108 protein-coding genes (1 of these 108 running past the window's edge) are annotated in these 112019 nt (G+C 69.5%); 47 read left to right on the top strand and 61 right to left on the bottom strand.

What is annotated here, in order from left to right; all coding sequences use genetic code 11:
- A partial coding sequence (locus C0481_RS13325; RefSeq protein ID WP_293404500.1) for an aconitase family protein occupies positions 1-792 on the bottom strand: 792 nt, incomplete at its 3' end.
- Between the two features lie 210 nt (positions 793-1002).
- Here C0481_RS13325 and ccmA point away from each other — a divergent pair.
- Positions 1003-1614 carry a heme ABC exporter ATP-binding protein CcmA gene (ccmA, locus tag C0481_RS13330; RefSeq protein ID WP_293404502.1) on the top strand — a complete coding sequence of 204 codons (612 nt, stop codon included), beginning with the start codon at positions 1003-1005 and terminating at the stop codon, positions 1612-1614.
- Positions 1611-2276, top strand: coding sequence for a heme exporter protein CcmB (gene ccmB / locus C0481_RS13335; RefSeq protein ID WP_293404504.1), 666 nt, complete (start codon positions 1611-1613; stop codon positions 2274-2276). The genes ccmA and ccmB overlap by 4 nt, the downstream gene beginning before the upstream one ends.
- Before the next feature lie 9 nt (positions 2277-2285).
- On the opposite strand, the gene C0481_RS13340 is transcribed toward ccmB, so the two are convergent.
- A complete protein-coding gene (locus tag C0481_RS13340) occupies positions 2286-2741 on the bottom strand; it encodes a nuclear transport factor 2 family protein (protein WP_293404507.1) in 456 nt (151 codons plus the stop codon).
- 171 nt (positions 2742-2912) lie between these two features.
- On the opposite strand from C0481_RS13340, the gene C0481_RS13345 reads away from it, so the two are divergent.
- From C0481_RS13345 to C0481_RS13370, 6 genes are all read left to right on the top strand, one after another.
- Positions 2913-3410, top strand: coding sequence for a Spy/CpxP family protein refolding chaperone (locus tag C0481_RS13345; protein ID WP_293404509.1), 498 nt, complete (start codon positions 2913-2915; stop codon positions 3408-3410).
- 28 nt (positions 3411-3438) lie between these two features.
- Positions 3439-4029, top strand: coding sequence for a hypothetical protein (locus C0481_RS13350; RefSeq protein ID WP_293404511.1), 591 nt, complete (start codon positions 3439-3441; stop codon positions 4027-4029).
- Between the two features lie 38 nt (positions 4030-4067).
- Positions 4068-4754 carry a heme ABC transporter permease CcmC gene (gene ccmC / locus C0481_RS13355; protein WP_363223571.1) on the top strand — a complete coding sequence of 229 codons (687 nt, stop codon included), beginning with the start codon at positions 4068-4070 and terminating at the stop codon, positions 4752-4754.
- A 4-nt stretch (positions 4755-4758) separates the two neighbouring features.
- Entirely contained in the window at positions 4759-4905 is a 147-nt protein-coding gene (gene ccmD, locus C0481_RS13360; RefSeq protein ID WP_293404515.1) for a heme exporter protein CcmD, read from the top strand.
- Positions 4902-5417: a DsbE family thiol:disulfide interchange protein gene (locus tag C0481_RS13365; RefSeq protein WP_293404517.1), complete on the top strand. Its 516-nt coding sequence runs from the start codon at positions 4902-4904 to the stop codon at positions 5415-5417. The genes ccmD and C0481_RS13365 overlap by 4 nt, the downstream gene beginning before the upstream one ends.
- A gap of 85 nt (positions 5418-5502) precedes the next feature.
- Entirely contained in the window at positions 5503-5748 is a 246-nt protein-coding gene (locus C0481_RS13370; RefSeq protein ID WP_293404519.1) for a hypothetical protein, read from the top strand.
- A gap of 9 nt (positions 5749-5757) precedes the next feature.
- Here the strand turns inward: C0481_RS13370 and C0481_RS13375 are convergent, their stop codons facing one another.
- The 3 genes from C0481_RS13375 to ftsY all read right to left on the bottom strand — a co-directional run bounded on the left by C0481_RS13375 (position 5758) and on the right by ftsY (position 7985).
- Positions 5758-6339: a MarR family winged helix-turn-helix transcriptional regulator gene (locus C0481_RS13375; protein ID WP_293404521.1), complete on the bottom strand. Its 582-nt coding sequence runs from the start codon at positions 6337-6339 to the stop codon at positions 5758-5760.
- Positions 6340-6444: 105 nt separating this feature from the next.
- Entirely contained in the window at positions 6445-7053 is a 609-nt protein-coding gene (locus tag C0481_RS13380) for an inner membrane-spanning protein YciB (RefSeq protein WP_293404524.1), read from the bottom strand.
- Positions 7050-7985 carry a signal recognition particle-docking protein FtsY gene (gene ftsY, locus C0481_RS13385; protein WP_293404526.1) on the bottom strand — a complete coding sequence of 312 codons (936 nt, stop codon included), beginning with the start codon at positions 7983-7985 and terminating at the stop codon, positions 7050-7052. Before ftsY ends, C0481_RS13380 begins: the two co-directional genes overlap by 4 nt.
- Before the next feature lie 47 nt (positions 7986-8032).
- Here ftsY and C0481_RS13390 point away from each other — a divergent pair, with 47 nt between their 5' ends.
- On the top strand, positions 8033-8656 hold the full coding sequence (locus C0481_RS13390) for a trimeric intracellular cation channel family protein (RefSeq protein ID WP_293404559.1): 624 nt from the start codon (positions 8033-8035) through the stop codon (positions 8654-8656).
- Between the two features lie 4 nt (positions 8657-8660).
- Here the strand turns inward: C0481_RS13390 and mtaB are convergent, their stop codons facing one another.
- Positions 8661-9953: a tRNA (N(6)-L-threonylcarbamoyladenosine(37)-C(2))-methylthiotransferase MtaB gene (mtaB, locus tag C0481_RS13395; protein ID WP_293404769.1), complete on the bottom strand. Its 1293-nt coding sequence runs from the start codon at positions 9951-9953 to the stop codon at positions 8661-8663.
- Positions 9954-9967: 14 nt separating this feature from the next.
- Complete coding sequence (gene dapF / locus C0481_RS13400) at positions 9968-10795, bottom strand: diaminopimelate epimerase (RefSeq protein ID WP_293404561.1); 828 nt, start codon at positions 10793-10795, stop codon at positions 9968-9970.
- An 82-nt stretch (positions 10796-10877) separates the two neighbouring features.
- On the opposite strand from dapF, the gene C0481_RS13405 reads away from it, so the two are divergent.
- The gene (locus tag C0481_RS13405; RefSeq protein WP_293404562.1) at positions 10878-12938 is read left to right on the top strand and encodes a prolyl oligopeptidase family serine peptidase; all 2061 of its coding nucleotides are present in this window, start codon (positions 10878-10880) and stop codon (positions 12936-12938) included.
- A gap of 175 nt (positions 12939-13113) precedes the next feature.
- Here C0481_RS13405 and C0481_RS13410 read toward each other — a convergent pair whose 3' ends face one another.
- A complete protein-coding gene (locus C0481_RS13410; protein WP_293404564.1) occupies positions 13114-15369 on the bottom strand; it encodes a TonB-dependent receptor in 2256 nt (751 codons plus the stop codon).
- A 200-nt stretch (positions 15370-15569) separates the two neighbouring features.
- Between C0481_RS13410 and C0481_RS13415 the strand changes: the two genes are divergently transcribed.
- Positions 15570-16559 carry a phytase gene (locus C0481_RS13415; RefSeq protein WP_293404567.1) on the top strand — a complete coding sequence of 330 codons (990 nt, stop codon included), beginning with the start codon at positions 15570-15572 and terminating at the stop codon, positions 16557-16559.
- A gap of 138 nt (positions 16560-16697) precedes the next feature.
- Here the strand turns inward: C0481_RS13415 and C0481_RS13420 are convergent, their stop codons facing one another.
- The 3 genes from C0481_RS13420 to C0481_RS13430 all read right to left on the bottom strand — a co-directional run bounded on the left by C0481_RS13420 (position 16698) and on the right by C0481_RS13430 (position 18560).
- On the bottom strand, positions 16698-16985 hold the full coding sequence (locus C0481_RS13420; protein WP_293404569.1) for a DUF2218 domain-containing protein: 288 nt from the start codon (positions 16983-16985) through the stop codon (positions 16698-16700).
- Between the two features lie 15 nt (positions 16986-17000).
- Positions 17001-17576 (bottom strand): PadR family transcriptional regulator, encoded by a 576-nt coding sequence (locus C0481_RS13425; protein ID WP_293404572.1) that lies wholly within the window; start codon positions 17574-17576, stop codon positions 17001-17003.
- An 87-nt stretch (positions 17577-17663) separates the two neighbouring features.
- Positions 17664-18560: a hydrogen peroxide-inducible genes activator gene (locus tag C0481_RS13430; RefSeq protein WP_293404574.1), complete on the bottom strand. Its 897-nt coding sequence runs from the start codon at positions 18558-18560 to the stop codon at positions 17664-17666.
- 121 nt (positions 18561-18681) lie between these two features.
- Between C0481_RS13430 and C0481_RS13435 the strand changes: the two genes are divergently transcribed.
- From C0481_RS13435 to C0481_RS13445, 3 genes are all read left to right on the top strand, one after another.
- Entirely contained in the window at positions 18682-19236 is a 555-nt protein-coding gene (locus C0481_RS13435; protein ID WP_293404576.1) for a peroxiredoxin, read from the top strand.
- A gap of 165 nt (positions 19237-19401) precedes the next feature.
- On the top strand, positions 19402-19938 hold the full coding sequence (locus C0481_RS13440; RefSeq protein WP_293404578.1) for a carboxymuconolactone decarboxylase family protein: 537 nt from the start codon (positions 19402-19404) through the stop codon (positions 19936-19938).
- Positions 19939-20040: 102 nt separating this feature from the next.
- Positions 20041-20625, top strand: coding sequence for an NUDIX domain-containing protein (locus tag C0481_RS13445; RefSeq protein WP_293404580.1), 585 nt, complete (start codon positions 20041-20043; stop codon positions 20623-20625).
- On the opposite strand, the gene C0481_RS13450 is transcribed toward C0481_RS13445, so the two are convergent.
- Positions 20622-22073: a PLP-dependent aminotransferase family protein gene (locus C0481_RS13450; RefSeq protein WP_293404582.1), complete on the bottom strand. Its 1452-nt coding sequence runs from the start codon at positions 22071-22073 to the stop codon at positions 20622-20624. The genes C0481_RS13445 and C0481_RS13450 overlap by 4 nt on opposite strands.
- Positions 22074-22174: 101 nt before the next feature.
- Between C0481_RS13450 and C0481_RS13455 the strand changes: the two genes are divergently transcribed.
- Entirely contained in the window at positions 22175-22867 is a 693-nt protein-coding gene (locus C0481_RS13455; protein WP_293404584.1) for a pyridoxamine 5'-phosphate oxidase family protein, read from the top strand.
- A gap of 129 nt (positions 22868-22996) precedes the next feature.
- Here C0481_RS13455 and C0481_RS13460 read toward each other — a convergent pair whose 3' ends face one another.
- Complete coding sequence (locus C0481_RS13460; RefSeq protein ID WP_293404586.1) at positions 22997-23485, bottom strand: ATPase; 489 nt, start codon at positions 23483-23485, stop codon at positions 22997-22999.
- A 53-nt stretch (positions 23486-23538) separates the two neighbouring features.
- Complete coding sequence (locus C0481_RS13465; protein WP_293404588.1) at positions 23539-24390, bottom strand: aspartate/glutamate racemase family protein; 852 nt, start codon at positions 24388-24390, stop codon at positions 23539-23541.
- Between the two features lie 218 nt (positions 24391-24608).
- Here C0481_RS13465 and C0481_RS13470 point away from each other — a divergent pair, with 218 nt between their 5' ends.
- The 3 genes from C0481_RS13470 (at position 24609) to C0481_RS13480 (ending at position 27749) form a co-directional block, all read left to right on the top strand.
- A complete protein-coding gene (locus C0481_RS13470) occupies positions 24609-24866 on the top strand; it encodes a hypothetical protein (protein ID WP_293404590.1) in 258 nt (85 codons plus the stop codon).
- A gap of 14 nt (positions 24867-24880) precedes the next feature.
- A complete protein-coding gene (locus C0481_RS13475; protein ID WP_293404592.1) occupies positions 24881-25540 on the top strand; it encodes a TetR/AcrR family transcriptional regulator in 660 nt (219 codons plus the stop codon).
- 85 nt (positions 25541-25625) lie between these two features.
- Complete coding sequence (locus C0481_RS13480) at positions 25626-27749, top strand: M3 family metallopeptidase (RefSeq protein ID WP_293404594.1); 2124 nt, start codon at positions 25626-25628, stop codon at positions 27747-27749.
- Between the two features lie 49 nt (positions 27750-27798).
- Here C0481_RS13480 and C0481_RS13485 read toward each other — a convergent pair whose 3' ends face one another.
- Positions 27799-28266, bottom strand: a complete 468-nt coding sequence (locus tag C0481_RS13485) for a hypothetical protein (protein WP_293404596.1) — start codon at positions 28264-28266, stop codon at positions 27799-27801.
- A gap of 46 nt (positions 28267-28312) precedes the next feature.
- Here C0481_RS13485 and C0481_RS13490 point away from each other — a divergent pair, with 46 nt between their 5' ends.
- The 4 genes from C0481_RS13490 (at position 28313) to vsr (ending at position 32112) form a co-directional block, all read left to right on the top strand.
- A complete protein-coding gene (locus tag C0481_RS13490) occupies positions 28313-29440 on the top strand; it encodes a DNA cytosine methyltransferase (protein ID WP_293404598.1) in 1128 nt (375 codons plus the stop codon).
- Positions 29441-29529: 89 nt separating this feature from the next.
- A complete protein-coding gene (gene cysK / locus C0481_RS13495; RefSeq protein ID WP_293404600.1) occupies positions 29530-30510 on the top strand; it encodes a cysteine synthase A in 981 nt (326 codons plus the stop codon).
- 10 nt (positions 30511-30520) lie between these two features.
- Positions 30521-31705 carry an NAD(P)/FAD-dependent oxidoreductase gene (locus tag C0481_RS13500; RefSeq protein ID WP_293404771.1) on the top strand — a complete coding sequence of 395 codons (1185 nt, stop codon included), beginning with the start codon at positions 30521-30523 and terminating at the stop codon, positions 31703-31705.
- Entirely contained in the window at positions 31702-32112 is a 411-nt protein-coding gene (gene vsr / locus C0481_RS13505) for a DNA mismatch endonuclease Vsr (protein ID WP_293404602.1), read from the top strand. The genes C0481_RS13500 and vsr overlap by 4 nt, the downstream gene beginning before the upstream one ends.
- A gap of 85 nt (positions 32113-32197) precedes the next feature.
- Here the strand turns inward: vsr and C0481_RS13510 are convergent, their stop codons facing one another.
- From C0481_RS13510 to C0481_RS13520, 3 genes are all read right to left on the bottom strand, one after another.
- Positions 32198-32650, bottom strand: a complete 453-nt coding sequence (locus C0481_RS13510; protein ID WP_293404604.1) for an OsmC family protein — start codon at positions 32648-32650, stop codon at positions 32198-32200.
- Positions 32650-34437: an acyl-CoA dehydrogenase C-terminal domain-containing protein gene (locus tag C0481_RS13515; RefSeq protein ID WP_293404606.1), complete on the bottom strand. Its 1788-nt coding sequence runs from the start codon at positions 34435-34437 to the stop codon at positions 32650-32652. The genes C0481_RS13510 and C0481_RS13515 overlap by 1 nt, the downstream gene beginning before the upstream one ends.
- A gap of 104 nt (positions 34438-34541) precedes the next feature.
- Positions 34542-35015, bottom strand: a complete 474-nt coding sequence (locus tag C0481_RS13520; protein WP_293404608.1) for a MerR family DNA-binding transcriptional regulator — start codon at positions 35013-35015, stop codon at positions 34542-34544.
- Between the two features lie 157 nt (positions 35016-35172).
- Between C0481_RS13520 and C0481_RS13525 the strand changes: the two genes are divergently transcribed.
- The gene (locus C0481_RS13525; protein WP_293404610.1) at positions 35173-37611 is read left to right on the top strand and encodes a zinc-dependent metalloprotease; all 2439 of its coding nucleotides are present in this window, start codon (positions 35173-35175) and stop codon (positions 37609-37611) included.
- 123 nt (positions 37612-37734) lie between these two features.
- Here the strand turns inward: C0481_RS13525 and C0481_RS13530 are convergent, their stop codons facing one another.
- On the bottom strand, positions 37735-39441 hold the full coding sequence (locus tag C0481_RS13530; protein WP_293404612.1) for a lysine--tRNA ligase: 1707 nt from the start codon (positions 39439-39441) through the stop codon (positions 37735-37737).
- 121 nt (positions 39442-39562) lie between these two features.
- Here C0481_RS13530 and phnD point away from each other — a divergent pair, with 121 nt between their 5' ends.
- Together phnD and C0481_RS13540 are read left to right on the top strand one after the other, a co-directional pair.
- Positions 39563-40573 (top strand): phosphate/phosphite/phosphonate ABC transporter substrate-binding protein, encoded by a 1011-nt coding sequence (gene phnD / locus C0481_RS13535; protein WP_293404614.1) that lies wholly within the window; start codon positions 39563-39565, stop codon positions 40571-40573.
- A gap of 47 nt (positions 40574-40620) precedes the next feature.
- Complete coding sequence (locus C0481_RS13540) at positions 40621-41001, top strand: hypothetical protein (RefSeq protein ID WP_293404616.1); 381 nt, start codon at positions 40621-40623, stop codon at positions 40999-41001.
- Between the two features lie 386 nt (positions 41002-41387).
- Here the strand turns inward: C0481_RS13540 and C0481_RS13545 are convergent, their stop codons facing one another.
- Positions 41388-41807, bottom strand: coding sequence for a PaaI family thioesterase (locus C0481_RS13545; RefSeq protein WP_293404618.1), 420 nt, complete (start codon positions 41805-41807; stop codon positions 41388-41390).
- Entirely contained in the window at positions 41804-42247 is a 444-nt protein-coding gene (locus C0481_RS13550; RefSeq protein WP_293404620.1) for a PaaI family thioesterase, read from the bottom strand. Before C0481_RS13550 ends, C0481_RS13545 begins: the two co-directional genes overlap by 4 nt.
- 341 nt (positions 42248-42588) lie before the next feature.
- Between C0481_RS13550 and C0481_RS13555 the strand changes: the two genes are divergently transcribed.
- Positions 42589-43599 carry a ligase-associated DNA damage response exonuclease gene (locus tag C0481_RS13555; protein WP_293404622.1) on the top strand — a complete coding sequence of 337 codons (1011 nt, stop codon included), beginning with the start codon at positions 42589-42591 and terminating at the stop codon, positions 43597-43599.
- Positions 43599-45218, top strand: a complete 1620-nt coding sequence (locus tag C0481_RS13560) for a cisplatin damage response ATP-dependent DNA ligase (RefSeq protein ID WP_293404624.1) — start codon at positions 43599-43601, stop codon at positions 45216-45218. The genes C0481_RS13555 and C0481_RS13560 overlap by 1 nt, the downstream gene beginning before the upstream one ends.
- A gap of 180 nt (positions 45219-45398) precedes the next feature.
- Here the strand turns inward: C0481_RS13560 and C0481_RS13565 are convergent, their stop codons facing one another.
- Positions 45399-46976 (bottom strand): M20/M25/M40 family metallo-hydrolase, encoded by a 1578-nt coding sequence (locus C0481_RS13565; RefSeq protein ID WP_293404626.1) that lies wholly within the window; start codon positions 46974-46976, stop codon positions 45399-45401.
- A gap of 362 nt (positions 46977-47338) precedes the next feature.
- Between C0481_RS13565 and acs the strand changes: the two genes are divergently transcribed.
- From acs to C0481_RS13590, 5 genes are all read left to right on the top strand, one after another.
- Positions 47339-49276 (top strand): acetate--CoA ligase, encoded by a 1938-nt coding sequence (gene acs / locus C0481_RS13570; RefSeq protein ID WP_293404628.1) that lies wholly within the window; start codon positions 47339-47341, stop codon positions 49274-49276.
- A gap of 45 nt (positions 49277-49321) precedes the next feature.
- The gene (locus C0481_RS13575; RefSeq protein ID WP_293404630.1) at positions 49322-49885 is read left to right on the top strand and encodes an SRPBCC family protein; all 564 of its coding nucleotides are present in this window, start codon (positions 49322-49324) and stop codon (positions 49883-49885) included.
- Positions 49886-50049: 164 nt separating this feature from the next.
- On the top strand, positions 50050-51033 hold the full coding sequence (locus C0481_RS13580; RefSeq protein WP_293404633.1) for a small ribosomal subunit Rsm22 family protein: 984 nt from the start codon (positions 50050-50052) through the stop codon (positions 51031-51033).
- Between the two features lie 111 nt (positions 51034-51144).
- Positions 51145-52128 (top strand): NADP-dependent oxidoreductase, encoded by a 984-nt coding sequence (locus tag C0481_RS13585; RefSeq protein ID WP_293404635.1) that lies wholly within the window; start codon positions 51145-51147, stop codon positions 52126-52128.
- Positions 52129-52347: 219 nt separating this feature from the next.
- The gene (locus C0481_RS13590) at positions 52348-55152 is read left to right on the top strand and encodes a pitrilysin family protein (protein ID WP_293404636.1); all 2805 of its coding nucleotides are present in this window, start codon (positions 52348-52350) and stop codon (positions 55150-55152) included.
- A gap of 166 nt (positions 55153-55318) precedes the next feature.
- Here the strand turns inward: C0481_RS13590 and C0481_RS13595 are convergent, their stop codons facing one another.
- The 7 genes from C0481_RS13595 to C0481_RS13625 form a co-directional block, all read right to left on the bottom strand.
- Complete coding sequence (locus C0481_RS13595; protein WP_293404637.1) at positions 55319-56617, bottom strand: Hsp70 family protein; 1299 nt, start codon at positions 56615-56617, stop codon at positions 55319-55321.
- Positions 56618-56897: 280 nt separating this feature from the next.
- On the bottom strand, positions 56898-59186 hold the full coding sequence (locus C0481_RS13600; RefSeq protein ID WP_293404638.1) for an NADP-dependent malic enzyme: 2289 nt from the start codon (positions 59184-59186) through the stop codon (positions 56898-56900).
- A gap of 99 nt (positions 59187-59285) precedes the next feature.
- Positions 59286-60575, bottom strand: coding sequence for a S41 family peptidase (locus C0481_RS13605; protein ID WP_293404639.1), 1290 nt, complete (start codon positions 60573-60575; stop codon positions 59286-59288).
- Positions 60576-60620: 45 nt separating this feature from the next.
- A complete protein-coding gene (locus C0481_RS13610; RefSeq protein WP_293404640.1) occupies positions 60621-60827 on the bottom strand; it encodes a hypothetical protein in 207 nt (68 codons plus the stop codon).
- A gap of 88 nt (positions 60828-60915) precedes the next feature.
- Entirely contained in the window at positions 60916-62481 is a 1566-nt protein-coding gene (locus tag C0481_RS13615) for a HAMP domain-containing sensor histidine kinase (protein WP_293404641.1), read from the bottom strand.
- The gene (locus C0481_RS13620) at positions 62478-63191 is read right to left on the bottom strand and encodes a response regulator transcription factor (protein WP_293404642.1); all 714 of its coding nucleotides are present in this window, start codon (positions 63189-63191) and stop codon (positions 62478-62480) included. The genes C0481_RS13615 and C0481_RS13620 overlap by 4 nt, the downstream gene beginning before the upstream one ends.
- Positions 63188-64624 carry a DUF4173 domain-containing protein gene (locus tag C0481_RS13625; protein ID WP_293404643.1) on the bottom strand — a complete coding sequence of 479 codons (1437 nt, stop codon included), beginning with the start codon at positions 64622-64624 and terminating at the stop codon, positions 63188-63190. The genes C0481_RS13620 and C0481_RS13625 overlap by 4 nt, the downstream gene beginning before the upstream one ends.
- A gap of 179 nt (positions 64625-64803) precedes the next feature.
- Between C0481_RS13625 and dapB the strand changes: the two genes are divergently transcribed.
- From dapB to dut, 5 genes are all read left to right on the top strand, one after another.
- Positions 64804-65574, top strand: a complete 771-nt coding sequence (gene dapB / locus C0481_RS13630; RefSeq protein ID WP_293404773.1) for a 4-hydroxy-tetrahydrodipicolinate reductase — start codon at positions 64804-64806, stop codon at positions 65572-65574.
- Positions 65574-67001: an amidase family protein gene (locus tag C0481_RS13635; protein ID WP_293404644.1), complete on the top strand. Its 1428-nt coding sequence runs from the start codon at positions 65574-65576 to the stop codon at positions 66999-67001. The genes dapB and C0481_RS13635 overlap by 1 nt, the downstream gene beginning before the upstream one ends.
- A 69-nt stretch (positions 67002-67070) precedes the next feature.
- Entirely contained in the window at positions 67071-68999 is a 1929-nt protein-coding gene (locus C0481_RS13640; RefSeq protein ID WP_293404645.1) for a prolyl oligopeptidase family serine peptidase, read from the top strand.
- A 109-nt stretch (positions 69000-69108) separates the two neighbouring features.
- Positions 69109-71046: an alpha/beta fold hydrolase gene (locus C0481_RS13645; RefSeq protein WP_293404646.1), complete on the top strand. Its 1938-nt coding sequence runs from the start codon at positions 69109-69111 to the stop codon at positions 71044-71046.
- 106 nt (positions 71047-71152) lie between these two features.
- Entirely contained in the window at positions 71153-71599 is a 447-nt protein-coding gene (gene dut / locus C0481_RS13650; protein ID WP_293404775.1) for a dUTP diphosphatase, read from the top strand.
- Here the strand turns inward: dut and C0481_RS13655 are convergent.
- From C0481_RS13655 to C0481_RS13675, 5 genes are all read right to left on the bottom strand, one after another.
- A complete protein-coding gene (locus C0481_RS13655; RefSeq protein WP_293404647.1) occupies positions 71596-73605 on the bottom strand; it encodes a TonB-dependent receptor in 2010 nt (669 codons plus the stop codon). The two genes, dut and C0481_RS13655, sit on opposite strands and share 4 nt — an antisense overlap.
- A gap of 72 nt (positions 73606-73677) precedes the next feature.
- Positions 73678-73959, bottom strand: coding sequence for a hypothetical protein (locus tag C0481_RS13660; protein WP_293404648.1), 282 nt, complete (start codon positions 73957-73959; stop codon positions 73678-73680).
- On the bottom strand, positions 73956-75251 hold the full coding sequence (gene glcF / locus C0481_RS13665; protein WP_293404649.1) for a glycolate oxidase subunit GlcF: 1296 nt from the start codon (positions 75249-75251) through the stop codon (positions 73956-73958). Before glcF ends, C0481_RS13660 begins: the two co-directional genes overlap by 4 nt.
- Positions 75251-76468 (bottom strand): FAD-binding protein, encoded by a 1218-nt coding sequence (locus C0481_RS13670; protein WP_293404651.1) that lies wholly within the window; start codon positions 76466-76468, stop codon positions 75251-75253. Before C0481_RS13670 ends, glcF begins: the two co-directional genes overlap by 1 nt.
- A 2-nt stretch (positions 76469-76470) precedes the next feature.
- Positions 76471-77958, bottom strand: a complete 1488-nt coding sequence (locus C0481_RS13675; RefSeq protein ID WP_293404653.1) for an FAD-linked oxidase C-terminal domain-containing protein — start codon at positions 77956-77958, stop codon at positions 76471-76473.
- A gap of 175 nt (positions 77959-78133) precedes the next feature.
- Between C0481_RS13675 and C0481_RS13680 the strand changes: the two genes are divergently transcribed.
- Genes C0481_RS13680 through C0481_RS13690 form a run of 3 tightly spaced genes read left to right on the top strand, consistent with a single transcriptional unit; the run spans position 78134 to position 79749 of the window.
- Positions 78134-78871, top strand: coding sequence for a GntR family transcriptional regulator (locus C0481_RS13680; protein ID WP_293404655.1), 738 nt, complete (start codon positions 78134-78136; stop codon positions 78869-78871).
- A gap of 14 nt (positions 78872-78885) precedes the next feature.
- Complete coding sequence (locus C0481_RS13685) at positions 78886-79254, top strand: c-type cytochrome (protein ID WP_293404657.1); 369 nt, start codon at positions 78886-78888, stop codon at positions 79252-79254.
- Positions 79255-79275: 21 nt separating this feature from the next.
- A complete protein-coding gene (locus C0481_RS13690; RefSeq protein WP_293404659.1) occupies positions 79276-79749 on the top strand; it encodes a hypothetical protein in 474 nt (157 codons plus the stop codon).
- A gap of 4 nt (positions 79750-79753) precedes the next feature.
- On the opposite strand, the gene coaBC is transcribed toward C0481_RS13690, so the two are convergent.
- Positions 79754-80947 carry a bifunctional phosphopantothenoylcysteine decarboxylase/phosphopantothenate--cysteine ligase CoaBC gene (coaBC, locus tag C0481_RS13695; RefSeq protein ID WP_293404777.1) on the bottom strand — a complete coding sequence of 398 codons (1194 nt, stop codon included), beginning with the start codon at positions 80945-80947 and terminating at the stop codon, positions 79754-79756.
- Positions 80948-81062: 115 nt separating this feature from the next.
- Between coaBC and C0481_RS13700 the strand changes: the two genes are divergently transcribed.
- From C0481_RS13700 to C0481_RS13715, 4 genes are all read left to right on the top strand, one after another.
- Positions 81063-81593, top strand: coding sequence for a hypothetical protein (locus C0481_RS13700; RefSeq protein ID WP_293404661.1), 531 nt, complete (start codon positions 81063-81065; stop codon positions 81591-81593).
- Positions 81594-81684: 91 nt separating this feature from the next.
- Positions 81685-82686 (top strand): NADPH:quinone oxidoreductase family protein, encoded by a 1002-nt coding sequence (locus C0481_RS13705; protein WP_293404663.1) that lies wholly within the window; start codon positions 81685-81687, stop codon positions 82684-82686.
- 93 nt (positions 82687-82779) lie between these two features.
- Entirely contained in the window at positions 82780-83631 is an 852-nt protein-coding gene (locus C0481_RS13710) for an SDR family oxidoreductase (protein WP_293404665.1), read from the top strand.
- 53 nt (positions 83632-83684) lie between these two features.
- On the top strand, positions 83685-84557 hold the full coding sequence (locus C0481_RS13715) for a DMT family transporter (protein WP_293404780.1): 873 nt from the start codon (positions 83685-83687) through the stop codon (positions 84555-84557).
- Here C0481_RS13715 and C0481_RS13720 read toward each other — a convergent pair.
- Entirely contained in the window at positions 84554-84982 is a 429-nt protein-coding gene (locus tag C0481_RS13720) for a YkvA family protein (RefSeq protein WP_293404667.1), read from the bottom strand. The two genes, C0481_RS13715 and C0481_RS13720, sit on opposite strands and share 4 nt — an antisense overlap.
- A 57-nt stretch (positions 84983-85039) precedes the next feature.
- Here C0481_RS13720 and C0481_RS13725 point away from each other — a divergent pair, with 57 nt between their 5' ends.
- Together C0481_RS13725 and C0481_RS13730 are read left to right on the top strand one after the other, a co-directional pair.
- Positions 85040-85819 carry an SDR family NAD(P)-dependent oxidoreductase gene (locus C0481_RS13725; RefSeq protein WP_267232175.1) on the top strand — a complete coding sequence of 260 codons (780 nt, stop codon included), beginning with the start codon at positions 85040-85042 and terminating at the stop codon, positions 85817-85819.
- Between the two features lie 118 nt (positions 85820-85937).
- Entirely contained in the window at positions 85938-88259 is a 2322-nt protein-coding gene (locus tag C0481_RS13730; RefSeq protein ID WP_293404670.1) for a PAS domain-containing sensor histidine kinase, read from the top strand.
- 4 nt (positions 88260-88263) lie between these two features.
- Here the strand turns inward: C0481_RS13730 and C0481_RS13735 are convergent, their stop codons facing one another.
- The 12 genes from C0481_RS13735 to rimP all read right to left on the bottom strand — a co-directional run bounded on the left by C0481_RS13735 (position 88264) and on the right by rimP (position 101215).
- The gene (locus tag C0481_RS13735; protein ID WP_293404672.1) at positions 88264-88863 is read right to left on the bottom strand and encodes an SOS response-associated peptidase family protein; all 600 of its coding nucleotides are present in this window, start codon (positions 88861-88863) and stop codon (positions 88264-88266) included.
- Between the two features lie 87 nt (positions 88864-88950).
- Positions 88951-91095, bottom strand: a complete 2145-nt coding sequence (pnp, locus tag C0481_RS13740; RefSeq protein ID WP_293404674.1) for a polyribonucleotide nucleotidyltransferase — start codon at positions 91093-91095, stop codon at positions 88951-88953.
- A 247-nt stretch (positions 91096-91342) separates the two neighbouring features.
- Entirely contained in the window at positions 91343-91612 is a 270-nt protein-coding gene (gene rpsO / locus C0481_RS13745) for a 30S ribosomal protein S15 (protein WP_056023895.1), read from the bottom strand.
- 3 nt (positions 91613-91615) lie between these two features.
- Positions 91616-92560: a tRNA pseudouridine(55) synthase TruB gene (gene truB, locus C0481_RS13750; RefSeq protein ID WP_293404682.1), complete on the bottom strand. Its 945-nt coding sequence runs from the start codon at positions 92558-92560 to the stop codon at positions 91616-91618.
- Positions 92560-92997 carry a 30S ribosome-binding factor RbfA gene (rbfA, locus tag C0481_RS13755; protein WP_293404684.1) on the bottom strand — a complete coding sequence of 146 codons (438 nt, stop codon included), beginning with the start codon at positions 92995-92997 and terminating at the stop codon, positions 92560-92562. The genes truB and rbfA overlap by 1 nt, the downstream gene beginning before the upstream one ends.
- Positions 92998-93082: 85 nt before the next feature.
- A complete protein-coding gene (locus C0481_RS13760; RefSeq protein ID WP_293404686.1) occupies positions 93083-93880 on the bottom strand; it encodes a dienelactone hydrolase family protein in 798 nt (265 codons plus the stop codon).
- Positions 93881-93921: 41 nt separating this feature from the next.
- Entirely contained in the window at positions 93922-94431 is a 510-nt protein-coding gene (locus C0481_RS13765; protein WP_293404689.1) for a DUF2939 domain-containing protein, read from the bottom strand.
- Complete coding sequence (locus tag C0481_RS13770; protein ID WP_293404691.1) at positions 94428-94973, bottom strand: lipocalin family protein; 546 nt, start codon at positions 94971-94973, stop codon at positions 94428-94430. Before C0481_RS13770 ends, C0481_RS13765 begins: the two co-directional genes overlap by 4 nt.
- A gap of 112 nt (positions 94974-95085) precedes the next feature.
- Positions 95086-98202 (bottom strand): translation initiation factor IF-2, encoded by a 3117-nt coding sequence (infB, locus tag C0481_RS13775; RefSeq protein WP_293404693.1) that lies wholly within the window; start codon positions 98200-98202, stop codon positions 95086-95088.
- A 74-nt stretch (positions 98203-98276) separates the two neighbouring features.
- Complete coding sequence (locus C0481_RS13780; RefSeq protein WP_293404782.1) at positions 98277-98939, bottom strand: RNA-binding protein; 663 nt, start codon at positions 98937-98939, stop codon at positions 98277-98279.
- A 24-nt stretch (positions 98940-98963) separates the two neighbouring features.
- Positions 98964-100655 carry a transcription termination factor NusA gene (gene nusA / locus C0481_RS13785; RefSeq protein ID WP_293404695.1) on the bottom strand — a complete coding sequence of 564 codons (1692 nt, stop codon included), beginning with the start codon at positions 100653-100655 and terminating at the stop codon, positions 98964-98966.
- A 14-nt stretch (positions 100656-100669) separates the two neighbouring features.
- Positions 100670-101215: a ribosome maturation factor RimP gene (rimP, locus tag C0481_RS13790; protein ID WP_293404697.1), complete on the bottom strand. Its 546-nt coding sequence runs from the start codon at positions 101213-101215 to the stop codon at positions 100670-100672.
- 259 nt (positions 101216-101474) lie between these two features.
- Here rimP and ppa point away from each other — a divergent pair, with 259 nt between their 5' ends.
- Positions 101475-102026 carry an inorganic diphosphatase gene (gene ppa, locus C0481_RS13795; protein WP_293404699.1) on the top strand — a complete coding sequence of 184 codons (552 nt, stop codon included), beginning with the start codon at positions 101475-101477 and terminating at the stop codon, positions 102024-102026.
- Positions 102027-102069: 43 nt separating this feature from the next.
- Here the strand turns inward: ppa and trmB are convergent, their stop codons facing one another.
- From trmB to C0481_RS13860, 13 genes are all read right to left on the bottom strand, one after another.
- A complete protein-coding gene (trmB, locus tag C0481_RS13800; protein WP_293404701.1) occupies positions 102070-102747 on the bottom strand; it encodes a tRNA (guanosine(46)-N7)-methyltransferase TrmB in 678 nt (225 codons plus the stop codon).
- A gap of 74 nt (positions 102748-102821) precedes the next feature.
- On the bottom strand, positions 102822-104042 hold the full coding sequence (metK, locus tag C0481_RS13805) for a methionine adenosyltransferase (protein WP_293404703.1): 1221 nt from the start codon (positions 104040-104042) through the stop codon (positions 102822-102824).
- Positions 104043-104177: 135 nt separating this feature from the next.
- Positions 104178-104603, bottom strand: coding sequence for a helix-turn-helix domain-containing protein (locus C0481_RS13810; RefSeq protein ID WP_293404705.1), 426 nt, complete (start codon positions 104601-104603; stop codon positions 104178-104180).
- Between the two features lie 52 nt (positions 104604-104655).
- Positions 104656-106206, bottom strand: coding sequence for an apolipoprotein N-acyltransferase (lnt, locus tag C0481_RS13815; protein ID WP_293404707.1), 1551 nt, complete (start codon positions 106204-106206; stop codon positions 104656-104658).
- Positions 106207-106240: 34 nt separating this feature from the next.
- A complete protein-coding gene (locus tag C0481_RS13820; protein WP_293404710.1) occupies positions 106241-107113 on the bottom strand; it encodes a hemolysin family protein in 873 nt (290 codons plus the stop codon).
- Positions 107106-107570, bottom strand: coding sequence for an rRNA maturation RNase YbeY (gene ybeY, locus C0481_RS13825; protein ID WP_293404712.1), 465 nt, complete (start codon positions 107568-107570; stop codon positions 107106-107108). Before ybeY ends, C0481_RS13820 begins: the two co-directional genes overlap by 8 nt.
- On the bottom strand, positions 107567-108520 hold the full coding sequence (locus tag C0481_RS13830) for a PhoH family protein (protein ID WP_293404714.1): 954 nt from the start codon (positions 108518-108520) through the stop codon (positions 107567-107569). Before C0481_RS13830 ends, ybeY begins: the two co-directional genes overlap by 4 nt.
- Positions 108517-109857, bottom strand: coding sequence for a tRNA (N6-isopentenyl adenosine(37)-C2)-methylthiotransferase MiaB (gene miaB / locus C0481_RS13835; protein WP_293404716.1), 1341 nt, complete (start codon positions 109855-109857; stop codon positions 108517-108519). Before miaB ends, C0481_RS13830 begins: the two co-directional genes overlap by 4 nt.
- Before the next feature lie 72 nt (positions 109858-109929).
- The gene (locus tag C0481_RS13840) at positions 109930-110337 is read right to left on the bottom strand and encodes a Fur family transcriptional regulator (protein ID WP_293404718.1); all 408 of its coding nucleotides are present in this window, start codon (positions 110335-110337) and stop codon (positions 109930-109932) included.
- A 42-nt stretch (positions 110338-110379) separates the two neighbouring features.
- Positions 110380-110832: a GNAT family N-acetyltransferase gene (locus C0481_RS13845; RefSeq protein ID WP_293404720.1), complete on the bottom strand. Its 453-nt coding sequence runs from the start codon at positions 110830-110832 to the stop codon at positions 110380-110382.
- The gene (gene tsaB, locus C0481_RS13850) at positions 110829-111464 is read right to left on the bottom strand and encodes a tRNA (adenosine(37)-N6)-threonylcarbamoyltransferase complex dimerization subunit type 1 TsaB (RefSeq protein WP_293404784.1); all 636 of its coding nucleotides are present in this window, start codon (positions 111462-111464) and stop codon (positions 110829-110831) included. The genes C0481_RS13845 and tsaB overlap by 4 nt, the downstream gene beginning before the upstream one ends.
- Positions 111464-111994 (bottom strand): hypothetical protein, encoded by a 531-nt coding sequence (locus C0481_RS13855; protein WP_293404722.1) that lies wholly within the window; start codon positions 111992-111994, stop codon positions 111464-111466. Before C0481_RS13855 ends, tsaB begins: the two co-directional genes overlap by 1 nt.
- Positions 111995-112004: 10 nt before the next feature.
- Positions 112005-112019: the 3' end of a NifU family protein gene (locus C0481_RS13860; protein WP_293404724.1), read on the bottom strand. 558 nt of this gene lie beyond the right edge of the window; 15 of the gene's 573 nt are visible here — the last part of the coding sequence; its start codon lies beyond the right edge, outside the window — the gene reads right to left on this strand; it ends in the stop codon at positions 112005-112007.

Raw genomic sequence — 112019 nt, forward strand, 5'->3', positions numbered from 1 at the left:
CGCGCCGTCCGGCAGCGTGCCGGTCAGCTTGAAGCCGATGACTTCCGGGATCAGCATCGGGATCGGCTGGCCGAGCATGGCCGCTTCAGCTTCGATGCCGCCGACGCCCCAGCCCAGCACTGCCAGGCCGTTGATCATGGTGGTGTGCGAGTCGGTGCCGACCACGGTGTCCGGATAGGCGACCGAGGCGCCGTCCTCTTCGTTCAGCCACACGGTCTGGGCCAGGTACTCGAGGTTCACCTGGTGGCAGATGCCGGTGCCGGGGGGCACGACGCGGAAGTTGTTGAAGGCCGACGAACCCCAGCGCAGGAAGCGGTAGCGCTCGATGTTGCGCTCGTACTCGCGCTCGACGTTCTCGCCGAAAGCCTTGGCGGTGCCGAAGTAGTCGACCATGACCGAGTGGTCGATGACCAGGTCGACCGGGTTCAGCGGGTTGATCTTCTCGGGATCGGCGCCGAGGCTGGTCATGGCGTCGCGCATGGCGGCCAGGTCGACGACGGCCGGAACGCCGGTGAAGTCCTGCATCAGCACGCGGGCCGGGCGGAAGCTGATCTCGTGCTCGACGGCGCCCTTGTTGTCGATCCAGGCGGCCAGAGCCTTCAGGTCATCGGCGCCGACGGTCGTGCCGTCTTCGTTGCGCAGCAGGTTCTCGAGCAGCACCTTCATCGAGACGGGCAGACGCGCCACGTTCGAAAGACCGGCTTCCTCTGCCGCGCGAAGGCTGTAGTAGACGTAGGTCTTGTCGCCGACGACCAGTTCGCGGCGGGTCTTCAGGCTGTCGTTAGACGCCATATCAGGGATCCTTCCTCTGTTCTCGGCCGCTCTTGAACCACATCGGGGATCGCGCGCTTTTCGGGGCGGACACACAGCGTTCGTCCCAGCGCCGCGTACGCCCCCCAAGGTGGCGACGGCCGCGCGCGTCATAGACCCTGATTTCCTAACCGTCCATGCAGGGGACGGCATTTCCTCGCTACCTGAGAATCACCCGCAAGGAGCTGGCGCGTGATCGAGGCGCTGGTGATCGAAAATCTGGCGCTCGAGCGCGGCGGAAGGCTTTTGTTTTCGGGACTTAGCCTCGAACTGCCAGCCGGGCGGGCGGCCGCCCTGGTCGGTCGCAACGGGGCCGGCAAGACCAGCCTGCTGCGCGCCATCGCCGGGCTCGTGCCGTTGGCGGAGGGCGCCGTCCGCTTCGGGTCGCTGGACGCCGTCGACGCCCGCGCCGAGCACATCCATCTGGCCGGTCACCAGGACGGCCAGAAGCCCGCTCGCACCGCATGGGAAGAGCTGGCGTTCTGGGCGCGCTGGAGCGGGGCCAGCGAGACGGCCGCGCGCGAAGCCGCCGCCCGGCTGGAGCTGACCCGGCTGCTGGACCTGGAGGTGCGGCGACTGTCGGCCGGCCAGCGCCGGCGTCTTTCGCTGGCCCGGCTGCTGGCCGCGCCGCGCGCGCTCTGGCTGCTCGACGAGCCGCTCAGCCCGCTCGACGCCGACTGGCGCGCCCGCTTCGGCGAGATCATGGGCGAGCATCTGGCCGGCGGCGGAATGATCGTCGCGGCGGTCCACGACCCGCTGCCGATCCCCGCCCTCACTGTCGAGATCGGGGAGACCGCGCCATGAGCCGCGCCATGGCCCTGCTGTCGCGCGAGGCGGCCTTGGCCTGGGGCCGCGGCGGCGGTCCGATGGTCTCGCTGGCCTTCTATGCCGGGGTCGCCACCCTGCTGCCGCTGGCCACCGGGCCCGAACCCGCGCGGCTCGCCGCCATCGCGCCCGGCGCGGCCTGGGTGGCGTTGGCGCTGGCCGCCCTGCTCTCGCTCGACCGCCTGTTCGAGCGCGACTACGAGGACGGGGCGCTCGACCTGCTGACGCTGTCGTCGGTGCCGCTGGAGATCGCCTGCGCGATCAAGTGCCTGGGACAGTGGTTGGCCACCGCCGCGCCGCTGGCGTTCGCCGCGCCGGTGGCGGCCATCGCGCTCGGGGCCAAGCCGCACCTGGCGCCGCTGATTTTCGCCTGCGCGCTGATGGGCGGGCTGGCCTTCGCCTTCGTCGGCGGCATCGGCGCGGCGCTGAGCCTGGGTGCGCGGCGCGGCGGGCTGCTGACCGCGGTGATCGTCCTGCCGCTGTTCGTGCCGCCGGTGATCTTCGGCGGCGGGGCGCTGGACTCGTTCGCCGGCGGGCTGCCGTGGAAGGCGGGCTTTGCACTGTTGGCCGCCTATGCGGCGGCGGCCGTGGCGCTGGGCCCGATCGCCATGGCCGCGGCCTGCCGCAACGCGCTGAGCTAGCTCGGAAGCCTAGTCCGTCACCGGCGGCTGCGGCTTGGGCTGCCACATGGCGTTGACGATCACCCAGCGGTCGCCAAACCGGCCAAGGTGGAAGTAGTCGATGAACCAGGGCGTTTCGACCCGCGCGACCGCCACGTCGCCGGCGATGTCGAGCACCTCGACCTTGCGCTCCCAGTTCTCGCGCGGGGTTTTCAGCACGCCGCGTCGCGTCAGGTCGACCAGCTCTTCCTTGCTCATCCGGCGCAGGCCCAGCGCCTCGTCGGGCGTCGGCTTCACGGCCCGCTTGGCGAGGTCGGGATGCAGCGAGCGCGCGACGCGGTCGGGATCGCCCTCCAGCTGGCCATCGACATAATCGTAGGCGGTCGCCTCGATCTTGCGCACCGCAACGGGGTCGAGGTCGGCCGCCAGGGCCGGACCGGCGACGAGGGCGCAGGTCATGGCCAGCCCTGCGAGAAGGTTGCGCATGAAGTCCGTCTCCGTGTTGCGCTGGGCCTGAGCGCCCGAAAGCTGCGCGGCGTGTAATCGAACCAGCAGAAGCGCTTGCGTCATTGTCGACGAAAACCCTCCTGGCCGCGACGGACTTCGCCAACCGCGCCGTTGAACGGTCAGAGGGGCGGCAACCGGAGCATACGACCTATGACCTTCACCAAACTCGCGCCGATCGCGCTCGGCGGCGTCCTGCTGACCAGCCTGATGGCCAGCGCCAGCCTCGCCCAGCAACCGCCGCCCGCCGCCGCGCCCGGCCAGCCGCGTGACGGCCGCGGCGAGTGGCGCCGTGCGGATCCGGAAGCGATGGCCGCCCGCCGCGCCGAGCACCTGCGCGCGGCGCTGCAGCTGCGGCCCGACCAGGAGCCGGCGCTGAAGGCGTTCCTCGACGCCGGCAAGCCCGCCGCCCGCCCCGCGCCTGGCGACCGCGCCGCCATGGCCCAGATGGCCACGCCGCAGCGGCTCGACGCCCAGCGGGCGCGGATGACCGAGCGGCTGGCCCGCTTCGACCAGCGCGCCGCGGCGACCAAGAAGTTCTACGCCCAGCTGAGCCCGGCCCAGCAGAAGGCCTTCGACACCCTGGCCCAGCGCGGCCCCGGCAAGGGCATGGGCGGCGGTCGGGGCGGCCACGGACCGCAGCGCGGCTAGTCCGCTCCCGTGCTAAAAGGGACGGGCGATGCTGTTCAAGGCGCCCGTCCTGGCGGCCATCGCGGAGGGCAAGGTCAACCTGGCCTTCCGCCGGTGGCGCAAGCCGACCGTTAAGGCCGGTGGGACCCTGACCACGCCGGTCGGGGTGCTGGCCATCGACGAGATCACCGTCGTCGCGCCGGAGGCGATCAGCGACGCCGACGCGCGCCGGGCCGGCTATGCCGACGCCGCGCAGACGCTGGCTGCCCTGGAGGGCGAGGCCCCGATCCACCGCATCGCCTTCCGCCTCATCGGCGAGGACCCGCGCCGGGCCTTACGGCTCGATGTCTCGGACGATGCCCTCGATGAGATCGAGACGCGGCTGGCCCGGCTTGACGCCCGCGGGCCGTGGACCGCCGCGGTGCTTGAGCTGATCGCCGCCCATCCGGGCGTGCGGGCGCCGGACCTGGCCGCCCGGCTGGGCCGCGAGACGCTCGCCTTCAAGACCGATGTGCGCAAGCTGAAGGCCATGGGCCTGACCGAGAGCCTCGAGGTCGGCTATCGCCTGTCGCCCCGCGGCCAAGCGCTGCGCACGCGCCGCTTGCAGGCAGGGTCGCCCGAGGCTAAGCCGCAGGCATGATCCCGGCGCCGGCCTTTTTGTCGAATCCCGAGCGGTTCATGGCCTTTTCCCGCTGGGCCGCGCCGATGTTCGGCGTCATCGCCGTGGCGTTGGCCTTGGCCGGTCTCTGGCTCGGCTTCACCGCCCCCGAAGACTACCAGCAGGGCGACACCGTCCGGCTGATGTTCATCCACGTGCCGGCCTCTTGGATGAGCATGTTCGTCTACGCCTGCCTGGCGACCGCGAGCTTCCTGGCGCTGGTGTTCCGCCACGCCCTGGCCGACGCGGCGGCCCGCGCCGCGGCGCCTCTGGGCGCGGCCTTCACCTTCATGGCGCTGTTCACCGGCTCGCTCTGGGGCCGCCCGATGTGGGGCACCTGGTGGCAGTGGGACGCGCGGATGACCTCGGTGCTGGTGCTGTTCCTGGTCTACCTCGCCTACATGGCGCTGCGCGCCTCGCTCGACGACGAGACCAAGGCCGCCCGCGCCTGCGCGATCCTGGCCCTGGTCGGGGCGGTGAACCTGCCGGTGGTCAAGTTCTCGGTCGACTGGTGGAACACGCTGCACCAGGGGGCCTCGGTGTTCCGCGCCGAAGGCCCGGCGATGACCAACGACTATCTGTGGCCGCTGCTGCTGATGGGCCTGGCCTATATGTCGGCCTTCGGCTCGCTGTGGCTGGTCGGCATCCGCGCCCAGGTCTGGCGCCGCCGGGCCGAGGCCGCCGCCCTGCGCGCGGCGAGAGGATAACCCGATGCTCGATCTCGACGCCGGCAAGTACGCGCTGTTCGTGTGGCCGGCCTACGGCCTGACGGCGCTCGTCTTCCTCGGCATGATCGTCTTCACGCTGCGCCAGTCGCGCGCCTGGCGCCGCCGAGCTGAGCGGGACGGCGACCAGTGAACCGCACCCTCGCCTTCCTGCCGCTGGCCGCGCTGCTGGCGCTCGGCCTGCTGTTCGGCCTCTATTCTCTCAAGCGCGATCCTCAGGTCCAGCCCGACGCCCTGGTCGGCAAGCCGCTGCCCGACCTGACCTTGCCGACGCTCGACACCGGCCGCCCGGTGCGGCTGCACGACGCCGCCCAGCCCGCGCCGGTGCTGGTCAACATCTTCGCCTCGTGGTGCGCCCCCTGCGAGATCGAGCATCCGGTGCTGGTCGACCTGAAGAAGCAGGGCGTGCGCATCATCGGCGTCGCCTACAAGGACGCGCCCGAGAACACCAAGGCCTTCATCGGCCGGCTCGGCGATCCCTATGCCGAGCGCCTGGTCGACCGCGACGGCCGCGCCGGCATCGACCTCGGCGTCACCGGCGTGCCCGAGACCTATCTGGTCGGCCCCGGCGGGACGATCCTGGCCAAGCACACCGGACCGCTCACCGCGGAAAAGGCGCGCGAACTGCTGGCCAAGGCGCGCTAGGCGAAAGCGCCACCGGCGTTAACCAATCCTTGAGGCGGCGCAACGAAACCTCGCCAAGGTTCCGTTAACCATAGTTGCGCCGTCCGTGAGCACCATCCGCCCGCCGATCTTTCCGACCCCGCAGCCGCAGGCCCAGCCTACGGCGCGCAACAGCGCCCAGCAGGCGTTCTTCACCGCCGCGATGGGCCGCCCGGCCGCCGCGGCCCAGCCGCAGGTCCAGGCTCAGCCGCAGGCGCCGGCCGCGCCGGCCCAGCGCATGCCCGCTTCGCTGCCGGCCGACCCGCCGCAGAGAATCCTGCGCCCGGGCTCGATCCTGGACATCCGGGTCTGACGCAGGCGGCTAGGCCGCCTTCTTGAGCTTCTTTTTCTTGGGTTTGTCGGCCTTGGCCTTCTTCGGCTTGTCGGCCTTGTCCGCCTTCGGCTGCTTGGCCGCGGCGATCGGCACCGGCGCGGCCGCGGCGTCGTCGCCGGCGCGGATCAGGTCGCGCAGTCCGGTGGTCAGGGCCTCGCGCTTGGCGCTCGACAGCAGCCGCAGCAGCCGGGCGTCCGCCGCCGCCATCTTCGGCTTGGCCTCGGCCAGGGCCAGGCGGCCCGTTTCGGTCAGACTGACGGCGTTGGCGCGGGCGTCGGCGGCGGAGCGTTGGCGCTCGAGCATGCCCTTGACGATCATCCGCGCGACCATATCGGCCAGAGTCGAGCGGTCGATGCCGGTGATGCGCACCAGGTCGGTCTGGGTCAGGCCCTCATAGGCCTCGACCGCCGCCAGCACCGCATACTGTCGTTGAGTGACGCCGCCCTCGCCCTGTTCGTCGGCATAGATGTCGAGCGCCAGCTGCAGCGCCCGGTGCAGCAGGTGGCTGGGCGATTTCTCGAGGGCCGGCAGACCCTTCTTCGGCTTATCCTGGGACTTCGACTTGGCCATCCGGTTCCACCCCCGCCTGTCGACACGCCTGGACGCTACCGGCTTACGGTGTCGATTTGACGACACATGGTCAGTGGACGGCGGCGGCGCCAGGGGCGCCGATCGCTATTCGACGTGGGGCGGCGGCGGCTCGTCGGTCTTGGCGTACTTCATCATCAGCGGCACCTGGGCGAAGCCGAACAGCACGGTGAGGATCAGCAGGCCGGGGAAGCGGAACACCACCCAGACGTCGTCGGGTTGGGTGCGCCAGACGATCTCGTTCAGCCCCGCCAGGGCCAGGAAGAACAGGCCGTAGTTCAGGGTCAGCTTGCGCCAGCCCTCGTCGGGCATCTTCATCGCATCGCCCAGCAGCAGCTTCAGCGGGTTCTTGCGCAGGACCCAGCCGCCCAGCAGCGCCACGCCGAACAGGCTGTTCATCACCGTCGGCTTCAGCTTCACAAAGCGGACGTCGTGGAAGAACAGGGTCAGGCCGCCGAACACCAGGGCCGCGCCGCCGGCGATCAACGGGAACGGAGCGATGCGCTTTTCGAAGGCCAGGCCGACGATGAGCCCCAGGGCCGAACCGCCGACCAGCCACCAGGTCGACTGGACCAGGGCTTCCTGCGAGGTCATGCCGGCCCCGCGGTTGAGGAAGAAGCCGATCAGGAACGCGGCCAGGCCGCCGTAGTCGACGACGCCGCGGACCCACTTGCGGGCGCTGGGGGAGAGCTTCATGTCTCGTCGAGTCCGACCAGGGTGCGGGCGAAGGCGCGCGCCTTGAACGGCTGGAGATCCTCGATCCCCTCGCCCACGCCGATGAGCTTGATGGGGCTGTCGGACGCCTGGGCCACCGGCACCAGCACGCCGCCGCGGGCGGTGCCGTCCAGCTTGGTCATGACGATGCCCGACACCCCGATCTGGTTGCCGAAGATGTTCTCCTGGGCCAGCGCGTTGCGGCCGACCGTGGCGTCGAGCACCAGCAGGGTCTCGTGCGGCGCGTCCGGCTCGACCTTCTTGACCACGCGGATGACCTTCAAGAGCTCGTCCATCAGGCCCTGCTTGTTCTGCAGGCGGCCGGCGGTGTCGATCAGCACCACGTCATAGCCCTCGGCCTTGGCGCGTTCGACCGCATCAAAGGCCAGGCCCGCAGCGTCCGAACCGGTGGGGCGAGACATGAAGTCGGCGCCGGCGCGCTCGGCCCAGACCTTCAACTGCTCGACCGCGGCGGCGCGGAACGTGTCGCCGGCGACGACCAGCACCTTGGCGCCGCGACCGACCAGGTCGGCGGCGATCTTGCCCAGGGTGGTGGTCTTGCCCGAGCCGTTGACGCCGATGAACATCACCACGTAGGGCCGCGCCCCGTTCAGCGGCGTGAACTCGCCCTCGCGGCTTTCGAGCTCGGCGCCGATGGCCTCGGCCAGGGCTTCCTTGATCTCGTGCTCGTCTACGCTCTTGCCGAACTTCTCCTCGGCGAAGCGCTGAGTGATGCGCGCAGCCGAGTGCGGGCCGAGATCGGCCTCGATCAGCATCTCTTCCAGCTCATCGAGCTTGGCTTGATCCAGCGGCTGCTTGGTGAAGGTGGAGACCACCTGTTCCGTCATCTGTTTCGACGAGCGTGACAGCCCGGCGGTCAGACGTTGGAACCAGCCCTTCTTCGGTTCGGTCATGGGCCGCTTCTAGCTCGTCAAAGGGTTGCGCGATAGAGGATGAAGCCATGGACGCGCTCGCCACCGCCTTCGCCTGGTTCGACTACGCCGCCGTCGCCGTCTTCGGCGCGACCGGCGCCCTGGCCGCCGCCCAACGCAAGCATGACATCGTCACCTTCGCCTTCTTCGCGGCGGTGACCGGGGTCGGCGGCGGAACCTTGCGCGACCTGCTGCTCGACGCGCCGGTCTTCTGGGTCGGCCGGCCGGACTACATGATCGTCTGCGTGGCGGCGGCGGTCGCGGTCTGGATCTTCGGCACCGGCAGCGCGCGGTTGAAGGTGCTGCTGTGGTTCGACGCCCTGGGCATGGCCGCCTACAGCGTGGTCGGCGCGGCTAAGGCGCTGTCACTGGGCGCGCCGCCGTTCTCGGCCCTGGTCATGGGGGTGCTGACCGCCTGCTTCGGCGGGATCATCCGCGACGTGCTGGCCAACGAGCCTTCGGTGCTGTTGCGGCGAGAGCTCTATGTCAGCTGCGCGCTGATCGGGGCGGCGGTCTATGTGGTTCTGGACGCCCTGGGCCTGCGCGACTACTGGACCGGCCTGCTCGGCTTCGCCGCCGCCTTCGCGGTGCGGGCCGGCGCGATCCACTACGGTTGGACCCTGCCGGCGTTTCCGGGGCGCGGCACGCCCTGACGACCTAGGAGACCCGCGCCAGCGCCTTGCCGCCGTCGTGGCCGTGGACGCGCAGCGCCGCCACCGACCCGACCTCGGCTTCGCCCTCGAAGGCGATCTCTGTGAAGTCCTCGGCCCGCGCCACGCCGGGGCGTTCGACCAGGCCCGCCAACGTCCGGCCGACCTGGCGATCCAGGTGACGGACCAGCGCCGCCTCGCCCGCCGCGCGCAAGCGCGCGGCGCGGTCCTTGATCACCGGCCGCTGAAGCTGCGGCATCCGCGCCGCCGGCGTGCCCGGGCGCGGGCTGAACGGGAAGACGTGCAGGAACGAGAGGCCCGCCTCCTCGACCAGGCGCAGGGTGTTCTCGAACATCTCCTCGGTCTCGGTCGGGAAGCCGGCGATCAGGTCGGCCCCGAAGGCGACGTCGGGGCGCACGGCGCGCACGTCGGCGACCAGCTTCAGGGCGTCGGTGCGGTTGTGCCGACGCTTCATGCGCTTGAGGATCATGTCGTCGCCGGCCTGCAGCGACAGGTGCAGGTAGGGCATCAGCCGGCGGTCTTCGGCCAGGCAGCGCATCAGGTCGGGATCGATCTCGGCCGCGTCGATCGACGACAGCCGCAGGCGCGGCAGGTCCGGAACCAGCTTCAGGATCCGCGCGACCAGTTGGCCGAGGGTCGGCTGGCCCGGCAGGTCGGCGCCCCAGCTGGTCACGTCAACCCCGGTCAGCACCACTTCCTGATAGCCCTGGGCGGCCAGCTTGCGGACCTGTTCGACCACCTCGCCGGCGGGAGCCGAGCGCGAATTTCCGCGCCCATACGGGATGATGCAGAAGGTGCAGCGATGGTCGCAACCGTTCTGGACCTCGACATAGGCGCGGGCGCGATCCTTGAGGCCGTCGATCAGGTGACCGGCGGTCTCGCGCACGCTCATGATGTCGTTGACGCGGACCTTGCCCTCGGGGATCCGGTCGGCATAGGCGCCGGCCTGCGACTTCTCGGCGTTGCCGAGCACCAGGTCGACCTCGGCCATGGCGGCGAAGGCGGCCGGATCGATCTGGGCCGCGCAGCCGGTGACGATCAGCTTGGCGTCCGGGTTCTCGCGCCGGGCCTTGCGGATCGCCTGACGCGCCTGGCGCACGGCCTCGTTGGTCACCGCGCAGGTATTGAAGACGATGGCGTTCTCCAGCCCGTCCTCGGCGGCGCGGGCGCGGATGACCTCGCTCTCATAAGCGTTCAGCCGGCAGCCGAAGGTGACGATATCGACGCCGCCCGCGTCGGCCGGCGCCGTGCGCGGCGTCAGCTCGAAGGCCTCGGCGATGTCGTGGTCGTGGCTCACGGCAGGGTTCCGGTGAAATCGACCTGGGCCGGGCCGGTCATGATCACATGGCCGTCGCTCTCACGCCATTCGATGACCAACTCGCCGCCGTCCAGCACCAGGGTCGCCTTGCGATCGACCAGGCCGCGGCGAAAGGAGGCGACCAGCGCCGCGCAGGCGCCGGTGCCGCAGGCCTTGGTCAGGCCCGCGCCGCGTTCCCAGACCTTCAGCCGGATGCGGTCGCGCGCGACGATCTGGGCGAAGCCGACATTGACCCCCTCGGGGAACAGTCGGTGATGCTCGATCATCGGGCCGACCTGCACCACCGGCGCGGCCTCCGCGTCGGGCACGAAGAACACCACATGCGGATTGCCCATCGAGACGCAGCCGGGCGTATGCAGGATCGGGTCGTCGATGGGACCGACCTGCAGCTCTATGCCGCGGGTGTCCATCTCCTCCTCCAGCGGGACCTGCCGCCAGTCGAGGCCGGGCTCGCCCATGTCGACGCTGACGATCTTGTCGCCGGCGCGGGTGGCGGTCAGCAGGCCGCCCTGGGTCTCGATCACCGCCTGGTCGGCGCCGGTAGCCTCCATCAGCAGCCAGCCGACGCAGCGGCTGGCGTTGCCGCACGCCCCGACCTCGTCGCCGTCGGCGTTCCAGAACCGCACGCGAGCGTCAGCTTTTTCCGACGGCTCTATAGAAACCAGCTGATCGCAGCCGACGCCGGCCTGGCGATCGGCGATCGCGCGCACCTCCGCGGCGGTAGGCGCGAAGGGGGCGGTGCGGGCCTCGACCACGACAAAGTCGTTGCCGAGCCCGTTCATCTTCAGGAACGGACGGCTCATGGCCGGGGCTATATAGGCGAGAAACGGCCTGCGATCACCTTGCACGAGACAGGTTCCGGCTTGGCCGTTATGCGTAACGCCCATGAAAGTTGTTACAGCGGCGCTCGTAGGCGCTCTTCTTACCGCCCCGGCGGCCCTGGCTCAGACGCCGCCCGCCGACCCGTTCATCTGGCTCGAAGACATCGACAGCCCGCGTGCGATGGCCTGGGTCGAGGCCCAGAACGCCAAGTCCCTGGCGCGTCTGGAGGGCGACGCGCGCTACCAGACCTTCCTCACCGAAGGCCGCGCGATCTTCACCGCCACGGACCGGGTGCCGAAGCCCGACTTCCGGGCCGGCGGGGTCGACAACTTCTGGCAGGACGCGACCAACACCCATGGCGTCTGGCGCCATACGTCCCTCGCCTCCTACCGCACCGCGGCCCCGGCCTGGGAGGTCACGCTCGATATCGACAAGCTCGCCAAGGCCGAGGGTCGTAACTGGTTCTGGAAGGGCGCGACCTGCCTGAAGCCGGACGAGACCCTGTGCCTGGTGCGGCTGTCGAACGGCGGCGGCGACGCGGTCGAACTGCGCGAGTTCGACACCAGCACCAAGACCTTCGTCGAGGGCGGCTTCCGCTCGCCCGAGGGCAAGCAGGGCGCCGAGTGGATCGACCGCGACACCCTGGTCGCGTGGCGAGAATGGACGGCGGGCGAGGTCACCGCGTCGGGCTACGCCAACGTGGTCAAGATCCTGAAGCGCTCGGGCGAAGCGGTCGAGATCTTCCGCGGCGAGAAGTCGGACGTCTGGGCCAACGCCAGCGTGCTGCGCGGGGAGGGCGGCAAGACCGACGGCGTGCTGATCCAGCGCGGCCTGACCTTCTTTGAGTCCGACTACTCACTGTATTTCGACGGCCGCCTGACCCCGATCGCCCTGCCGAAGAAGGCGGAGTTCAAGGCCTATGTGGACGGCCGGATGATCTTCACCCTGCAGGAGGCCTGGAACGGCTTCGGCTCGGGGGCGCTGATCGCCTACGATCCCAAGGATCTCGCCGCCAAGCCGGTGCTGGTCTTCCAGCCCGGCCCGCGCCAGGCGATCCAGTCGGTCACCGACACCAAGGGCCTGCTGGCCGTCGAGTTGCTGGAGGATGTGAAGGGCGCGGTCGACGTCTACGACCTGAAGAACGGCAAGTGGACCGCGCGGCGCCTGGCGCTGCCCAAGGGCGAGACGCTGTCGATCATCTCGACCTCCGGCAAGGACGACCAGCTGTTCGTCGGGGCCGAGGGCTTCCTGACGCCGTCGAGCCTGTGGCTGGCCGACGGCGCCACCGGCAAGGCGCAAAAGCTGAAGTCGCTGCCGGCCCGCTTCGACGCCAGCAAGGACCAGGTCGACCAGTTCTGGGCGACTTCCTCCGATGGGACCAAGATCCCCTACTTCGTGGTCCGCCCGAAGGCCGCCAAGCTCGACGGCTCGATCCCGACCATCATGTACGGCTACGGCGGGTTCGAGGTCGCCAAGCCGCCGATCTACATCCCGGAGATGGGCAAGATCTGGCTGGAGCGCGGCGGCGCCTACGTCATCGCCAACATCCGCGGCGGCGGCGAGTTCGGTCCCGCCTGGCACCAGTCGGTGCTGCGCGAGAAGCGCCAGCTGGCCTTCGACGACTTCGCCGCGGTCGCTCGCGACCTGGAGGCGCGCAAGATCACCTCGCCGCGCCGCCTGGGCATCTACGGCCGCTCGAACGGCGGGGTGCTGACCACCGTCTCGATGACCCAGCACCCGGAGCTGTGGAACGCCGTGGTGGTCGAGAGCCCGCTGGTCGACATGCTGCGCTATCACAAGCTCTCGGCCGGGGCCTCGTGGATCGGCGAGTACGGCGATCCGGACGTGCCCGCGGACCACGAGTTCATCGCCAAGTACGACGGCTATCTGAACCTGAAGCCCGGCCAGACCTACCCCGAGCCCTACGTGACGACGAACACGCGCGACGACCGGGTGCACCCCGGCCACGCCCGCAAGTTCGCCGCCAAGATGGAGGCCCTCGGGTACCCCTACCTCTATTTCGAGAACACCTTCGGGGGGCATTCCAACGACGCCGACCCGGAGATGAACGCCAAGCGCTGGGCCCGGCACTACGTGTACCTGGCCCAGAAGCTGATGGACTGATGCGGGGGAGCCACCGACTGCAGTACTCCCTCGCCCCCTTGGGGGAGAGGGTTGGGGTGAGGGGGACTGCTGACTCCGCAAAGCGTCGCTCCGCGCCGCAACCCCCTCACCCTGCCCTCTCCCCTCAAGTGGGGAGAGGGAATACGGTTGGCACTGCAGTCCTCTAGACAGGCCGCTAGAACGCGTAGCGCCCGACCAGCTGGAACACCGGGCCGGCCTTTTCAGTCTCGACCTCATACTCGTCGAAGTCGCGGTTGCGCTGGTCCTCGAGGGTCGTGAACTTGTTGAAGATCTCGTCCTTCTTGGCGTCGAGCAGGTTCGAGCCGGTCAGGCGCAGCACGAAGTTCTGACCGAAGCGCTTTTCGAGGAACACCTCGAGGTCGGCCCCGTAGCTGGTGGTGACCTCCTCGCCGACGATGCGGCCGTAGGCGTCGCCCTGCTTGCGATAGGTGGCCCCGAACGCCGCGCCCCAGGTCGGCAGGTCCTGAATGAAGCCGACGTTGAACACGTACTTCGACTGGTCGTTGAACCGGCGCGAGCCGAAATCGTCGTCGATGTCGCTGTCGAGCCAGGAGTAGTTCAGGAACACCCCGGTGTGCTCCATCCCGAACATGGTCAGCGGGGTCGAGAGATCGACCTCGACGCCCCAGACCGAGCCGTCGCCGGCGTTGCGGGCGGTGAGCAGGAAGGTGTCCTCGCCCTCGCTGCCCTCGATGCCGGTGTTGGCCACCTCGATCAGGTCCGAAACCTTGCGGTAGAAGAGGTTCACCCCGGCCACGCCGCGGGTCCCGAGCCGGCGCTCGTAGCCGAGATCCAGGCCCCAGGCGGTTTCCGGCTGCAGGTCGGGATTGCCGACGAAATCGTTGTCGCCCATCTCGGCCAGCAGCACGGCCGGCGAGAGCTGGCCAAAGCCCGGACGGCGCACGGTGCGCGCCACCGACGCGTTGATCCGGTCGTCGTCCGACAGGCTGTAGCGGATGTGCGCCGAGGGCAGCAGGAACTGGTAGTCCTTCTCCACCGTGCGGTCGGCGGCCGGCGCGGTCTCGTCGGTGATCTTGCTGCTGGTGGTCTCGTAGCGCAGGCCCGCTTCCCACTTCAGCGCGTCCTGGCCGCCGGAGAACATCAGGTAGGGATCGATCCGGGTTTCCTCGATCTTGTTGACCCCGCCCGGGACCGGCACGAACGGACCATAGGCGCCCGGCAGGGTCGGCCGCGCGGCCGGCGGATTGGGGATGGTCACCCGGTTGCGATCGGTGACGATGTCGGTGTCACGGTTCTTGTCGACGAACTGGACGCCGAACTCGACCGTCGCAAAGCCGAGGTCGCGCTCGTGCTCGACCGCCAGCGACAGCTCCTTGTCCTTCAGGCGGGACTTGGTGAGGTCGCCGGTGAAGCGGTCGTCTTCGGGATAGGGGTTGGAGTCGCGGAGGTACTCGTACTCCTCCTCGATCTCGTCCTGCTGGTCGTCGAAGAGCGCGTATCCGGCCTTGAAGCGGGTCTTGCCGCCGAACATTTCGCGCGTGAACTTGCCGTTCAGCGACCAGTTGTCGGTGGTGATGTCGACATTGTTGTCGTTGGTCACCGAGAGATCGGCCGGGCGCACGCGGCCGGCGACGTACTCCAGTGAATCCTCGTCGGCCAGGCGATCGGTGCGCACGAACAGACCCGACAGCTCCAGGTCGCCGCCGGCCAGCGGGACCTCGTAGGCGGCGTTGAACGAATAGTCCGTGCCGTTGCGGGTGTCGGTCTGCAGCTCGATGTTGTCGAGCGTGCCGCCCGGCTCGTCATAGCGCCAGCTCTGCTTGATCTTCGGATTGCGGCGGCCCTGGACGCTGGCGCCGACCAGCAGCCGGCCGGGGCCGACTTCGCCCGACCACACCCCCCCGAGGGTTTCGCGCACCCGGCCGTCGTCGAGCAGGATGGCCCCGGCGCGCAGATATCCGCCGTCGAGGGTCTGGGCGTCGCGCAGCACGATGTTCAGCGCGCCGGCCACCGCGTCGCCGCTGCGGTTGGCGCTAGCCGAGCGCACCACCTCGATGCGCTCGATCAGCTCGGCCGGGATGCGGTCGACGAAGAACGAGCGGTCGAGGCCCGCGCCGGGCACCCGCTCGCCGTTGATCAGGATCTGGGTGTAGCCGGGATCGAGGCCGCGCAGCCGCGCCCCGTCGCTCTCCAGGATGTCGGATAGGAAGGCGACGCTGGGCACGCGCTTCATGGCGTCGCCGGCGGTCAGCGGTTCGAACCGCTGGAAGTACTCGAGCCCATAGGACAGGGCCGGCGCGACCGTCTCGGTACGGTCGCGGAAGGCGATCTCGCCGGTGACGATCAGTTCCGAGACCGGCGTGGCGTCGGCCGCGTCATCGGCATGGGCGGGCATGGCCAGCGCAAGCGGAGCCATCGCCGCACAGGCGAGCAGTGAAAGTCGCGTCATGGGGTCCCCCGACAGGCGGGACGGTTGACCGACCCCGCGCAGCATGATTTGCAGCGCAGGGGATATATCTTGCACGCGGAGCGGGGCTAGTGACGGTTTCTAAGCAGAATATTTTCAGTTTTGTGACAGTCGTCGCAATTTCATCCCTCAGCTTGGGATGCGCCGCCATTGACCCGGAGAGCGTCTCCGACTCCGCCGGAATGATCCTGGGAACCGGCACGCCGGTGCTCGCGGTCGGCGAGACGGCAGCGGTCGGCACCACCGCGCGCGATGCCGCCGACGACCCGGAGATCTGGGCCGATCCGCGCGATCCCTCACGCGGCGTGATCTTCGGCACCGACAAGAAAGCCGGGCTCTACGTCTACGGCCTGGACGGCAAGGACCGGCAGTTCCTGCCCGAAGGGCCGCTGAACAATGTCGACCTGCGCGGCGACTTCGTCGTGAACGGCAAGCCCCAGGTGCTGGTCGGGGCCAGCGACCGCCGCGGATCGATCGCCTTCTACCTGCTCGATCCCGACAGCCTGGCGGTGACGCCCTGGGGCCGCACGCCGGTGAAGGTCAGCGAGCCCTACGGTTTCTGCATGGGCAAGATCGGCGGCGCGACGATCGCGGTGATGGTCGGCAAGGACGGCGACGTCGCCCAGTTCACGGTCAGCGACCAGGCCGGCAAGCCCGCCGTGCAGTTGACCCGTAGCTTCGCGGTCGGCTCGCAATCCGAGGGCTGCGTCGTCGACGATGCGGCGGGCGTGCTCTACGTGGCCGAAGAGGCCAAGGGCATCTGGCGCTACAGCCTTGATCCGGCCAGCGGCGGCGCCCGCACCCACTTCGCCCCCGCGCCCAGCGACGTCCTCAAGCCCGACGTCGAGGGCCTGACCCTGCTGCGCGACGCTGGCAAGACCTACCTGTTGGCTTCGAGCCAGGGCGACAGCGCCTTTGCGGTGTGGCGAGTGGACGAGGCGCAGCCGGCCTATGCCGGCCGCTTCTCGATCGTGCCGGGCAATGGCGTCGACGCCGTGACCGGCACCGACGGCCTGGCCGCGCTGGGCGGACCGGTCGGGGCGTTTCCCGAAGGTCTGATCGTGGTGCAGGACGACGCCGACACCGACGGCGAAACCACCGGCCCGCGCGCCCGCCAGAACTTCAAGCTGGTCGACTGGCGCGCGGTGAAGGCGGCGCTGGGGATCAACTAGACTCTCGATCCTCCCGTCTTGGGGGAGGTGGCGCGCGAAGCGCGACGGAGGGGGACTGCTCTCATGGGAGTCAAAGTCCCCCTCAGTCAGCCATTCGGCTGACAGCTCCCCCAGCGGGGGAGCAGCTTGGTCGTCAGCTCACGCCCCGCGCCGCCATTCCACGGCCATGTCGGGCTCGCGGAAGGCGAAGCGCTTGAGGTGGCTGTCCATCACCTTTTCCAGCCGCGCCAGGCTGTCGGGATCCCCGGCCTGGGCGACCATCATCAGGGTCTCGGGGGCGGCCCGCAAAGCGGCCTCGCCCATCTCGAAGGTGATCTTGCCCTCGTGGTCGTTCCATTCGGCCGGGACCTTGTGGCCGAAGTGCTTGCAGAGCTGCACCATGTAGCGGCCGGCGTTGGCGGTCGGAACCGTGGCGCTCGATTTCATGACGGCCTCCATCTTTTAGGCCTTCTCGATCTTGGCGACGGCTTCGTCGATGGCCGCGACGATCGCGTCCACCTGGGCGTCGGTCGGCTTTTCGCCCGAGAGCTTGACCCGCAGGGCCATGGCCAGGTTCTGCATGGCCCGGGCCACCCGGGGCGAAGAGCGTGGCGAAGATTCCGCCGCGTCGTCCAGCCGAGCGAAAACGGCGTCCACCGCCGGCTTGTTCCGCTCCAGCGCTTCCAGACCGGCCTCGGTGATCTCGAAAGCCTTGCGGCCGCCCTCGGCGCCGGTCGGGCGGGCGAAGCCCTCGTCTTCCAGCAGGCTGAGGGTCGGATAGATCACGCCGGGGCTGGGACGATACGAGCCGCCCGTGCGCTCTTCGAGGGCGCGGATCAGTTCGTAGCCGTGGCTCGGCTTGTCCTTGAGCAGCGCCAGAATGACGAAGCGCAGGTCGCCGTGCTCCAGCAGCCGGCCGATGCGCGGGCCGCCGCGGCCACGGCCGCCCCAGTGTTCGCCGCCACGGCCGAAGCCGCCGCCGAAGGGACCGCGGCCACGATGCTCGCGATGGTCCTTCCAATGATGATGTCGATGCATTTTAGATCCTATTTAGATATGTCGTAATCGCAGATATATCGAAGGTGGATCTGAATTCAAGATATATCTAAGATGTTTTTTGAGCGGTCAGGTCCGCAAGGTGTCGGCCAGCAGCCGGCCCTCGGCGGCGCGGCTGGAGCCGGCCCGCCAGGCGACGACGATCTCGCGGCTGGGATGGTCGGCCTCCAGCGGCATCACCGCCACGTCGGCCGCGTCGGTCAGGCCGGCGGCCACGGCCATCGCCGGCAGGAAGGTCACCCCCAGGCCCGAGCCGACCATCTGCACCAAGGTCGGCAGCGAGGTGGCCGCGAAGGCCTCCTCCTCGCCGGTGGCCTTGGGCGGCTTGAGCCCGCAGGCGGCCAGGGCGTGGTCGCGCAGGCAGTGGCCGTCCTCCAGCAGGATCAGGTCCTCGTTCTCCAACGCCGACGGCGGGGCGGCGGCTTCGCGCGCCAGCGGGTGGTTGCCCGGCAGGGCGGCGAGCAACTCGTCATCGGCGACGTGGGCGTGAGCCAGGCCGCTCATGTCGTACGGCAGGGCGATCAGCGCGGCGTCCAGCTGCCCGGCCTTGAGCAGGGCGATCAGCCGATGGGTCAGGTCCTCGCGCAGATAGAGCCGCAGCTTGGGGAAACGCGTACGCAGCAGCGGCAGCGCCCGCGGCAACAGGAACGGGGCGACGGTCGGAATCACCCCCAGCCGAAAGCGACCGGTCAGCGGCTGGCCGGCGTTGCGGGCCGACTGCACCAGCTCCTCGGCCTCGTTGAGGATGGTCGTCGCCTTGCCCAGCGCCACCTCGCCGACCGCGGTCAGGATCACGCCCGAGCGCGCACGGTCGACGACCGGACCGCCGAGGATCTTCTCCAGTTCCTGCACGCCCGCCGACAGGGTGGGCTGGGTGACATGCGCCGCGTCGGCGGCGCGGCCGAAGGAACCATGCTCGGCCAGGAGCTTGAGGTACTGGAGCTGTCGGAGGGTGGGGAGACTCATGCCTTCAAGATAGGAATTATCTATCCGAAAGCCAGAAACTATCGATTGGCCTTTTGTGCGCTGCAGCACTATCTCAGCGGCACGGCTTCGGCCGAACAGTTCAAATCACTTGGAGAGATCGATGCTCGGCGTTGGTGAAAAGCTTCCGGAATTCAAGGTCGTCGGCGTGAAGCCGAAGTTCAACCGTCACGAAGAGAACGGCGAAAGCGCCTTCGAGACCGTCACCAACGAATCGTTCCCCGGCAAGTGGAAGGTCATCTTCTTCTACCCGAAGGACTTCACCTTCGTTTGCCCGACCGAAATCGCCGAGTTCGCCCGTCTGAACTCGCAGTTCGAAGAGCGCGACACCGTCGTCCTCGGCGGCTCGACCGACAACGAGCACTCCAAGCTCGGCTGGCGCCGTGAGCACCCGGACCTGAACAGCCTGGCGATCTGGAACTTCGCCGACAACAGCGGCAAGTTCGCCCGCGCCCTCGGCGTCCTGAACGAAGACGAAGGCGTGGCCCTGCGCGCCACCTTCGTGGTCGACCCGCACAACGTCGTCCAGCACGTCTACGTGACCAACCTGAACGTGGGCCGCGCTCCGGCCGACACCCTGCGCGTCCTCGACGCGCTGCAAACCGACGAACTCTGCCCGTGCAACCGCGCGGTCGGCGGCGAGACCCTGGCGGCCTAAAGGCCACCAGCGGACGGGCGGGTCGCGCGACCTGCCCGCACGCCGTCAACGTCCGGGCCGCTGCTCCTCCCCGCACGGCCCGGACGCCTCTTTCCCCCTTTATCCTGACGTAAGCGTCGCCGAGACTGGCGGACGCTTTCACGCGCCCAAAGTTTGGAGATTGCCATGTCGCTCGACGCCCTGCGCGAGACGCTGCCCGCCTACGCCAAGGACCTCAGCCTCAACCTGTCGAGCCTGGCCAACGAGACCCTACTCACCGACCAGCAGAAGTGGGGCGCGTTCGTCGCCTCGGCCCACGCAGTGGGCGTGCCGGCGGTGATCAAGGCGGTCGACGCGGCCGCCGCCGCGGCCGGCCTCTCGACTGAGGCCGCGACCGCCGCCAAGGCCGCCGCCGCGATCATGGGCATGAACAACGTCTACTACCGTTCGCTGCACCTGCTCACCAACCCCGAGTACAAGACCCTGCCGGCCAAGCTGCGCATGAACATCCTGGCCAATCCGGGCGTCGACAAGGTCGACTTCGAGCTGTGGTCGACCGCCGTCTCGGCCATCAACGGCTGCGGCATGTGCCTGGACGCCCACGAGTCCGAGCTGAAGAAGCACGGCATGCCGAACACCTCGATCCAGGCCGCCCTGCGCATCGGCGCGGTGGTCAACGCGGTCAGCCGCGTGGTCGCCGCCGAGGCCGCCTCGGCCGCCTGACGCGCGTCTCCAAGATCGACGGACGTCCTTCCGCCCGCCCGGCCCATAGCCAGGCGGGCGGAATCGTTTCCGAATGCCGCCTCCAGCCAGGAGGCCCGCGCCATGTCCGTGTCAGACCGTATCCGGGTGCGCGACGTGCGCCTGCTGTCCGACAACTGGTACGTGCTCAAGGCCACGACTTTCGACTGGCGCCGCGCCGACGGCAGCTGGCAGACCCAGAGCCGCGAGACCTACGACCGCGGCAACGGCGCGGCGCTGCTGCCCTACAACCTCGCCGCCCGCACCGTCGTCCTGACTCGGCAGTTCCGCTATCCGGCCTATGTGAACGGCCATGACGACCTCTTGATCGAGGCGGCCGCCGGCCTGCTCGACGACGCCTCGCCCGAGGAGCGCATCCGCGCCGAGGTCGAGGAGGAGACCGGCTACCGGCTGGGCGAGATCCACAAGATCTTCGAATGTTTCATGAGCCCGGGCTCGGTGACCGAGAAGCTGCACTTCTTCGTCGCCGAGTACGACGCCGGCATGCGGGTCGGCGACGGCGGCGGGCTGGAGCACGAAGGCGAGGAGATCGGCGTCCTCGAACTGCCGTTCGACGACGCCATGGCGATGATCGCCAGCGGTGAGATCGCCGACGCCAAGACCATCATGCTGCTGCAGCACGCGGCGCTGAACATCTTCCGGGCCTAGACCGCGAGCGCCCGCGCCAACCGCGTCACGCCAGGCGCCATCATCCGCTCTGGAAAGCCCGAGAAGCCCAGCATCAGCCCCTGGCGCGGCGGCGCCTGGCGATAGAGCCGGCTGATCGCCCGCACGCTGACCCCGCCGGCTGCGGCCGCCGCCTCGACCTCAAGGTCCGAGCCGCTCCCCTTCAGATAGGCGATCAGGGTCATTCCCTGGTCGGGGACGTCGACCTCCAGCAGGTGGCCGAGCTGGGCCTCCAGCGCGCCGGCCAGGGCGTCGCGCTGCGCCTTGTAGGCCAGTCGCCGGCGGCGGATATGGGCGGCGAAGTAGCCCTCGCGGAAGAAGTCCAGCACGATCGCCTGGGTCAGGGTCGGCGGCTGGCGATCCATCAGCTGGCGGGCGTTGGCCAGGGCGGCGGCCAGCGGCTTGGGGGCCACCATGTAGCCCATGCGTAGACCCGGAAAGAGCGCCTTGTTGAGGGTGCCGACATAGATCACCCGCTCGCCGCCATCGAGGCCCTGCAGCGACTCCAGCGGCGGGCCCGAATAGCGGAACTCCGAGGCGTAGTCGTCCTCGACGATCCAGGCGCCGGCCGCCCGCGCCCAGGCCAGCAGCTCCATTCGCCGGCCCATCGAGAGCGTCATGCCCAGCGGATACTGGTGCGAGGGGGTGACGAAGGCCACGCGCGCGTCCGGGGCCGCCTCGACCCCGGCGGCGACCACGATCCCGTGCCGGTCGACCGGCGCATGGAAGATGTCGGCCCCCATCGCCGCCAGCGCGTGGCGGGTGGCCGGATAGCCGGGATCCTCCATCCACACCCGATCGCCCTCCTTCAGCAGCACCCGGGCGGCGATGTCGACCGCGTGCTGTGCGCCGGCCGTTACGATCACCTGGTCTGGCTCGCAGATCACTCCGCGCGCGGCGCGCAGGTAGTCGCTGATCGCCGCCCGCAGCTCGCGGTCGCCACGCGGGTCCGAATAGCCGAAGTGGACAGGATCGAGGTGGCGCAGCGCCCGCCGTGTCGAGCGCGACCAGGCGTCCTGCGCGCGAGCGTCCAGCAGGGTGCGCCCGCTGGTGAACAGCCGCTGCTCGGCCTGCGGCGTCGGCAGCGCCGCCTCGTCCAGCTCGCGGACCCGCGGCGGCAGCAGCGCCGGCTCATGCGCGGCGGGCGCAGCCGGTTTCAGTTCGGCCACCCCGGAAAGGTCGCCCGAGACATAGGTGCCCGAACCTGGACGCCCGACCGCATAGCCCTCGGCCAGCAGCAGGTCGTAGGCGGCCACCACCGAGGCCCGCGCCACGCCCAGGCGGCGGGCGAAGTCGCGGCTCGACGGCAGCCGTTCGCCGGGCTTCAGCGCGCTCTGCACGATGGCTCCACGAACCTGGTCATAGATCTGGCGGATCACAGGCTCGCCGGCCTGCGGACCCCGCCACGGATAGATGTCGGCCCAGCTCATCAGCGCGCTCCGCCCGAAGTGGTCTGAATAAATAGCCGGCATTGGATCGCCACGACAGTCCGCCGTCGCGCTAGATCGAGAGCCGAGAGGAGAGCCGTCGCATGAGCAGCTTCATCCAGACCCCGCGCTCGCGGGCCCGCCGCAAGCCCGACCGCGCCGCCTATGACGAGGCGGCGGTGTTCGCCATTCTCGACGCTGGACTGCTCTGCCATGTCGGCTACGTGATCGACGGCCAGCCGTTCGTGACGCCGACCACCTACTGGCGCGAGGGCCGCAAGCTCTACTGGCACGGCTCGGCCGCCAGTCGGATGCTGAAGGCGCAGGCCGGGGGGCTGCCGGTCTGCGTCACGGTCAGCCAGGTCGACGGCCTGGTGCTGGCGCGCTCAGGCATCGCCCACTCGATGAACTACCGCTCGGTGATGGCCTTCGGCCGCGCGCGGCTGATCGAGGGCCTGGCCGCCCGGCGCGCGGCGATGGAGGCGTTCATCGACCGGCTCTATCCCGAACGCTCGGCCGAGCTGCGGCCGGCGACCGACAACGAGATCCTGCAGATCGGCCTGGTCGAGATGACCATCGAGGAAGCCAGCGCCAAGCAGCGCGACGGCGGCGTCAACCGCACGGCGGCCGACGAGGAGTGGAACGCCTGGAGCGGGGTGATCCCGGTCGAAACCCGGCTCGGCGCGCCGATGGCCGACGCCCAACAGAGCGCCGGCGCGCCGCTGTCGCCGAGCCTTGGCCTCTACGAACCGGGCGCGCGGCTCGACGACGTTCTGGCCAAGGCGGCGCGGGGATAGGTTCAAATTGCTCCCCCTCTGGGGGAGCTGTCAGCCACATGGCTGACTGAGGGGGCTTACGGAGTCAGCTGTCCCCCTCCGTCTCGGCGCTTCGCGGCGATCCACCTCCCCCAGCGGGGGAGGCATTAGTCACTGCGCTTTGCCGGTCTCGGCATACGCCTTCAGCCGCGCGACCTGCTCGCCGAGCACGCCGTCGACGGGGGCGGCCCAGGTCTGGGCCAACCCGCCCTTGGCGTAGCCGCCGACATCGTAGGTCAAGGTCAGCTGCGTCTTGTTCGGATCGCTGGTCTTGCCGAAGCCCAAGCCCAGATGCCCGCTCGCCCCGGTCGTCGCCAGGGGCCCCAGGGCGCCGGCCAGCCGCACGGCGTCGGACGCGGAATAGACCAGGGTCATGTGACGCACGAAGCCGTCGGGCAGCTTTTCGCAGAAGCAGCCCGACGCATCGATCGACAGGTTCTTGGCGTCGCCCGAATAGGTGTGGCTGCTGTTCCACCACTTGCCGATGTCCAGCGCCGCGGTCCGAACCTTGGCCGGCGGCGCGGCGATCTCGACGACGTGGCGCACTTGAAATCCAGCGGCCCCACTATCGGTGACCTCGGCGTGCGCAGCGCCAGCCATCGCGAGCGATATCGCGGCGGCAATGCCCAGCGTTTTCATGATCTTGGGCCTCCCTAAGCCTTTTCGAAGCTTAGCGGCCCTCCCCAGAAGGTCTCAACCAGCAAGTTCTGCGCGCCCGGCTCGCCGGTGGTGATGAACCGCCGCCCGGCGCTCTCGCCGGTGCGGTATTCCGGATGCTTGGCGATGTACGCCTCCAGCGCATCGGCGGTCGCCTGCGGCTGGTGGATCAGCGGGGTGCCGGGCTTCAGCGCAGCGCGGAAGATGTCGGCGATGATCTCGTAGTGGGTGCAGCCGAGGATCGCCCGGTCCGGGGCGCGGCCGACCCGTGTCGTCACCGCCGCGACGTGGGCCTCGACCGCCTGGGCCAGCTCCACCGCCCCGGCCCCGTTCTCGATCATCCGCGCCAGCTCGGGGCAGGGCTCGGCGAACACCGCCACGTCCTGGCGGCGCTTGTCGATCTCGATCTCGTAGACCCGCGAGCGGGCCGTAGCCGGGGTGCAGAACACCGCCAGGATGTCGAGCTTCTCGACCTTGTCGCCCCGGCGTTCGGCCTCGTGCTCCCAGGGCATGCCGGTGGCCGCCTCGATGGTCGGGACAATGATGCCCAGCACGTTGACCGGCCGCCCCAGCGCCTTGCGGTAGCCCGGCAGCCAGGTCTGCTGCAGCCGCCGCAGGGCGATCGCCGAGGCGGTGTTGCAGGCCAGCACCACCAGGTCGCAGCCGAGGTCGAACAACTGCTCGCAGCCGGCCCGGGTCAGGTCGACGATCTCCTCGCCGGTCCGCCCGCCGTACGGCGCGTTGGCCTGGTCGCCCAGATAGATGAAGTCGGCCTGAGGCAGCCGCTGCACGAGCGCGCGGTGCACGGAGAGCCCGCCCACGCCTGAATCGAAGACGCCAATGGCCATGCCCCTGGATGTAGCCGGGCCCGCGGCGGCCGTCCATGCAGCCGTTCGCCGAACTGCGGGATTTCAAATTGACAACCTTGTCAGGCTGACATATCTGTCAAATCAAGCGTTGCAGTGTGGTGTGTGAATCCAGCGGACGGCCCGAGACGCAGGCCGGCCGCACGTATTCCTTTTTCCCAGCGTCGCCCGCCAACCTGGACCCGAAGACCCAAGCAGCCATGGCCCTCCCCGCCCGCGCCCCCACCCCTCCCGAAGCTCCGTCGCCGACCTGGCAGATCGGGGTCGAGGTCGACCTCGCCACCGCGCTCGCCCTGTCGCGCGCGGCCACCCGCGCCCTGCTCGAGCTCTCCCCGCTCGCGCACCGCGAAATCACCGCCGCCCTGGAACACGAGATCGACGTGCTCGAACGCCAGAGCGACCCCCTGTCGCTCGCCGCCGCCAATGCGGTGCGCCAGTACCTGCCCGAGGCCGCCTGACTCCCCGGCGTCCCATGCGGGTCAATCTTGAGGCCCGGGCCGCGGCGGCCGAGCAACGCAAGGCGCACACGCGCGAGCGTCTGCTCGAGGCCGCCATCTCGGTCATCGGCGAGAAGGGCCCAGACGCCTGCTCGATCGAGGACTTCGTGGCCGCCGCCGACGTCTCCCGCGGGACGTTCTACAACTACTTCCCGACCGCCGAGGACCTGCTGCGGGCGGTGAGCCGCAAGATCATCGCGGCGCTGACCGAGGTGCTCGACGCCCGGCTGCCGGCCAGCATGTCGGTGTCGCTGCGGCTGGCCACCCGCCTGCACAGCTACATCCTGTCGGTCAGCCGCGACCCGGCCTGGGGCTGGATGACCGCCCGCCTGGACGCCTCGCGCCTTGAGCGGACCCCGGTGCTGGAGGCCAATCTCGACCTGATGTTCTACGAGGGCGTGTCGCGCGGCGAGTTCCGCGACATGGATCCGGCCGCCGTCCGCACCCTGGTGTTCGGCGCCAGCCGCATGGTCCAGCGCGACATCCTGATGGGCCTGTCCAGCCCCGAGCACGCGGTCCAGGTCGTCGCCCTGGTGCTCAACGCCTGCGGCCGGCCCTACGAGCTGGCGCTGGCCGTCAGCCGCGAAGGCGCCGCCGTCGCCCTGGAGATCCAGGCCGTCCTCGACGCGGCCTGACGTCACATTACGACCCTGTCATGTGACGTCGGTGCGGCTTGACCTTAAGGTCCGCGGCTCCCGATCAATTTCTCCTGGAGTCCTCATGCAACGGCGCACGTTCCTTGCCGCCTCCGGCGCGCTCGCCGCCGCCTCGGCCCTGCCCGCCGCCGCCTTCGCGCAGGGCGCCGCCGCGGCCAGCGCCCTGACCGCCGCATGGACCGGCCCGTTCGGCGGCGTTCCCGCCTTTGACAAGGTCGCCGTCGCCGATTTCCCGGCCGCCTACGACCTGGCCATGAAGACCGAGCGCAGCGAGATCAACGCCATCGCCGCCAATCCCGCGCCGGCCGATTTCGACAACACCATCGCGGCGCTGGAGCGGTCCGGCGACCTGATCAACCGGGTCGGCATGTTCGGCGGCGTCTGGTCCTCGACCCTCTCGACGCCGGAGCTGCGCGCCCAGGAGAAGGTGCTGAATCCGAAACTGTCGGCCCACAGCGACGAGACCTTGCAGAACGAGAAGCTCTTCGCGCGCATCGAGGCCGTCTACAACGACCGCGCCAAGCTGACCCCCGAGCAACAGCGCCTCGCCTGGGTCTACTGGAACCGCTTCGTGCGCGCCGGCGCCAAGCTCTCGCCCGCCGACAAGAAGCGTGTGGCGCAGATCAATCAGGAACTGGCGACGCTGTTCACCAGCTTCAGCCAGAACCTGCTCGCCGACGAGACCGACTACGTTCTCTACCTGCGCACCGAGAGCGAGCTGGGCGGCCTGCCCGACGACGTCCGCGCCGCCGCGGCCGCCGCCGCCGAGGAGCGCGGCAAGAAGGGCGAGTGGGCGATCCTCAACACCCGCTCGTCGATGGACCCGTTCCTGACCTATTCCAGCCGCCGCGACCTGCGCGAGAAGGTCTGGCGCACCTATTACAGCCGCGGCGACAACGGCGACGCCAAGGACAACAACGCCAACATCCAGAAGATCCTGAAGCTGCGCTTCGAGCGCGCCCAGCTGCTCGGCTACCAGACGCACGCCCACTGGCGGCTGGAGAACGCCATGGCCAAGACGCCGGAGGCGGCCATGGAGCTGATGACCCGCGTGTGGCCCTCGGCCATCGCTCGGGTCAAGGAAGAGGTCGCCGAGATGCAGGCGATCGCCGACAAGGAGCGCAAGGGCGTCAAGATCGAGCCCTGGGACTACCGCTACTACGCCGAGAAGGTCCGCGCCGCGCGCTACGACCTCGATATGAACGAGCTCAAGCCGTACATGCAGCTGGAGAAGCTGCGCGAGGGCATGTTCTGGGCGGCCGGCGAGGTCTACGGCTTCGAGTTTGTGCAGATCACCGACGTCCCCGTCGCCCACCCCGACATCCGCGTCTGGGAGGTCAAGAAGGCCGGCCAGCACATCGGCCTCTGGTACTTCGACCCCTATGCCCGGACCGGCAAGCGTTCGGGCGCCTGGATGAACGCCTATCGCCGCCAGGAGAAGTTCGACAAGCCGATCACGACGATCGTCTCGAACAACTCCAACTTCGTGAAGGGCGCGCCCGGCGAACCCGTCCTGATCTCCTGGGACGACGCCGAGACCATGTTCCACGAGTTCGGCCACGCCATTCACGGCCTGAACTCCGACGTGGACTACCCCTCGCTGTCGGGCACCGCGGTGCCGCGCGACTACGTCGAGTTTCCCAGCCAGATCAACGAGCACTGGCTGCCGACCAAGCAGGTGCTGTCCAAGTTCGCTTTGCACTACAAGACCGGCGCGCCGATCCCGCAGGCGCTGGTCGAGAAGCGCGAACGCGCCCAGACCTTCCGCCAGGGCTTTGACGTCACCGAGTACCTATCGTCGGCCCTGATCGACATGAAGCTGCACCTGGCCGGCGGCGCCGACATCGACCCCGACGCCTTCGAGCGCGACGAGCTGGCCAAGCTTGGCATGCCCAGCGAAGTGGTCATGCGCCACCGCACCCCGCAGTTCGGCCACGTCTTCGCGTCCGACGGCTACTCGGCCGGCTACTACAGCTATCTGTGGTCGGAGACCCTGGCCCTCGACGTCGTCGACGCGTTCAAGAGCTCGCCCGGCGGCATGTACGACAAGCCCATGGCCAAGAAGCTGCACGACAACGTCATGAGCGTCGGCAACTCGATCGATCCGGCGATCGCCTATCACACCCTGATGGGCCGCGACGTCGACGTGAAAGCCTACCTGCGCGACAAGGGCTTCCCGACCGCCTGACGGCGGCCGCAGGCCGCAGCTCGGTTTCGGCCGGGCTGCGGCGGCTCTGCTACTGGCCTTCTCTCGGCTTTTCCGCGGTCTTCACGGCGCAGCCCTTGTAGGTCGTGCCGCCCAGCGCGACCTCAGCGGCCAGCGGATAGGTGAGGTCCGACATGCCGTCCGAGCAGCCGGCTTGCTCGCGCAGCGTGATCTTGATCGGCCGCGGCCCCTCCGCATTCTCCCACACCACCTTGCCGTCCACGACGCTCGCGCCCTTGTTGGGGAAGGCGATATTGGATTCAGGGGTCGAGAATTCGATCTGACCCTCGCGAATCTTCACGCCCCAGAACGGCTCGGTCCCGTGCGCGTCCAGGTCGCCCTGGAATGCGGCCGGCAGCGCCGCGGCCGGAGCCGGAGCCGGAGCGGCGGGCGCCGGGGCGTCGGCCGGCGGCTGGGCCACCGACCCGTCGGGCGCCTGCGGCTGGCACGCGGCGAGCAGAAGCGCGGCGGCGGCGGTGGTCAGGAGAGCATGTCGCATACGGCGTCCTTTCGCATGGCGGCGGCCAGGGTAGACTCAACGCGCAATGAGTCGGGCGCTTTCCTTCTACGAATTTTTCGCCGGCGGCGGCATGGCCCGCCTCGGCCTGGGACCGGCGTGGACCTGCGCGTTCGCCAATGACTTCGATCCGTTGAAGGCGGCGACCTATCGCGCCAACTTCGAAGACGCCGAAGCGCACTTCCACCAGGGCGACGTCTGGGCGATCGATCCGGCCGCCCTGCCGCCGCACGCCGATCTCGCCTGGGCCTCCTCGCCCTGCCAGGACTTCAGCCTCGCCGGCGCCCGCGCCGGGCTGGCCGGCGGACGCTCCTCGGCCTTCTTCGGCTTCTGGCGGCTGGTGCAGGCGCTGGGCGATGCGGCTCCGCGCGCCGTGGTCATCGAGAACGTCAGCGGCCTGCTCACCTCGCACGGCGGCGAGGACTTCACCGCCCTCTGCCAGGCGCTGGCCGACCAGGGCTACGCCTTTGGGGCGCTGGAGATCGACGCCGCCCGCTTCACCCCGCAGTCGCGGCCGCGGGTGTTCGTCATCGCCACCCGCGAGCCGCCGGCCCCAGGCCTGGTCGGCGACAGCCCGTTTCACACCCGCGCGGTGCGCGAAGCCCACGCCCGGCTGCCCGAACACCTGGCCCGCCGCTGGATCTGGTGGCGCGGCGCCGCGCCGGCCGCCCGCAACACCGATCTCGCCGCCCTGCTGGAGCCCGACGACGCCGTCGCCTGGCACGGACCGGACAAGACTGGGCGGCTGCTGGCGCTGATGGCCCCGCAGCACCTGGCCAAGATCGAGGCCGCCCGCGCGTCCGGGGCCCGCCAGGTCGGCGCCGTCTTCCGGCGGATGCGGGTCGAGGACGGCCAGCGCGTGCAGCGCGCCGAGGTCCGCTTCGACGGCCTGGCCGGCTGCCTGCGCACCCCGCGTGGCGGCTCCTCGCGCCAGACCCTGGTGGTCGTCGAGCACGGCGAGGTCCGCAGCCGGCTGGTCTCGCCGCGCGAAGGCGCCCGGCTGATGGGCTTGCCCGACGGCTACGCCCTGCCCCGCGCCGCCACCGGCGCGCTGCACGTGGTCGGCGACGGCGTCGTGGTCCCGGTCGTGAGCTGGCTGGCCGAGCAGATTCTCGAACCGCTGCTCGACCGACGGGCGGCCGTCGCCGCCGAATAGCCAGGCTGGCCGACGAAACAGAAGAAGTGCGCTTCCAAATCTCTACTGGGCGCTTAGGTTGGCGGCACAGCTAAACCGACGAGAGAGCCATGGCCGACTCCACCTATGACGCAGCCCGCTACAAGCGTTCCGGCCGCGGCAAGATCTTCGACTCCGTCATCGACCTGATCGGCGACACGCCGCTGGTCCGCCTGCCGAACCTGACCAAGGCGCTGAAGCCCAAGGGCGAGGTCGTCGCCAAGCTGGAGTTCTTCAACCCGCTGGCCTCGGTCAAGGACCGCATCGGCGTGGCGATGATCGAGTGGCTCGAAGCCACCGGCAAGCTGAAGCCCGGCGGTTCGATCGTCGAGCCGACCAGCGGCAACACCGGCATCGCCCTGGCGTTCGTCGCCGCCTCCAAGGGCTATCCGATCACCCTGGTCATGCCCGAGAGCATGTCGATCGAGCGTCGCAAGATGCTGCTGATCCTCGGCGCCAAGCTCGAGCTGACCCCGGCCGAACGCGGCATGGCCGGCGCCGTCGCCCGCGCCAAGGAAATCGTCGAGGCCACGCCCGGCGCGGTGATGCCCCAGCAATTCGACAACGAGGCCAACCCGCTGATCCACCGGGTCTCGACCGCCGAGGAAATCTGGAACGACACCGACGGCAAGGTCGACGCGGTGATCTCCGGCGTCGGCACCGGCGGCACCATCACCGGCATCGGCCAGGTGCTGAAGGCCCGCAAGCCGTCCGTGAAAATGGTCGCGGTCGAGCCGGAGGCCTCGCCCGTGCTGTCCGGCGGCCAGCCCGCCCCGCACAAGATCCAGGGCATCGGCGCCGGCTTCGTGCCCGCGATCCTCGACCGCGGCGTGATCGACGAGATCATTCAAGTGTCGAACGACGACAGCTTCGCCATGGCCCGCCGCGTGGCCAAGGAAGAAGGCCTGCCGGTCGGCATCTCGTCCGGCGCGGCCCTGACCGCCGCCTTCGACCTGGCCTCCCGCGACGAATATGCGGGCAAGCTGATCGTCGCGATCATCCCCAGCTTCGCCGAGCGCTACCTCTCCACCGCCCTGTTCGAAGGGCTCTAAGCCCCTGAGGATCGCGGTCGTCGGATGCGGCGTCGCCGGCATGGCGGCGGCGCGCGCCCTGGCGCGCAAGGGTCACGCCGTCGTGCTGCTGGAAGCCTTCCAGCAGCCGCGCCCGCTCGGCTCGGGGCTGCTGCTGCAGCCCTCGGGCCTGGCCGCCCTGCGCCAGCTCGGTCTAGCCGAACAAGTCATTGCGCGCGGCGCGCGGGTCGAGCGGCTGGACGGCCGCGACCTGCGCGGCCGGCTGATCATGGACATGCGCTACGCCGACTGGCGGCCAGGCGCCTTCGGGGTCGGCGTGCATCGCGCCACCTTGTTCGACATTCTGCATGACGGCCTGGACGCCGGCGGCGTCGAGCTGCGCACCGGCGTCGACGTGGCGAGCATCGAGCACCACTCCCCCGCAGTCCTGATCGACACGGCCGGCCAGAGCCACGGCCCTTTCGACCTCGTGGTCGTCGCCGACGGCTCGGCCTCGCGGCTGCGCGGCCAGCTGCGGCCGCACGCCAAGGCCCCGCTCTATCCCTGGGGCGCGGTCTGGGCCAACGCCCGCGACGAGACCGGCGCCTTCGCCGGATCGCTGTCCCAGCGCTATGATCGCGCCTCGACCATGATGGGCGTGCTGCCGATCGGGCCCGGCCCGGACGGCGGCGACGCGCAACTGGTCAGCTTCTTCTGGTCCATGCCGGTGACTGCGATGGACAGGTTCCTCAGCGGCGATCTTGGCGACTGGCGCAAGCGGGCGAAGGCGATGTGGCCGCAGGCCGCGCCGATCATCGAGCAGTTCCAGACGCCCGAGCAGTTCACCCGCGCCAGCTATCGCGACGTGCAGGTCGGCCGCTGGTCGGACGGTCCCTTCGTGCTAATCGGCGACGCCGCCCACGGCACCAGCCCCCAGCTCGGCCAGGGCGCCAATATGGGCCTGATCGACGCCGTCGAGCTCGCCGAGCGGCTGGACGACGACGTCCCGCGCTCGGTCCGCGGCTTCCAGGCCTCGCGCCGCCGCCACGCCGGGCTCTACCAGTTCATGTCGCGCTGGCTGACGCCGATGTTCCAGTCGGGCGGCTGGCTCGGCCCCTTCGTCCGCGACGCTTTCTTCACGCCGATGTCCAAGGCGCCGGGCGGCCGCCAGATCGCCGCACGGGTGCTGACCGGAACCCTGCGCCTGGGCCGCACGCCCAAGGCTCTGCGCCCATGAGCGACGTCTTCACCCCCGAGAAGCGCTCGGCGGTGATGGCCCGGGTGAAGGGCAAGAACACCGCGCCGGAACTGAAGGTGCGCAAGGCGCTGACCGCGCTCGGCGCCCGCTATCGCCTGAACCGCAAGGACCTGCCCGGCTCGCCGGACATCGTCATGCCGGGCCGCCGGCTGGCGATCTTCGTGCACGGCTGCTTCTGGCATGGCCACGACTGCCCGCGCGGCTCGCGCGTGCCCAAGGCCAACCGCGAGTACTGGACCGCCAAGGTCGCTCGCAACGTCGCCCGCGACCAGCGCACCGCCGCCGAGCTGACGACCGCCGGCTGGCGGGTCGAAACCATCTGGGAATGCGACCTCAAGGACGCAGCGGCGCTGAGCGAACGCCTGCGCCGGCTGCTAGCGCCCTAGCCCCCTCACCCGACCTCTCCCCCAAGGGGGAGAGGAGAAGAGTTCTAGCCCTCTCCCTCTGGGAGAGGGTTGGGTGAGGGTCCCTTCAGATCACCGTCACGTGGGTCTTCACCGAATTGGCGATGAAGCACTCCTCGTGCGCCTCGTGGTGCAGATGGGCCAATTGCTCGGCGTCAGGCGCCGCGCCGTCCCACTCGATCTTCGGGGCCAGCGTGACCTTGGTCACCGCCATCTTGCCGGGCGCGATCTCCTCCATGATCCCGCTGGCGTGGTCGCGGTAAGACGTCACCACGAACCCGGCCAGCCGCGCCTTATGCAGGAAGGTCAGCATGTGGCAATTCGACAGCGCGGCGACGAACATCTCCTCGGGATCGACCGCCTCCGGCACCGCCCACTTGCCGACCACATGCGGCGAGGCCGAGGCCGGCACGATCAATCCGCCGTCAAAGCTGATCACATGGCCGCGGCTGTAGCGCCCCTTGGCGAAGTCCTCGCCCTCGCGCAGGCTCCAGGCGACGTCGGCCGTGTAGGCGGCCATCAGAACGCCTCCGCCGGCAGCGCCATCATCAGCTCCGAGCCGGTCTTCAGCTTGGTCAGGTGCGCGCCGGTCTCGGGCAGGATGCGCTCGACATAGTAACGGCCGACCACCAGCTTGTTGGCGTAGAACGGATCGGTCTCGCCCGCCGCGATCTTACCCTGCACGGTCTTGGCGATCTGCGCCCACATGTAGGCCAGCGCCGTCAGGCCGAAGAGGTGCATGTAGTCGGTCGAGGCGGCGCCGGCGTTGTCGGGGTTCATCAGCCCGTTCTGCATCAGCCACATGGTGGCGTCCTGCAGCTCGCCCTTGGCCTTGGCCAGGCCCTCGGTGAACGGGGCCAGCTCCTTGTCGCCGCCGTTGGCCTCCACGAAGGCGTCGATGTCGGCGAAGAAGCTCATCACCGCCCGGCCGCCCTGCGCCGCCAGCTTACGGCCGACCAGGTCCAGCGCCTGCACGCCGTTGGTGCCCTCGTAAATCAGGGCGATGCGCACGTCGCGCATGTACTGGCTGACCGGGAAGTGCTCGGTAAAGCCCGACCCGCCGTGCACCTGGACGGCGTTGGAACAGATCTGCAGCCCCTTGTCGGTCAGGAAGCCCTTCACCACCGGGGTCATCAGCGCCATGTAGTCGCCGGCCTTCTGGCGCACCGCCTCGTCCGGGCTGGAATGGGCCAGGTCGCCCTGCAGCGCGGTCCAGAACAGGAAGGCGCGGCCGCCCTCGATCAGCGCCTTGGAGTCCATCAGCATCCGCCGCACGTCCGGGTGGACGATGATCGGGTCGGCCGGACCGTCCGGGTTCTTCGGCCCGGTCAGCGAGCGCCCCTGCAGCCTTTCCTTGGCGAAGGTCGCGGCGGCCTGATAGGCGGCCTCGGCCTGGGCGATGCCCTGCAGGCCCACCCCGATCCGCGCCTCGTTCATCATCACGAACATCAGCGACAGGCCCTTGTTCTCCTCGCCGACCAGCCAGCCCACCGACTCCTCGTGCCGGATCACGCAGGTGGCGTTGCCGTGGATACCCATCTTCTCTTCGAGGCCGTCGCAATAGACGCTGTTGCGCGCGCCCGGCTTGCCGTCGGCGTCGGGGATGAACTTCGGCACGATGAACAGGCTGATCCCGCGCGTGCCCTCCGGCGCGCCCTCGATGCGGGCCAACACCAGGTGGACGATGTTCTCGGCCATGTCGTGCTCGCCGCCGGAGATCCAGATCTTCCCGCCCGTGATCTTGTAGGAGCCGTCGCCCTGCGGGACCGCCTTGGTGCGCAGCAGGCCAAGGTCCGTGCCGCAGTGCGGCTCGGTCAGGTTCATGGTCCCGCCCCACTGGCCGCTGGCCAGCTTCGGCAGATAGAGGTCTTTCTGCGCGTCCGACCCGCCGTTCAGGATCGCCGAATAGGCCCCGTGGGTCAGGCCCGGATACATCGAAAAGGCCATGTTGGCCGACGAGCTCATCTCCGAGAACGACAGGTTGACCACGTGCGGCAGGCCCTGGCCGCCATAGGCCGGTTCGGCCCCCAGCGCCGGCCAGCCGCCCTCGACCAGCTGGGCGTAGGCCTCCTTGAAGCCGGCCGGGGTCTTCACCGAATGGTCCGGGCTCCAGACACAGCCTTGCTTGTCGCCGACGGTGTTCAGCGGCGCCAGCACCTCGCCCGTAAAGCGTCCAGCCTCCTCGACGATCTGCGTGATCACGTCCATCGAGGCGTCGGCGAAGCCCGGCAGGTTCGCGTAGTTCTCGATCTGCAGCACATCGTGCAGCAGGAACAGGTGGTCGCGTACGGGGGGCTGATAGGGCATGTCCGCTCCAATGAGGTCGGTGACGGCGAAAGGGGCTCCCGACCGCGTCGAAAGCCCCGAAGGTTTATCGTGGTTGCATGATCACGGCGAACCGTGATCGGCGATTACTTGGCGTGTTCCAGGTCGCCCAGCCGTTCGCGCAGCACCTGATCGTAGTCGGCCGCCCGCGGCAGCAGGTCCGGGCGCGTGGCCTTCAGGTGCTCCTCGAGCGCGTCACAGCCTTTGCGCAGCTCGTCGATCGCCTGCTCGATGTCGTTGCGCTGGGCTTCCAGCTCGACGATCCGCTCGCGGAACTTGACCAGGGACTTGGCGTTCTGCGCCGCCCCGCCGTCGTTCAGTTCGTAGAGGTCGAGGATCTCGCCGATCTCGGAGAGCGCCAAGCCCACCCGCTTGCCGCGCAAGATCAGCTGCAGCCGGGCGCGGTCCTTGTAGGAATAGACCCGGTTCATGCCGTCCCGCGCCGGCGAGATCAGCCCCTTGTCCTCATAGAACCGCAGGGCGCGCGGGGTGCATTTGAACTCCAGGCACAGCTGCCTGATCGTGAAGGTGCGATTGGGCCGACGTAGATCAATGGCCATGCGGCGCCCTCCCTGGACGCATCGTTTCTATTGATTGACACCGTAAGACGGTGCTTCCGTTTACGTCAAGGTGATCAACGTTCACTCGGGTGTGAGGCGCGCCCTGGACCGCATCGATCGAACGACCCTAGGTTGGTCGCTCGAAAGGGGCGTTTTCATGGTTCGAACTGGCTTTCTGGCGGCCGCCTCAGCGGCGGTGTTGGCTGTCTGTCTGGGCGCCCCGGCCCTCGCCGCTCCCAACAAACCCGCCGCAGCCACCGCCGGCGCGGTCCGCCAGGACGGACTGCTGCCAGTCTATGTCGACAAGGCCCGCGGCCGCATCCTGCTGTCGCTGCCCGCCCCTGACGCGCAAGGGGTGAGCGGCCGCTTCCTCTATGTGAGCGCGCTCAAGACCGGTCTCGGCTCGGCCCCGGTGGGGCTCGACCGCGCCCGCATCGGCGACACCCAGGTGCTGGCCTTCCGCCGTATCGGCAGGAAGGTTGTGGCCGAGTTCGAAAACCATCGCTTCCGCGCCGCCGGCGCGCCGGAGGCCGAGCAGGCCGCCGCCCGCGAGGCGTTTTCCGTCTCCACCGTCTGGGCCGGCGAGGTCATCCAAACCACGCCCGACGGCCGTATCCTGGTCGACATCGGATCCTTCCTGACCCGCGACGGCATCGGCGTCGCCGACGCGCTGAAACAGGCCGGCGAGGCCGGCTACAAGCTGGTTCCCGATCTCTCGCTCGCCGACCCCGGCGCGGTGAAGGTGTTTCCCGAGAACCTCGAATTCGAGGCCCGCCAGACCTACGCCTCCGACACCCCGGGACCGGAGGTGCGCAACATCGCCCCCGACCCCAAGCTGATCACCTTCGAGGTCCGCCACAGCCTGGTGAAGCTGCCCGAGCCCGGCTACCAGCCGCGCGCCTTCGACCCGCGCACCGGCGGTTTCTCGACCATGGCGCTCGACTACGCCGCGCCGCTCGGCGAGGAGATCGTCCAGCGCTACGCCAACCGCTTCCGGCTGGAGAAGACGAACCCCGCCGCCGCCCGCTCGCCGGTCAAGAAGCCGATCGTCTTCTATGTCGACCGCGCGGCGCCCGAACCGATCCGCAGCGCCCTGGTCGACGGCGCGGCCTGGTGGAACCAGGCCTTCGACGCCGCCGGTTTCGTTGACGCCTTCCAGGTCAAGGTCCTGCCCGAAGGCGCCGACCCGCTCGACGTCCGCTACAACGTCATCAACTGGGTCGATCGCGCTACCCGCGGTTGGTCCTATGGCCAGGCTGTGGTCGATCCGCGCACCGGCGAGATCGTCAAGGGCTCGGTGCTGCTGGGCGCCCTTCGCGTGCGCCAGGACATGCTGATCTTCGAAGGCCTGGTCGGCGCGCATCACAACGGGACCGGCGGTCCCAACGACCCGATCGAAGTGTCGCTCGCCCGCCTGCGCCAGCTGTCGGCGCACGAGGTCGGCCACTCGATCGGCTTTGCGCACAACTTCGCCGGCTCGACCCAGGACCGCGCCAGCGTGATGGACTATCCGGCGCCGCGGGTGCTGCTGAAGGACGGCCGCATCGACCTCTCCGACGCCTACGGCGTGGACATCGGCGGCTGGGACAAGTTCACCGTGGACTGGCTCTATGGTTCCGACGGCGAGGCCGCCCAGCGCAAGGTCAAGGCCTCGGTCGACCAGGGCCAGCGCTACGTCACCGACGTCGACTCCCGCCCGCTCGGCGCCGCCCAGCCGTGGGGCAGCCTGTGGGACGACGGCCCCGATCCCGTGGCCGAACTGAACCGCATGATGGAGGTGCGCCGCGTGGCGCTCAGCCAATTCGGCCTCGGCGCGCTGAAACCCGGCGAGCCGGTCGCCAACCTCAAGCGCAAGTACGTCCCGATCTACCTGCTGCACCGCTACCAACTCGAGGCGGCCAGCAAGCTCGTCGGCGGGGTCGACTTCGCCTACGCGGTGATCGGCGACGGCCGCGAGACCTCGCCGCCGGTCCCGGCCGCCCAGCAGCGCGCGGCGCTCGCCGCCTTGATGGCCACCCTCGACCCGAAGGAGCTCGACACCCCCGAGACCCTGGCGGCGATGCTGTCCTCGGCCCAGTCGGGCGATCCGGACCGCCAGTACGTGATCGAGGTGTTCGCCACCGCCGGCGGCCCTGTGTTCGACCCGCTGGTCGCCGCCGAGGTCGCCGCCGGCCTGACCCTGGACAACCTGCTGGCGCCCGACCGCATGGCCCGGCTGGTCGACCAGCAGCGCCGCGATCCGGGGCAGCTCGGCGTCGGCGAAATGCTCGACCAGTTGATCGACACGGTGTTCGCGCCAGCCGCCGGACGCCTGGGCGAAGTCTCGCGGCGGGTGCAGACCCGGCTAGTGCTGAACCTCGCCAATGCGGCACGCGACCCCAAGGTCTCGCCGGCCGTCGGCGCGGAGATCAGCGCCCGGCTGAAAGCCTTGCCCGCCCGGCTCAAGGGCGGCGCGGACCCGGCCGACCGCGCCCACCGCCAGCGCCTGATCGCGCTGCTGGGCGACTCGGCCCTGCTGGCCGAACTCTCGGAACCGAAGCTGAAACCGCAAACCCCGCCCGGCATGCCGATCGGCGACGGCGATTACGGACGCTAATTCCTCCCCCTTTGGGGGAGGTGGCGCGCGGAGCGCGACGGAAGAGGACCGCTGAGCCAGCAGGCTCCCTCAGTCAGCCATGCGGCTGACAGCTCCCCCAGCGGGGGAGCAATCAACGGCGCCTCAAGCCGCCGCCAGTTCCCCGGCCAGCGCCTGCTCGATCAGAGCGATGGTCCGCTCCAGGCCGAAGATCGCGGCGAAGGAGCCGAACCGCGGCCCTTGGCTCTGGCCCAGCAGCACTTCGTACAGCGCCTGGAACCAGGCCCGCAGCGGCTCGAACCCGGCGGTCTTGCCGACCTCGAACACCTCGTTCTGGATCGTCTCGGCGTCGGCGTCGGCCGGCAACGCCTTGAAGCGGGCCAGCAGGTCCTCCATCGCCGCACGCTCCTTCTCGTCGGGCGCGCGGAACTTCTTCGAGGGCTTCACGAAGTCCTCGTAGTAGTTGATCGCGTAGCCGATCAGCCGGTCGAGCATCGGCTCGGTCTGCGCGGACGCGCCCGGCATGTAGCGGCTGACGAAGCCCCAGAGGATGTCCTTGGTCGAGGCGTCGGCCGCCGACACCAGGTTCAGCAGCAGCGAGAACGACAGCGGCGAGCCCTTCTCCGGCGGCGCCCCGCGGTGGACATGCCAGGCCGGGTTGTCGATCGCCGTGCCGTTCGAGGTCGCCCGCGCCTTGTTGAAGGCCTCGAGCTGCTGGAGATACTCGTCCGTCGCCTTCGGGATGACGTCGAAGTAGAGCCGCTTGGCCGACTTCGGCGACTGGTACATGTAGTAGGCGAGGCTCTCGGGCGCGCCGTAGCGCAGCCACTCCTCCATGGTCAGGCCGTTGCCCTTGGACTTGGAGATCTTCTGGTTGTTCTCGTCCATGAACAGCTCGAAGTGGAAGGCCTCGGGCGGCGTACCGCCCAGCACCTTCACCAGCTTGTTCGAGACCCGCACGGAATCGACCAGGTCCTTGCCCGAGGCTTCGAAGTCGACGCCCAGCGCGTACCAGCGCGCCGCCCAGTCGGGACGCCACTGCAGCTTCACATGGCCGCCAGTGACCGGGACCTCGGTCAGGGTTCCGTCCTCGTCGTTAAAGGTGATGGTGCCCTTCTCGACGTCGCGGCTCACCGTCGGGACCTGCAGCACTCGGCCCGACTTCGGGCTGACCGGCAAGAACGGCGAATAGGTGGCGCGGCGCTCTTCGCCGAGCGTCGGCAGCATCACGCCCTGAACGGCGTCGAACCGCGCCAGGATCTTCAGCAGCACCTCGTCGAACCGGCCCGACTTGTAGGTCTGCGTCGACGACATGAACTCGTAGTCGAACCCGAAGCCGTCGAGGAAGGCGCGCAGGCGGGCGTTGTTGTGGGCCGCGAAGCTCTCGTACTCGCCGAACGGGTCGCGCACGGCCGAGACCGGCTTGTCGCGATCCTCTTCCAGCATCTCGCGGTTCGGCACGTTGTCGGGGATCTTCCGCAGCCCGTCCATATCGTCGGAGAAGACAATCAGCTTGGTCGGAATGGCGTCCTCGGTCAGGGCGCGGAACGCGGTGCGCACCATGGTTGGCCGCGCGGCCTCGCCGAACGTGCCCATGTGCGGCAGGCCCGAGGCGCCGAACCCGCACTGGAACACCACCGGCTGGGCCAGCACCGGGAAGGTGCTCACCGCCTGGTCGGCCTTACCCTCGCCGATCAGGCTGGCGGCCAGGTCGCGCTCGGAGTCGGACAACCGAAGTTTGAGCGTCCGATCCAGCAGGATGCGGGCCTGTTCGAAGGGCCAGCTTTTCGCTTCGCGCGCCTGGGCAGAGAGGCCGCGCAGGGTGGGGTTCTGGATCGAGGTGTCGGACATCTGCGCGGCCTAACCCCAGTAGGCCCTCGCCTCAAGCAGACTTTTGCGCTCATCTTCGTCGCGGAGCTGTCACGGAACCGGCGCAAAAGCCCGGCCAGTCGCTCTTTCGGGGGAAGTTTCCATGCTCACGCGCCGCCTCGCGCTCGCCCTGGCCGCCGCGCTCACACTGGCCGGCTGCAGCCAGAAGGACGAGGCCAAGGCCCCTCCGCAGGTGATCAACTTCTCGATCATGTCGACCGAGGGCCGCCAGACCCAGATGGACGATTGGGGGCCGTTCCTGGCCGATATGGAGAAGTCGGTCGGCGTGCCGGTGAAGCCGTTCTTCGGCACCAACTACACTTCGCTGATCGAGGCGATGCGCTTCAAGCAGACCGATGTCGGCTGGTTCACCAATCACTCGGGCTTGGAGGCGGTGCGCCGCGCCAACGGCGAGGTCTTCGCCCGCACCGTCAAGCCAAACGGCCCCGACGGCTACCAGGCCGTGATTGTCGTCAAGAAGGGCTCGGGGATCACCCTCGACCGATTGCTCAAGTGCGACCACACGCTGAACTTTGGCATGGGCGACGCCAAGTCGACCTCCGGCACCCTCGCGCCGATGACCTATCTGTTCGCGCCCAAGGGCATCGACCCCAATGCCTGCTTCAAGACCGTCCGCTCGGCCAACCACGAGGCCAACCTGTTCTCGGTCGCCCAGGGCCTGCTCGACGCGGCGACCAACAACACCGCCTCGATGGAGCGCATGGAGATGCTGGACACCGACCTGGCCAAGAAGACCATGGCCAGCGTCGACGTGATCTGGACCTCGCCGACCATTCCCGAGGACCCGATGGTCCGCCGCAAGGACCTCGACGCAGGCCTGAAGGCCAAGATCGACGCCTTCATGTTCAGCTATGGGACCGGCGAAGGCCCGGAGGCCGAACGCCAGCGCAAGGTGCTCGAACGCATCCAGACCAGGCCGTTCAAGCGCGCCGACAATTCGCACCTGCTGCCGGTCCGCGAAATGGAGGCCGCCGGCCAGTTGATCGTCGCCAAGCGCAAGGGCGACGTCGCCGCGACCGCCGCCGCGCAGACCGAACTCGACAAGATCGCCGCCGAGAAGAAAACGCTGCCGCCGGCCGACGCGGGGAACTGAAGCGCCGCTTTCGCGTCCTCCCTACCTAGGCTGGTACGGAGGCGTCGATGAATCTGGTGGTCGCAAAGCGGGCCCTGGGCCTGTTCTCCCTGGCGGTCGGCGTGGCCGCGGTCGCCGCGCCGCGCCAAGTGACCCGGTTCCTCGGGCTCAAATTCGACGACCAGGCGATGAGCGCCTTCGGCGCGCGGGAGATCGCCTCGGGGGCCGGCTTGCTCTCGCCGGTGCCGCCTGGACCGTGGTTCTGGATGCGGGCCGGCGGCGACCTGATGGACCTCGCCGTGCTCGGCCGCGCCATCGGCCGCGACAACCCCCGCCGCAAGATCGCCTACGCCGCCTTCGGCGCAGTCGCCGCCGTGGCGGTGATCGACCTGGCCATCGCCATCCACACCGCCCGCAACCGCCGCGACGATCGCGAGGCGGCGGCCTAGTCAAATTCAGGTCCTCCCCTCTTGGGGGAGGTGGATCGATGCGCAGCATCGAGACGGTGGGGGACTGCTCTAAGACAGCTGAGTCAAAGTCCCCCTCAGTCAGCCATTCGGCTGACTGCACCCCCAGCGGGAGAGCATCTAGACCTAAGGAAAGCTCAGAACCCTCCCTCGCCCCCTTGGGGGAGAGGGCTGGGGTGAGGGGGACTGCTGACTCAGCAAAGCGCCGCTCCGCGCCGCAAGACCCCTCACCTAACCTCTCCCCTCAAGCGGGGAGAGGAACTGGTCGTGCAGCCGACGGGACATCAGCTCTCATGGCAGCAGCATCAAAGTCCCTCTCAGTCAGCTGCGCTGACAGCTCCCCCAGAAGGGGAGCATCCGAGAAAGGCTTAGCTGCCGCTCAGCAGGAAATGCCCGCGCAGAGCGGCGGCGGGCTTGTCGCGCGCCTCCTGCCAAGCCTCGACATGGACGTTGGCGATCTGGCGGCCGACCTTCCGCACATCGGCGCGGGCGTACATGGTCATCGCCTTGCCGGGCCGCAGGTACTCGATGGTGATGTCGATGGTCTTGTGGACCTTGGCGCTGGGCGCGATCACCGACAGCTGGGCCAAGGCGGTCATTTCCATGAACGCCCCGATCACTCCGCCGTGCAGGGCCGGCAGCACCATGTTGCCGATCAGGTGCGGCGCGAACGGCAAGATGGCGGTCATCTCGTCGCCGGCCAGCTCGGCGCGCATGCCGAGAAACCGGACGTACGGCACCCGGCCAAGGAACTGTTCGAGCCGTTGGGCGGCGGCCTGCTGGGTCATGGCGCGGCCCGCTTTAGGATGAAGGCGGCCTGGGCCGTGGCGATCGGATCTTCCGGATCGGCGTCGAAGGCGTGGGCGCGCACGAAGGCGATATTGCGGGTCAGCTTGTAGCAGTGGGCGTTGGCGGTGACGTCGGCGCGCGGGGCGGCCGGGCGCATGTAGTCGATGCGCAGGTCCAGGGTCGCCGTGGAAAGAAAGCCGCCTTCCAGCGATCGCGAGGTCACGGCCAGGCCGCAGACATGATCGAGAAGCGCGGTGATCACCCCTCCCGCGATGACGCCGGTGTCGGGATCGCCGACCAGCTCTTCGCGCCAGGGAGTGAAGATGGAGCCTCGCGAAGGCTCAACGGAAATCAGCTTAAAGCCGAGGGCGGAGGCCTGCGGCACGGTCTCAACCATGTGCCGGGCCGCATCGCGAAGGGCCTCCGGGGTAATCGTCATCCCCGTTCTTTGAGGCGCCTCCGCCTATCGGTCAATGTGACGGCAGGTCAACTTTGCACCTGCCCTTAAGCGACGCCGGCGGCCTTGGTCAGGATCGCGACGGCGATGGCCATCAGCGGGGTGGCGGCGAGAACGAGGTTGGCGAAGCCGTTGAAAGCGGTGGAGTTGCGCATGGTGTTGTCCCTCTGGTCTGGTGTGGTCCGCGATGTCCGCGTCCCGATGACAGAGGTATACGAAACGACTTCGACGAATACTCGTTAAGTCTTGGTCATGACGCCGATTTCACAATATGAATACTGTGTAATGTTCCCAAGCACCGCCGCCTCCCTATATCCCCAGGCATGATCCGGCCCGAAGCCCTGCTGTGTCCCAGGCCCGAGGGGCTCTACTGCGCGCCCGGCGACTTCTTCGTCGATCCGGTGCGGCCTGTGACCCGCGCGGTCGTGACCCACGGCCACGCCGACCACGCCCGCGCCGGCCATGGCACAGTAATCGCCACCCCGCAGACCCTGGCGATCATGGCCGAACGCTACGGCGCCGACTTCGCCGGCTCGGTCCAGCCGGTCCCCTATGGACAGAGCGTCGGCCGCGACGGCGTCGACGTGACCCTGGTTCCGGCCGGCCACGTGCTGGGCTCGGCCCAGGCGGTCGTTGCCTGGAAGGGCCTGACCATGGTGGTGTCCGGCGACTACAAGCGCCGCCGCGATCCGACCTGCCCGCCCTTCGAGCCGGTCCCCTGCGACGTGTTCATCTCGGAGGCAACCTTCGGCCTGCCGGTGTTCCGACACCCCGACGACGGCCACGAGATCGCCAAGCTGCTGCGCTCGGTGCAGCAGTTCCCCGAGCGATCGCACCTGGTCGGGGCCTACGCGCTGGGCAAGGCCCAGCGGATCATCGCCCTGCTGCGCGAGGCCGGCTGGGACCGAACCATCTATGTCCACGGCGCGCTCGACCGGCTGAACCATCTTTATGAGAAGCACGGTGTGGCGCTCGGCCCGCTGGCCCCGGCCACCTCGACGACGAAGCAGGATTTCGCCGGCCAGATCATCATCGCCCCGCCCGGCGCCCTGGCCGACCGCTGGTCGCGCCGCTTCCCCGACCCAGTCTTGGCCTTCGCCTCGGGCTGGATGCAGGTGCGGGCCCGCGCCCGCCAGCGCGGGGTCGAGCTGCCGCTGGTGATCTCGGACCACGCCGACTGGGACGAACTGACCGCCACCGTCGACGAGCTGCGCCCCGGCGAGCTCTGGATCACCCACGGCCGCGAGGAAGCGCTGCTGCGCTGGGCGCAACTGCACGACATCAAGGCCCGCGCCCTGGCCCTGGTCGGCTACGAGGACGAGACCGAGGACTGATGCGCGCCTTCGCCGAGCTCCTCGACCGCCTGTCGCTGACCGCCTCGCGGAACGCCAAGCTCGTCCTGCTGCGCGACCACTTCGCCAACGCGCCCGATCCCGACCGGGGGTGGGCGCTGGCGGCCCTGACCGGCGACCTCGTCTTCGACGCCGCCAAGCCGGCCTTCATCCGCAAGGCGGTCGAGGCGCGGATGGACCCGGTGCTGTTCGGCTGGTCCTACGACTATGTCGGCGACCTGGCCGAGACCGTCGCCCTGGTCTGGCCGGCCCGCCCCGGCGCCAACCGCGAGCCGGAGCTGTCGGAGGTCGTCGACGCCCTGCGCGGCGCCAGCCGCGCCGAGGTCCAGCGGCTGATCGAGGGCTGGCTCGACGCCCTCGACGCCACCGGCCGCTGGGCGCTGCTCAAGCTGATGACCGGCGGCTTGCGGATCGGCGTCTCCGCGCGCCTCGCCAAGACCGCCGTCGCCGCCGTCGGACCGGTCGAGGTCTCGGAAGTAGAGGAGGTCTGGCACGCGCTCGCCCCGCCCTACGACGACCTGTTCGCCTGGCTCGAAGGTCGCTCGGCGCGGCCGACCGCCGACGCCCCCGGACGCTTCCGGCCGGTGATGCTGGCCCAGGCGATCGACGAGGCGGTCGACTTCGGCAAGCTCGACCCGGCCGACTACGCCGCCGAATGGAAGTGGGACGGCATCCGCGTCCAGGCGGTCAGCGAGGGCGGCGTGCGCCGGCTCTACACCCGCACCGGCGACGACATCTCGCGCACCTTTCCGGACGTGATCGAGGCGCTGGACTTTGACGGCGCGCTCGACGGCGAATTGCTGGTGCTGCGCGAGGACGGCATGGCCAGCTTCGCCGACCTGCAGCAGCGGCTGAACCGCAAGAGCGTCACCGACAAGATGCTGGCCGACTTCCCGGCCGGGATCCGCGCCTACGACCTGCTGTCCGACGGCGGGCAGGACACCCGCGCCCTGCCCTTCGCCCAGCGCCGCGGGCGGCTGGAAGCCTTCGTCGGGGCCTTGAAGACCAGCCGCATCGACCTCTCGCCGATCCAGCCGTTCGCGACCTGGGAGGAGCTTGCCGCCCAGCGTCGCCAGCCGCCGCCCGGCGACCCGGCCCTGGCCGAGGGGCTGATGCTCAAACGCTGGGACAGCGTCTACGAGGCCGGCCGCCCGAAGGGCCCGTGGTTCAAGTGGAAGCGCGACCCGTTCCTGATCGACGCCGTGCTGATGTACGCCCAGCGCGGCCACGGCAAGCGCTCGAGCTTCTACTCGGACTACACCTTTGGGGTCTGGAGCGAGGCGGTCGACGGCTCGCGGGTGCTGACCCCGGTCGGCAAGGCCTATTTCGGCTTCACCGACGAGGAGCTGAAGGAGATCGACAAGTACGTCCGCGATCACACGGTCGACCGCTACGGACCGGTCCGCGCCGTCCGCGCCGACGTCCGCCAGGGCCTGGTCTTCGAAGTCGCCTTCGAGGGCCTGCAGCGCTCGACCCGCCACAAGTCCGGCGTCGCCATGCGCTTTCCCCGCATCAGCCGCATCCGCTGGGACAAACCGGCCGGCGAGGCCGACGAACTGGCCACCCTGGAGCGAATGCTGGCGCAGATGGAGGGGCGGTAAGGCCCGCCGCAGACTTCACTCCCTCGCCCCCTTTGGGGGAGAGGGGCGGGGTGAGGGGGCTGCTGACTCAGCCATGCGGCGCTCCGCGCCGCCGCCCCTCACCTAACCTCTCCCCGCGGGCGGGGAGAGGAACAGTCCGTAGAGGACGCCAGATCTTTATCAAGCGGCCCGGCCGCGCAGCTACCGCGCGAAACGCTTAAAGAAGCTGTCGTCCTTCCACTTCGGCGTCGCCGGCGCATTGGCGATGTCGGTGATCAGCTGGCCGAGGAAAGCGTCGAACTTCACCGCCTCGGCCTTCTCGACCGGCTGGGCCAAGTCGTCGGCCAGGGCGTGATAGCGCTCGGCCCGCCAGGTCTTCTCGATCGCCGCCCGGTCGGTGTCCGCCTTGAACCCGAACTTGAACGACAGCGCCGGGATGCCGGCGCGAATGAAGCTGTACTGGTCAGAGCGGATGAACGAGTTGCGGTCCGGATAGGGGTCGGCGACCACCTCCAGGTTGGCCGCCTTGGCCGCCGCCTTGGCGGTGTCGCCCATGGTGCTCTCGTCGATACCGTAGATGAGCACCGAGTCGAATTTCCAGAGCGGCAGCGCCATGTCCATGTTGAGGTTCGCGACCACCGAGGCCGGCGGCACGCTGGGTTTGCCGGCGAAGTACTTCGAGCCCAGCAGCCCCTTCTCCTCGCCGGTCACCAGCACGAACAGCACCGATCGCTTCGGCTTCACCTTCGCCGCCGCCATCTCGCGCGCGATCTCCAGCACCGAGGCGACGCCGGCGGCGTTGTCCATGGCCCCGGCGTAGTAGGGCGCGCCCACGCCCGAGGTGTTGGGGCCCAGGTGATCGAGGTGGGCGGTGACCACCACGTGTTCGGCCTTCAGCTTCGGATCGCTGCCCGGCAGCTTGGCCACGACATTGGCCGAGGCCACCTGACCGACTTCTGTGGCGACCTGCGCCTTCAGGTCCATGTTCAGCGCAAAGCCCTTGATCGGCTTGGCCGCGTCGGCCAGCGCCAGCACGTCGGCGAAGGTATGCCCGGACTTGGCGAACAGCTTCTCGGCCTCGGCGGGGTTGAAGCTGGCGGAGAACGCCTCGCCGGACAGCTCGCGCAGGTCCTCGTCGGCCGGGTACATGCCCGGCTGACCGGCGCTGGCCATCTGGCGCGCCCACGGCACGTCCATCGACTTGGGCGTCGGCAGCGCGATCAGTCCGACCGCGCCGGCCGCGCGGGCCGCGCGCCAAGTTTCCGACCCGCGCGAGTGCGCCTTCAGCGCCGCCGAGATGTCGCCCGGCCCGCCGTTCACATAGACCGCGATCTTGCCCTTCAGGTCCTGGCCCGCGAAGTCGTCGTAGCCGACCTCCGGCAGGTGCAGGCCGTAGCCGATGAACACCAGCGGCGCCTGGATCGCCTTGGGCTGCGGCAGCCGCGCGCCCAGCAGCAGGTCCGGACCGACCCGCAGCGGTTGCTCCTGACCGTCGACGACCAGCGCCGCGCTGGAGCCCTCGGTCAGCACCCGCTGCACGGTGAACTTCATCGGCTGCAGGTAGCCGTCGGTCCCGGCCGGCTTCAGCCCGAACGCCTTGAACTGCCCGGCGGCGTAGGCGGCGGCCTTGTCATAGCCAGGCGTCCCGGTCAGCCGGCCCTCGAACTGCGGCCCGGCCAGGGTCTCGACGTGCGACCACCAGCGGGCGCCGTCGGCGTCGGCCGCCGCGGCAGGGAGGGCGCTGAGCGCAGCGATCACGAGGGCAAGGGGAAGGCGCATCGAACTTGGGCCGCTCCGGCTGATGAGGGGGGAAGGCTCGACCATTCGCTGATCCGGCCTGCTGCGGCAAGGCGCCGACCGACAAGACCCGCCCCCGCCGGGGAGGTAGATCGACGCACAGCGCGCGACGGGGCACAGCCGGCTCCCTCGCCCCCTTGGGGGAGAGGGTTGGGGTGAGGGGGACCGCTGACTCAGCAGAGCGCCGCTCCGCGCCGCAAGACCCCTCACCTAACCTCGCCCCTCAAGCGGGGAGAGGGACGTCCCAGGAGCACCCGAAAGCGACTTTCACCCCCTGGGCGGTTGCGCCCGCCGCCCCAACCCGCATAACTCCCCGGCAAAGCGTGAAACAGGGAGTGCGCGGCGTGAGTGAAGGCGAAGTCTTTCCGGTTCCGAAGGCCTGGGCCGAGCGGACGCACATGGACGCAGCCGGCTACGAGGCCGCGGTGGCGCAGGTCGAGGCCGATCCGATCGGCTACTGGACCAAGGTCGCCGGGCGCCTGGACTGGAGCAAGCCGTTCACCCAGGTGAAGGACGTCTCCTTCGCCAAGGACGACTTCCGCATCCGCTGGTACGCCGACGGCGAGTTGAACGTCTCGGTCAACTGCCTCGACCGCCACATTCCTGAACGCGGCGACCAGAAGGCGATCATCTGGGAAGCCGACGACGGCGAATGGACCGTCCTGACCTACCGCGAGCTGCTCGCCGAGGTCTGCCGGATGGCCAACGTGCTCAAGGCCAAGGGCGTCAAGAAGGGCGACCGCGTCACCATCTACCTGCCGATGATCCCGCAGGCCGCCGTCGCCATGCTGGCCTGCGCCCGCATCGGCGCGGTGCACTCGGTGATCTTCGGCGGCTTCTCGCCGGACTCTATCGCCGGCCGGATCCAGGACTGCGACAGCCGCATCGTCATCACCGCCGACGAAGGCCTGCGCGGCGGCAAGACCGTGCCGCTCAAGCGCAACGTCGACGAGGCCCTGCTCTCCTGCCCGCAGGTCAAGGACGTCATCGTCGTGCGCCGCACCGGCGGCGACGTGCCGATGACCGACGGCCGCGACGCCTATTTCGGCGACCTCAAGAAGGACGTCGCCGACACCTGCGAGCCCGAACCGATGAACGCGGAAGACCCGCTGTTCATCCTCTACACCTCCGGCTCGACGGGTAAGCCCAAGGGCGTGCTGCACACCACCGGCGGCTATCTGACCTGGGCGGCCCACACCCACGAGCTGGTGTTCGACTATCGCCCCGGCGAAGTGTTCTGGTGCACGGCCGACGTGGGCTGGGTCACCGGCCACAGCTACGTCGTCTACGGTCCGCTGGCCAACGCCGCGACCAGCCTGATGTTCGAAGGCGTTCCGAACTACCCAACCAACTCCCGCTTCTGGGAGGTGATCGACAAGCACCAGGTCGAGATCTTCTACACCGCCCCCACCGCCATCCGCGCCCTGATGCGCGACGGCGACGAGCCGGTGACCAAGACCTCGCGCAAGTCGCTGCGCCTGCTGGGCACGGTCGGTGAGCCGATCAATCCGGAAGCCTGGCTCTGGTATCACCGGGTGGTCGGCGAGGGCCGCTGCCCGATCGTCGACACCTACTGGCAGACCGAGACCGGCGCCTGCCTGGCCTCGCCGCTGCCCGGCGCCCACGCGGCCAAGCCCGGCTCCTGCGCCAAGCCGCTGCCGGGCGTGAAGTTCCAGCTGGTCGACGCCGAAGGCGCGGTGCTCGAGGGCGCGACCTCCGGCAACCTCTGCATCACTGACAGCTGGCCGGGACAGATGCGCACGGTCTATGGCGACCACCAGCGCTTCATCGACACCTACTTCTCGACCTATCCGGGCAAGTACTTCACCGGCGACGGCTGCCGCCGCGACGAGGACGGCTACTACTGGATCACCGGCCGGGTCGACGACGTGATCAATGTCTCGGGCCACCGCCTGGGCACCGCCGAGATCGAGAGCGCCCTGGTCGGCAACGAGCACGTGGCCGAGGCCGCGGTCGTCGGCTACCCGCACGACGTCAAGGGCCAAGGGGTCTACTGCTTCGTGACCCTGAAGGCCGACACCGTGCCCTCCGACATCCTGCAGGCCGAGCTCAAGGGCTGGGTCCGCCGCGAGATCGGTCCGTTCGCCGCGCCGGACGTCGTGCAGTTCGCGCCGGGCCTGCCCAAGACCCGCTCGGGCAAGATCATGCGCCGTATCCTGCGCAAGATCGCCGAAAACGACCTCGGCAACCTCGGCGACACCACCACCCTGGCCGATCCGGCCGTCGTCGACGATCTGGTCAAGAACCGTCACGGCTCCTGAGGCGTTACCCCCTCACGGGGAGAAGCTGCGCTGTGAGGGAACGCCATGCGGGCGGCCGCCGCCCTTGTCGCCGCCCTGGTCCTTTGCGGACCGGGGGCGGCACGGGCTGACAGCAGTCCGGGCCACGACGGCATCCGCGTGGAGGTCGTCGCCGATCCCGGCGGCGCCTCCGGGCTGATCCGCGGCAGCGTCGACATCGACGCCCCGCCGGAAGCGGTCTGGACGGTCGTCGTCGACTGCGACCTCGCCCCACGCATGGTCCGACGGCTCAAAAGCTGCCGCATCCTCGAGCGCGACCCCGCCGGCCGCTGGGACGTGCGCGAGCATGTCAGCCGCGCCGGAATCCTGCCGCCGGTGCGCAGCGTCTTCCGCTCCGACTACGACCCGCCGCGCCGCATCCGTTTCTACCGCGAGGGCGGTCAACTGCAGGTGCTCAACGGGGAATGGCGGCTGATCCCGCTCGACGGCGGCGCCCGCACCCGCGTGCTCTACGAGAGCCGCGCCTCGACCCCCTTCGCCATCCCCGCCCCCATCGCCCGCATGGCCCTGCGCCGCGACATCCCCGACGCCCTCGCCGCGCTGCGCCGCGAGGTGATGGCGCGCAAGTGACCAATTCCGCCACCCTGGGGGAGGTGGATCGATGCGCAGCATCGAGACGGAGGGGGACTGCTGACTCAGCAAACCCCCTCAGTCAGCCATGCGGCTGACAGCTCCCCCAGCGGGGGAGCAACTGAGGGTTTCCGGGATGACATCTGGAGACTAAATCCACCCCCATGTCCTTCGACCTGCCGCCCCAGCTCCGCCTCGCCGCCGACCGCCTGATGGAAGGCGTCTCGCGCAAGGACATGGCCCAACGCGCCGGCGCGATCTCCGCCCGCTACCGCGCCGGCGGCGGCTCGGCGGCCGTGGTCGCCAGCCAGGCCGACGCCACCGCCTATGTGCTGACCCGGCTACCGGCCACCTATGCGGCTTGCGGCCGGGTGTTCGAGGAGCTGAGCCTGCGCGCGCCTGACTTCTCCCCGAACACCCTGCTGGACGCGGGCGCGGGACCCGGCGGGGCCGGCTGGGCGGCGCTGGAAACCTGGCCGCAGATCGCTACGGCCGCCCTGCTCGACTCCAACCGCGCCTTTCTCGACATCGCCGCGAACCTCGCCGCCGACGCTCCCGCGCCGCTGCGGGACGCCGAGCGCATCCGCGCCGACCTCACCGCCCCCGGCGACTGGCCGAGCGCCGACCTCGTCGTCGCCAGCTACGCCTTGGCCGAAATCCCCGAAGCCAAACAGGCCGCGACCATCGCCGCTCTGTGGACCTCGACCCTCGGCGTGCTGGCCCTCGTCGAACCCGGCACCCCCGCCGGCTGGCAGCGCATCCTTACGGCCCGCGCCACCCTGATCGAGGCCGGCGCGGCGATCCTGGCCCCCTGCCCGCACCAGGCGCCCTGCCCGCTGACCGCCCCCGACTGGTGCCACTTCAGCCACCGCCTGGCTCGCTCGCGCGACCACCGGCTGGCCAAGGGCGCCGAGACTCCGTTCGAGGACGAGAAATTCATCTACCTGCTGGCCGCCCGCCCCGGCGTCGCGGCCGAAGCGCCGAGCGCCCGCGTGCTGGCCCCGCCGCGCGCCGGCAAGCCCGGCATCGAACTCAAGCTCTGCACGCCGCAGGGAACCGCCGAGCCGCGCTTCGCCGCCAAGCGCGACAAGGCCGCCTATTCCGTCGCCCGGCGGCTCGACTGGGGCGACGCGCTGCCCGCCGACTGATCTCGAACATTCGTTTGAAAGCCCTGGCCTTACGGCGTTCGGCAGGCGACAACTTCCCTTCGGCCCATCCGCATTCAGGGCCGGCGCATTTCAAAGACAAAGGGAGGCCATATGCCCAAGAGCCGTGAAATCCACCTCGTCGCCCGTCCGAACGGCATGCCCGCCCAGGGCGACTTCGCCCTGATCGAGACGCAAGTTCCCGACGCCGCCGACGGCGAGGTGCTGGTCGAGAACCTCTACATGTCGGTCGACCCGGCCATGCGTCCGCGCCTGACCGCCGGCCAGGACCTGAACGTCGCCATGATGGGCGGGGCGCTGGGCCGCGTCGTGCAGTCCAAGAACCCGGACTTCGCGGTCGGCGAGCTGGTCTCCAACCGCAACGGCTTCCGTGAGTTCTTCACCTCCGACGGCAAGGGCCTGACCAAGCTCGCCGCCGATCCCGACCTGTCGGTGACCACCTACATGCACGCCATGGGCATGACCGGCTTCACCGCCTATGGCGGCCTGCTGCACATCGGCGCCCTGAAGGACGGCGAGCAGGTGTTCGTCTCCACCGCCGCTGGCGCGGTCGGCTCGGTCGCCGCCCAGATCGCCAAGATCAAGGGCTGCTACGTGGTCGGCTCGACCGGCGCCGCCGACAAGGCCGCCTGGCTGAAGGACGAGGTCGGCCTCGACGCGGTGATCAACTACAAGGAAACTCCGATCCGCAAGGCGCTCGAAGACGCCACGCCCAAGGGCATCGACGTCTATTTCGACAACGTCGGCGGCGACCACCTGGAAGCGGCCCTGCGCCGGATCAACACGCTCGGCCGGATCCCGGTCTGCGGCTTCATCTCCGGCTACAATTCGGGCCACTCCAGCGTCTCGAACCTGTCGAACATCATCTATGCGCGGGTGATGCTGCGCGGCTTCGTCGGCACCGACTTCATGCACGTCTACGGCGACTTCCAGCGCGACATGGCCGGCTGGCTCAAGGAGGGCAAGGTCAAGTACCAGGAGACCATCCTCGACGGCATCGCCAACGCCCCCAGCGCGCTGATCGGCCTGATGGAAGGCAAGAACTCCGGCAAGATGCTGGTCAAGCTGGCGGCGTAGCGCTGCTCCAGTTCCTCCCCCGCTGGGGGAGGTGGATCGGCGCAAAGCGCCGAGACGGAGGGGGCCTGCTGACTCCGCAGTCCCCCTCAGTCAGCCATTCGGCTGACAGCTCCCCCAGAGGGGGCGCAACCTATACACATGACAAACCTGTAAGCTTCCCGCCGCTTCCCATGTCCGGGGCGAGTGCTAGGTTCGGCGCTCGCCAACCGGGAAGTCCGTATGCTTCGTCACGCCGCCGCGCTCGCGTTCACGCTCTGCCTGGGCCTCGCCCTTCCCGCCCATGCGGCCGACACCGTCCCACCCATCGCCTACAAGGAACGCACGCTTGCCAACGGCATGAAGGTGTTCTCCTCGATCGACCGCACCACGCCCAACGTGACCGTCCAGGTCTGGTACGGCGTCGGCTCGAAGGACGATCCCGAAGGCCGTTCCGGCTTCGCGCACCTGTTCGAGCACATGATGTTCAAGGCCACGCGCGACATGCCGTCGGAAACCATCGACCGCATGACCGAGGACGTCGGCGGCTTCAACAACGCCTCCACCTACGACGACTTCACCAACTACTACGAGGTCGTGCCGGCCAATCACCTGCAGCGGCTCTTGTGGGTCGAAGCCCAGCGCCTCGGCTCGCTGGTCGTCGACGAGGCGACCTTCAAGTCTGAGCGCGACGTCGTGAAGGAGGAGCTGCGCCAGTCGGTGCTGAGCCAGCCCTACGGCCGCCTGTTCTATCTCTACCTGCCCCAGGCCAGCTACCAGACGCACCCCTACAAGCGCCCGGGCATCGGCTCGATCGAGGAGCTCGACGCCGCCACCATCGACGACGTGCGCGCCTTCCACGCCGCCTACTACCGCCCTGACAACGCCGCCCTGGTCGTGGTCGGCAACTTCGACCAGGCCGAGCTCGACGCCTGGGTCGACAAGTACTTCGGGGCCTTGAAGACCCCGGCCGCCCCGATCAAGCGCGTCACCGCCGTCGAGCCGCCGCGCACCGCCCCCGGCGTCTTCAAGGGCTACGGCCCCAACGTGCCGCTGCCGGCGATCCTGATGACCTGGCATGCGCCCGACGCCGCCAGCCCCGACGCCCCGGCGCTCAGCGTGCTCGACGCCATCCTCTCCAGCGGCAAGTCCTCGCGGCTCTACAACAGCCTGGTCTACGAGCAGCAAGTCGCCACCGAGGTGTTCTCCGACGCCTCCCTGCCCCAGCAGCCGGGCCTGGTGATGCTGGGCGCCATCCTGGCCGGCGGGAAGTCGATCGACGAGGGCCAGAAGGCGCTGCTCGCGCAGGTCGCCAAGCTGCGCGACGCCCCGCCCACCGACGCCGAACTGACCGAGGCCAAGAACGAGCTGATCGCCGGCAAGCTGCGCGAGCGCGAGACCATCGACGGCCGCGCCTTCGCCCTCGGCTACGCCCTGCGCACCGCCGGCGACGCCGCCCTGGCCAACCGCGAGCTGGCCGAGCTCCAGGCTGTCACCGCCGCCGACGTGCAACGCGTCGCGCAAAAGTACCTGACCGACGCCGGCCGCATGACCATCCTCTACCAGCCCGAAAGCGCCCGCCCGGCCGGCGAGACGGACGCCACGCCCAAGCCGCCGGTCGTCGCCTCGGCCAAGTACACCGGCCCGATCGTCACCCTGGCGCCCGAAGGCCAGCGCCAGGCTCCGCCGCCGCTCGCCGCTGCAGTCGAGCCGGTGCTGCCCAAGCCGGCCGAGAAGACCCTGGCCAACGGCCTGCGGGTCATCGTCGCCAAGTCCTCCGACCTGCCGCTGGTCTCCGCCGACCTGACCGTGCGCGCCGGCGCCTGGGCCGATCCGCAAGGCCTGGCCGGGGCCATGGGCATGACCGCCGGCATGCTGACCGAGGGCACCAAGACGAGGGGCGCTCAGGAGATCGCCAGCCAGACCGAAGCGCTCGGCGCCGTGCTCTCCTCCGGCGGCGGCCAGGAGTCCTCGTCCGTCACCCTCAACGTCATGCCCGAAAAGCTGCCCGCCGCCATGGCGATCATGGCCGACGTGGTGAAGAACCCGGCCTTCGCGGGCGAAGAGCTTGAGCGCCAGCGCACCCAGGCGCTCGACGGCCTCTCGGTGGCATACCAGTCGCCCGGTCAGCTGGCCGGCTTCGCCGCCTCGCCGGTGATCTTCTCCGGCACCAGCTTCGGCCACGTCGCCTCGGGCACCCCGGCCTCGCTGACCCGGCTCAAGACCGACGACCTCGCCCGGCTGCACGGCCAGTACTTCCGGCCCGACAACGCCATCCTGGTGCTGACCGGCGACATCACCCCCGAGCAAGGCTTCAAGCTGGCGGAAAGCGCGTTCGGCGACTGGAAGGCCCCGGCCGGCCCGGCCCCGGTCCGCGCCGACGTGGCCCCCAAGGCCGCGCCGCGCGCCGTCGCCATCGACCTGCCCGGCACCGGCCAGGCGGCGGTCACCGTCGCCAAGGCGGCGATCTCGCGCGGCGACCCGGCCTACTACCCCGGCGTGGTCGCCAATTCGGTGCTCGGCGGCGGCTATTCGGCCCGCCTCAACCAGGAGATCCGCATCAAGCGCGGGCTCTCCTACGGCGCCAATTCGCGGCTCTCGGCCATGCGCACCACCGGCCTGTTCCGCGCCTCGGCCCAGACCAAGAACGAGTCCGCCCCGCAAGTCCTCGACCTGATGCTGGGCGAGCTCAAGCGCCTGGCCGACGCTCCGACCAGCGCCGACGAGCTCAAGGCCCGCAAGTCGGTGCTGATCGGCGGCTTCGGCCGCGAGCTGGCCACGACCGACGGCCTGGCCGGCATCCTCGGCAACCTCGCGCTCTACGACCTGCCGCTGAGCGAAGTCGCCGACTACACCGGCAAGGTCGAGGCGATCACCGCCGGCCAGGTCCAGGACTTCGCGGCCAAGAACCTCGCCCCAGGCAGCGTCAGCGTCATCGTCGCCGGCGACGCCAAGGCGTTCTCGGACGGCCTCAAGCAACGCCGCCCGAACCTGGAACTGGTCCCGGCCAAGGACATCGACCTCGATGCGGTGAGTTTGAAGAAGTGAGCGGCCAAATCAGCCGCATAGTCTCGTCCCTCTCCCCCTTGGGGGAGAGGTTAGGTGAGGGGGATCCGGCCCATCGGCGGCGCATCGGTCAGTCCGAAGAGCGTCGCTTCGCGCCGCCGCCCCTCACCCTCCCCTCTCCCCGGCGGGGAGAGAGAACTACGGCGCACTACGCCCCGCGCGCCCACTTGGTCAGGTCGCGCTCACGGCCCATCAGCGCCAATCCCGAGGCGATCGACTCCAGTTCCGAACCGCTCTCGATCTTCGAAGCGTCGAACCGTCGGTAGAAGATGTCGCGCACCGCCGGCACCAGCGACGAGCCGCCGGTCAGGAACACCCGGTCGACGCCGCCCGCGTTGAGCCCAGCATCGCTCATCGCCCGGTCGACCGCGTCCTCGATCAGGTGCAGTTCCGGGGCGATCCAATCCTCGAATTCGCCGCGCTCGACCTGGCGGCTGATGTCGATGCTGCCGGCCGCGAACTGGAACTGCGCCGTCTCCTGCGACGACAGCGCCTCCTTCAGCGCCGACACCGAACGATAGAGCCGGTAGCCGTAGTTCTCGTCCAGCACCTCGACCAGGCGCTCGATCTTCTCGGGCTCGACGGCCTCGCGGACCAGCTTGCGGATCTCGCGCATGTCGCGGCTGGCCCGCATCAGGGCCAGCTGGTCCCAGCGCGCGAAGGTCGAATAGTAGCGGTTCGGCACCGGCAGGATCTTGCCGAACGACTTGTAGCTCGAGCCCTTGCCCAGCTCAGGCGAGACCAGGTTGTCGATGATCCGGTAGTCGAAGGCGTCGCCCGCCACGCCGACCCCGGCGCGGCCCAGCGGCGTCGAGCGGATCTCGCCGTTCTCGCGGGTGAAGCGGATGATCGAGAAGTCGCTGGTGCCCCCGCCGAAGTCGCCGACCAGCACGGTGGCGTCCTCCTGCAGTTCGCGGGCGAAGAAGAACGCCGCCCCGACCGGCTCGTAGGAATAGAGGATCTCTTCGAACCCCAGCCGCCGGAAGGCGGTTTCGTAGCGGGTCAGCGCCAGCTCCTCGTTCGGCGACCCGCCGGCGAAGGTGACCGGCCGCCCGACGATCACCCGCTTTGGCAGCTGCGCCAGATCCTCGCCGGCATGCTCGCGCAGCCTCAGCAGGAAGGCCGAGAGCAGGTCCTCGAACACATAGCGGCGGCCGATGATCTGCGTCTCGGTGAAGCTCTCCGAGGCTGCGAAGCTCTTGAACGACTGGATGAACCGCGTCTCCAGCGGGTCCTCCACATAGGCCTCGATAGCCCACGGTCCGGCCTCGACCTCGCGCTCGTTGGGCCGCTCCGGCGGGGCGTAGAACGACAGCGCCGAGCGGAAGGCGAACACTTCCTTCTCGGGGGCCGGGAACTTCACCAGGTGCGCCGGCCCGTCGGCTCCTGCGAGCGCGACGACCGTATTGGTCGTGCCGAAATCGATGCCGATGCTGAGACCGGTCATGGGTCGCGCTCCTTTGAACGAAGGCATCGCCACGGTGAAAAACTCAGATCCTCCCCTCTTGGGGGAGGTGGATCGATGCGAAGCATCGAGACGGAGGGGGACTGCTCTCCAAGAGCACCCCCCTCAGTCAGCCTGACGTCTGACAGCTCCCCCAACGGGGGAGCATCTCCGGTCTGAGATCTGCGGCGAGGCCTCTGCAAATTCCGGGGGATGGGACGGACGCGCCGCCCGCCCCCCCAGGAGCGGACGACTCGTTAGTTCAACGTGTTGAGCGCGAGGCTCACGCTTGCGCCTCGATGGCGTCCTGCTCGTAGGCGGCCAGGGTCGCCATCTGCAGAACGCGGGAGACCGAGGCCGAGAGCGGCGCGATCTGCACCGACTTCGACAGGCCCAGCAGCAGCGGACCGATCACCGTGGCGCCGCCGAGCGACTGCACCAGCTGGGTCGAGATCGCCGCCGAGTGGATGGCCGGCATGATCAGGACATTGGCCGGGCCGGTCAGGCGCATGAACGGATAGTTGACCCGCTTGCTGGGGTCGAGCGCCAGCTCGGGCGGCATTTCGCCTTCGTACTCGAAGTCGACGTCCATCATGTCGAGGATCGACACCGCGTCGCGCACCTTCTCTGAGCGCACGCCCATCGGGTTACCGAAGGTCGAGTAGGACATGAACGCCACGCGCGGCACATAGCCCAGCGACTTGACCGTGCGGGCCGCCTCGCAGGCGATCTCGACCAGTTCCTCGGCCTCGGGCATCTCGGTGACGTTAGTGTCGGCGATGAACAGGGTGTGACCCTTGGCCAGCACCACGCTCATGCCCATCACCCGGCCGTCGGGCGCGGGATCGATCACCCGCAGCACTTCTTCCAGCACCTGGTCGTAGGAGCGGGTCACGCCCGTGACCATGCCGTCGGCATAGCCCAGCGCCACCATCGAGGCGGCGAACGAGTTGCGGTCCTGGTTGATCAGGCGCTGCACGTCGCGCTTCAGGTAGCCCTGGCGCGACAGCCGCTCGTAGAGGAAGTCCACAAACTCGGGGTTATGGCGCGAGACGCGGGCGTTGATGATCTCGAGCTTGGTCTCGGCCGGGTCCAGCCCGACCTCGATCATGTTCTCCTTCACCAGCTCGTCGCGGCCGACCAGGATCGCGTGGCCCAGGCCCGCCGCCTCGAAGGCGTGCGCCGCGCGAATCACCGTCGGCTCCTCGCCCTCGGCGAACACGATGCGCTTGTTCGGGGCCTTCAGCACCGCGCCCTGCAGCTTCTGCAGGAAGGCGGCGGTCGGGTCGAGGCGCTGGGCCAGCGAGTCCCGATAGGCGTCCATGTCCTCGATCGGCTTGCGCGCCACGCCGGTGTCCATCGCCGCCTGGGCGACGAACGGCGGGATGTAGGCCAGCAGCCGCGGGTCGAACGGGGTCGGAATGATGTACTGCGGCCCGAACTTCAGCTGGGTGCCGTGATAGGCGGCGGCGACCTCGTCCGGCACGTCCTCGCGGGCCAGTTCGGCCAGGGCGCGGGCGCAGGCGATCTTCATCTCCATGTTCACGCGGCGGGCGCGCACGTCCATGGCGCCGCGGAAGATGTAGGGGAAGCCCAGGACGTTGTTGACCTGGTTGGGATAGTCCGAGCGGCCGGTCGCGACGATGGCGTCGGAGCGAACGGCGTAGACCTCTTCCGGAGTGATCTCCGGATCGGGGTTGGCCATGGCGAAGATGATCGGCTTGGGGGCCATCGCCTTGATCATGTCCTGGGTCAGCGCGCCCTTGACCGACAGGCCGATGAACACGTCCGCGCCGACCAGCGCCTCGGACAGCGTGCGCGCGTCGGTCTCGACCGCGTGGGCGCTCTTCCACTGGTTCATGTCATTGGGGCGGCCGCGATAGATCACGCCCTTGGAGTCGCAGGCGATCGCATTTTCCGGCGACACGCCCATGGCCTTGATCAGGTCGAGAGTGGCGATACCCGCCGCCCCGGCGCCGTTCAGCACCACCTTGATCTTGGAGATGTCGCGGCCGGTGATGGCGCAGGCGTTGATCAGGCCGGCGGCCGAGATGATCGCGGTGCCGTGCTGGTCGTCGTGGAACACCGGGATGTCGAGCAGTTCCTGCAGCTCGGTCTCGATGCGGAAGCACTCGGGGGCCTTGATGTCCTCGAGATTGATGCCGCCGAAGGTCACGCCGATGTTCTTGACCACCGTGATGATCTCGTCGGGATCGGTGGCGCTGACTTCGATGTCGATGGAGTCGACGTCGGCGAAGCGCTTGAAGAGGACGCTCTTGCCCTCCATCACCGGCTTCGACGCCAGGGCGCCGAGGTTGCCGAGCCCGAGGATCGCGGTGCCGTTCGAGATCACCGCCACCAGGTTGCCCTTGGAGGTGTAGTCGTAGGCGCTCTCGGGATCTTCCGCGATCTTGAGCACCGGTACGGCCACGCCCGGCGAATAGGCAAGCGACAGGTCCCGCTGGGTGGCCATCGGCTTGGTCGGCGCAATGGCGATCTTCCCGGGGGTCGGGTGCTTGTGGAAGCTCAGCGCTTCCTCGTCGGTGAAGGTGCGTTTCTCGGCGTCGCTCATAGGCGCGGCGTTTCCTCTTGGCCCCTAAAGGCCCGCTTGGTCTGAAAGGGCGCCAACCTATAGAGCCGCAGCGCGCCCTGACAACCGCCGAACGCGGTCCTAGCTTGCTCCCGTTACGGCGCCGTTGCGTTGTTGCCGCGTCTGCGAGCCGTCCGGCGACAGAAAGACGAGCGCGCTCTCCTCGAACTGGATGCGCCGCGAAGGCGCTCCCTCGACATAGAACAGACCCTTGTCGTTCAGCGGCGCCAGCACGCTGGGCGGGCGCCGGCCGACCTTCAATTGCAGCCGCCCGTCCACCAGCTTGGCCTGATAGGGGCCATAGCCGCCCTCGTAGCGGGCCAGCGCCTGCGCCCCGACCTGCGGCGGCGGCGACAACGCCTCCAGGATCCAGCGGTTCTCCGTCAGGTTCGGCTCACCCAGCGGCGCCCCGGCCAGCCGCGTCAGCGCCAGCTGCTGGGCGCGGGCCAGGGCCTGGGTCACGGGGACGGCCACGTCCGGCGTCACGCCCGTCCCTTCCCAGTTCTTGCCGGTGATCGGATTGATCGGCGTGCCCGACGAGATGAACACCGAAAGCCCGTCGCCCAGCGCCGCGCCGCCGCCCGGATTGGCCCCGCCGGCCGAAGGCTCGCCGACCACGGTCGCCCGCTTCGCCGCCTGCAGCGTGTAGGCGAAGCTCTCGGCCGCCGACGCCGTGCGCCCGCTGGTCAGCACATAGAGCGGCACATCGAGCCGCCGCTGGCCGTTGATCGGGACGATCGGCGCCTCGTCGCTGTCGGGTTGGCCGCGGGTCTTGAAGGTGTTGTAGATCTTGGCCCCGTCCGGGACGAAGTGGCCGATCAGGTAGCCGACCATGGCCGGCGAGCCGCCGCCGTTGTCGCGCAGGTCGAAGATCACCGCGTCGGTCCCAGCCACCAGCGCCAGGGCCGCATCCGCCGCTTGCCGCGCCGCCTGGTCACCGTCGGCTGCGAAGTCGGCGAAGCCGCGCATGTCGATGTAGCCGATGTTGCCCGGCAGCACCCTGACCGCCACGAAGCCATAGCCGCCGCGCTGCGACAGGAACGGCGGCGGACCGCTGCGCGCCGGCGCGGCGGAAGCGCTGGCGGGGGCCGGCGGCGTCCAGTTGACCGCGAAGTGACCGTCCTGCGGCCGCAGCCGCTCAGTCAGGGCGGCGGCGAAGTCGCGCGGGTCGGTCAGCTTGTCGTACGTCCCCTTCTTGGCCTCGGCGCGCAGCTCGGCCGCGATCTTCGTAGCTCGGGCCGGGTCGTAGAATTGCGCGTCGATCGCCGCAGCCAGCGCCTCGACCTTGGCCCGCGGCGTGATCGGGGTCTGGGCCGACACGGCGCTGGCCATCAGGGCGGCGCTCAGACTCAGGGCGGTCAGCAGCTTCATGGCTGGAATCTCCGGTTCGACGAACCTCGTCCAGCCCAAGCTAGGCTATTTTGCGGCGGCGACTTGCGCCAGGTCGCGGCGGCGGATGCGGGCCAGGGCCGACAAGGCCGCCGCCGCGAAGGCGCCCGAGCGCTCGGCCGTCTGTTCGCTCTCGGCCGGGCCGCTGGCGGCCACCACGCCGTCGGCGCGCAGGCTCCAGCTCCAGCGCTCGCCGCCCTGTTCGATCACCACCTCATAGCCTTGCTCGACCATCTCGATCCTCCTCCGTGATGCGCGCCGAGCATCGCGGGGCGACATGCAGCCGGGCCTGCGCAAGCCAAGGAGATTTTGTGCAGACGCGTTAGGCCGCCGCCGGCAAGGTGATCACGAACCGCGCGCCCGCCTCGCTGGCGACCAGCTCGATCGTTCCGCCGTTGGCCGCCAGCAGCGAGCGGGCGATCGACAGGCCAAGCCCAGTTCCGCCCTCCGCCCGGCGGGTGGTGAAGAACGGCTCGAACAGTCGCGCGGCGTCGGCGGCGCTGACGCCTGGGCCGTCGTCGGCCGCCTCGATCAGCACCCCTGCCGCCCGGGTCCGCAGGGCGAGGCTTACCTGCTTCGCCCCGGCCTGGCGGCTGTTCTGCAACAGCACCCCGACCACCGCCTCAAGGGTGGCGGCGGGCACGGCGACCGGCGGCAGGCCGGGCTGAATTTGCGTCGCCACCCGAAAGCCGCCGGCGTGCATGGCGTCCGCCGCCCGCTGAACCGCCCCGGCCACATCGGTCGACAGCCCGGCCTCCGGCCGCGCCATGTCGGCCCGCGCCAGGTCCAGCAGCCGGGTGACCAGCTGCGACAACCGCGCGGAATCGGCGGCGATGTTGCCGAGAAACCGCGACCGCTCCTGCGGGCTCATCTCCTCGCCATGGTCCTGCAGCAGCTCGACGGCGCCGCTGATCCCGGCCAGCGGGGTCTTGAACTCATGGCTGACCGAGGCGGCGAAGTCGCGCAGATAGGCGCTGCGCCGCTCGATCGCCGCCGACATCGCCCGGAAGTCCTCGTACAGCGACTGGATCTCGACCGCCGCCGTGGTCGGGGTCTCCAGGGTCTGCACGCCGCCGGCCGCCACCTGCCGCGAGGCCGCGCTCAGCTCCTCGATCGGCCGGGTCACCCCGCGCGAGACCAAGCCCGCGAGCACCACCAGCAGGGCGGCGATCCCGACCACGCCGATGGCGATCTTGCCGCGGTCCTCGTAGATGCCGCGGAACAGCGCCCGCGGCGAGCGCGACAGCAGCACCACCCCGACCACCCGGCCGCCGACCTCGATCGGCCGCGCGTGATGCAGCCGCAGGCCCGACGCCCGGCTCAGCCATTCCAGCGAATAGCGCGGGCGATAGTCGCCGACCCGCCGCAGCACCGTGCGCGGATCGCCCGCCAGCGCCGAACGCACTTCGGCCAGGTCGGCGAGGGACCCGCCGCCCTGTGCGATCACCCCGCGCGCGTCGAGCAGCACCACCGAGGCCAGGGTCGTGCGGACCGTCTGGTCGATCATCGGCTCCAGCCGCGCCGCGGTCTGCACCGCCGCCGCGTCGGGCGGGCCGCTCGGCGCCGGGGCCGGCCGCTCGGGCAGCAGCGGCGAGGCTTGCAGGTCGATGGTGCTGGGTTCGGGCGCGTATCGGCCCTCTTCCCGCGTATCTACGACGACCGGCGGCGGCGCGCCGGGCCAGGCGACCGCCGCCGCCGCCGCGATCGCCGCGCCCTGGGCCACCAGCTCGGCCTCGGTCTGGCGCACCAGGGTGTTCTCGTAGACCCGCAGGAAGATCGCGCTCAGCCCCGGCATCGCCGCCGCGAAGAACAGCACCGCGAACAGGATCACCCGCAGCCGCAGCCGCGGCCAGCGGCGCTTCAGGAAGGCCTTGGCGGCGCCGATCACGCGTCCTGGCCCAGGCAGGCGCCCAGCCGGTAGCCGACCCCCGATCGCGTCTCGATCACGTCGTGCGCGCCCAGCGCCGCGAACTTGCCGCGCAGATTGCGCACATGGCTGTCGACCGTGCGGTCGGTGATCGCAAAGCCAGGCCCGCGCAGCCGGTCGATGATGGCGTCGCGCGTGAACACCTTGGCCGGCGCCGCGGCCAGGGTCCGCAGGATGCCGAATTCCGTGACCGTCAGCGCCAGCGGCTGTCCGTCCCAATGCGCCAGCCAGGCGTCGGGATCGAGGCTCAGCCGCCCGCGCGCGACCTGGTCCGCGCCGCCCGCCGCAACGGCCGCCGCCGGGCGCGACCGGCGCAGGATCGCGGTCACCCGCGCCACCACCTCGCGCGGGCTGAACGGCTTGACCACGTAGTCGTCGGCTCCGAGTTCGATGCCCAGTACCCGGTCGATCTCCTCGTCGCGCGACGACAGGATCAGGATCGGCAGCTCGCCCTTGGCCCGCAGCTGGCGGCAGACGTCCAGCCCGTTCAGTCGCGGCATGTTGAGGTCCAGCACCAGCAGGTCGGGCGCGGCGGATTGCGCCCGCTCCAACGCCGCCTCGCCGTCCTCGGCCTCGACCACCTCGTAGCCGGCCTTCTCCAGCGCGAAGGCCAGCAGCTGGCGGATGTGCGGGTCGTCGTCGGCGATCAGGATCTTGGCCATGAGCGTCATGATCCGGCTTCGATGGGCCCCGTCAATGCGGCCGCCGCATCCAGCCGCCGCTGCCCGCGCCAGGTCCAGGTACGCCAGTGCATCTGACGCACCGCCAGCTCGGCCTGCGTCCGGCGCTGCGCCGCCTGAACCTGGGCCGCCACGCCGGGCGGCAGCGGTCGGCGCGAGAGCTCGGTCAGCGGGACCAGCGCCGCCGGGCCCAGCTCGCGCAGATACGCGACGTCCAGGCTCGGACCACGCGGATCGCCGGTCGCCTCGCGCGCATGGCGCACGTTCCAGCTCGCCGCCACGGCGCCGATGTCGGCGATCGCCACGCCAGTCAGCACCACCGCCAGCGCCGCCGCATTGGCCCCGATCAGCCAGCTCGCGCTCTTCTCCCGCACCAGCCGCACGCAGATCAGCACCAGTCCCAGCCCGACCAGCGCCATCCAGATCAGCGCCGAGATCCGCAGCTGGGTCAGACCATAGGCCTCGACATAGTCGATCGTCCGCAGCGCGCTGGAGGCCACCAGCAGCAAGTTCTGACCGACCCAGGCGATCACCAGCCAGCGCACCGCGCGGGACTGCGCCGCACCTGGCCGCAGGAAGACCAGCACGAAGCCGCCGGCCAGCAACGCGGTGACGATCAGCAGGTAGGCGCCGCGGTGCGCGTACTGCGCGAAGCTCACCCCCTCCGGCAGCGGCGCGCCGCTCCACAGGAAGGCCAGGTCGAGGGCGTTCTGCAGGGCGAACAGCGCGTTGAACACCACCAGTGAAAGGGTCACCGAGGCCGACGCCGTTCCCGGTCCGCGGCTGCGCCAGACCGGCATGAACCGCCGACGCGCGCCGCGCGGCCGCAGCAGCGCCCAGGCGATGACCGCCATCAGCATCGAGAACAGCAGCCGCGCCAGCGAGAACGGCGGCAGCCGCCAGGCCGCCAGGCCCCGTTCGATCAACGGATTGGCCAGCACGAACAGACCCAGGAACATCGCTCCGCCGAGCACCGGCAGCGCCGAAGCGACCAACAGGCGCCTCACCGCCCCGGGCCGCCCGCCCCTCGCGGCGGCCCGGCGGATGTCGAGCACAGGGGCCGGAACCGACATCAAGCCGGCCCGCAGCAGCCGCAGCGCCCAGTCGCCGACGTCGCTGCGCGCATCGGTCCGCGGCGATAGCACCGCCACGCCCAGGGCCAACGCCGCCAGCGTCCAGGCGATCACCCCCGGCCGATCGATCAGCAGCAGGCAGAAGCCTGCCGCGACGCCAAACGCCGCCTGCGCACGGCGCTCGCGCCACGTCTCCGGATGAGCGGCCAGCGCCACGGCCAGGGCCGCGAGCATGAAGAGGCCGAGATTGGCCCCGACGTCATGGTCGAACAGCAGGAGGTCAGCGGCCGCGACCAGGCCGAGCGCCAGCGCCGACTTGGTTCGAAACGAGGATCGCCAGCGGGCGGTCATGCGAGGAGCTCCGGTTGCAGGAGCGCCAGCTATCGCCGGCTCGCTTCCAGCCCTGCGGGAGCGCCTGTCCACGGCGCGAGGCGTTGCCGTGCAGAAGCCGTGCAGGCTGGCGCCTTGACCGCGACCGCCAGGACGGGAGACTAGCGCGCCTCAAGTTTCGTCGCGTCGGAGACCTCCCCCTGTCCAGTCCCATCGACATCGCCGTGGCCGGCGCGCTCGGCCGCATGGGCCAGGCCGTCAGCGCCGTGGTCTCCGACCGCCAGGACGTTCGTCTCGCCGCCCGCTTCGATCGCCCCGGCGTCGAGGGCGAGGGCCTCATGCCGCTCGACCAGGCGCTGGCCGCCGCTCAGGTCGTCATCGACTTCACCACCCCGGCCGCCTCGGTGGCCCTGGCCCAGGCCGCCGCCGCGCGCGGCGCGCCGGCCCTGGTCATCGGCTCCACCGGCGCCTCGCCCGAACAGATCGAGGCCATCGAGGCGGCGGCCAAGTCCATCCCGATCGTGTTCGCCGGCAACTACTCGCTGGGGGTCAACATGCTGATGGGTCTGGTCGCCCAGGCCGCCAAGGCGCTGCACGCCGACGCCTACGACATCGAGGTCACCGAGAGCCACCACAAGCGCAAGGTCGACGCCCCGTCCGGCACCGCCCTGATGCTGGGCGAGGCCGCCGCCCGCGGCCGTCAGGTCGCCCTGGCCGACGTCGCCCAGCGGGTGCGCGACGGCATCACCGGACCGCGGCCGGCCGGCGAGATCGGCTTCTCGGTGATCCGCGGCGGCGGCATCATCGGCGAGCATTCGGTGATCTTCGCGGCCGAGGACGAGATCCTGACCCTCAGCCACTCGGCCCGCGACCGCGGCCTGTTCGCCCGCGGCGCGGTCGAGGCGGCCCGCTGGGTCGCCAGTCAGCCGCCCGGCCTCTACGACATGCAGGACGTCCTGGGGCTGAAGTGATGGCCGACCTCCTCGCCCGCGACGCCACCGGTCAACTGTCGGCGCTGAGGGCCAAGGAGGTCTCCGCCGTCGAGCTCTTGAAGCTCTCGCTGGCCCGGCACGAGCAGACCCACGCCCGGCTCAACGCCGTGGTCGCCGCCGACCTCGAGCGCGCCATCGACTTCGCCAAGGCGGCCGACGACCTGCGGGCCAAGGGCGCAGGCGGGCCGCTCACCGGCCTGCCGATGACCATCAAGGACACCTTCGACGTGATCGGCATGGCCGCCTCGTCGGGGATCGAAACGCTGCGCCGGCGCAAGCCCGACGACGCCGCCGTGGTCGCCGCCGCCCGCCAGGCCGGAGCGGTGATCTGGGGCAAGACCAACGTGCCGGTGATGGCCGCCGACTGGCAGTCGTTCAATCCGCTGTACGGCGCCACCAACAATCCCTGGGACCTGAGCCGCGTCCCCGGCGGCTCGTCGGGCGGGGCGGCCGCGGCGCTGGCCGCCGGCGTCACCGCCCTGGAGATCGGCTCGGACATCGGCGGCTCGCTGCGGGTGCCGGCGAGCTTCTGCGGCGTCTTCTCGCACAAGCCGACCTGGGGCCTGGTCTCCCAGGTCGGGCACGTCCCGCCAGCCCCCGGAACCCACGCCGAGCGCGACCTCAACGTCGTCGGGCCCATGGCCCGCTCGGCCCGCGACCTGCGGCTGCTGCTCTCGATCCTGGCCGAGGGCGTGCCGGCCAAGGCCGAGCTCGCCGACCTCAAGACCCTCAAGCTCGGTCTCTGGCTGGACGGCTTCCCGCTCGATCCGGAGGTCCGCGCCGTGCTCGAAGGCCTCACCGGGCGGCTGCGCGCCGCCGGGGTCGAGGTGCGGCCGATCTCGGCGCCCGTGGCCCTCGACCAGTTGATGGACGCCTATCGCGTGCTGCTCGGCTCGCTGGTCGCCACCGACATGCCGGCCAAGGCCCAGATCGCCATGCGCCGCATGCGCGGGCCGGCCGCCGTCGCCCTGGGGCTGGGCGCACGCCGCGAGTCCTGGGCCGGCCTGACCCGCGCCTATACCGCCAGCCACGCCGAATGGATCGCCGCCGACGAGGCCCGGGCCCGCCTGCGCAGCACGATGTCTGAGACGTTCGAGGCCTTCGACGCCATCCTCGCCCCGGTGGCGCCGACCGTCGCCTTCCCGCACAACCACCGGCCGTTCGCCAGCCGCAAGCTCAAGACGACCGACGGCGCGACCATTCCCTATCCGGCGATGCTCAACTGGATCGCGCTGGCCACCGCCTGCCACCTGCCGGTGACCACCATCCCCGCAGGCCTGGCCGCCAGCGGCCTGCCGGTCGGGGCCCAGATCATCGGCCCTCACGGCGCCGACTCCCGCACCCTGTCCATCGCCCAGGCCATCGACGAGTCTCTCGGCGGCTACGTCGCCCCGCCGCCGGCCTGAGGCTCCGCAACCCTTGCATGTACGCCCGCGGCATGTACCCTTGTCGCGGGCATTCCGGGGGGAAGTGTTTTGCAGCGTAGAGTTCTGGCGGCCGCCATGTGGGCGGGCGTCCTTGGTTTTGTCGGCTCGGCGCAGGCCGCGCCGCCGCCCGCGTCCGCCTACGGCCGGTTCCCCGCCGTCGCCGACGCCGCGATCTCCCCCGACGGCCGCCGCATCGGGATGCTCGGCGGCCAGGACGACAAGCGCTTCGTCTCCATCGCCACCATCGACGAGCCGAACGTTCCGGTCCTGCCGCTGGGCGCAGGCGAAGGCCTGGGCCTCTTCTGGGCCGGCGACGATCACCTGCTGGTGCGGACGGCCTTCTGGTTCTCACCTCGGCCCAAGGAGATGCATCGCTTCGAGCGCCACATCTCCATCACGCCCGAGGCCAAGCTCGCCACGCGCCTGCTGGAGAACGAGACCTATTCCCAGCACTTCTACAATCAGCCGATCATGGTTGCGCCGCAGGACGGCTCGGGCCGGATCGTCCTGCGTGGCGGCGCCAACGGCGGCAACGAGGGCACGGTGATGGCGCTCTGGCGCGTCGATCCGGCCACAGGGCTCGGCGAGACGCTCGCCAAGGGTGCGGCGACCACCCGAAACTTCAGCGTCGATGCGACCGGCGCGGCGCGCGTGCGCCACGACTACGACACCAACCGCATCACCGATGTCGAAGCCATCCATCTCTCGCGGCCGGGCCAGGGCGCGGCGCTCTGGACGCGGTTCTGGTCGACCAAGCTCGGCGGCCGCGAACGCTACCTCGGCTACTCGGCGCCCGAGGACGCGGTCTATCTGTTCCTCGAAACCGGCGCCATCGTCCGCAAGCCCACGAGCGGCGGCGACATCGAGGTCGTCGATCGCCCCTCGCCCGACACCTCGCCCTACATGCTGTGGGACCACATGCGGGCCTCTCCCCTGGCCATCGTCAGCGGGGGCGGGGCGACCGAGAACTACAAGTGGCTCGACCCCGAACTCGGCGGCGTCCACGCCTCGCTGAGCAAGATCTTCAAGGGCAAGGAAGTCTGGCTGATCGACTGGTCGGCCGACCGCACCCGCGTCCTGTTCAACGTTAGTTCGCGAACCTCGCCGGACGCGGTCTATCTTTATGACCGCGGCCGCAAGGAAGTGTCCCTGCTCGGCGAGGACTATCCCGAGCTCAAGGCCGCGCCGGTCGCCCTGGGCCGCTGGCTGACCTTCAAGGCCCGCGACGGCAAGGACATTCAGGCCTATCTCACCCTGCCCCCGAACGCCGCGCCGGGCTCCAAGCCGCCGCTGGTGGTGATGGCCGGCGAGGCGCCCGGGGTCAACAGCCGCGCCGACTTCGACTACATGGCCCAATTCCTGGCCAGCCGCGGCTACGCCGTGCTGCAGCCCTACCACCGCGGCCTCTGGGGCTTCGGCGACGAGTTCTACGAAGCCGGCTTCGGCGAGTGGGGCGGCAAGATGCAGACCGACCTGATCGACGCCGTCGCGGCGGTGTCGGGCGAGGTCGACGCGCGCCGGCCCTGCATCGTCGGCCACGACTTCGGCGGCTACACCGCCCTGACCGCCATCGCCCTGCAGCCGGACGCCTGGCGCTGCGCCGCCTCGATGGGCGGACTTTCCGACCTTGGCCTGATGATGTCCAAGCGCCGCTGGTTCTACGACTACGAGTCGCTGGCGCTCGAACGTCTGCGCGAGCGGATGGGCGGCACGGGCAAGACCAAGCTCAGCGGCGCCTCGCCGGCCCGCTTCGCCGCCCAGGTCGGCGGCCCGGTGCTGTTGATCCACGGCGACCAGGACACCGAGATCGACCCCGAGCAGTCGAAGGTCATGGCCGACGCCCTCAAGGCGGCCGGCAAGCCGGTCGAGCACATCGTGATGAAGGACGAGGCCCACTACTTCTCGCGTGGGACCAACCGCGTGCAGATGCTGGAGGCGCTGGAGACCTTTCTGGCCAAAAGCTATCCGGCGAGCTGACGCGAATTCGAGGGTGCGGCGCCCCGTCTGGTTGCAAGACTGCGCCGTATCCATATAGAGCCCGCTTCGGGGGACTTCGGCTCGGCCGCATCCAAGGAATAGCTCAGCCATGCGTATCATTTCGGCGGTCGCGCTCGCGGCCATCGCCGGGGCGGCTCACGCGGCGCCGCCGCCCGCTTCGGCCTTTGGCCGAGTTCCGGCCGTCGCCGACACCGCCATCTCTCCGGACGGCCGCCGCGTCGCCCTGCTGGGCGGCACGTCCGAGCAGCGCTTCGTCTCGATCGCCACGATCGATGACCCCAACATGCCGGTCATCTCGCTCGGCGACGCCGAGGCGATCAGCCTGAGGTGGGCCGGCAACGACCACGTCCTGGCGCGCATGGCCTACTGGAAGTCCGACGGCCCGCGCACGGCCTACCGGTACGAGCGCAACGTCTCGATCAACACCCAGGGCCAGGCGGTCTCGCGCCTGCTCGAAAACGACGCCTTCGCGCAATACGGGCTTCAGCAGCCCGTGCTCGGCGTCGTCGCCGGCCCGCCGGCGAACGCCTTCGTCCTTGCCGTGGCTCCGATCGAGGCCAACAGCGGCATGGACACTCGCATCAAACGCAAGGGCACCGACGGCTGGGCCCCGGCGGTCATGAAGGTCGACCCCGCCACCGGCAAGGGCGTGCGCGTCGAACGGGGCGACTCCGACACCATCACCTGGGCGCTGAACGCCGCCGGCGAGCCGAAGGTGCGCCTGGACGTCGACGAACTGACCCACAAGTTCGAAATCTACGCTCGCTCCGGCGCCCGCGCCTGGACCCAGATCTGGCAGGGCCCCAACTACGAGAGCCGCCGCCAGTACCTGGGCTACTCGGCGCCCGAGGATGCGATCTATCTGGCGATCGGCGACCGCATCGTCCGCAAGCCTCTGGCCGGGGGCCCCGACCAGCCGGTTGGCCAGCCGCTGAACGGGATCTCGCCCGACATGATCTGGGATCCCCATCGGGTCGCGCCGGTCGCCATCGTCGGCGGGGCCGAACGGCCAGTCTACGACTGGCTGGACACCGAACTCGGCGCGACCCACGCGGCCCTGTCCAAGGCCTTCAAGGGCAAGGAAGTCGGGCTTTGGGAGTGGTCGGCCGACCGCACGCGCTTCGTCGTCCGGGTCGCCTCGCCCCAATCCCCAGGGGCCTGGTACCTGTTCGACAAGACCCGCAAGGAGCTCTCGCCCCTGGGCGAGGAGTATCCCGACCTCAAGGACGCCGCCTTCGGCCAGACCAGCTGGATCACCTACAAGGCCCGCGACGGCCTCGAAATCCCGGCCTACCTGACCCTGCCGCCGGGCCTGGCGGCGGGCGCCAAGCCGCCGCTGATCGTGCTGCCGCACGGCGGCCCGACTGCGCGCGACGGCTATGAGTTCGACTACATGGCCCAGTTCCTCGCCACCCGCGGCTACGCGGTGCTGCAGCCGCAGTTCCGCGGCTCCTGGGGCTTCGGCGACGCGTTCGAACAGGCAGGCGCAGGCGAGTGGGGCGGCAAGATGCAGACCGACCTGCTCGATGGGATCGCCGCCGTCGCCGACAAGGCCGATGCACGCCGGGTCTGCATCGTCGGCGCCAGCTTTGGCGGCTATGCGGCCCTGGCCGGCGCCACCATGCACCCCGAGGCCTACAAGTGCGCCGCCTCGGTGGCCGGCATTTCCGACCTCGGCCTTTGGCTGGAACAGCTGTGGCGGATCTCCGGCGACGACTCGGCCAAGATCGGCGAACTGCGCGCCACGCTCGGCGCCGCCGACAAGGGCAAGCTCAACGCCACCTCGCCCGCCCTGCTGGTGAGCGAGACCACCGCCCCGATCCTGCTGGTCCACGGCGACCAGGACACCGTCGTCGCCCCGCAACAGTCGCAGGTTATGGCGGGCGCCCTGAAGGCGGCCGGCAAGCCCGTCGACTACGTCGTCCTGGCCGGCGAGAACCACGACATGACCCGCTCGGCCACCCGCACCCAGATGCTGCAGGCGCTGGAGACCTTCCTCGCCAAGCACCTGCCGGCGACGAACTGACCCTTCCCCGGCCCTCGCCCTTGAGGCGGGGGCCGGGCTCTGGCATTCCGCCCTCACGCACTATCGGAGGGCGAGAGCCATGACTGAACCGCGCGGCCTGACGCCCATGACGGCGACCTTCAAGCGCTGGGACGGCAACCACGACCTGCCGCTGCCCGCCTATGCGACCGCCGGGGCCGCCGGCTTCGACTTCCGCGCCGCCGTGCCGGAGGGCGAAACGGTCACCATCGAGCCGAACGCCCGCGCCCTGATCCCGACCGGCTTCGCCGTCGCCCTGCCGATCGGCTACGAGATGCAGATCCGCCCGCGCTCGGGCCTGGCCGCCAAGAACGGCGTCTCCATCGTCAACGCACCCGGCACCGTCGACTGCGACTATCGCGGCGAGATCCTCGTCTGCCTGATCAACCTCGGGGCCGAGGCCTTCCATGTCCGCCGCGGCGACCGCATCGCCCAGGGGATCATCGCCGCCGCCCCGCAGTGGACCCTGGTCGAGGCCGACGAGCTCGACGACACCGTCCGCGGCGCCGGCGGCCACGGCTCGACCGGCGTCTAGTTGAACGCCTTGCGGACGCTGAGCCGCACGTTTCGATAGCTCTCCTCGTCGCGCCGCTCGGCATATACGAGGTCGGCGACGTGCCGCAGCCCGGCGTGCACGTCGCGCTCGCTCCAGGCGCTGCGGGCGGTCAGATTGTTGACCTCCAGCCGCAGGGTCACGTCCGAACGCGGCGAGTAGTCGACGAAGGCTGAGGCCCAGGGCTCGGCCCCGCTGGCCTCGGTCCCGTCGAACCGATAGGCGGTCTTGTCGGTGAACCCCGACAGGTTGACGCCCCAGGTCGCGTTCCACGCCGGCAGATCCTGGGTGAAGGCCGCGTTCCATTCCAGCGCCGACTGGCCGGAGTAACCGCGCCGCTCGCCGGTCGCCGCATCAGTCACTTCCGAGCGCACGGCCTTTAGGCCCGCCTTCAGCAGCCCACCGGAAATGCCGCCCGCGTCCAGCGGCACGGTCGAATTCAGCTCGAGCATCTGGCGCAGGCCCGGACCGACATTGCTGCGCGCGTCGAACAGGCCGTTGGGACCGGCGACCGGCGCCAGGCCGATGACGTCCTCGATCTGCTCCTGGCGCAGGATCGCCGCCAGCGCTCCGCGTCCCGCGAACCGCTGCTCGAAGGCGACCTCGGCGCGCAAGGTCTGGGTCGGGGCCAGCATGCCCGCCCCGGCCGTCACCACCCCGGTGTACATGTTCACCGAGGCCACGAAGTCGTTGAAGTTCAGCTGCCCAACCTCACGCTCAATCCGCACACGGATTAACTGTCGAGCGTTCGGCGTCCAAGTCAGCGCCGCCGACGGCTTGGCGAACTCCAGCGCCTGCTCGTCGCCATGGCCAGGGTCCAGAACCGAGGCTTCGAACCGCAGGCCCGCCTCCAGCGCCAGCACCGGCGAGGGCTGCCAGACCCCGGTGGCGAAGCCTTCGCCGCGCCGCTCCTCGACCCGAGCCTGCGAGCCGGGCGCGGCGACCAGCGCCCCGCCGACCATCAGCGCGCTGTCGCCCTCCAGCCAGTTGAACGCCGCCTCCAGGCCGGTCTCCAGCGACAGCGCGTCCCAGCCGTGGAAGCGCAGCACCGCGCGCCCGACCGTCTCCCCGGACTCGTCGAAGCGGCGATAGCCGACGATCTTGGCGGCGTTGGCCGACGTCGCCCGCGTCTCGTTGGTGCGCCACGAGCGCAGAGCCACGGTCTCCAGCTCGACGCCGCCGCCCAGCGGCGCGACGTAGCGGCCGCCGACCTCGCCGCCCGCCCCGCGATAGGCTTCCTGCAGCAGGCCAAATCCGGCCGGCGTGGCGAACGCGTCGCGCTCGGTCACGTCGCTGACGTCGCGATAGCCGCGGATGTTCAGCCGCACGTCGCCCAGCGGCAGCGCCGTCTCGTAGGCGAGCGAACCGACCACTTCCTCGACCGGCTTGTCGCTGTCGATCTGCGAGTCGATCAGCAGCCGCCCGTCGCCGGCGGTGCGCACTCGATGGACGCCGCGGCGGTCGTGGGCGTCGCCGCGCTCGTAGCTGGCCGCCGCCTCGAACACATGGGCGCCCAGCCGCGCGGCCAGGTCTGCGGCGACCTCGCCCTCGTTGCGGCCCTGGGCGTCGAGGGTCAGGGTGTCGGCGAGCGTGACCGTCCCGCTGATCCCGCCGCGAGGGTCGCGAATGACGTTGGCCACCACCGGCTTGCGCTGCATGTCGATCCCCGGCGCACCGCCGCGGATCACGTCGATGCGGATCACCTGGTCGGCCGGGATGCGGGCCAGCACGTCGCTCAGCGAGTCGCTCTTCGACGACGGCCGCCGCCCGTCGATCAGCACGTTGCCGGCCGCGCCCGAGAGGCCGCGCACGGCGCCGCCGCCGTCGAACGCGAAGCCGGGGATACGGTCGATCATCGCCTTGGCGTCGCTGGGCCGCGAGGCGGCGAAGAAGCCGCCCTCATAGCTGGTCACCGCCTGGTCGGTCGGTGCGGACCCGGCGTCCTGGGTCAGGGCCGCGGCCAGCAAGGCGATCGACAGTACTCCCACGCGCGTCCCCCTTCGAACTAGCAGCGTGATCTACGGCTGAGTACGGCGGATGTCTACGGCGCGAACGGCGGTTTATCGCCCGCCGGACCCCTGCGGCGGTAACGCTTTCTGGAGGTAGGCGACGATCGCCGTCTGTTCGGCGCTCGACGCTTCGGCGCCCTTCTCGACCATCGCCTGAACGACGTCGCTCCAGGCCGCGTGCTTCTGGCTGCGGTGGATCAACACCTCGGCCTCGTGGCAGCCGGTGCAGACCCGCACGGTCTCGGCGCGGCCAGGGCCCGCGGGCAGCTCGCCGGGGGTCTGGGCCGACGCCGTGCTGGCGGTCAGCAGGACGGCGAGGGCCAGCCGCCTCACACGCGCCCCGCCAGCGCCGCCGGCGCCGGGCCGCCCGCCGCCCAGTCGAGCAGCTCGACGGTGTGCACCACCGGCACGCCCGATCCGCCGGCGATCTGGGTCAGGCAGCCGATGTTCCCGGCGGCGATCAGGTCGGGCTTGGTCGCCTCGAGATTGGCGACCTTGCGCTCACGCAGGCGTCCGGCCAGCTCCGGCTGCAGGAGGTTGTAGGTGCCGGCCGATCCGCAGCAGATGTGCGGCTCCACCGGCTCGACAATCGTCAAACCTGCCGCTTGCAGCAAGGCCTTGGGAACATTGCCGATTTGCTGTCCGTGCTGCAGCGAGCAGGCCGAGTGGTAGGCGACCCGCAGAGGCGGGATCCCGACCTGCGGCAGCGGCCCAAGCTCTTGAAGAACCTCGGTAATATCCTTGGCCAGCGCCGAGACCTTCGCCGCCCGCTCGGCCCATTCGGCAGATTCCCGGAAGACGAAGCCGTAATCCTTCACGGTAGTCCCGCATCCGGAGGCCGTGACGATGATCGCGTCGAGCCCCTCGCCCTCGATTTCGCGGGTCCAGGCGGCGATGTTGGCCTGGGCCAGCAGGTGCGAGCGATCGGCCTTGCCCAAGTGGTGCGGCAGCGCCCCGCAGCAGCCGGAACCCGGCGCGGTGACCACCTCGACCCCCAGGCGGTTCAGCAGCCGGATCGCCGCGGTGTTGATCTCCGGCGCCAGCACCGGCTGCGCGCAGCCCGCCAGCAGCGCCACCCGGGCCCGTCGCTCGCCCACGGCCTTGAAGACATTCGGTTTTTCGGCGGGATCGGGCGACGGCAGCGTCGCCGGCGCCATCGCCGCCATGCCCTTCAGCCGCCCTGGCAGCAGCCCCGCGAACGGCCGCCCGACCTGCGCCAACCGCAGCGCCCAGCGAAACAGCGCCCGGTCCGGCAGCACCCGCGCCAGCATTCCGCGCAGAAAACGCTCCGGCCACGGACGAACATGGTGCTCCTCGATATAGGCCCGGGCGTGATCGACCAGGTGCATGTAGTTCACGCCCGACGGGCAGGTGGTCATGCAGGACAGGCAAGAGAGGCAGCGGTCGACGTGCTTGACCGTCCGAGCCGGCGGCGGGCCGCCGTTCTCGAGCATCTCCTTCATCAGGTAGATCCGGCCCCGCGGGCTGTCGAGCTCGTCGCCCAGCAACAGGTAGGTCGGGCAGGTCGCCGTGCAGAACCCGCAGTGCACGCAGGTGCGGATGATCTTTTCGGACGACGCCGTATCCGGATCGGCCAGTTGCGCGGGCGAAAAGCTGGTCTGCATCAGGCGTACATCCGGCCGGGATTGAAGATGCGCTGCGGGTCGAACTGGGTCCGCACCCGCTCGGTCAGCGCCGCCACGCCCGGCGCCAGCGGTTGGAACGGCGCGACCTGCGCCCGCACCGCTGCGCCGGCGCGCATCAAGGTCGCATGGCCCTCGCCGCCGGCGACCTGCGCCAGCACCTGCCGCACCCGGCCGGCATGGGCGTCGGGCGCGGCCGGCAGCTCCAGCCACACCGCCCCGCCGCCCCAGTCGTAGAAGCAGCGGCCGGAGAGCTCATCGGCCAGCCGCCGGCCGACCGCCGCGCCAGATGTGGGCGCAACCGAGAGCTTCCAGACAGGGTCGTCGCGCCCGACGAAGAAGGACGCGTCGGCGATCTCCTTCCAGGCCAGCTGCGATGCCTCGCGGTCCAGCACCGCCTGCCGCGTCTCGCTGGACAGCACTTGCGCCAGGTGCGCGATCCGCGCCGTCACCGAGGGCCCCACGCCCTCGACCCGCAGCAGCGTCACCGCGCCGTGGGCCGCCGAGAGCTCGCCGACCTGCGAGCGCGCCGCGATATCGGCCGGCAGGTGCGCGGCCGACGACACCTGGGCCGGGCAACCCAGCGCCTTGGACATCACGGCCATCGCCGCTTCGTCCGACAGACCGCGGATCACCAGGGTCTGCGCCTGCGGCGGCGCGGGCAGCACCTTCAAGGTCAGCTCGGTGACGACGCAGAGCGTGCCGAAGCTTCCGGTGGCCAGCTTGCAGACGTCGAAGCCGGTGACGTTCTTGACCACCCGGCCGCCGGCCGCGAACGCCTCGCCAAAGCCGTTGACGCCCTTCAGCCCCAGGCAGTGGTCGCGCGGCCCGCCCGCCGTCAGCCGCCGCGGCCCGCCGCGCCCGGTCATCATCGCGCCGCCGACGGTGCCCAGGCCAGCCGGCAGTCCCCACAACGGCCCGAAGTCCGGCGGCTCGAAAGCCAGGCATTGACCGCGCTCGGTCAGCATGGCGGCGATCTCGCTCATCGGCGCGCCGGGCTCGACCGCCAGGATCAGCTCTTCGGGTTGATAGGTCACCACGCCGTTCAGCGCCGACAGATCCAGCACCTCGTCGGCCTCGACCGCCCGTCCGAACCCGCGCCGCGTTCCGGTCCCGACCAGTTCCAGCGCCTTCCCCTGGGCCAGCGCGTCCTTGACCGCCTGTTCGGCGCCCGCCGCATCGTTCGGTGTCCAGGCCACGTTCAGAACCGATCCAGTTCGGGAAAGCGGACCTTGCCGCCATGGATGTGCACGCGGCCGAGCTCGGCGCAGCGGCAGAGCTTGGGGAACACCTTGCCGGGGTTCAGCAGCCCGTCCTCGTCAAAGGCGCACTTCAGCCGCTGCTGCTGGTCCAGGTCGGCCGGTCCGAACTGCACCTCCATCAGGTCGCGCTTCTCGACGCCGACCCCGTGCTCGCCTGTCAGCACCCCGCCGACCTCGACGCAGAGGGTCAAGATCGCCGCGCCGAGCTCCTCGGCCTTGTGCAGTTCGCCCGGCACATCGGCGTCGTAGAGGATCAGCGGGTGCAGATTGCCGTCGCCGGCATGAAACACATTGGCGATCCGCAGGCCGCACGCCTCCGACAGCTCGGTCATCCGCCGCAGCACCTTGGGCAGAGTCGCGCGCGGGATGGTGCCGTCCATGCAGTAATAGTCGGGCGAGATCCGGCCCACCGCCGGGAACGCCGCCTTGCGCCCGGCCCAGAAGCCCTTGCGCTCGTCCTCGTTCATCGAAATCCGCAGATAGCTGGCGCCGCAGCCCTCGCCGATCTCGCGCACCACCTCGATCAGGTGGTCGACCTCGGCTGGCGGACCATCCAGCTCAATGATCAGCAGCGCCTCGACGTCGAGCGGGTAGCCGACCTTCACGAACGCCTCAGCCGCGGCGATGGCCAGGCGGTCCATCATCTCCATGCCGGCCGGGATGATGCCCGCGGCGATCACGGCGGCGACGCAGGCGCCGGCCGCCTCGACCTCCTGGAAACCCATCAGCAGCGCGCGCTGGGTCTCGGGCGCCTGCAGGATGCGGACCGTCACCTCGGTCACCACGCCCAGCAGCCCTTCCGACCCGCAGACCACGCCCAGCAGGTCGAGGCCCTGCGGATCCAGGTGCTTGCCGCCCAGCCGCATCACCGTGCCGTCGATCAGCACCAGCTCCACGCCGAGCAGATTGTTGGTGGTCATCCCGTACTTCAGGCAGTGCACGCCGCCGGCGTTCTCGGCGACATTGCCGCCGATCGAACAGGCGATCTGACTGGAGGGGTCGGGGGCGTAGTAGAAGCCCTCGCCGGCGACCGCGTGGGTCACCGACAAGTTGGTCACGCCAGGCTGCACCACCGCGCAGCGGTTGGCGTAGTCGACCTCGAGGATGCGGTTGAACTTGCCCAGTCCTAGGATGATCCCGTCGGCCAGCGGCAGCGAGCCGCCCGACAGCGAGGTCCCGGCCCCACGCGGCACCACCTTGAGCCCGACGCCGTGGCAGTAGGCGAGGACCCGGCTGACCTGGTCGACCGTTTCGGGCAGCACCACGATCATCGGCCGCTGGCGATAGGCGGTCAGGCCGTCGCACTCGTAGGCGGCCAGGCCCGCGTCGTCGTCGATCACCCCTTCGCCGGGGACGATCGCGCGCAGCGCCGCGACGAACTCGCCGCGGCGGTCCAGCAAACCCTGGTCGGGCGCGGGCATCAGCATGGCTGCGCCGTTCTCTTCATGGCCGCCCGACCTCCCCGCTCGAACTGACGGGTCGACATAACGCGGCCGGTCGGCCATGACCACCGCCGCGGTGCGGCATGCTTCCCTTAGGTGAGCACGTTTCGTATACTGAATACGAAAAGCCGGCTCGGTCGCCGGCCCACGAGCGTAGATGATGGACGGCGATTTTCCCCTGGGCGACCCTCACGGCGCCACGCCGACCACGCTGAAGTCGCACCTGCTGCGCTTGCTGCGCCAGGCCATCCTGTCGGGCCGTTATCCGCCTGGCTCGCGCCTCAACGAGAGCCAGTTGGCCCGCGAGTTCAAGATCAGCCGCATCCCGATCCGCGAGGCGCTGATGCAGCTGCAGGAAAGCGGCTTGGTCACCAACCACGCCCGCCGCGGCATGTTCGTCACCCGGCTGACCGACGAGGACGTGCAGCGCATCAACAGCATCCGGGTGGTGCTGGAAGCCGAGGCGCTGCGTCTCTGCCGGCTCAACATGACCAAGGCCGCGGCCGCACGGCTCAGCGCCATGGTCGAGCAGATGGAGGCCTGGGAGGTCGGCGACCGCCCGGCCGCGGCCACCACCGACTTCGAGTTCCACCGCGAGATCTGGGAGCTGTCGGGCAATCCCTATCTGGCGCGCACCCTCGACTCCCTGTGCACCGTCCTCTTCGCCCATGCCGCCCAGGACCGCGGCGAAACCATCAAGTGGCGCTTGAACCGGCATCGCGGCCTGCTGGATGTGGTTTTGGGCCGCTCCAGCGTCTCACCAGAGGATGCCGTGATTGCACACTTGAGGGTCTCCTATGACGAGCCGGAGAAATTCTCCAGCTTCGCCGCGACGCAACGGACCGACGAGCCGGCCGTTGACCGCTCGCGGCCCAAGCGCCGGACCTCAGCACGATGAGCAGGATCGCCCCGATGACTCCACGCAGCATTCTTGGCCTGGCCGTCGCCCTCGCCGCCGGCCTCGCCTCCTCGGCCGCCGCCCAGGCGCCGGGCGAGACGGTGTTCAAGCAGCAGTGCGGGACCTGCCACGCCATCGCCCCCGGCGGCCCGGCCAAGCTCGGCCCGCCGTTGAAGGGCATGGTCGGGCGCAAGGCCGGGACCGTCCCGGGCTACGCCTATTCCAAGGCGCTGAGCGCCTGGGGCCAGACCTGGACCACCGCCAATCTCGACAAGTACCTGGCCAAGCCCGCCGCGGTCGTGCCGGGCACCAAGATGCTGGTCGGGGTCGCCAACGCCGATCAGCGCGCGGCGGTCATCGCCTATCTCGCCAGCCAGAAGTAGCCGCCAACGCCCAGGTGACTCATGAACACGGTTGAACTCCGGCCAGGCGCCCGCCTCGCCGGAGCGCCCCAGCATGCCTGCTCGACGGGCCGCGCGCCGGACTATCACGCGCTCGGGACGTTTTCGGAGACCTGGTCGTTCCTGGAATACTTCCTCGGGCGCTGCGTCCAGGTCGGCGGCGGCGAGACCGCTTGCGACCAGCCGCTGAGCCTGGCGGCCCAGCTCGACGCCTTGGAGCGCCTGGAGCTCGGCGCTCAGCGCAGCGAGGCTGCGGCCCTGGCCGCGGAGATTCGCGTCGCCGCCCACCGGCGGCAGGCCGCATTGCAGGACCTGGCCCGCGCCAGCCTCAACCGCATGGGTCTTGGCCAGTTCGACATCCCCGCCGCCCTGCCACACGACGGCGACAAGGCGCTGGAGGCCCTGCACATGCGGACCTGCGATCTCGTCCGCCGCACGGTGCTGCTGCTCTGCGCCCTGGAGAAGGCGCAGCGCTGAGGCCTCAGCCCAGCGCCTGCGCCATCCGCTCGGCCAGCTTGCGGGCGACTTCGGACTTGGCGGTCCGATCCCAGCGCTCGACGCCGTCCTGCGTGACGATCGAGACGGCGTTGTCGTCGCCGCCCATGGTGCCGGCGACGCTGACGTCGTTGGCGACGATCCAGTCGCAGCCCTTCTTGGCCAGCTTGGCCTTGGCGTAGGCCTCGACGTCGTTGGTCTCGGCCGCAAAGCCGACCACCAGCGCCGGGCGGCGGGGCGATTGCGACAGGGTCGCCAGGATGTCCGGGTTCTCGATCAGGCTGATCGTCGGCGGACCCTCGGCGCCCTTCTTCATCTTGGTTCCGGCCGCGCTCTCCGGGCGCCAGTCGGACACGGCGGCCACGCAGACGGCGATGTCGGCCGGCAGCGCCGCCTCGCAGGCGGCCAGCATCTCGCGGGCGGTCTCGATGTCGACGCGCTTGACCCCCGGAGGTGTCGCCACGGCGACCGGACCAGCGACCAGGGTCACCTCGGCGCCGAGCTCGGCCAAAGCCTGGGCGATGGCGAAGCCCTGCTTGCCGCTCGACCTATTCGTCAGCACACGGACGGGATCGATCGGCTCGGCGGTCGGACCGGCGGTGACGATCGCGCGCCTTCCGGCCAGCGGCCGCGCCGCCGGGCCTTCCAGCGCCGCCATGATGGCCGCGAAGATCACCGGCGGCTCGGCCAGTCGTCCAAAGCCGTACTCCCCGCAGGCCATCGCCCCTTCGTCGGGACCGACGAACAGCACCCCGTCGGCCTTCAGCTGGGCGACGTTGCGGCGCGTGGCGGGATGCTCCCACATGCGCACGTTCATCGCCGGGGCCATCAGCACCGGCTTGTCGGTGGCCAGCAGGGTGGTCGAGGCCAGGTCGCTGGCATGGCCGTGCACGGCCTTGGCGATCAGGTCGGCGGTGGCGGGGGCGACGACCACCAGATCGGCCGATCGCGAGAGTTCGATGTGGCCCATCTCGGCCTCGTCGGTCAGCGAAAACAGCTCGGAATAGACCTTGTCCTCGCTGATCGCCGCCAGCGACAGCGGGGTGACGAACTGCTCTCCGGCCTTGGTCAGGATCGGCCGCACGCCAACCCCGGCCTTGCGCAGCAGCCGGGTCAGTTCCAGCGCCTTGTAGGCCGCGATGCCGCCGCCGACGATCAGGAGAATCCGCTTGTCCGACAAGGCTTCGTGCCCCTCCGCAATGGTCGCTCGGTCATAGGCCATACGAAGCGGCTGGACAAACGTCGGTTTCCGTTCTTAATTTGTTCCACAACTTGGCCGTGAGAGGGAGAGAACGATGGCTAAGTACAAGATTGCGTTGAGCCTGGGCCTGGCCCTGATCCTGACCGCCGCCTGCGAGCGGCCCTCGGCCGTCGCCCAGAAGGACGAGGCGCCGGCCGCCTCGGAATCCCGCCAGTTCGCGGCCGCGCCTTCCCGCGCGACGAACCCCGCCCGCGTAGACGAACCGGTGCGCGAACTGGACGGCCGCCCGATCTGGTCCGCCAGCCGCCGCGGCAGCGCCGAGGAGAACGCCCAGCGCGCCTTCGACCGCAATGGCGAGGCGTTCGGCGCCCGTGACCTCGACGACTTCGTGCGCAAAGCCTACGCCTTCATCGAAAGCCCGCCCGCCGGCGTCCAACGCCTGACCCGGGCCAACGGCGACGTTTTGCTCTACGACCCCAAGAACAACGTCTTCGCCGTCGCCACCAAGGACGGGGCGCCGCGCACCATGTTCAAGCCCGACGAAGGCGCCGCCTACTGGGACGAGCAGAAGGCCCGCCAGGCGCAGCAGGCCTCGCGCCGCGGCGACGACAACGGCGAGAGCTGATCACTCAAACAAATGTTCGAACCGCCTCTTTCGCCGCTTCCGCCCCTGCGCTAGCGTCCGCGCCAATCAATTCCAGACGCGGGAGACGGACATGAAAGCGGTGCTCAGCAAGGTGACGGGCGGCCCCGAAACCCTGGTGTACGAGGATGTTCCCGCGCCGGAGGTCAAGCCGGGCCATGCGGTGATCTCGGTCAAGGCCGTGGGCGTGAACTTCCCCGACGTGCTGATGATCGAGGACAAGTACCAGTCCAAGCCGCCGCGTCCGTTCTCGCCGGGCGGCGAGCTGTCGGGCGTGGTCAAGGCGGTCGGCGAAGGCGTCACCAACGTCAAGGTCGGCGACCGCATCCTGGCCAACACCGGCTCGGGCGGCATGGCCGAGGAAGTCCTGCTGCCGGCCAACCGCCTGTGGCACATCCCCGACTCCATGCCGCACGACATCGCCGCGGCGTTCATCCTGACCTACGGCACCTCGTGGCACTCGCTGAAGGACCGCGCCGACCTGAAGGCCGGCGAGACGCTGCTGGTGCTGGGCGCGGCCGGCGGCGTCGGCCTGGCGGCGGTCGAACTGGGCAAGGCCATGGGCGCGCGGGTGATCGCCGCCTGCTCCAGCCAGGAGAAGGTCGACCTGGCGATCAAGCACGGCGCCGACGCCGGGGTGGTCTATGGCCGCGGCCCGTTCGACCGCGACGGCCAGAAAGCGCTGGGCCAGCTGTTAAAGGAAGCCGGGGGCGAGCACGGCTTCGACGTGATCTATGACGCCATCGGCGGCGACTATGCCGAACCCGCCCTGCGCTCGATCGCCTGGGAAGGCCGCTACCTGGTGGTCGGCTTCGCGGCCGGCGACATCCCGAAGATCCCGCTGAACCTGGCGCTGTTGAAGGGCTGCCAGATCGTCGGCGTGTTCTGGGGCACCTGGGCGGCGCGCAATCCCGAGCTATTCGCCAAGAGCATCGACGAGCTGCTCGAGCTGTACGCTCAAGGCAAGGTCACCCCGCACGTTTCCGAGCGCTTCCCGCTCGAACGCGGCGCCGACGCCATCGCCCACCTGGGCAGCCGCAAGGCCATGGGCAAGGTCGTCGTCACCATCGACTGACGAAGCTGGAGTGGAAGCCGCCGAAACGGCTTCCACTTTCCCCGGCCGCGCTCTAGTTATCGCCGATCACATAACAAAGATCGGGAGCGAAACATGGCGGGACGTCTGGACGGCAAGGTGGCTTTGATCACCGGCGGCGCATCGGGGATCGGGCTCGGCACGGTCGAGCTGTTCGTGGCCGAGGGCGCCAAGGTCGTCGCCGCCGACATCCAGGACGAAAAGGGCGCCATGCTGGAGAAGCGCTTCCCCGGCCAGGTCGTCTACGCCCACTGCGACGTCACCAGCGAAGCCGAGATCGAAGCGGCGCTGCAGAAGGCCAAGTCCGAGTTCGGCGGCCTCGACATCCTGTTCAACAACGCCGGCATCTCCGACCGCATGACCTCGATCGGCGAGATCACCGCCGACGGCTGGAGCTGGATTTTCGACATCCTCGTGCGCGGCCCGGCCCTGGGCATGAAGCACGCCGTGCCGCTGATGCTGGAACGCGGCGGCGGGTCGATCATCAACACCGCCTCGATCGCCGGGCTGCAGGCCGGCTTCGGCCCGATCGCCTACTCGACCGCCAAGGCCGGCGTCATCCACATGAGCCGGGTGGCCGCCGCCCAGCTGTCGCCGCAGAAGATCCGCGTCAACGCCATCTGCCCCGGCCTGATCGCCACCTCGATCTTCGGCGCCTCGTTCGGCCTGCCGCGCGAGGTCGCCGACCAGATGGCCGCCCGCGTCGCCGAGAACGCCGCCCAGGCGCAGCCGGTGCCGAAGGCCGGCCTGCCCGACGACATCGCCCAGGCCGCGCTCTATCTGGCCTCCGACGCCGCGGCCTTCGTGTCCGGCACCCACATCGTCGTCGACGGCGGCATCACGGTCGGCGGCCGCCACGCGTGGGACCCGAACATGGTCTCGCCGTTCGCCACCATCCTGGGCGACCTGACCCCCGTTCAGCCTTGAGCGAGACGGCCGGCAAGCCGCGGCTCGACCACAACGTCGAGGGGGCCCTCTGGATGGTCGCCTCGGCGGTCGGCTTCACGGCGATGACCACCCTGATCAAGTATCTGGGCGACGACTATCCGGCCGCCTTGCAGACCTTCTATCGGCAGCTGGCCGGCTTCATCGTCCTGCTGCCGATCATCCTCAAGCGGCGGGGCGCAGCCTTCGCCACCACGCGGCCGGGCATCCTGATCTTCCGCTCGGCCGCCGGCACGCTGGGGATGATCCTCTCGTTCTACGCTTTTCAGAAGATGCCGCTGGCCGACGCCAACGCGCTGTCCTTCACCCGCACCCTCTGGCTGGTGCCGCTCGCCGCGCTGGTGGTGCGCGAAACGGTCGGACCGCTGCGCATCGGCGCGGCGGTGGTCGGCTTCATCGGCGTGCTGATCATGCTGCGCCCTGGCGTCGGCGGCGAGTTCGCCATCGGCTGGCCGGCGGCCGCGATGCTGGCCTCGTCCTTCCTGTTCGCCCTGACCATCACCGGCATGAAGGTGATGACCCGCGACCACTCGCCGACCGTGCTCTTGGTCTGGGCCGCGACGCTCGGCCTGGTCATGGGCATCCCCGGCGCCTTCTTCACCTGGCGCTGGCCAGAGCCCTTCGATCTGCTGCTGCTGGGCGCAATGGGCGTGCTCGGGACCATCACCCAGGGCTGCTACATCAAGGGCATGGCGATCGGCGACGCCGCCGCCATGGCGCCGATCGACTATATCCGCCTGGTGTTCACGGTGATCGTCGGGGTGACCCTGTTCCACGAGATCCCGACCATCTGGACCATCGCCGGGGCCGGCGTGGTTGTCGCCTCGACCCTGCTGATCACCTGGCGCGAGGCCGCGCTCAGCCGGGCTGCGCGCCGGGCCAGCGCCGGGGACGAAGCCGCCGGCTAGTCGTCCTGGCGCTTCATGCGCTCGAGGATCTGCATCGCCTCGGCCTTGTGCTTGGGCTTCAGGTGGCGGCCGACGACGGCCAGCAAGGCGGCGAACACCGCCGCGTCGTCGGTGAAGCCGACCACCGCCAGCACGTCGGGGATCGCATCGGTCGGCAGCACAAAGTAGGCCAGCCCCGCCATCATCATCGCCTTGGCCGTGGTCGGCGTCGCCGGGTCCTTGGCGCAGAACCATACCGACAGGGCGTCGCCGGCGAACGGAACCTTAGCCGCGACACGGCGGATCTTCGGCCAGAAACCGCGCGCCACGCGGCGCTCGTTCACCCGCGCCACGGCCGGCGTCAGGGCCCGCGAGGGGTCCAGAGCCTGCTTGGCGTCGAAAGCCTCGCCGTTGACGTGGGGTGACGCTTTTGAGTCCGCGCTCATCGGGCTAAAGCCTCGGATAACGAGACCCTATTAGACGTGAACGGGAGCCAAGCGTCCATGAAACTCGATTCCTCCATCGCTGCGGTCGTGACCGGCGGCGCCTCCGGCCTCGGTGAGGCCACCGTCCGCGCCCTGGCCGCCCAGGGCGTGAAGTGCGCCATCTTCGACATGAACGAAGCCAAGGGCGAAGCCGTCGCCAAAGAAGTGGGCGGCGTGTTCTGCAAGGTCAACGTGACCTCCGAGGAAGAAGTCGACGCGGCCTTCGCCAAGGCCCGCGCCGCGCACGGCCAGGAGCGCATCCTGGTCAACTGCGCCGGCACCGGCAACGCGATCAAGACCGCCAGCCGCGACAAGCAGACCGGCGAGGCCAAGCACTTCCCGCTCGACGCCTTCAACCTGATCATCCAGATCAACCTGGTCGGCACCTTCCGCTGCATCGCCAAGTCGGCGAAGGGCATGCTGGACCTGGAGCCGATCGACGGCGAGCGCGGCGCCATCGTCAACACCGCCTCGGTGGCGGCTGAAGACGGCCAGATGGGCCAGGCGGCCTACTCGGCCTCCAAGGGCGGCGTGGTCGGCATGACCCTGCCGATCGCCCGCGACCTGTCGGGCGACGGCATCCGGGTGAACACCATCCTGCCGGGCATCTTCAACACCCCGCTGATGAACGCCGCCCCGCCGCAGGTGAAGGAAGCCCTGGCCCAGTCGGTGCCGTTCCCCAAGCGCCTCGGCAACGCCGAAGACTACGCGTCCCTGGCCCTGGAAATGATCACCAACGGCTACTTCAACGGCGAGGACGTCCGCCTCGACGGCGCCATCCGCATGGCGCCCCGCTAAGGACTTCGACGAGGGCCGCCCGTCGCGGCGGCCCTCGTGACTTTTCAGTGACGCTTTACCTCGCGGCCTTTTAGGCGTTCCGTATCGGCGGAACTTCGTGGGGGGCTTAGAAAGCGCCATGATGGGTCGATGGGCGCAGCGGTTCGCCACCGCTATGGAGCGCCCCATCATCGCTTATGGAGCGGCGCTCGGCGCCGTCGGCGCCGCGGCTTTGCTGCGCGCCGCCGCCGGCGCGGTGATGGCCGATCCCCCGAACTACATGACCTTCTATCCCGCGGTGCTGTTCGCCACCCTGGTGGCCGGCGCCCGCGGCGGACTGGCCGCAACGCTGGTCAGCGCCCTCCTCGTCGCGGGCTTTTGGCTCGATGGTCGGCAAACCCTGTTCACGGCGATCTTCGTCGCCACCGCGGCGACCACCGTGCTGATCGGCCGAGCGATCCGCATCGCGGTCCTGCGCGGCGTCGAGGCCGAGGAACGTTTCCGCATCTTCCAGGAGCAGGCCCGCGAGGGCTTCATCATCGTCGAACCCGTGCGCGAACAGGGACGGGTCGTCGACTTCTATTGCACCTACGCCAATCCCGCCGCCGAGAAGATGGGGCGGCCCGATGGCGTCGGCCTCAAGGGTCGGCGGATCCTGGAAGTTTTGCCCGACGGCAACGGCCGGCGGATGCTTGAACGGCTGACGGCGCTCTACGAGGCCGGCGGCTCCGACGATGTCGAGGTCCGGCGCCTGATCGACGGCCGGTCGGTGTTCATCCGCTCCAGCGGCGTGCGGCTGCCGGGCGGGCTAGCGGTGTCGTTCCGCGATGTCACGGCGCAGCGCCAATCGGAACAGGCCCTGCGCACCGGCGAGGCGCGGGTGCGCGCCCTGCTCGACAGCCTGCCGCAGTTGATCTGGTCGACGCGCGGTGACGGCTATTGCGACTATCTGAGTCCGCAATGGATCGAGTTCACGGGCGTCCCCGCCGAAGGCCATTTCGACACCGGCTGGCAGGACTCGATACATCCCGAGGACCGCGACACGGTCTCTCAGGCCTGGACCCAGGCGGTAAACGGGGGCTTGCCCTACGACGTCGAGTACCGGCTGCGCCGGAACGACGGGGTCTGGCGCTGGATGACGGCGCGCGCCTCGGCCGTCCGGGGCGAGGACGGCCGCATAACGCGATGGTTCGGCACCAGCAGCGACATCACCGAGGTGGTCCAGGCCCGCGCCGAACTGGAGGAACGCGTGGCGGTCCGCTCGCGCGAACTGGAACGCAGCCTGGCCGAACGCGCCGAGACCGAGGCGGCCCTGGCCCAGGCCCAGCGCCTGGAGACCGTCGGACGGCTGACCGGCGGCGTCGCTCATGACTTCAACAACCTGCTGACCGTGGTCATCGGCGGCCTGGACATGATCCTCCAGCACCCGGACGACCGGCCGCGGGTCACACGGCTGGCCGAGGCGGCGCTGGCCGCAGGACGGCGCGGCGAACAGCTCGTCCGCCAGTTGATGGCCTTCTCGCGCCGGCAAGAGTTGAAGTTGGAGCTGGTCGACGTGCCCGGACTGATCGAGCAGATCGAGCCGCTGGTGCGCCGGGCGATCGGCGAGGACGTCAACCTGACCATCCGGCACGACGGCGCGGTCGGGTGGAGCCGGCTCGACCCCGCCCAGTTCGAGGCCGCGCTGCTGAACCTGATGGTCAACGCTGCCGACGCCGCGCCGCAAAGCGGCGGCGACATCGAGATCGCCCTGCAACGCCGGCAACTCGTCGACGGCGAAGTCGCCGGGGCGGCGGCCGGCGAGTATCTGACGGTGGCGGTTTCAGACAACGGCGCGGGCATGACGCCAGAGATCGTCGAGCGGGCGTTCGAGCCGTTCTTCACCACAAAAGACGTCGGCAAGGGCACCGGCCTGGGCCTCGCCCAGGTCTACGGCTTCATCAAGCAGGTCGGCGGCGCAGCGGCGATCTCGTCCTCCATCGGCTTCGGCACCACGGTCACCCTCTACCTGCCGGCCGCTGCAGCCGAAGCGGCGGTCCCCCCGGCTCCGGCCAAGCCAGACGAGGGCGAATGGGCGCGCGGCGCGCGGGTGCTGCTGGTCGAGGACGACGCCGCCGTGCGGGCGGTGACCGAAAGCCTGCTGACCGACTTCGGCTGCCGGGTCGAGGGCGCGCCGGACGGACCCACGGCGCTTGCCCGACTGCAGTCGGGCGAGCGTTTCGATCTGCTGATCTCCGACATCGTCATGCCCGGCGGGATGAGCGGCGTCGAACTTGCGCGCGCGGCGCGCGCCCGCGACGCGCGCCTGCCGATCGTGTTGACCAGCGGCTACGCCGGCGAGCGGCTCGGCGAGGGCGCCGAAGCCCTGGCTTGGCCGTTGCTGCGCAAGCCATTCCGAGCCGAGCAGCTGGGCATGGCGGTGCGCGAGGCGCTGGAGCAGCGTGACCCGGTCGACGCCTGAGCCGTCAGGCGGCCAGCTCGACGCCGTCCTTGCGCAACGTGCGGACTTGCAAGGCGCCGGCCGGCGAGGCGCGCAGGATCGCCTGTTCGGGCCGTGAGAGACTAAGCCAGGCCATGCCGTCGTCCGGCGCGAGCGTGACGATCTGGCGATCGTGATAGGGGGCCACATCGGGGCCCGGCGAGGTGGTCAGCAGGCTGAAGCAGCCCTCCTTGACGATCCCGGCGATCCAGAACCAAGGCTCCCCGGCCATGGTGAAGAGGTGGCGGTCCTTGAGTTTCACCCCGGCGGCGGGGGCCGTGTACTCGATGAAGCCGTCGGCGAGCACCAACACCCGATCGCTGTGGGAAAAATCGCGACCCTCGGAGCGGAAATTGAACACCGGCGCGCCGCGCGGCCCGGGCCAGGCCCAGGTCATCATCGCGCCCTCCAGGCCCTCGCCGGCGCTGCGAACGACGAAAGCGCTGTCGCGAATGCGGATGGCCGGCTGGGCGTCCAGCATGTTGGGGATCATGCCGTCCTTCCACCGGAACAGCGGCAGGCCGCGCCGGTCGAACTCCTCGATGGCGTCTTTGAGCAGCTTGTGGCGCTGGAACTCGTTGCACATGCCGCCAGCCTAGCGCTCTGGCGGCAAACGAAAAGGGCGGCCGCGTCGCCGCGGCCGCCCTTCCCGATTTCGTACCGACTGGAAGCCTTAGGCTTCTTCAGCAGCGGCCGGCTCGTCCTTCTTGCTCAGGTCTTCGCCAGTTTCCTGGTCGACGATCTTCATGCTCAGGCGGGTCTTGCCGCGGTCGTCGAAGCCCAGGAGCTTCACCTTCACCGCTTGGCCTTCCTGCAGCACGTCCGAGACCTTGGCGACGCGGTCGCTGGAGATCTGCGAGACGTGAACCAGGCCGTCCTTCGCGCCGAAGAAGTTCACGAAGGCGCCGAAGTCGACGATCTTCACGACCTTGCCGGTGTAGATGGCGCCGATTTCCGGCTCCGAGGCGATCGACTTGATCCACTCCTTGGCCGCATCGATCTTCGACTGATCGCTGGCCGAGACCTTGATCGTGCCGTCGTCTTCGATGTCGACCTTGGCGCCGGTCTTTTCGACGATTTCGCGGATGACCTTGCCGCCCGAACCGATGACTTCACGGATCTTGTCGACCGCGATCTTCATGGTTTCGATCTTCGGGGCGAATTCGCCCAGCTCGGCGCGCGGCGCTTCCATGGCCTTGGCCATTTCGTCGAGGATGTGCTTGCGGCCACCCTTCGCCTGCTCCAGCGCCTGCTTCATGATCGCTTCGGTGATGCCGGCGATCTTGATGTCCATCTGCAGCGAGGTGATGCCGTCCTCGGTGCCGGCGACCTTGAAGTCCATGTCGCCCAGGTGATCTTCGTCACCCAGGATGTCCGACAGAACCGCGAAGCCGTCCGATTCCAGGATCAGGCCCATGGCGATGCCGGAGACCGGCTTCTTCAGCGGAACGCCCGCATCCATCAAGGCCAGCGACGAACCGCAGACCGAGGCCATCGAGGACGAGCCGTTCGACTCGAAGATCTCGGAGACCAGGCGGATGGTGTAGGGGAACTCTTCGGTCTTCGGCAGCATCGGACGGATCGCCCGCCAGGCCAGCTTGCCGTGGCCGACTTCGCGGCGACCCGGCGCGCCCATGCGGCCCGTCTCCCCGACCGAGAACGGCGGGAAGTTATAGTGCAGCATGAACTTCTCGTAGTATTTGCCTTCCAGCGCGTCGATCAGCTGCTCGTCGTCGCCGGTGCCCAGGGTGGCGACCACCAGAGCCTGGGTTTCCCCACGGGTGAACAGGGCCGAACCGTGGGCACGCGGCAGCACGCCGACTTCCGAGACGATCTGGCGAACCTTGTCGACGGTGCGGCCGTCGATGCGGATGCCGGTGTCCAGGATGTTGCGACGAACGACGTCGGCTTCCAGTTCCTTGAACACGCCGCCCAGCTTGGCCGGGTCGACGCCGGTCGGATTGGCCTCGGACTTGGCGAACTTCTCGGTCGCCTTGGCCTTCGCGGCCGAGACCGCGTCGTGACGCTGGCCCTTGGCGACGATCTTGTAAGCCGCGGCCAGATCCTTGCCGATCAGCTTCTTCACGTCGGCCTTAATGGCGTCGGTGTCGTCCGGGGTGAACTCGAAGGGTTCCTTGGCCGAGTGCTCGGCCAGTTCGATAATCGCGTCGATCACCGGCTGGATGCCGTTGTGGGCGAACATGACGCCCTTCAGGACCTCGTCTTCGCTGAGCTCCTGGATCTCGGATTCCACCATCATGACGGCGTCGCTGGTCGAAGCGACGACCAGGTCCATGGCCGATTCCTTCATCTCGTCGAGCGTCGGATTCAGGACGTACTCGCCGTTGATGTAGCCGACGCGCGCCGCGCCGATCGGGCCCATGAACGGGGCGCCCGAGATCACCAGGGCGGCCGAGGCGGCGACCATGGCGACGATGTCCGGATCGTTCTCGAGGTCATGCGCCAGCACGGTGGTGACGACCTGGACTTCGTTCTTGAAGCCCTTGACGAACAGCGGGCGGATCGGACGGTCGATCAGGCGCGAGGTGAGGGTTTCCTTCTGGCTCGGCGCGCCTTCGCGGCGAGGGAAGGAGCCGGGGATCTTGCCCGCGGCGTAGAACTTTTCCTGGTAGTTGACGGTCAGCGGGAAGAAGTCCTGCCCCGGCTTGGCGCTCTTGGCGAAGACGGCGGTGGCCAGCACCATGGTCTCGCCGTAGGTGGCCAGGACCGCGCCGTCAGCTTGACGGGCCATGCGGCCGGTTTCGAGGGTCAGCGTCTTGCCGCCCCACTCGATGGTCTTGCGTTTGATATCGAACATTTTGCTTCTTTCTCATCCCGCGGGCGTATTCCCAACGGGGGCGGACAGGGCGTCGGGGTTCCGAAATCCTCTCCAAACGATCAGGCGATGAGGATTGCTATGGAACCCTCGGTGTGTAGCGGACGTCCTGACTTGGACCGCCCGGATCGCCGTTTTGTTCCCTTCGGCCTGTCGCGAAGGAAGCGGCGCTGTAGATAGTGCCTGATACGCAAAGCCCCCGGTTTCCCGGGGGCTGACCTCTCGGTCCTTAGCGGCGCAGGCCCAGCTTTTCGATCAGCGCCTGATAGCGGCCCTCGTCGGACTTCTTCAGGTGATCGAGCAACGAACGACGCGCGGAAACCAGCTTCAGCAGGCCGCGGCGCGAGTGGTTGTCTTTCTTGTGGGTCTTGAAGTGCTCGGTGAGGTTGGAGATCCGCTCAGAGTAGATCGCCACCTGCACTTCAGCGCTTCCGGTGTCACCGGCCGAACGGCCGTGGGTCTTGATGAGCTCAGCTTTGCGCTCGAGAGTAATCGACATCGGCTAGTCTCCGCTCTTTTCCAGATGAAAGACCCGTGAAGGCTCGAGCTTGCCTGCACGCATCTCGCAGAGCGCCACTACGACCCCGTCCGCCATGGCCGAAACGGTTCGAGTCCCGGGGCTTAGCCGGGCCTTGAGCGCTTCTACCTGTCGGGGAACGAGAACGATCGGCCGTCCCTGCTTCAACTTGAAAGCGTCTTCGGCGGTCACGGCCAGCTCCGGGATGTCGTCCAGGGCGGTCTCGACCGGAAGCAATGCCTCCAAGCAGCGGGCCTTATGGCCCAAATCTTCCAACAATTCCAGCGTTATCGAGGAGTCCTCGTCGAACGGGCCGACGCGGGTGCGGCGCAGGGCGCTGACGTGGGCGCAGGCCCCCAGCCGCTCGGCGATGTCGCGGACGATGGCGCGGACATAGGTGCCCTTGCCGCACTCGACGGCGATCTCGATGTGATCGGCGTCGGGAACGTCGATCACTCGCGCCCCGTAGATCGAGATTTCGCGCGCCTTCAGTTCCACCGTCTCGCCGGCGCGGGCCAGGTCGTAGGCGCGCTCGCCATCGACCTTCACCGCCGAAAAAGCCGGCGGGACCTGCAGGATGTCGCCGATGAACTCCGGCAGCACCGCCTCGACCTGCTCGCGGGTCGGGCGCACGTCGGAGGTCGCGGTCGTCGCGCCCTCGCGATCGAAGCTGGCGGTCGTGCGACCCCACTCGATGGTGAACCGATAGGCCTTGTCCGCGTCCATCAGGAACGAAACGGTCTTGGTCGCCTCGCCCAACGCGATCGGCAGGATGCCGGTGGCCAGCGGGTCGAGGGTGCCGGCGTGCCCGGCCTTCTGGGCGTTGAAGATCCGCCGCACCCGACCGACGGCCTGGGTCGAGCCAAAGTCGTACGGCTTGTCGAGGTTGACCCAGCCCGAGATCGCATCGCCCTTCTTGCGGCGAGCCATCAGTCTTCGTCCTTCCAGGAGCCGGACGGCGGCTGGGGCGCGAGGTCCTGGGCGACGCGCGGGTCATCGAACAGGCGGCCGATGCGGGCCGCCTCGTCGAAGCTCTCGTCGTGCAGGAACTTCAGGTCGGGCGTGAATTTCATGTCGATCGACCGGCCCAGGCGGCCACGCAGAAACTTGGCGTGGCGGTTCAGCGCCTTGACCACGTCGCCGGCGTGCTCGCCGCCAAGCGGTTCGATGAAGCAGACCGCATGGCGCAGGTCGGGGCTCATCCGGACCTCGGTCACCGTGACCGAGACGCCGACAAGCGCCTCGTCATTGAAGTCCTCTTCGCGGAGGATCTCGACCAGGGCGTGGCGCATCAGTTCACCGGCGCGAAGCTGGCGCTGGGACGGGCCCGCCGGGACCGCGCGGCCCTTGGGGGAAGTACGTTTCATGGCTTGCCTCTAACGACCTGGCCGGCGGATCGGACGCGGCGGCTCAGGAGAAGGGCGCGCTTCTAGGCGCGCGAGGTCAAGAAGTCTAGCCCGCGCCGGTCCGCTCCCGAAAGAACGCAAGGACCCGGGTCTCGGCTTCCTTGGTCGGTCCGTCTTCCGCAAGATTGATGGTCAGCACCGAGTGCGGATGCTTGAGGCCGCCGGGCGCGGCGTGCTTCGGATCAATCTCGATCGCTTCGAACTTGTCGCCGAACTCACGCTTGTAGGTGTCGAAGCGCGCGTCCGGCACGAACGGGTCGCCGTAGAAGCGCAGGCCGATCATCGACAGCCCCTCCTCGTCGAAACGCTTGCGGGCGCACGAAACCTCGGCCGGCGAGGCGCCGATCCCGGCGGCCCGCTCGGGCTTGCTCGCCCCCAGCGGCAGCGACGGCTGCGACAGCACCGGGGCGACGACCGACGGCTCGGTCATCATCGCCAGGGCGAAGCCGCCGGTGAAGCACATGCCCACGGCGCCGACGCCCTTGCCGCCGCATTCGGCATGCGCCTTGCGCGACAACGCTTTCAACCATTCGACGATCGGGCTCGACTTGTCCGCGGCCCAGACGTTGAACTCGCGGCGGATGCAGATCCCGCCAAGCATGGTCAGGGCGCTGAGCGGATGGCTGGCCGGGCGGCCGGGCTCGCCGAACAGATGAGGGCAGTAGACGGTCATGCCCGCGGCGGCGATCCGGTCGGCGAAGCGGACGACCAGCGGATGCAGCCCCGGCATCTCATGGATGACGATAACCGCCGGGCCCGAGCCGCGCCTATAGACGTTGCGCGTCCAGCGTCCGTCGTCGAAGGCGAACTTCTCGTACTGCGCCAGCGCCGCTTCGTAGCCCATCGCACCCTCCCCTAACGCCGTTCGGCGAAGGGAGCTTAGCCCTAACGGGCCTTGGTGCGCAGCATGGAAAGATCGCCCTCGAAGCCGGACAGCCGCCAGGTCCCCTGCTCTTCAGTGAAGGTCAGCAGGCAGGGGCCGTCCTTCTTGCGTGGCACGCAGACCTGGCCCTCGCCGACCGATTTGAGCTGACCGCCGATCACCATCGGACCGGGCAAAGGCTTGGCCGCATCGTAGCCGTAATAGGCCGCGACAGAGCGGAACACGCCAGGCTGAATCAGCGCCTCGCCGGCCAGGTCCGCCAGGGTCGGAGCGATCAGCGCGCCCAGGGCGGCCAAGCCGTCGTTCGCCCCCGACTTACGCGTCTCGGCCATCATCCGGGCTTCGATCTGGCGTTTCAGCGCGGGTCGGTCGACATGCGCCTCGAAGGCGGCCTTGTCGTTGTCGCGGATCGAGACCAGCAGCGCATGCACGTCGGTCGCCGCGTCGTAGCGTTGGGCGGTGGCGCAGGCCGAAAGGATAAGCGCGGCCAGCGCCAAAATCAGAACTCTCATCGGGGGGTCGCCAGTTGTTGTGTGTAGCGCAGCATGCCGGTGTCGTATCCCAAGGCCTCGACGCGCGCCAACAGGGCGATGCGTTCGGCTTCCGAGGGGCGCGGCTCGCGCGTGAGCAGCCAAAGGAAGCGGCCCGAGCCCTCGCCGACGATCGCCCACTCGTAGTTCTCGCCGCGGTCGAGCACCCAGTAGTTGGTCAGCAGAGCTGGGCCAAAGAATGACACCCGGAATTTAGCGGCCAGGCGGTCGCCGGCCGGATAGGCCTTGCCGTCCGAAACCCTGATCGGACCGCGGACCGAGCCTTCGCGGCAGGTGTTCTTGACCCCCACCTCGCCGGTGGGCAGCACCGAGTACTCCGCGGTCACCGCCTCGCAGCCCCGCTCGAAACGGTTTTCGTACCGGGCAAATTCGTGCCAGAGGCCGAGATAGCGGCCCAGCTCGACCGGCTTGGCGGGCTCTGGAACATCATTGTTGCCGACCGGACCGCCGGCGCAGGCGGCGATCGCCAGCACCCCGAGGGCGGCGGCGAGAAGATTGCGCATTCAGGCTCCTGAGTTGGCCTCCGCCAGGGGGAATGCCCACCGCGGCGATTGGCTCCGGAATGCAAAAGGCCTCCGGTTTCCCGGAGGCCTGATGTCTTGACTGCAACGCCGCCTAGAGGCTGCGCGCGACCTCTTCGAGGCTGAAGCACTCGATGATGTCGCCTTCCTTGATGTCCTGGAAGCCCTCGAAGAACATCCCGCACTCGACACCGGAGCCGACCTCGGCGACTTCGTCCTTGAAGCGCTTGAGGGTCCGCAGGGTGCCCAGTTCGAGAACGACGATGTCCTCGCGGATGATCCGGACGCGAGCGCCGCGGCGAACCACGCCCTCGGTGACCCGGCAACCGGCGACGCGGCCAACCTTGGTGATGTCGAACACCTGCAGGACGCGCGCGTTGCCCAGGAAGGTCTCGCGTTGCTCCGGCGCCAGCATGCCCGAGAGCACGCCTTTGATGTCGTCGATCAGGTCGTAGATGATCGCGTAGTAGCGGATTTCGACGCCTTCGCGTTCGGCCAAGGTCTGGGCCTGCTTCGAAGCGCGGACGTTGAAGCCGATGATCGGCGCGCCCGAACCCTTGGCCAGCATGACGTCGCTTTCGCTGATCGCACCGGCGCCCTGGAGGATGATCCGCGCGCGGACCTCATCGGTGGCCAGCTTGTCCAGCGAGCCGACGATGGCTTCGGCCGAACCCTGCACGTCCGCCTTGATGATGACCGGCAGCTCCGAGATCTTCTTGTCCTGAAGCTTGGCCATGAAGTCGGCCATGGTGACGCCGCCAGCGACCGGCGAACCGGCCTTCTCGCGCTTCACGCGGGTCCGATACTCGGTCAGCTCACGGGCGCGGGCCTCGTTTTCCACGACCGCGAAGGGCTCACCCGGGCTGGGCGTGCCGTCGAGGCCGAGGATTTCCACCGGCACCGACGGGCCGGCCGAGTCGAGCTGCTCGTCGCGTTCGTTCAGCAGGGCGCGAACCCGGCCGAAGTTGGCGCCGGCGACGACGATGTCGCCGCGCTTCAGGGTGCCGCGCTTGACCAGAACCGTCGAAACGGCGCCGCGGCCGCGGTCGAGCTTGGCCTCGATGACCGTGCCGTCCGCGGTGCGGTCCGGGTTGGCCTTCAGGTCCATCATCTCGGCCTGCACCAGGATCGCCTCAATGAGGTTTTCCAGGCCGGTCTTCTTCAAGGCCGAGACTTCGATCACCTGGGTGTCGCCACCGAGGCTTTCGACGACGATCTCGTGCTGCAGCAGCTCGTTGATCACCCGCTGCGGATTGGCGTCGGGCTTATCGATCTTGTTGATGGCCACGATGATCGGAGCGCCGGCCGCCTTGGCGTGCTGGATCGCTTCGGCCGTCTGCGGCATGACGCCGTCGTCGGCCGCGACCACGAGGACCACAATGTCGGTGACGTCCGCGCCGCGAGCCCGCATCGCCGAGAAGGCGGCGTGGCCAGGGGTGTCGAGGAAGGTCACGGCCTGGCCGTCGGCCAGACGCACCTGATAGGCGCCGATGTGCTGGGTGATGCCGCCATGCTCGCCGCCGGCGACATCGGCCGAACGCAGGGCGTCCAGCAGCGAGGTCTTGCCGTGGTCGACGTGGCCCATGACCGCCACGACCGGCGGCCGCGACACCAGGTTGTCGTCGATATCCTCTTCGCCGATGAAGCCTTCTTCGACGTCGGATTCCGAAACGCGCCGCACGGTGTGACCGAACTCGGTGGCCACCAGCTCAGCGGTGTCGTTGTCGATGACGTCGTTGATCTTCAGCATCACGCCCTGACGCATCAGGAACTTGATGATCTCGACGCCGCGGGTCGCCATCCGATTGGCGAGCTCCGCCACGGTGATGACGTCCGGGATGACCACTTCACGGGCCGCGCGGGCCTGCTCCTGGCCGCCGCCCTTGCGCTTTTCACGTTCACGTTCACGCGCCCGGCGGACCGAGGCCAGCGAACGCATCCGTTCGACCGCACCCTCGTCGTCACCGGCCACGGCCTGGATGGTCAGACGGCCTTCGCGACGCTGCGCGGCGCCCTTCACACGGCTGATCGCCTTGTTGGGGGCGTTCGCCGCGGCCTTGCGGCGGGTATCCTCGTCATCGTCCGGACGGCGACCGGCCTCGCCGGGCCGCGGGGCCTGGCGGGTGGCGCGCTGGATCTCAGGCGTCGCGGGCGGAGCGTTCGGCGCAGCGCCGCGCGGCGGACGCGGGCCGCCGGGACGATCGCCAGGACGCCCGGCGCCGGGGGCCGGACGCGGCGCCAGGGCCGAGTAACGGACCGGCTCGCCGCTGGGACGCGGACGGTCGCCCTGCGGACGATCACCTTGCGGGCGATTGCCGTGGGGACGATCGCCCTGCGGACGGTCACCCTGCGGACGCGGGCCACGGTCGTCGCGCGGCGGACGCGGAGCGTCGGCGCGCGGCGCGCGTTGGCCGAAGTTCATGTTCTCGTAGCGGCCCGGAGCGCGCTCCGGACGATAGGTCGTCGTCGTCGGGCGATCGTCGCGACGCTCGCGCGAGGGTTCGTAGGTGCGGGTCTGGCCCGGCGAGCTGCGATGACCATCCGAGCGCGGGCCGTCAGAACGCGGCCCCTCGCTGCGGGGAGCATCAGAGCGCGGCGTTTCGGCGCGCGGCGGGGCTTCCGTCCGCGCGACGGGCGCCTGAGGCGCGGGCGTCGGGGTCGGCGCAGGCGCGGCCGGCGCGACGGGCGCCTCGGCGCGGGGCGCTTCGGGAGCCGGGGGCTCGACCGCGGCGGGCGGAGCAGCTGCAACAGGCGGCGCGGCGACCGGCGCGGGCGCAGGCGCTTCAACCGGCTTGGCCGCGGCGGCGGCGCGGGCGGCCTCGGCGTCGGCGCGGGCGCGCTCTTCACTGGCCCGCTGCTCGTTGGCCTGGCGAGCCTGATGCTCACGCGCCAGCTCGATGGCGCGCTGGCGGGCGCGCTGCTCGTCGGCCGACAGGCCCGAACCGTCGTTCGACGATCCGCCTTGCGACGGACGCGGCGAGGACGGCTGCGGCGAGTAGGCGCGCTTCTCGGCCGAAGACGGCGCAGCAAGGTTTCCCGTCGGCGCGGCATGCGTGCGCTGGCGCTTGGTCTCCACGACCACAGTCTTGGAGCGACCGTGGCTGAAGCTTTGCTTCACCGTGCCCGCACTGACCGATCCAGCCCCACGGGGCTTGAGGGTCAGGGGAGCTCGCCCACCAGGGGCCCGGCCGTTGTCGTTCTCGTCGCTCATGCGCTCGCTTTACATATCGGCCGGGACGGTCCCGACCACGGACATTCCAATAGCTCTAGGCGCGCGAAACCGGTTCAGGTTCCGCCCGCCTCAGGAGGCTTTTCCTCGCGCCAACTCTCGGGAAGGAGCGGGCGGAAGCCAGATAGTCTCTGGACGTCTTTCGTCCAGCGATCGGCGCCGCGCCCCGCAAGGAAGGCGGTGTGTATCACATTCTCGGCCCCCAAGGCCAAACCCAATTCCTCGGCGTCGAAGAGTCCGCAAAGCTGCGGCGGTTTGGGTGACTTGCGGGCCACATTCAGGATCTTGCGGCGGCCATCGGCGGCGCCGTCGGACGCCTCGATCAACCACGCAGCCTTGCCGGCGTTCAGGGTCGAAACGACCTTCTCGAACCCCGAGATAAGCTCGCCGGCGCGTTTCGCAAGCCCGAGACCATCCAGGATCCGACGCCGCAACAGCGTCTCGACCTGATCGGCGAGGTCGGCCGGGGCGTTGAGCTTGGCCTTGGCGGCGCGGGCGAAATGGCCCTTCTTCGCCGCGATCTCCACCGACGCGCGGTCGGCGGCGACCCAGAGCCCGCGGCCCGGCAACTTGCGCGCCAGATCGGGAACCACGAGGCCGCCGGGCCCGGCGACGAACCGCACCAGGACGGCCTCGTCCATCACCTGACCCGAGACGATATCCCGCCGTTCCCTCGCGGCCTGCGCGAGGGTCTTGGGGGCCGCCGTCCGGGCCGGGATGGAAGCAGGCGCGTTCACCTGGGCTTAGGCCTCCGGGTTCTCTTCAGCGACAGCCTCGACTTCGGCTTCCGCCTCAGCCTCGACGTCGTCGGCATACTGCTCAACGTCCGCCTCGGGCTCCGGCTCCGGCGGCGCCTCGACCCAGCCCATGACAATGCGCGCGCGCATGATCAGGGCCTCGGCCTCGGCGGCGTCGAGGTTGAAGCTTTCGAGAATGCCCGGCTCGCGCACACGCTCGCCGTCGCGGTTCTCGAACCAGCCGCGCAGATCGTCGGGGATCAGCCCGGCCAGGTCCTCGACGCTCTTCACGTCGCCTTCGCCCAGGGCCACGGCCATCGGCAGGGTGACGCCCTCGATCTCGAGCAGGCCGTCCTGGACGCCCAGCGCGTTGCGCTTGGTGTCGTACTCGGCGGCGATCTTTTCCAGGAACTCGCGGGCGCGGGTCTGGATCTCGTCGGCGGTGTCGTCGTCGAACCCTTCGATCGCCGCGACTTCCGAGGCGTCGACATAGGCCACGTCCTCGACCGAGGCGAAGCCTTCGGTGACCAGCAGCTGGGCGATGACCTCGTCGACGTCCAGGGCTTCCTGGAACAGGGCCGTGCGCTCGGTGAACTCGCGCTGACGGCGCTCGCTCTCCTGGCTCTCGGTCATGATGTCGATCTGCCAGCCGGTCAGCTGCGAGGCGAGGCGGACGTTCTGGCCGCGGCGGCCGATGGCCAGCGACAGCTGCTCGTCGGGCACCACCACTTCGACGCGCTCGTCCTCCTCGTCCATGACGACCTTGGAGACTTCGGCGGGAGCGAGGCCGTTGACGATAAAGGTCGCCTCGTCCTGGCTCCACTGGATGATGTCGATCTTTTCGCCCTGCAGTTCGGCGACGACCGCCTGCACGCGCGAACCGCGCATACCGACGCAGGCGCCGACCGGGTCGATCGAGGAGTCATTGGAGACGACGGCCATCTTGGCCCGCGAACCCGGGTCGCGGGCGACCGCGCGGATCTCGATGACGCCGTCATAGACTTCCGGCACTTCCTGCGCGAACAGCTTGGCCATGAAGCCGCCGTGAGCGCGGCTCAGCAGGATTTGCGGGCCCTTGGTCTCGCGACGGACGTCGTAGATGTAGCAGCGGATCCGGTCGCCGATGTTGAAGTTCTCGCGCGGGATCGACTGGTCACGACGCATGATGCCTTCGCCGCGGCCCAGGTCGACGACGGTGTTGCCATACTCGACCCGCTTGACCACGCCGTTGACGATCTCGCCGACGCGATCCTTGAACTCTTCGTACTGACGCTCGCGCTCGGCCTCGCGGACCTTGCCGGTCACGACCTGGCGGGCCATCTGGGTCTGCACGCGGCCGAACTCGAACGGCGGCAGGATCTCTTCGTAGATCTTGCCGACGAAGGCGTCCTTGTCGCTGCGCAGAGCGTCGGCCAGGCGACGCACGCCGACCGGCTCTTCCGGAACGCCGTCCTCACCCTCGAACACCGCCTCGTCGTCGATGACCGTGATCACGCGCTTGACCGTGGTTTCGCCGGTCTTCGGGTCGATGCGCACGCGGATGTCGTGTTCAGCGCCGTACCGGGCGCGGGCGCCCTTCTGGATCGCTTCCTCGATCGCCTCGATCACGACTTCCTTGTCGATCGACTTCTCGCGGGCCACGGCCTCGGCGATCTGCAACAACTCAAGCCGGTTGGCGGAAATGCCGGTCAGGCTCATCGGTTTGCGTCCTCTTACTCGGGGGTGTCTTGGTCGGCCTCGGTGCTGATACGGGCGGCGCGTTCGTCCGCGCCCCGCTTCATCAGCGCGTCGGTCAGGATGAGTTTGGCGTCCACGATCCACTCGAACGGGATCATGGCCGTAGCGTCTTCGCCTTCCAGGTCGATGCCGATGGCGTCGCCTTCAACGCCGGCCAGCACGCCGCGGAAGCGCTTGCGGCCCTCGGCGACGCGGTCGAGCTCGATCCGCGCTTCGAAGCCGTCGTAGTTCTCGAAATCCTTCAGCCGGGTCAGCGGCCGGTCGACGCCGGGCGAGGAGACCTCCAGCGTATACTCGCCGGCGATCGGGTCCGCGGCGTCCATCACCTCGGAGATCGCACGCGACAACCGGGCGCAGTCCTCGACCACCATGTCGCCCTCGGGCGTCTCGGCCATGATCTGCAGCCGGCGGGTCTCTTCGCCGCCCATCAGACGCAGGCGGACGATCTCGTAGCCCGCAGCCTCCGCGACGGGGTCGAGGAGCTCCAGGAGGCGGTGGTCTTCAGCGGTCTTGCCACGCATAAGCTTGGCTGCTCTCCGGCAACAAAAAAGCGGCCGGGCCGAAGCCTGCCGCTCGTATACGCTATCCAGCGCTAACGGACGATGTAGCAGCTGTATAGCGCGCGACCGCGGGTTTGTCAGCCCCCAGCCGCAAAGGCGTCGTTTCGGCGGCTTTTGCAGCCTTTCGGAGCGCAAACGTCGCGCGGCCCCTTTTCGCCGGGGCCTTATTGGTCCACAGACGGCGCCCTCAACTCCTGTGTCGCCAAGGTCCTTCCTCCCTATGGACATCTCCAAGATCCCCACGGGCGTAAACCCGCCCTACGACGTCAACGCCATCATCGAGATCCCGCAAGGCGGTGAGCCGGTGAAGTACGAGCTCGACAAGGACAGCGGGGCCATCATGGTCGACCGCTTCCTCCACACCGCCATGTACTATCCGGGCAACTACGGCTTCATTCCGCACACGCTGTCGGACGACGGCGACCCGATGGACGTGCTGGTGGTCGGCCCGACCCCCGTGGTTCCGGGCGCGGTGATCCGCGTGCGGCCGATCGGGACGCTGATGATGGTCGACGAGGCCGGCGGCGACGAGAAGATCCTGGCCGTGCCGGTCGACAAGCTGCACCCGTTCTATGCGGGCGTGGACTCGTGGCGCAGCCTGCCGGCCATCCTGACCGAGCAAATCGCTCACTTCTTCCAACATTACAAAGACTTGGAGAAGGGCAAGAGCGTCGAGATCGTGCGCTGGGCCGACCCGGAAGAGACCGGCGAGCTGATCCGCCAGGGCATCGAGCGCGCCAAGGCGGCCGGCAAAGGCCAGCCAGGAACGTAACGATAGGGGTCGCCGTCGGCAGGTTTCGACGGCGACCTTCCAACTACCTTCTGATGAAGTCGAAGAAGACCGGCTCGCAGTCGCCCAGGCGCTTTTCCTCATAGCGCGTGGTGATGTGGTCGGCAGGCGCGATGCGCCAGTCGTCGGCCTTTTGCGCCGGCCACTCGAAGTCCGGAGAGGCCAGGAACCGCTCCAGCGCCCAGTCGGCATAGCCCGCCACGTCCGTCGCGAAGCGCAGCCGCCCGCCCGGCTTCAGCACGCGGGCCAGGTCGGCGACCATTTCGCTCTGCACGATCCGGCGCTTGTGGTGCCGCGCCTTCGGCCAGGGATCCGGAAACAGGATGAACACCCGATCCAAGCTGGCGCCCGGCAGCCGCGCGGCCAGTTCGCGGGCGTCGCCGTCGTGGATCCGGACATTCTTCAATTCTTGTTCAGCCACGTGCCGCACGGCGCTGGCGACGCCGTTCAGGAACGGCTCGCAGCCGACGATCAGCACGTCGGGCGCGCGGGCGGCCTGGCTGGCCATGTGCTCGCCGCCGCCAAAGCCGATCTCCAGCCACGCCTCTCGCGTCCCGTCCATCAGGGTCCGGGGGTCGAACGGGCCTTCCGGCGGCCGCAGCTGCGGCAGCAGTTCCTCGACCAGAGCGGCCTGGCGCGGCTTGATGGGTCGCGACTTGATCCGACCGTAGGACCGCATCAGCGGGTGTTGGTTGTCTTCCATGCGCGCGCTCTACAACGACGAAGGCCGCCGCGCGAGTGCGCGACGGCCTTCAGATGTTCCAAACCTGATGTGGATCAGGCCAGGCCCTTCAGCTGGTCGGCCAGATCGGTCTTTTCCCAGGAGAAGCCGCCCTCGTTATCCGGCTGGCGGCCGAAGTGGCCGTAGGCGGCGGTACGGGCGTAGATCGGACGGTTGAGGCCGAGGTGCTCGCGGATGGCGCGCGGCGTAGCGCCGCCGATCATCTGCGGCAGGGCCAGTTCGAGCTTGGCCGGATCGACCTGACCGGTGCCGTGCAGGTCGACATAGAAGCTGAGCGGGTCGGAGACGCCGATCGCGTAGCTGATCTGGATGGTGCACTTGCGCGCCAGGCCGGCGGCCACAACGTTCTTGGCCAGATAGCGGCAGGCGTAGGCGGCCGAACGGTCGACCTTGGTCGGGTCCTTGCCGGAGAACGCGCCGCCGCCGTGCGGGGCCGCGCCGCCGTAGGTGTCGACGATGATCTTGCGGCCGGTGACGCCGGCGTCACCGTCCGGGCCGCCGATCAGGAAGCGGCCGGTCGGGTTGACGTGCCACTTGGTCTTCTTGGTGATCAGGCCGGCAGGAATGACGCTCTCGACGTACGGCTTGATGGCCGCGGCCAGCCGCTTGGAATTGACGGTCTGGTCGCCGATCTTCTTCTTGTGCTGGGTCGAGACGACGATCTTCAGGATCTCGACCGGACGGCCGTCCTGATAGAGCAGCGTGACCTGGCTCTTGGCGTCCGGCTCAAGGAAGTCGGCCTCGCCCGAGTGACGGACCTCGGCGAGCTTGTGCAGGATGTCGTGCGAGAACTGCAGGGTGGCCGGCATCAGCGACGGCGTCTCGTCGCAGGCGTAGCCGAACATGATGCCCTGGTCGCCCGCGCCCTCTTCCTTCTTCTCGGTCGAGTCGACGCCGACGGCGATGTCGGCCGACTGCGGGTGCAGGAAGTTGGCGAACTTGGCCTTTTCCCAGTGGAAGCCCTTCTGCGCGTAGCCGATGTCCTTGACCGCGGCGCGGACCTTGGGCTCCAGGCCAGCAAGGATTTCCTTGGTCATGGCCTTGTTCTCGGCCTTCGAAGCGCCCGGCTTGCCGGCGCGGACTTCGCCGGCGAGGACGATGCGATTGGTGGTGACCAGGGTCTCGCAGGCCACCCGGGCCTCGGGCTCCACCGACAGGAAGGCGTCGACCACCGTATCGGAGATGCGGTCGGCGACTTTGTCCGGATGGCCTTCGGACACGCTTTCGCTGGTGAAGATGTAGGAGGAACGGCTCAAGAGGTAGCTCCGGTAATCGGGCAGGCCGCGGCGCAGGGCGGCCCCATTTGGACGTCGCGGGAACCTATAAGGAAATCTTTATATCCCGCAAGCGGCGTCAATCGTCACGCGATAGCTGGTCGCGGCTCACACGATTCAGTCGTCGAGGATCGAGGGGTCTTCTTCGACCATCGCGCGAACGAGGTCGAGAATGCGGCGACGCACGCGTGACGGGGTGATGCGCGGGAAGGCGCTAGCCAGCTCGACGCCCTCGGGCGTGAGCAGGAAAGCCTGCAGGTGAGCCTGGCCGCCGGGCGAGCCGTCGGCGCCGATCGTTGCGGTGTCAGCCAAGCCCTCGAAGAAGTACGCGGTCGAGGTCTCCAGCGCGCGGGCCATCTCATAGAGCTTGGACGCCGAGACGCGATTGGCCGCCCGCTCGTACTTCTGAACCTGCTGGAAGGTCAGGCCAATCGCCTCGGCGAGTCGCTCTTGGCTGACCCCCAACTCCTTGCGGCGAAGACGGATACGCAGGCCGACATGCACGTCGATCGGATTTGGAACGCTGTCGAGGTCCTTGGACATGGGCTCACCCTAAACGAGCCTCGACTGACGCGTCAAAAACCTGACCAATTCGTCAATTCCGCTCTACTCGCCGATCTAACTGTCGAATTCCGACCATGGCCAGCGAAAGGAGCAACATCATGGCGAAGCCTGCTTCGCTGATGAAACTGTAGATTGTTCGAGCCCGTGGAGCGGGCAACCGAGCGTCGATTACGCCGGATTTTCCTAGTCCCAACTCAGCTCCTGGGACGATCCGGCCCTGGGCGTCGATGACCGCCGAGACGCCGGTCGGGGTGGCCCGGATGATCGGCAAGCCGCTCTCGATCGCACGATAGCTGGCGATGTTGAGGTGCTGCCACGGGCCGCTGGTCGCGCCGAACCAGGCGTCGTTGGAGACGTTCAGCAGCCATTGCGGCCGCACCCCGGCGCGGGCGGCTGCGGCCTCGGCGAAGCGCGGGAACAGCGCCTCGTAGCAGATCAGCGGCTGCAGCGGCGGCAGGCCCTGCGGCGAGATCGGCTTGGGCGGCGGACCGGCGGTGAAATCCTCGGGCATGTGCACCAGGCTGCGGATGCCAAGCCGGGTCGCCAGGTCGCCGTAGGGAAGAAACTCGCCGAACGGCACCAGCCGGTGCTTGTCGTAGACGCCGGTGACCTTCAGGCCGTCCGGCAGGCCGCGCAGCGCCACCAGGCTGTTGAAGTAGTCGGCCTGGCCCTGGGCGTCGAACTGCACCCGATTGGCGCCGAGCAGCAAAGTCTGGCCCGGCGCGACGGCCTGGCCGAAGCGGCCGAGGTACGGACTGCCGGGGGCCAGCAGGTCGTCGATCACCGCCGGCAGCGCGCCCTCGGGCCAGACGATGATCTGCGGGACCGGGTCGCCCGGCTTGCCGCGCGACAGCTCCACATAGGCGTCGACGATGGAGTCGAGGTTTTCCGGCTTCCACTTGTCCTTCTGGTCGATGTCGGCCTGGACGATGCGCACCAACGGCGCGTCCGCGCGGGCCGGCGGCGCCCCGGAAAGACGCACGGTTCCGAAGACGAACATCCCGGCCAGCAGAAGGATCGCCAGCGCCGGGCCGGCGAAGCGGCGGCGCGGCGAGGCGGCGTCCAGCACCAGGGCGAAGCTGGCCGCCAGCGCCACGGTCAGCCAGCTGAGGCCGTAGGGGCCGACCACCGAGGCGAACTGCGAGATCGCGCCGCCTGCGGTCCAGCTCTCGCCCGGGAGGTTCCAGGGAAAGCCGGTGAAGATGTGCGAGCGGACCCACTCGAGCAGGGCCAAGGCCCCGGCGAACACCAGCACGCGGGCAGGACCGCGGACATCGGCGAGCCGGTAGAGCAGCGCCGCCAGACCCCAGAACAGGGCCAGGCCGCCGGCCATCAGCAGCAGCGCGAACGGGGCCATCCAGCCATGGGCGGCGGCGTCGACCAAAAACGCCTCGGTGATCCACCAGACCCCGACCGCGAAGTAACCGACCCCCGCCAGCCAGCCCCGAAAGAAGGCCGAGCGCCGCGGCCGCGGGCCGGTCGTCTCCGCCATTCGCATCATCACGGCGTAGCCGAGCAGACCCGGCAGCAGACCGAACGGCGGATGGGCCAGCCCGGCGGCGACGCCAGCGCTCAGCGCCAACAGCCGAGCGAGCCAGGGAGAAGGCGTTTTCAGATCAGACCTCTTCGCCGGACGGCGCCGTCACCGGCGCGAACCGCACCCGCTTTACACGCCGAGCGTCGGAATCGAGCACCTGGATTTCGAAGCCTGCGGGGTGGGAGATGACCTCGCCGCGCTGCGGCACCCGCCCGGCAAGGGCCGAGACCAGCCCGCCGACGGTGTCGATCTCCTCATCGAGTTCGCCGGGCGCCAAGTGCTCGCCCAGGGCGGCCTCCAGCTTCTCCAGCGGCGCGCGGGCGTCGACCTCGTAGATCCCGCCGGCGCGCGGCGTGATGGACGCGACCGCCGCCTCGTCGTGCTCGTCGTCGATCTCGCCGACCACCGCCTCGACCAGGTCTTCCATGGTCACCAGTCCGTCGGTGCCGCCGAATTCGTCGATGACCATGGCCATGTGGGTGCGTTCGGCCTGCATGCGCAGCAGCAGGTCGGCCGCGCGCATCGAGCCGGGCACGTAGAGCGCATCGCGGCGCAGCTTCTGGAGCACCAGGTCGGACGGGCCGGGCCGGCGGCCGCGCCCGGCCAGCAGCTTGAAGATGTCCTTGACGTGGATGACCCCCACCGGATCGTCCAGCGTCTCGCGATAGATCGGCATGCGGCTGTGCTCGGACTCGGCGAACAGCTCGACGACCTCGGCGAAGGGTGTGGAAAGCTCGACCGCGACGATGTCGACGCGCGGCGTCATCACGTCGGAGACCCGCAGGGTCTGGAAGGCGGCCGCCTGCTCTACGAGGCCATTGGACGCCGAGGACGGCCCCAGCGGCGGCGGCTCGGCTCGGCCGGCGCGAAGTTTACGAAAGAACGCCCGAATCCCCCGGCTTCGACTGGGGGGTTCGGGCGGACTGGATATCCCATCCGAAGAGTTAGCCATGGTCTCCCTGCTCAGCCGCGTAGGGGTCTGGAACCCCAAGCCCGGCCAGGATGACGCGCTCAAGGCCTTCCATGTGTTCGGCCTCGGCGTCGGTCTCGTGATCGTATCCTAAAAGATGCAGCACGCCATGCGCCACCAGATGCTGGAGGTGGTGCGCGAGCGGCTTGCCCTGCTCGCTCGCCTCGCGGGCGCAGACGCCGAACGCCAGGGCGATGTCGCCCAGGTGCCCCTCCGGATTCTCCGGCGCCGGAAAGGACAGGACGTTGGTCGCATAGTCCTTGCCGCGGAAACGGGCGTTGAGGTCACGCACGCTTTCGTCGTCGGTCAGCAGGATGGTGACCGCGTCGCCGTCGAACTCGGCCTGCCGCAGGGCGGCGGCCGCAGCGGCCTGCACGAGATCCTGCGCCTGCGGAGCCGCAGCGACCCAGGCTTCGTCCTCGATCTCGATGTCGATCAAATCGCGCGTCCGCTCTTGGCCGCGTCGGCGTCGTAGGCCCGCACGATGCGCTCGACCATAGGATGGCGCACCACGTCCTCGACCGTGAACCGATTGACCCCGACGCCTTGCACGCCCTCGAGCAGGCCGACCGCGTGGGCCAAGCCGGAGTCGGCGGCGTTGACCAGGTCGATTTGGCTCGGGTCGCCGGTGACCGCCATGCGCGAGCCCTCGCCGATCCGGGTCAGGACCATCTTCATCTGCAGCCGGGTGGTGTTCTGCGCCTCGTCGATGATGATGAAGGCGTGGCTGAGCGTACGACCCCGGAGGAAGGCGATCGGCGCGACCTCGATCTCGCCCTTCTCGCGCCGACGGCGCAGCTGCTCGGCGCCGATGATGTCGGTCAGCGCCTCCCAGACCGGGGCCATGTAGGGGTCGACCTTTTCGTTCATGTCGCCGGGCAGGAAGCCGAGCCGCTCGCCGGCCTCCACCGCCGGGCGGCTGACGATCAGGCGGTCGACCTCTCCGCGCAGCAGCAGGCCAGCGCCGTGGGCGACGGCCAGGAAGGTCTTGCCAGTGCCGGCCGGGCCAAGGCCGAAGACCAGCTCGCACTTGTTGAGCGAGTCCAGATAGCGGGCCTGGCCGGGGGTGCGCGGCGCGACCTGGCCGCGCCGACCGCTGGGCAGGCCGCCGGCCGGCGACTTGCCGGTTCCGGAGCGGGCGTTCCCGATCGCGACCCGGACGTCAGCCTCGGTCACCTCCTGGCCGGAGTCGGCCTGGGCGGCCAGGGCCGCGACCACCTGCTTGGCGCCGGCGCGCGACTTGGCGTCGCCATTGATCGACACGCCGCCGCCGGGCGTTTCGATCAGCACATTGAAGGCGTCCTCGATCAGCGCCGCGTGGCGGCTGGCGGCGCCGGCCACCGCGCGAGCCGCGTCGTCCGAAAGCGGGATGTACTCGGGGCGGCTCACGCGGTCTCCATCTCGAGCACGCCGGCGAGGCTCATCTTATGAGCGACCTCGATGCGCACGGGGACGATCTGGCCGATCAGCCGCTCAGGGCCTTCGACGTGGACGGCCTGCAGGTACGGGCTGCGGCCAGAGAGCTGCCCCGGATGCCGGCCGGGCTTCTCGAACAGCACCGGCAGCACCTTGCCGACCTGGGCGGCGTTGAAGGCGCGCTGCTGCTCGTCGATCAGAGCGTTGAGGCGCGCCAGGCGCTCGTCCTTGACCGCCTCGTCGACCTGACCCGGCAAGGCGGCGGCGGGGGTGCCGGGCCGGCGCGAATACTTGAAGGTGAACGAGGCGGCGTAACCCACCTCGCGCACCAGCTGCAGGGTCGCCTCGAAATCGGCGTCGCGTTCACCCGGGAAGCCGACGATGAAGTCGCCGGACATGGCGATGTCCGGCCGCGCAGCGCGGATCTTCTCGACCAGCCGCAGATAGCTGTCGGCGGTGTGCGCGCGGTTCATCGCCTTGAGGATCTTGTCCGAGCCGGCCTGCACCGGCAGATGCAGATACGGCATCAGTTGCGGCAGCTCGGCGTGCGCTTCGATCAGCGCATCGTCCATGTCGGCCGGGTGGCTGGTGGTGTAGCGGATGCGGTCGAGGCCCTCGATCTTCGCCAGCTGGCGCGCGAGGCCGGCCAGGCCGCCGTCGCCGGCATAGGCGTTGACGTTCTGGCCGAGCAGGGTGACCTCACGCACGCCCTTGGCGGCCAGGTCGCGGGCCTCGGCCAGGATCGTGTCGACCGGGCGCGACCACTCGCCGCCGCGGGTATAGGGCACGACGCAGAAGGTGCAGAACTTGTCGCAGCCTTCCTGCACGGTCAGGAAGGCGGTCACCCCCTCGGGATTGCGCTCGACCGGCAGGGCGTCGAACTTTTCGTCGGCGGCGAAGTCGGCGGCCAGGCGCTCGCCGCGGGCGCGATGGGCGCGGGCGATCAGTTCGGGCAGCTGATGATAGGCCTGCGGCCCGACCACCAGGTCGACGGCCGGTTGGCGCAGCATGATCTGCTCGCCCTCGGCCTGGGCGACGCAGCCCGCCACGGCGATGGTCATCTTCGCGCCGGCCTCGGCCCTCGCCTGCTTCATCAGCTTGATCTGGCCGAGCTCGGAATAGACCTTCTCGGTGGCCTTCTCGCGGATGTGGCAGGTGTTGAGGACGACGAGATCGGCGTCCTCCGGCGTCGACGTCATGCCATAGCCGAGCGGGGCCAGCACGTCGGCCATCCGCTCGCTGTCATAGACATTCATCTGACAGCCGTAGGTCTTGATGTAGAGGCGCTTGGTGGGCGCAGAACCGGTCATGCCGGGGTTATGGGGTTGCGAGCGCCCCCACGCAAGTTTTCCACCCGACGCCGCAGCCGCGAGGGCCGCACCCTACTCCTCGATCGGCACGCCATAGAGTTCGAGCCGGTGATCGACCAGCTTGTAGCCAAGCTTGCGGGCGATCGCTTCCTGCAGGGCCTCGATCTCCTCGTCGACGAACTCGATGACCTTGCCGCTCTTCATGTCGATGAGGTGGTCGTGGTGGACCTCGGTCGCCTCTTCGTAGCGCGAGCGGCCGTCGCGGAAGTCGTGCCGGGCGATGATCCCGGCTTCCTCGAACAGGCGCACGGTGCGGTAGACCGTGGCGATCGAGATGTGGGGGTCGACCTCGTGGGCGCGACGGTACAGCTCTTCCACATCGGGGTGGTCATGGGCGGCCGACAGCACGCGCGCGATCACGCGACGCTGCTCGGTCATGCGCATGCCCTTCTCGACGCAGAGGCTTTCGATGCGATCCACGACGGTCTCCTCGTAATTCAACTCACCCCAAGGATAGGGCGACTAGGCCGCGCGGCCAAGGTCGAGACGCATAACAACCGCGTCGGCGGTTCCAGCGGCCCCGCGATCGTAGTAGCCGCGACGCAATCCGGCCCGTTGAAACCCTGCCGCTTCATAGAGGGCCAGGGCCGGCAGGTTGTCGTGCGCGACCTCCAGGAACATGACGTCGGCCCCGGCCATGCGCGCGGCGCCGGCGGCGGCCTCGACCAGGGCGCGGGCCAGACCGCGGCGGCGGGCGGGCGGCGCCACGGCCAGGGTCAGGATCTCGGCCTCGCCGGCGATGGCGCGGCAGAGGATGAAGGCCTGCGGGTCCTGCTGCTCGACCAGCAGGGCGAAACCGCCGGGACCATCGAGCAGTTGGGCGATCTCGCCGGCTGACCAGCCGTGGTCGAAGGCGGCGGCGTGGATCTGCGCCAGGGCCTGCGCCTCGTGTCCCCAGGCGCCGCGCAGCTTCATTCGGGAAGGCTCTTGCCGCCCGGCAGCTTGGCGTCGGGGGCGCGCAGATAGAGCGGGCGCGGCGGGATCGGGGCGCGGGCCGCCGCGAGCGCGGCGATCGCGGCCGGGTCGGCGTGGTCGGCGGCGACGACCTGGGCCGAGGGCCGCATCTCCGCCAGCAAAGCCGCGCCAGTCCCGACCAGGACGTCGGGGGCGAGCTCGGCGACCCGGGCCGCGGCGGTCTCGATCGGCAGGGCGTCGGGGGCGCTGACCGCCGCGCCGTCGGCGAAGGCCTGCAGGTAGACCTGGCCGCGCTTGGCGTCGAGCACGGCGAAGACGCGCCCCTTGTGCGGCTGGGCCAGGGCTTCGAGCGAGCCGACGCCGACCGCCGGGATCGCGAGCGCAGCCGACAGCCCCTTGGCGAAGGCCAGGCCGACGCGCAGGCCGGTGAACGAGCCGGGGCCGACGGTGACGCCGATCCGGTCCAACTGGTCGAAGCCGACGCCAGCCTCGCCCATGACCTCGGCGACCAGCGGGGCCAGGCGCTCCTGATGGCCGCGGCTCATCGGCTCGACGCGAGCGGCCAGCACCGCGCCGTCGCGGACCACTGCCGCCGAGCAGGCGAACAGGCAGGTGTCGAGCGCCAGGATGATCACGGTTGGACCGGGCTCCAGCAGGCGGCGACGCGACGCAGGCTCGTCTCGACCCAGGCCGCCATCGGCGAACCGCCCTCGCCGCGCACCTCGATCTGCACCGGATAGGGCGCGGCGGCGAAGCGGGCGTCCTCGGCCCAGAGCAGGTAGCTGTCGCCGTTGGCCGATGCGGCGGGCGCCGGCGGCTGACGGCCGACGCCGGGCACCTCGATGCGCGGGGCCGGCAGCGCCTCGAGCTCGGCCAGGACCGGCGTGAGCCGCGCGCAGGACTTGGACGTGGCCCAGGTGACGGTCGCCTCGACGCCTTCGCGGGTTTCGACCCGGCGGGCGAGCGCCTCGGCGCCGCGCAGATAGAGCGAGACGCCGGTGACGCTGCGGTCAGCGCGGTAGACGGCGAAGGCGCCCCACGGGCGCAGGCCCTCCAGCCGCGCGCCCTTCAGCACCGGCCAGTCGTCTTCGCTGGCGGCGGCGGGCGCGGCCAGCGCGCCGGCGCCGGCCAGCGCCAGCAGCAAGGTTCGGATCGCCCCCACGACGTGCGCCCTAGAGCGTCTGTTC

It is taken from the genome of Phenylobacterium sp. (assembly GCF_013822795.1).
In the GTDB taxonomy this organism is placed as follows: Bacteria; Pseudomonadota; Alphaproteobacteria; order Caulobacterales; family Caulobacteraceae; genus Phenylobacterium.

Coding starts and splice junctions, on each gene's coding strand:
- ccmB (WP_293404504.1), top strand. CDS start 1,611: ATGAGCCGCGCCATGGCCCTGCTGTCGCGCGAGGCGGCCTTGGCCTGG.
- C0481_RS13340 (WP_293404507.1), bottom strand. CDS start 2,741: ATGCGCAACCTTCTCGCAGGGCTGGCCATGACCTGCGCCCTCGTCGCC.
- C0481_RS13345 (WP_293404509.1), top strand. CDS start 2,913: ATGACCTTCACCAAACTCGCGCCGATCGCGCTCGGCGGCGTCCTGCTG.
- C0481_RS13350 (WP_293404511.1), top strand. CDS start 3,439: ATGCTGTTCAAGGCGCCCGTCCTGGCGGCCATCGCGGAGGGCAAGGTC.
- ccmC (WP_363223571.1), top strand. CDS start 4,068: ATGGCCTTTTCCCGCTGGGCCGCGCCGATGTTCGGCGTCATCGCCGTG.
- ccmD (WP_293404515.1), top strand. CDS start 4,759: ATGCTCGATCTCGACGCCGGCAAGTACGCGCTGTTCGTGTGGCCGGCC.
- C0481_RS13375 (WP_293404521.1), bottom strand. CDS start 6,339: ATGGCCAAGTCGAAGTCCCAGGATAAGCCGAAGAAGGGTCTGCCGGCC.
- C0481_RS13380 (WP_293404524.1), bottom strand. CDS start 7,053: ATGAAGCTCTCCCCCAGCGCCCGCAAGTGGGTCCGCGGCGTCGTCGAC.
- ftsY (WP_293404526.1), bottom strand. CDS start 7,985: ATGACCGAACCGAAGAAGGGCTGGTTCCAACGTCTGACCGCCGGGCTG.
- C0481_RS13390 (WP_293404559.1), top strand. CDS start 8,033: ATGGACGCGCTCGCCACCGCCTTCGCCTGGTTCGACTACGCCGCCGTC.
- dapF (WP_293404561.1), bottom strand. CDS start 10,795: ATGAGCCGTCCGTTCCTGAAGATGAACGGGCTCGGCAACGACTTTGTC.
- C0481_RS13405 (WP_293404562.1), top strand. CDS start 10,878: ATGAAAGTTGTTACAGCGGCGCTCGTAGGCGCTCTTCTTACCGCCCCG.
- C0481_RS13410 (WP_293404564.1), bottom strand. CDS start 15,369: ATGACGCGACTTTCACTGCTCGCCTGTGCGGCGATGGCTCCGCTTGCG.
- C0481_RS13415 (WP_293404567.1), top strand. CDS start 15,570: ATGATCCTGGGAACCGGCACGCCGGTGCTCGCGGTCGGCGAGACGGCA.
- C0481_RS13420 (WP_293404569.1), bottom strand. CDS start 16,985: ATGAAATCGAGCGCCACGGTTCCGACCGCCAACGCCGGCCGCTACATG.
- C0481_RS13425 (WP_293404572.1), bottom strand. CDS start 17,576: ATGCATCGACATCATCATTGGAAGGACCATCGCGAGCATCGTGGCCGC.
- C0481_RS13430 (WP_293404574.1), bottom strand. CDS start 18,560: ATGAGTCTCCCCACCCTCCGACAGCTCCAGTACCTCAAGCTCCTGGCC.
- C0481_RS13435 (WP_293404576.1), top strand. CDS start 18,682: ATGCTCGGCGTTGGTGAAAAGCTTCCGGAATTCAAGGTCGTCGGCGTG.
- C0481_RS13440 (WP_293404578.1), top strand. CDS start 19,402: ATGTCGCTCGACGCCCTGCGCGAGACGCTGCCCGCCTACGCCAAGGAC.
- C0481_RS13445 (WP_293404580.1), top strand. CDS start 20,041: ATGTCCGTGTCAGACCGTATCCGGGTGCGCGACGTGCGCCTGCTGTCC.
- C0481_RS13450 (WP_293404582.1), bottom strand. CDS start 22,073: ATGAGCTGGGCCGACATCTATCCGTGGCGGGGTCCGCAGGCCGGCGAG.
- C0481_RS13455 (WP_293404584.1), top strand. CDS start 22,175: ATGAGCAGCTTCATCCAGACCCCGCGCTCGCGGGCCCGCCGCAAGCCC.
- C0481_RS13460 (WP_293404586.1), bottom strand. CDS start 23,485: ATGGCTGGCGCTGCGCACGCCGAGGTCACCGATAGTGGGGCCGCTGGA.
- C0481_RS13465 (WP_293404588.1), bottom strand. CDS start 24,390: ATGGCCATTGGCGTCTTCGATTCAGGCGTGGGCGGGCTCTCCGTGCAC.
- C0481_RS13470 (WP_293404590.1), top strand. CDS start 24,609: ATGGCCCTCCCCGCCCGCGCCCCCACCCCTCCCGAAGCTCCGTCGCCG.
- C0481_RS13475 (WP_293404592.1), top strand. CDS start 24,881: ATGCGGGTCAATCTTGAGGCCCGGGCCGCGGCGGCCGAGCAACGCAAG.
- C0481_RS13480 (WP_293404594.1), top strand. CDS start 25,626: ATGCAACGGCGCACGTTCCTTGCCGCCTCCGGCGCGCTCGCCGCCGCC.
- C0481_RS13485 (WP_293404596.1), bottom strand. CDS start 28,266: ATGCGACATGCTCTCCTGACCACCGCCGCCGCCGCGCTTCTGCTCGCC.
- C0481_RS13490 (WP_293404598.1), top strand. CDS start 28,313: ATGAGTCGGGCGCTTTCCTTCTACGAATTTTTCGCCGGCGGCGGCATG.
- cysK (WP_293404600.1), top strand. CDS start 29,530: ATGGCCGACTCCACCTATGACGCAGCCCGCTACAAGCGTTCCGGCCGC.
- vsr (WP_293404602.1), top strand. CDS start 31,702: ATGAGCGACGTCTTCACCCCCGAGAAGCGCTCGGCGGTGATGGCCCGG.
- C0481_RS13510 (WP_293404604.1), bottom strand. CDS start 32,650: ATGGCCGCCTACACGGCCGACGTCGCCTGGAGCCTGCGCGAGGGCGAG.
- C0481_RS13515 (WP_293404606.1), bottom strand. CDS start 34,437: ATGCCCTATCAGCCCCCCGTACGCGACCACCTGTTCCTGCTGCACGAT.
- C0481_RS13520 (WP_293404608.1), bottom strand. CDS start 35,015: ATGGCCATTGATCTACGTCGGCCCAATCGCACCTTCACGATCAGGCAG.
- C0481_RS13525 (WP_293404610.1), top strand. CDS start 35,173: ATGGTTCGAACTGGCTTTCTGGCGGCCGCCTCAGCGGCGGTGTTGGCT.
- C0481_RS13530 (WP_293404612.1), bottom strand. CDS start 39,441: ATGTCCGACACCTCGATCCAGAACCCCACCCTGCGCGGCCTCTCTGCC.
- phnD (WP_293404614.1), top strand. CDS start 39,563: ATGCTCACGCGCCGCCTCGCGCTCGCCCTGGCCGCCGCGCTCACACTG.
- C0481_RS13540 (WP_293404616.1), top strand. CDS start 40,621: ATGAATCTGGTGGTCGCAAAGCGGGCCCTGGGCCTGTTCTCCCTGGCG.
- C0481_RS13545 (WP_293404618.1), bottom strand. CDS start 41,807: ATGACCCAGCAGGCCGCCGCCCAACGGCTCGAACAGTTCCTTGGCCGG.
- C0481_RS13550 (WP_293404620.1), bottom strand. CDS start 42,247: ATGACGATTACCCCGGAGGCCCTTCGCGATGCGGCCCGGCACATGGTT.
- C0481_RS13555 (WP_293404622.1), top strand. CDS start 42,589: ATGATCCGGCCCGAAGCCCTGCTGTGTCCCAGGCCCGAGGGGCTCTAC.
- C0481_RS13560 (WP_293404624.1), top strand. CDS start 43,599: ATGCGCGCCTTCGCCGAGCTCCTCGACCGCCTGTCGCTGACCGCCTCG.
- C0481_RS13565 (WP_293404626.1), bottom strand. CDS start 46,976: ATGCGCCTTCCCCTTGCCCTCGTGATCGCTGCGCTCAGCGCCCTCCCT.
- C0481_RS13575 (WP_293404630.1), top strand. CDS start 49,322: ATGCGGGCGGCCGCCGCCCTTGTCGCCGCCCTGGTCCTTTGCGGACCG.
- C0481_RS13580 (WP_293404633.1), top strand. CDS start 50,050: ATGTCCTTCGACCTGCCGCCCCAGCTCCGCCTCGCCGCCGACCGCCTG.
- C0481_RS13585 (WP_293404635.1), top strand. CDS start 51,145: ATGCCCAAGAGCCGTGAAATCCACCTCGTCGCCCGTCCGAACGGCATG.
- C0481_RS13590 (WP_293404636.1), top strand. CDS start 52,348: ATGCTTCGTCACGCCGCCGCGCTCGCGTTCACGCTCTGCCTGGGCCTC.
- C0481_RS13595 (WP_293404637.1), bottom strand. CDS start 56,617: ATGACCGGTCTCAGCATCGGCATCGATTTCGGCACGACCAATACGGTC.
- C0481_RS13600 (WP_293404638.1), bottom strand. CDS start 59,186: ATGAGCGACGCCGAGAAACGCACCTTCACCGACGAGGAAGCGCTGAGC.
- C0481_RS13605 (WP_293404639.1), bottom strand. CDS start 60,575: ATGAAGCTGCTGACCGCCCTGAGTCTGAGCGCCGCCCTGATGGCCAGC.
- C0481_RS13610 (WP_293404640.1), bottom strand. CDS start 60,827: ATGGTCGAGCAAGGCTATGAGGTGGTGATCGAACAGGGCGGCGAGCGC.
- C0481_RS13620 (WP_293404642.1), bottom strand. CDS start 63,191: ATGACGCTCATGGCCAAGATCCTGATCGCCGACGACGACCCGCACATC.
- C0481_RS13625 (WP_293404643.1), bottom strand. CDS start 64,624: ATGACCGCCCGCTGGCGATCCTCGTTTCGAACCAAGTCGGCGCTGGCG.
- C0481_RS13635 (WP_293404644.1), top strand. CDS start 65,574: ATGGCCGACCTCCTCGCCCGCGACGCCACCGGTCAACTGTCGGCGCTG.
- C0481_RS13645 (WP_293404646.1), top strand. CDS start 69,109: ATGCGTATCATTTCGGCGGTCGCGCTCGCGGCCATCGCCGGGGCGGCT.
- dut (WP_293404775.1), top strand. CDS start 71,153: ATGACGGCGACCTTCAAGCGCTGGGACGGCAACCACGACCTGCCGCTG.
- glcF (WP_293404649.1), bottom strand. CDS start 75,251: ATGCAGACCAGCTTTTCGCCCGCGCAACTGGCCGATCCGGATACGGCG.
- C0481_RS13675 (WP_293404653.1), bottom strand. CDS start 77,958: ATGCTGATGCCCGCGCCCGACCAGGGTTTGCTGGACCGCCGCGGCGAG.
- C0481_RS13680 (WP_293404655.1), top strand. CDS start 78,134: ATGGACGGCGATTTTCCCCTGGGCGACCCTCACGGCGCCACGCCGACC.
- C0481_RS13685 (WP_293404657.1), top strand. CDS start 78,886: ATGACTCCACGCAGCATTCTTGGCCTGGCCGTCGCCCTCGCCGCCGGC.
- C0481_RS13690 (WP_293404659.1), top strand. CDS start 79,276: ATGAACACGGTTGAACTCCGGCCAGGCGCCCGCCTCGCCGGAGCGCCC.
- C0481_RS13700 (WP_293404661.1), top strand. CDS start 81,063: ATGGCTAAGTACAAGATTGCGTTGAGCCTGGGCCTGGCCCTGATCCTG.
- C0481_RS13705 (WP_293404663.1), top strand. CDS start 81,685: ATGAAAGCGGTGCTCAGCAAGGTGACGGGCGGCCCCGAAACCCTGGTG.
- C0481_RS13710 (WP_293404665.1), top strand. CDS start 82,780: ATGGCGGGACGTCTGGACGGCAAGGTGGCTTTGATCACCGGCGGCGCA.
- C0481_RS13715 (WP_293404780.1), top strand. CDS start 83,685: ATGGTCGCCTCGGCGGTCGGCTTCACGGCGATGACCACCCTGATCAAG.
- C0481_RS13720 (WP_293404667.1), bottom strand. CDS start 84,982: ATGAGCGCGGACTCAAAAGCGTCACCCCACGTCAACGGCGAGGCTTTC.
- C0481_RS13725 (WP_267232175.1), top strand. CDS start 85,040: ATGAAACTCGATTCCTCCATCGCTGCGGTCGTGACCGGCGGCGCCTCC.
- C0481_RS13730 (WP_293404670.1), top strand. CDS start 85,938: ATGATGGGTCGATGGGCGCAGCGGTTCGCCACCGCTATGGAGCGCCCC.
- C0481_RS13735 (WP_293404672.1), bottom strand. CDS start 88,863: ATGTGCAACGAGTTCCAGCGCCACAAGCTGCTCAAAGACGCCATCGAG.
- pnp (WP_293404674.1), bottom strand. CDS start 91,095: ATGTTCGATATCAAACGCAAGACCATCGAGTGGGGCGGCAAGACGCTG.
- rpsO (WP_056023895.1), bottom strand. CDS start 91,612: ATGTCGATTACTCTCGAGCGCAAAGCTGAGCTCATCAAGACCCACGGC.
- truB (WP_293404682.1), bottom strand. CDS start 92,560: ATGGCTCGCCGCAAGAAGGGCGATGCGATCTCGGGCTGGGTCAACCTC.
- rbfA (WP_293404684.1), bottom strand. CDS start 92,997: ATGAAACGTACTTCCCCCAAGGGCCGCGCGGTCCCGGCGGGCCCGTCC.
- C0481_RS13760 (WP_293404686.1), bottom strand. CDS start 93,880: ATGGGCTACGAAGCGGCGCTGGCGCAGTACGAGAAGTTCGCCTTCGAC.
- C0481_RS13765 (WP_293404689.1), bottom strand. CDS start 94,431: ATGAGAGTTCTGATTTTGGCGCTGGCCGCGCTTATCCTTTCGGCCTGC.
- C0481_RS13770 (WP_293404691.1), bottom strand. CDS start 94,973: ATGCGCAATCTTCTCGCCGCCGCCCTCGGGGTGCTGGCGATCGCCGCC.
- infB (WP_293404693.1), bottom strand. CDS start 98,202: ATGAGCGACGAGAACGACAACGGCCGGGCCCCTGGTGGGCGAGCTCCC.
- nusA (WP_293404695.1), bottom strand. CDS start 100,655: ATGAGCCTGACCGGCATTTCCGCCAACCGGCTTGAGTTGTTGCAGATC.
- rimP (WP_293404697.1), bottom strand. CDS start 101,215: ATGCGTGGCAAGACCGCTGAAGACCACCGCCTCCTGGAGCTCCTCGAC.
- ppa (WP_293404699.1), top strand. CDS start 101,475: ATGGACATCTCCAAGATCCCCACGGGCGTAAACCCGCCCTACGACGTC.
- trmB (WP_293404701.1), bottom strand. CDS start 102,747: ATGGAAGACAACCAACACCCGCTGATGCGGTCCTACGGTCGGATCAAG.
- C0481_RS13810 (WP_293404705.1), bottom strand. CDS start 104,603: ATGTCCAAGGACCTCGACAGCGTTCCAAATCCGATCGACGTGCATGTC.
- C0481_RS13820 (WP_293404710.1), bottom strand. CDS start 107,113: ATGGCTAACTCTTCGGATGGGATATCCAGTCCGCCCGAACCCCCCAGT.
- miaB (WP_293404716.1), bottom strand. CDS start 109,857: ATGACCGGTTCTGCGCCCACCAAGCGCCTCTACATCAAGACCTACGGC.
- C0481_RS13845 (WP_293404720.1), bottom strand. CDS start 110,832: ATGAAGCTGCGCGGCGCCTGGGGACACGAGGCGCAGGCCCTGGCGCAG.